This is a genomic window from Psychrobacter sp. TS_SC_6, assembly GCF_056156305.1.
Genome location: NZ_CM149590.1, coordinates 692,059 through 807,401, shown reverse-complemented (window position 1 = coordinate 807,401; position 115,343 = coordinate 692,059). Strand labels below are relative to the sequence as shown.

At 42.2% G+C, this 115,343-nt stretch carries 93 protein-coding genes, 1 other RNA gene and 1 pseudogene (2 of these 95 only partly in view); 25 read left to right on the top strand and 70 right to left on the bottom strand.

What is annotated here, in order from left to right; translation table 11 throughout:
* Positions 1-1,184 carry the 5' portion of a S41 family peptidase gene (locus tag AC0J5Y_RS03540; RefSeq protein ID WP_475131546.1) on the bottom strand. It extends 316 nt beyond the left edge of the window, so the window shows 1,184 of its 1,500 coding nt (coding positions 1-1,184); its start codon is at positions 1,182-1,184; its stop codon lies off the left edge, out of view.
* Positions 1,185-1,514: 330 nt separating this feature from the next.
* The gene (gene gpmI / locus AC0J5Y_RS03535) at positions 1,515-3,173 is read right to left on the bottom strand and encodes a 2,3-bisphosphoglycerate-independent phosphoglycerate mutase (protein WP_475131545.1); all 1,659 of its coding nucleotides are present in this window, start codon (positions 3,171-3,173) and stop codon (positions 1,515-1,517) included.
* A 237-nt stretch (positions 3,174-3,410) separates the two neighbouring features.
* On the opposite strand from gpmI, the gene ssrS reads away from it, so the two are divergent.
* Positions 3,411-3,606: non-coding RNA, 6S RNA (gene ssrS, locus AC0J5Y_RS03530), on the top strand.
* A gap of 121 nt (positions 3,607-3,727) precedes the next feature.
* On the opposite strand, the gene AC0J5Y_RS03525 is transcribed toward ssrS, so the two are convergent.
* Positions 3,728-4,348 carry an FxsA family protein gene (locus AC0J5Y_RS03525; RefSeq protein ID WP_475131544.1) on the bottom strand — a complete coding sequence of 207 codons (621 nt, stop codon included), beginning with the start codon at positions 4,346-4,348 and terminating at the stop codon, positions 3,728-3,730.
* Between the two features lie 153 nt (positions 4,349-4,501).
* Between AC0J5Y_RS03525 and ruvC the strand changes: the two genes are divergently transcribed.
* Entirely contained in the window at positions 4,502-5,086 is a 585-nt protein-coding gene (gene ruvC / locus AC0J5Y_RS03520; RefSeq protein ID WP_475131543.1) for a crossover junction endodeoxyribonuclease RuvC, read from the top strand.
* 91 nt (positions 5,087-5,177) lie between these two features.
* On the opposite strand, the gene AC0J5Y_RS03515 is transcribed toward ruvC, so the two are convergent.
* From AC0J5Y_RS03515 to AC0J5Y_RS03500, 4 genes are all read right to left on the bottom strand, one after another.
* Positions 5,178-6,074: an META domain-containing protein gene (locus AC0J5Y_RS03515; RefSeq protein ID WP_475131542.1), complete on the bottom strand. Its 897-nt coding sequence runs from the start codon at positions 6,072-6,074 to the stop codon at positions 5,178-5,180.
* A 340-nt stretch (positions 6,075-6,414) separates the two neighbouring features.
* Positions 6,415-7,077, bottom strand: a complete 663-nt coding sequence (locus AC0J5Y_RS03510; RefSeq protein WP_475131541.1) for a glutathione S-transferase family protein — start codon at positions 7,075-7,077, stop codon at positions 6,415-6,417.
* A gap of 288 nt (positions 7,078-7,365) precedes the next feature.
* Entirely contained in the window at positions 7,366-8,004 is a 639-nt protein-coding gene (locus tag AC0J5Y_RS03505) for a peroxiredoxin (RefSeq protein ID WP_475131539.1), read from the bottom strand.
* Between the two features lie 503 nt (positions 8,005-8,507).
* Positions 8,508-10,247 (bottom strand): glutamine--tRNA ligase/YqeY domain fusion protein, encoded by a 1,740-nt coding sequence (locus tag AC0J5Y_RS03500; RefSeq protein ID WP_475131538.1) that lies wholly within the window; start codon positions 10,245-10,247, stop codon positions 8,508-8,510.
* A 371-nt stretch (positions 10,248-10,618) separates the two neighbouring features.
* Between AC0J5Y_RS03500 and AC0J5Y_RS03495 the strand changes: the two genes are divergently transcribed.
* Positions 10,619-11,134 (top strand): peptidylprolyl isomerase, encoded by a 516-nt coding sequence (locus AC0J5Y_RS03495; protein WP_475131537.1) that lies wholly within the window; start codon positions 10,619-10,621, stop codon positions 11,132-11,134.
* Positions 11,135-11,221: 87 nt separating this feature from the next.
* Positions 11,222-12,070: a UDP-2,3-diacylglucosamine diphosphatase gene (locus tag AC0J5Y_RS03490; RefSeq protein WP_475131536.1), complete on the top strand. Its 849-nt coding sequence runs from the start codon at positions 11,222-11,224 to the stop codon at positions 12,068-12,070.
* A 144-nt stretch (positions 12,071-12,214) separates the two neighbouring features.
* Here AC0J5Y_RS03490 and AC0J5Y_RS03485 read toward each other — a convergent pair whose 3' ends face one another.
* The 3 genes from AC0J5Y_RS03485 to surE all read right to left on the bottom strand — a co-directional run bounded on the left by AC0J5Y_RS03485 (position 12,215) and on the right by surE (position 15,341).
* The gene (locus tag AC0J5Y_RS03485; protein WP_475131535.1) at positions 12,215-13,519 is read right to left on the bottom strand and encodes a lytic murein transglycosylase; all 1,305 of its coding nucleotides are present in this window, start codon (positions 13,517-13,519) and stop codon (positions 12,215-12,217) included.
* Positions 13,520-13,595: 76 nt separating this feature from the next.
* A complete protein-coding gene (locus tag AC0J5Y_RS03480) occupies positions 13,596-14,408 on the bottom strand; it encodes a peptidoglycan DD-metalloendopeptidase family protein (RefSeq protein WP_475131534.1) in 813 nt (270 codons plus the stop codon).
* A 123-nt stretch (positions 14,409-14,531) separates the two neighbouring features.
* A complete protein-coding gene (gene surE, locus AC0J5Y_RS03475; protein WP_475131533.1) occupies positions 14,532-15,341 on the bottom strand; it encodes a 5'/3'-nucleotidase SurE in 810 nt (269 codons plus the stop codon).
* Positions 15,342-15,861: 520 nt separating this feature from the next.
* Here surE and AC0J5Y_RS03470 point away from each other — a divergent pair.
* Both AC0J5Y_RS03470 and AC0J5Y_RS03465 read left to right on the top strand, forming a co-directional pair.
* A complete protein-coding gene (locus AC0J5Y_RS03470; RefSeq protein WP_475131532.1) occupies positions 15,862-16,299 on the top strand; it encodes an MCR_0457 family protein in 438 nt (145 codons plus the stop codon).
* A gap of 632 nt (positions 16,300-16,931) precedes the next feature.
* Positions 16,932-18,098, top strand: a complete 1,167-nt coding sequence (locus AC0J5Y_RS03465; protein WP_475131531.1) for a D-alanyl-D-alanine carboxypeptidase family protein — start codon at positions 16,932-16,934, stop codon at positions 18,096-18,098.
* A gap of 112 nt (positions 18,099-18,210) precedes the next feature.
* On the opposite strand, the gene AC0J5Y_RS03460 is transcribed toward AC0J5Y_RS03465, so the two are convergent.
* From AC0J5Y_RS03460 to AC0J5Y_RS03405, 12 genes are all read right to left on the bottom strand, one after another.
* The gene (locus AC0J5Y_RS03460; RefSeq protein WP_475131530.1) at positions 18,211-20,067 is read right to left on the bottom strand and encodes a sensor histidine kinase; all 1,857 of its coding nucleotides are present in this window, start codon (positions 20,065-20,067) and stop codon (positions 18,211-18,213) included.
* A gap of 228 nt (positions 20,068-20,295) precedes the next feature.
* Complete coding sequence (gene der, locus AC0J5Y_RS03455; RefSeq protein WP_475131529.1) at positions 20,296-21,738, bottom strand: ribosome biogenesis GTPase Der; 1,443 nt, start codon at positions 21,736-21,738, stop codon at positions 20,296-20,298.
* 445 nt (positions 21,739-22,183) lie between these two features.
* Positions 22,184-23,392, bottom strand: a complete 1,209-nt coding sequence (gene bamB, locus AC0J5Y_RS03450; RefSeq protein WP_475131528.1) for an outer membrane protein assembly factor BamB — start codon at positions 23,390-23,392, stop codon at positions 22,184-22,186.
* Between the two features lie 225 nt (positions 23,393-23,617).
* Entirely contained in the window at positions 23,618-24,412 is a 795-nt protein-coding gene (locus AC0J5Y_RS03445) for a YfgM family protein (RefSeq protein WP_475131527.1), read from the bottom strand.
* Between the two features lie 50 nt (positions 24,413-24,462).
* Positions 24,463-25,767 (bottom strand): histidine--tRNA ligase, encoded by a 1,305-nt coding sequence (gene hisS / locus AC0J5Y_RS03440; protein WP_475131526.1) that lies wholly within the window; start codon positions 25,765-25,767, stop codon positions 24,463-24,465.
* Positions 25,768-25,831: 64 nt separating this feature from the next.
* On the bottom strand, positions 25,832-26,947 hold the full coding sequence (ispG, locus tag AC0J5Y_RS03435) for a flavodoxin-dependent (E)-4-hydroxy-3-methylbut-2-enyl-diphosphate synthase (RefSeq protein ID WP_475131525.1): 1,116 nt from the start codon (positions 26,945-26,947) through the stop codon (positions 25,832-25,834).
* Positions 26,948-27,038: 91 nt separating this feature from the next.
* Positions 27,039-27,854, bottom strand: a complete 816-nt coding sequence (locus tag AC0J5Y_RS03430; protein WP_475132067.1) for a helix-turn-helix domain-containing protein — start codon at positions 27,852-27,854, stop codon at positions 27,039-27,041.
* Complete coding sequence (gene pilW / locus AC0J5Y_RS03425) at positions 27,851-28,783, bottom strand: type IV pilus biogenesis/stability protein PilW (RefSeq protein WP_475131524.1); 933 nt, start codon at positions 28,781-28,783, stop codon at positions 27,851-27,853. The genes AC0J5Y_RS03430 and pilW overlap by 4 nt, the downstream gene beginning before the upstream one ends.
* Positions 28,784-29,040: 257 nt before the next feature.
* On the bottom strand, positions 29,041-30,270 hold the full coding sequence (gene rlmN, locus AC0J5Y_RS03420; protein ID WP_475131523.1) for a dual-specificity RNA methyltransferase RlmN: 1,230 nt from the start codon (positions 30,268-30,270) through the stop codon (positions 29,041-29,043).
* Positions 30,271-30,675: 405 nt separating this feature from the next.
* On the bottom strand, positions 30,676-31,107 hold the full coding sequence (ndk, locus tag AC0J5Y_RS03415) for a nucleoside-diphosphate kinase (RefSeq protein ID WP_475131522.1): 432 nt from the start codon (positions 31,105-31,107) through the stop codon (positions 30,676-30,678).
* 308 nt (positions 31,108-31,415) lie between these two features.
* Positions 31,416-32,705, bottom strand: a complete 1,290-nt coding sequence (locus AC0J5Y_RS03410) for an adenylosuccinate synthase (RefSeq protein WP_475131521.1) — start codon at positions 32,703-32,705, stop codon at positions 31,416-31,418.
* A gap of 184 nt (positions 32,706-32,889) precedes the next feature.
* Positions 32,890-34,194, bottom strand: a complete 1,305-nt coding sequence (locus AC0J5Y_RS03405) for an ATP phosphoribosyltransferase regulatory subunit (protein ID WP_475131520.1) — start codon at positions 34,192-34,194, stop codon at positions 32,890-32,892.
* A 506-nt stretch (positions 34,195-34,700) separates the two neighbouring features.
* Between AC0J5Y_RS03405 and AC0J5Y_RS03400 the strand changes: the two genes are divergently transcribed.
* Complete coding sequence (locus tag AC0J5Y_RS03400; protein ID WP_475131519.1) at positions 34,701-35,090, top strand: DUF2237 family protein; 390 nt, start codon at positions 34,701-34,703, stop codon at positions 35,088-35,090.
* A 197-nt stretch (positions 35,091-35,287) separates the two neighbouring features.
* Positions 35,288-36,502: a magnesium/cobalt transporter CorA gene (corA, locus tag AC0J5Y_RS03395; RefSeq protein WP_475131518.1), complete on the top strand. Its 1,215-nt coding sequence runs from the start codon at positions 35,288-35,290 to the stop codon at positions 36,500-36,502.
* Positions 36,503-36,556: 54 nt separating this feature from the next.
* On the opposite strand, the gene AC0J5Y_RS03390 is transcribed toward corA, so the two are convergent.
* The 22 genes and pseudogenes from AC0J5Y_RS03390 to AC0J5Y_RS03285 form a co-directional block, all read right to left on the bottom strand.
* Positions 36,557-37,054 (bottom strand): phosphate-starvation-inducible protein PsiE, encoded by a 498-nt coding sequence (locus AC0J5Y_RS03390; RefSeq protein WP_475131517.1) that lies wholly within the window; start codon positions 37,052-37,054, stop codon positions 36,557-36,559.
* Positions 37,055-37,166: 112 nt separating this feature from the next.
* On the bottom strand, positions 37,167-38,063 hold the full coding sequence (folD, locus tag AC0J5Y_RS03385; RefSeq protein ID WP_475131516.1) for a bifunctional methylenetetrahydrofolate dehydrogenase/methenyltetrahydrofolate cyclohydrolase FolD: 897 nt from the start codon (positions 38,061-38,063) through the stop codon (positions 37,167-37,169).
* 261 nt (positions 38,064-38,324) lie between these two features.
* A complete protein-coding gene (locus AC0J5Y_RS03380) occupies positions 38,325-39,776 on the bottom strand; it encodes a capsule assembly Wzi family protein (RefSeq protein WP_475131515.1) in 1,452 nt (483 codons plus the stop codon).
* Positions 39,777-39,897: 121 nt separating this feature from the next.
* Positions 39,898-41,100 (bottom strand): DegT/DnrJ/EryC1/StrS family aminotransferase, encoded by a 1,203-nt coding sequence (locus AC0J5Y_RS03375; protein WP_475131514.1) that lies wholly within the window; start codon positions 41,098-41,100, stop codon positions 39,898-39,900.
* A gap of 39 nt (positions 41,101-41,139) precedes the next feature.
* A complete protein-coding gene (locus tag AC0J5Y_RS03370) occupies positions 41,140-41,802 on the bottom strand; it encodes a NeuD/PglB/VioB family sugar acetyltransferase (RefSeq protein WP_475131513.1) in 663 nt (220 codons plus the stop codon).
* On the bottom strand, positions 41,795-42,418 hold the full coding sequence (locus tag AC0J5Y_RS03365) for a sugar transferase (protein WP_475131512.1): 624 nt from the start codon (positions 42,416-42,418) through the stop codon (positions 41,795-41,797). Before AC0J5Y_RS03365 ends, AC0J5Y_RS03370 begins: the two co-directional genes overlap by 8 nt.
* The gene (locus tag AC0J5Y_RS03360; protein ID WP_475131511.1) at positions 42,419-43,546 is read right to left on the bottom strand and encodes a glycosyltransferase family 4 protein; all 1,128 of its coding nucleotides are present in this window, start codon (positions 43,544-43,546) and stop codon (positions 42,419-42,421) included. It abuts the gene before it with no gap.
* A complete protein-coding gene (locus AC0J5Y_RS03355) occupies positions 43,546-44,436 on the bottom strand; it encodes a glycosyltransferase family 2 protein (RefSeq protein WP_475131510.1) in 891 nt (296 codons plus the stop codon). Before AC0J5Y_RS03355 ends, AC0J5Y_RS03360 begins: the two co-directional genes overlap by 1 nt.
* Positions 44,436-45,443 (bottom strand): EpsG family protein, encoded by a 1,008-nt coding sequence (locus AC0J5Y_RS03350; protein WP_475131509.1) that lies wholly within the window; start codon positions 45,441-45,443, stop codon positions 44,436-44,438. Before AC0J5Y_RS03350 ends, AC0J5Y_RS03355 begins: the two co-directional genes overlap by 1 nt.
* A gap of 67 nt (positions 45,444-45,510) precedes the next feature.
* Positions 45,511-46,605, bottom strand: coding sequence for a glycosyltransferase (locus AC0J5Y_RS03345; RefSeq protein ID WP_475131508.1), 1,095 nt, complete (start codon positions 46,603-46,605; stop codon positions 45,511-45,513).
* A 53-nt stretch (positions 46,606-46,658) separates the two neighbouring features.
* Complete coding sequence (locus AC0J5Y_RS03340) at positions 46,659-47,654, bottom strand: glycosyltransferase family 2 protein (RefSeq protein ID WP_475131507.1); 996 nt, start codon at positions 47,652-47,654, stop codon at positions 46,659-46,661.
* Positions 47,651-48,733 carry a polysaccharide pyruvyl transferase family protein gene (locus AC0J5Y_RS03335; protein ID WP_475131506.1) on the bottom strand — a complete coding sequence of 361 codons (1,083 nt, stop codon included), beginning with the start codon at positions 48,731-48,733 and terminating at the stop codon, positions 47,651-47,653. Before AC0J5Y_RS03335 ends, AC0J5Y_RS03340 begins: the two co-directional genes overlap by 4 nt.
* A gap of 98 nt (positions 48,734-48,831) precedes the next feature.
* Positions 48,832-49,848, bottom strand: a complete 1,017-nt coding sequence (locus tag AC0J5Y_RS03330) for a glycosyltransferase family 2 protein (RefSeq protein WP_475131505.1) — start codon at positions 49,846-49,848, stop codon at positions 48,832-48,834.
* Positions 49,849-49,869: 21 nt separating this feature from the next.
* A complete protein-coding gene (locus AC0J5Y_RS03325; protein ID WP_475131504.1) occupies positions 49,870-50,076 on the bottom strand; it encodes a transposase in 207 nt (68 codons plus the stop codon).
* Positions 50,077-50,224: 148 nt separating this feature from the next.
* Positions 50,225-51,326 (bottom strand): annotated as a pseudogene (locus tag AC0J5Y_RS03320) (transposase).
* 21 nt (positions 51,327-51,347) lie between these two features.
* The gene (locus AC0J5Y_RS03315; protein WP_475132177.1) at positions 51,348-51,485 is read right to left on the bottom strand and encodes a hypothetical protein; all 138 of its coding nucleotides are present in this window, start codon (positions 51,483-51,485) and stop codon (positions 51,348-51,350) included.
* A gap of 132 nt (positions 51,486-51,617) precedes the next feature.
* A complete protein-coding gene (locus AC0J5Y_RS03310) occupies positions 51,618-52,754 on the bottom strand; it encodes a glycosyltransferase (RefSeq protein ID WP_475131503.1) in 1,137 nt (378 codons plus the stop codon).
* 438 nt (positions 52,755-53,192) lie between these two features.
* Positions 53,193-54,992 (bottom strand): ABC transporter ATP-binding protein, encoded by a 1,800-nt coding sequence (locus tag AC0J5Y_RS03305; protein WP_475131502.1) that lies wholly within the window; start codon positions 54,990-54,992, stop codon positions 53,193-53,195.
* A 146-nt stretch (positions 54,993-55,138) separates the two neighbouring features.
* The gene (locus AC0J5Y_RS03300; RefSeq protein WP_475131501.1) at positions 55,139-57,148 is read right to left on the bottom strand and encodes a polysaccharide biosynthesis protein; all 2,010 of its coding nucleotides are present in this window, start codon (positions 57,146-57,148) and stop codon (positions 55,139-55,141) included.
* Positions 57,149-57,209: 61 nt separating this feature from the next.
* On the bottom strand, positions 57,210-59,471 hold the full coding sequence (locus AC0J5Y_RS03295; protein WP_475131500.1) for a polysaccharide biosynthesis tyrosine autokinase: 2,262 nt from the start codon (positions 59,469-59,471) through the stop codon (positions 57,210-57,212).
* A 74-nt stretch (positions 59,472-59,545) separates the two neighbouring features.
* Positions 59,546-59,977, bottom strand: a complete 432-nt coding sequence (locus tag AC0J5Y_RS03290; RefSeq protein WP_475131499.1) for a low molecular weight protein-tyrosine-phosphatase — start codon at positions 59,975-59,977, stop codon at positions 59,546-59,548.
* A gap of 19 nt (positions 59,978-59,996) precedes the next feature.
* A complete protein-coding gene (locus tag AC0J5Y_RS03285; protein WP_475131498.1) occupies positions 59,997-61,028 on the bottom strand; it encodes a polysaccharide biosynthesis/export family protein in 1,032 nt (343 codons plus the stop codon).
* Between the two features lie 474 nt (positions 61,029-61,502).
* On the opposite strand from AC0J5Y_RS03285, the gene rluB reads away from it, so the two are divergent.
* On the top strand, positions 61,503-62,450 hold the full coding sequence (gene rluB / locus AC0J5Y_RS03280; RefSeq protein ID WP_475131497.1) for a 23S rRNA pseudouridine(2605) synthase RluB: 948 nt from the start codon (positions 61,503-61,505) through the stop codon (positions 62,448-62,450).
* Between the two features lie 102 nt (positions 62,451-62,552).
* Here rluB and AC0J5Y_RS03275 read toward each other — a convergent pair whose 3' ends face one another.
* The 6 genes from AC0J5Y_RS03275 to AC0J5Y_RS03250 all read right to left on the bottom strand — a co-directional run bounded on the left by AC0J5Y_RS03275 (position 62,553) and on the right by AC0J5Y_RS03250 (position 68,518).
* Positions 62,553-63,110 (bottom strand): hypothetical protein, encoded by a 558-nt coding sequence (locus AC0J5Y_RS03275; RefSeq protein WP_475131496.1) that lies wholly within the window; start codon positions 63,108-63,110, stop codon positions 62,553-62,555.
* 105 nt (positions 63,111-63,215) lie between these two features.
* Positions 63,216-63,827 (bottom strand): hypothetical protein, encoded by a 612-nt coding sequence (locus tag AC0J5Y_RS03270; protein ID WP_475131495.1) that lies wholly within the window; start codon positions 63,825-63,827, stop codon positions 63,216-63,218.
* A gap of 308 nt (positions 63,828-64,135) precedes the next feature.
* The gene (locus AC0J5Y_RS03265; protein ID WP_475132066.1) at positions 64,136-64,894 is read right to left on the bottom strand and encodes a hypothetical protein; all 759 of its coding nucleotides are present in this window, start codon (positions 64,892-64,894) and stop codon (positions 64,136-64,138) included.
* A 331-nt stretch (positions 64,895-65,225) separates the two neighbouring features.
* Positions 65,226-65,867, bottom strand: coding sequence for a MarC family protein (locus AC0J5Y_RS03260; RefSeq protein ID WP_475131494.1), 642 nt, complete (start codon positions 65,865-65,867; stop codon positions 65,226-65,228).
* Positions 65,868-66,260: 393 nt separating this feature from the next.
* Positions 66,261-67,121, bottom strand: a complete 861-nt coding sequence (gene nadC, locus AC0J5Y_RS03255; protein ID WP_475131493.1) for a carboxylating nicotinate-nucleotide diphosphorylase — start codon at positions 67,119-67,121, stop codon at positions 66,261-66,263.
* A 305-nt stretch (positions 67,122-67,426) separates the two neighbouring features.
* Positions 67,427-68,518 (bottom strand): NUDIX hydrolase, encoded by a 1,092-nt coding sequence (locus AC0J5Y_RS03250; protein ID WP_475131492.1) that lies wholly within the window; start codon positions 68,516-68,518, stop codon positions 67,427-67,429.
* A gap of 272 nt (positions 68,519-68,790) precedes the next feature.
* On the opposite strand from AC0J5Y_RS03250, the gene nadA reads away from it, so the two are divergent.
* From nadA to AC0J5Y_RS03235, 3 genes are all read left to right on the top strand, one after another.
* On the top strand, positions 68,791-69,930 hold the full coding sequence (gene nadA / locus AC0J5Y_RS03245) for a quinolinate synthase NadA (RefSeq protein WP_475131491.1): 1,140 nt from the start codon (positions 68,791-68,793) through the stop codon (positions 69,928-69,930).
* Position 69,931: 1 nt separating this feature from the next.
* The gene (nadB, locus tag AC0J5Y_RS03240; protein ID WP_475131490.1) at positions 69,932-71,839 is read left to right on the top strand and encodes an L-aspartate oxidase; all 1,908 of its coding nucleotides are present in this window, start codon (positions 69,932-69,934) and stop codon (positions 71,837-71,839) included.
* Positions 71,840-72,046: 207 nt separating this feature from the next.
* A complete protein-coding gene (locus AC0J5Y_RS03235; protein ID WP_475131489.1) occupies positions 72,047-72,958 on the top strand; it encodes a LysO family transporter in 912 nt (303 codons plus the stop codon).
* A gap of 5 nt (positions 72,959-72,963) precedes the next feature.
* Here AC0J5Y_RS03235 and AC0J5Y_RS03230 read toward each other — a convergent pair whose 3' ends face one another.
* From AC0J5Y_RS03230 to AC0J5Y_RS03220, 3 genes are all read right to left on the bottom strand, one after another.
* On the bottom strand, positions 72,964-74,190 hold the full coding sequence (locus tag AC0J5Y_RS03230; RefSeq protein ID WP_475131488.1) for a PIN domain-containing protein: 1,227 nt from the start codon (positions 74,188-74,190) through the stop codon (positions 72,964-72,966).
* Between the two features lie 37 nt (positions 74,191-74,227).
* Positions 74,228-75,520 carry an FAD-dependent monooxygenase gene (locus AC0J5Y_RS03225; protein WP_475131487.1) on the bottom strand — a complete coding sequence of 431 codons (1,293 nt, stop codon included), beginning with the start codon at positions 75,518-75,520 and terminating at the stop codon, positions 74,228-74,230.
* A 99-nt stretch (positions 75,521-75,619) separates the two neighbouring features.
* Complete coding sequence (locus AC0J5Y_RS03220; protein ID WP_475132065.1) at positions 75,620-76,921, bottom strand: FAD-dependent monooxygenase; 1,302 nt, start codon at positions 76,919-76,921, stop codon at positions 75,620-75,622.
* 652 nt (positions 76,922-77,573) lie between these two features.
* Between AC0J5Y_RS03220 and AC0J5Y_RS03215 the strand changes: the two genes are divergently transcribed.
* A complete protein-coding gene (locus AC0J5Y_RS03215) occupies positions 77,574-78,671 on the top strand; it encodes a PhoH family protein (RefSeq protein WP_475131486.1) in 1,098 nt (365 codons plus the stop codon).
* Positions 78,672-78,763: 92 nt separating this feature from the next.
* On the top strand, positions 78,764-79,372 hold the full coding sequence (ybeY, locus tag AC0J5Y_RS03210) for an rRNA maturation RNase YbeY (protein ID WP_475131485.1): 609 nt from the start codon (positions 78,764-78,766) through the stop codon (positions 79,370-79,372).
* Here ybeY and AC0J5Y_RS03205 read toward each other — a convergent pair.
* Together AC0J5Y_RS03205 and AC0J5Y_RS03200 are read right to left on the bottom strand one after the other, a co-directional pair.
* Positions 79,369-80,244 (bottom strand): mechanosensitive ion channel family protein, encoded by an 876-nt coding sequence (locus tag AC0J5Y_RS03205; RefSeq protein WP_475131484.1) that lies wholly within the window; start codon positions 80,242-80,244, stop codon positions 79,369-79,371. The two genes, ybeY and AC0J5Y_RS03205, sit on opposite strands and share 4 nt — an antisense overlap.
* Before the next feature lie 84 nt (positions 80,245-80,328).
* Positions 80,329-81,273 (bottom strand): energy transducer TonB, encoded by a 945-nt coding sequence (locus AC0J5Y_RS03200; RefSeq protein ID WP_475131483.1) that lies wholly within the window; start codon positions 81,271-81,273, stop codon positions 80,329-80,331.
* Positions 81,274-81,466: 193 nt separating this feature from the next.
* Between AC0J5Y_RS03200 and AC0J5Y_RS03195 the strand changes: the two genes are divergently transcribed.
* Positions 81,467-82,285 (top strand): hypothetical protein, encoded by an 819-nt coding sequence (locus tag AC0J5Y_RS03195; protein ID WP_475131482.1) that lies wholly within the window; start codon positions 81,467-81,469, stop codon positions 82,283-82,285.
* Between the two features lie 150 nt (positions 82,286-82,435).
* Here AC0J5Y_RS03195 and AC0J5Y_RS03190 read toward each other — a convergent pair whose 3' ends face one another.
* The 14 genes from AC0J5Y_RS03190 to ndhC form a co-directional block, all read right to left on the bottom strand.
* The gene (locus AC0J5Y_RS03190; protein ID WP_475131481.1) at positions 82,436-83,266 is read right to left on the bottom strand and encodes a ferredoxin--NADP reductase; all 831 of its coding nucleotides are present in this window, start codon (positions 83,264-83,266) and stop codon (positions 82,436-82,438) included.
* A 178-nt stretch (positions 83,267-83,444) separates the two neighbouring features.
* Positions 83,445-84,923: an NADH-quinone oxidoreductase subunit N gene (locus tag AC0J5Y_RS03185; protein ID WP_475131480.1), complete on the bottom strand. Its 1,479-nt coding sequence runs from the start codon at positions 84,921-84,923 to the stop codon at positions 83,445-83,447.
* A 3-nt stretch (positions 84,924-84,926) separates the two neighbouring features.
* Positions 84,927-86,552: an NADH-quinone oxidoreductase subunit M gene (gene nuoM / locus AC0J5Y_RS03180; protein WP_475131479.1), complete on the bottom strand. Its 1,626-nt coding sequence runs from the start codon at positions 86,550-86,552 to the stop codon at positions 84,927-84,929.
* Between the two features lies 1 nt (position 86,553).
* Positions 86,554-88,428, bottom strand: a complete 1,875-nt coding sequence (nuoL, locus tag AC0J5Y_RS03175) for an NADH-quinone oxidoreductase subunit L (RefSeq protein WP_475131478.1) — start codon at positions 88,426-88,428, stop codon at positions 86,554-86,556.
* Positions 88,429-88,432: 4 nt separating this feature from the next.
* Positions 88,433-88,741 carry an NADH-quinone oxidoreductase subunit NuoK gene (gene nuoK, locus AC0J5Y_RS03170; protein ID WP_192519290.1) on the bottom strand — a complete coding sequence of 103 codons (309 nt, stop codon included), beginning with the start codon at positions 88,739-88,741 and terminating at the stop codon, positions 88,433-88,435.
* Between the two features lie 98 nt (positions 88,742-88,839).
* Entirely contained in the window at positions 88,840-89,559 is a 720-nt protein-coding gene (gene nuoJ, locus AC0J5Y_RS03165) for an NADH-quinone oxidoreductase subunit J (protein ID WP_475131477.1), read from the bottom strand.
* Positions 89,556-90,104: an NADH-quinone oxidoreductase subunit NuoI gene (gene nuoI, locus AC0J5Y_RS03160; protein WP_475131476.1), complete on the bottom strand. Its 549-nt coding sequence runs from the start codon at positions 90,102-90,104 to the stop codon at positions 89,556-89,558. Before nuoI ends, nuoJ begins: the two co-directional genes overlap by 4 nt.
* Before the next feature lie 55 nt (positions 90,105-90,159).
* Positions 90,160-91,155, bottom strand: a complete 996-nt coding sequence (gene nuoH, locus AC0J5Y_RS03155; protein WP_041753375.1) for an NADH-quinone oxidoreductase subunit NuoH — start codon at positions 91,153-91,155, stop codon at positions 90,160-90,162.
* Positions 91,156-91,204: 49 nt separating this feature from the next.
* Positions 91,205-94,315 (bottom strand): NADH-quinone oxidoreductase subunit NuoG, encoded by a 3,111-nt coding sequence (gene nuoG, locus AC0J5Y_RS03150; protein WP_475131475.1) that lies wholly within the window; start codon positions 94,313-94,315, stop codon positions 91,205-91,207.
* A gap of 10 nt (positions 94,316-94,325) precedes the next feature.
* Positions 94,326-95,750 carry an NADH-quinone oxidoreductase subunit NuoF gene (gene nuoF / locus AC0J5Y_RS03145; RefSeq protein ID WP_475131474.1) on the bottom strand — a complete coding sequence of 475 codons (1,425 nt, stop codon included), beginning with the start codon at positions 95,748-95,750 and terminating at the stop codon, positions 94,326-94,328.
* A complete protein-coding gene (gene nuoE / locus AC0J5Y_RS03140; RefSeq protein ID WP_475131473.1) occupies positions 95,747-96,256 on the bottom strand; it encodes an NADH-quinone oxidoreductase subunit NuoE in 510 nt (169 codons plus the stop codon). The genes nuoF and nuoE overlap by 4 nt, the downstream gene beginning before the upstream one ends.
* A gap of 125 nt (positions 96,257-96,381) precedes the next feature.
* Positions 96,382-98,157: an NADH-quinone oxidoreductase subunit C/D gene (nuoC, locus tag AC0J5Y_RS03135; RefSeq protein ID WP_475131472.1), complete on the bottom strand. Its 1,776-nt coding sequence runs from the start codon at positions 98,155-98,157 to the stop codon at positions 96,382-96,384.
* A 131-nt stretch (positions 98,158-98,288) separates the two neighbouring features.
* Positions 98,289-98,957: a NuoB/complex I 20 kDa subunit family protein gene (locus tag AC0J5Y_RS03130; protein WP_011512925.1), complete on the bottom strand. Its 669-nt coding sequence runs from the start codon at positions 98,955-98,957 to the stop codon at positions 98,289-98,291.
* Positions 98,958-99,081: 124 nt separating this feature from the next.
* On the bottom strand, positions 99,082-99,705 hold the full coding sequence (gene ndhC / locus AC0J5Y_RS03125; RefSeq protein ID WP_475131471.1) for an NADH-quinone oxidoreductase subunit A: 624 nt from the start codon (positions 99,703-99,705) through the stop codon (positions 99,082-99,084).
* Positions 99,706-100,737: 1,032 nt separating this feature from the next.
* On the opposite strand from ndhC, the gene AC0J5Y_RS03120 reads away from it, so the two are divergent.
* From AC0J5Y_RS03120 to argB, 5 genes are all read left to right on the top strand, one after another.
* Positions 100,738-102,771, top strand: coding sequence for a UvrD-helicase domain-containing protein (locus tag AC0J5Y_RS03120; protein ID WP_475131470.1), 2,034 nt, complete (start codon positions 100,738-100,740; stop codon positions 102,769-102,771).
* A gap of 104 nt (positions 102,772-102,875) precedes the next feature.
* Positions 102,876-104,279 carry a magnesium transporter gene (gene mgtE, locus AC0J5Y_RS03115; protein ID WP_475131469.1) on the top strand — a complete coding sequence of 468 codons (1,404 nt, stop codon included), beginning with the start codon at positions 102,876-102,878 and terminating at the stop codon, positions 104,277-104,279.
* Positions 104,280-104,438: 159 nt separating this feature from the next.
* Complete coding sequence (dut, locus tag AC0J5Y_RS03110; RefSeq protein WP_475131468.1) at positions 104,439-104,903, top strand: dUTP diphosphatase; 465 nt, start codon at positions 104,439-104,441, stop codon at positions 104,901-104,903.
* 100 nt (positions 104,904-105,003) lie between these two features.
* The gene (locus tag AC0J5Y_RS03105) at positions 105,004-106,854 is read left to right on the top strand and encodes a phosphohexomutase domain-containing protein (RefSeq protein ID WP_475131467.1); all 1,851 of its coding nucleotides are present in this window, start codon (positions 105,004-105,006) and stop codon (positions 106,852-106,854) included.
* A 100-nt stretch (positions 106,855-106,954) separates the two neighbouring features.
* Entirely contained in the window at positions 106,955-107,866 is a 912-nt protein-coding gene (gene argB / locus AC0J5Y_RS03100; protein WP_475131466.1) for an acetylglutamate kinase, read from the top strand.
* 78 nt (positions 107,867-107,944) lie between these two features.
* On the opposite strand, the gene AC0J5Y_RS03095 is transcribed toward argB, so the two are convergent.
* Positions 107,945-108,316, bottom strand: a complete 372-nt coding sequence (locus AC0J5Y_RS03095) for a Spx/MgsR family RNA polymerase-binding regulatory protein (protein ID WP_475131465.1) — start codon at positions 108,314-108,316, stop codon at positions 107,945-107,947.
* Positions 108,317-108,541: 225 nt separating this feature from the next.
* On the opposite strand from AC0J5Y_RS03095, the gene leuS reads away from it, so the two are divergent.
* From leuS to AC0J5Y_RS03070, 5 genes are all read left to right on the top strand, one after another.
* Positions 108,542-111,241 carry a leucine--tRNA ligase gene (gene leuS, locus AC0J5Y_RS03090; RefSeq protein ID WP_475131464.1) on the top strand — a complete coding sequence of 900 codons (2,700 nt, stop codon included), beginning with the start codon at positions 108,542-108,544 and terminating at the stop codon, positions 111,239-111,241.
* Between the two features lie 113 nt (positions 111,242-111,354).
* The gene (locus AC0J5Y_RS03085) at positions 111,355-112,014 is read left to right on the top strand and encodes an LPS-assembly lipoprotein LptE (RefSeq protein ID WP_475131463.1); all 660 of its coding nucleotides are present in this window, start codon (positions 111,355-111,357) and stop codon (positions 112,012-112,014) included.
* 82 nt (positions 112,015-112,096) lie between these two features.
* Positions 112,097-113,173, top strand: coding sequence for a DNA polymerase III subunit delta (gene holA / locus AC0J5Y_RS03080; protein WP_475131462.1), 1,077 nt, complete (start codon positions 112,097-112,099; stop codon positions 113,171-113,173).
* Between the two features lie 235 nt (positions 113,174-113,408).
* A complete protein-coding gene (locus tag AC0J5Y_RS03075; RefSeq protein ID WP_475131461.1) occupies positions 113,409-114,785 on the top strand; it encodes a permuted SH3 domain-containing protein in 1,377 nt (458 codons plus the stop codon).
* Between the two features lie 94 nt (positions 114,786-114,879).
* Positions 114,880-115,343: the beginning of a MacB family efflux pump subunit gene (locus AC0J5Y_RS03070; RefSeq protein WP_475131460.1), read on the top strand. 1,534 nt of this gene lie beyond the right edge of the window; the window shows 464 of its 1,998 coding nt (coding positions 1-464); the start codon lies at positions 114,880-114,882; its stop codon lies beyond the right edge, outside the window.

Below are 115,343 nucleotides of genomic sequence, written 5' to 3'. Positions count from 1 at the left end.
ACCTCACCTAAGACAGTGCCACGCTTTTGCGCTTGCAAGCTACTGGTCAACACTTCTGCCGCTGACGCCGAGTAGCGATTTTGCAACACCACCACCGGTAACGCCTCAAGCAACGCTGCACCTCTAGTCGACAATGTACGCGAATCTGCTTGGCGACTCTTTATCTGTACCACATCCGTATCTGTCATAAATAGACTAGCAACACTCACAGCGGATGCCAATACCCCGCCTGGATTGTCCCGTAAATCTAGTAGTATTCCTGTCACAGGCTTATCTAAATCGATCAAACTTTGCAGCAATTTTTCACGGCTGTTGTTTTGAAATGCTGGCAACCTAACGATGGCCATACCATCTACAAAACGAGTTTCAATAATTTGAGGATGGCTATTATTACGTTGTAATGTGGTGACATGTTTACGGCGTCCTGCCTTGGACGTCACCACATCTACTTGCGTACCAGCAATACCTGTCAAAAGCTGCTCGATATCGTTACTTTCTTCATCTTCGCCAAGCTTAAACTCATCGACTTGGTGTAAATAATCACCAACTGCGATGCCCTTTTTATCGGCAGGTGAATCATCCAGTACCTCAGTGATGACCCAATAGCCCAAGGCTGATTGATACTCAACTTTGATACCAATATCGCCGACATCGCCTTCCGTAAAAGCACGCAGATTCTCATAGGCTTCGGCGTCCAAAAATTCCGCATGGCTATCAAGCTTGGTCAACATGCCGCTCATGGCATTATTAAACAGTTCTTCATCATTAACCGTATCGACATATTCACGACGCACCAAATCAATCAAAGAAACAAAGGATTTCAATGTTTCAGGAGAAATAGCATTTAATGACACTTGAGCCACTTCAGCAGGAATATCGGTATTAATAATAGGCAATTCATTATCCCGCATACTTTCATCCGCCACACTATCAATTAAATCGTCAGCTTGATCAGCAGATTCAAGCATATCAGCTATATCTGATAGATCATCTGCGCCGTTATCTAATGGTACATTATCAGCATTTAAACTGATGAGTTGTAAGCTTGCCGTACGACTCGCGTTGCGCCCTACAGCAGTATCTTTGACAGCCGCTTGCGCTGGTATAGCAATCATACTTAAGCCCAGAAAACCCACGATAAGCGTGGGCTTCAAGACGTTAGTGTAGCTAGATATCGTACTCATTGACTGCTCGAGTCTTTTGGAGGTCAATGGAAATGTACGACTGATAGGATTGTTAAAATGCATAAAAATCACCTGAAAATTTGTCCAAAGTTAAGCCATCATTATTATAGGATTGTTATATGGTTATTATTGAATAATAGCCCATAAGATAGCATCAACCACCCTCATAAGAATAGGGGAGTATTGCAAGTAACTTAGGTGAAATGTTTAGACAAAATGTAGCAACAAAAAAGGGAGAGCCGATCAATAGCTCTCCCTTTTAATATTAATTTACTTTGAAAGTAATGTAACGCCACAAGTATAAATTTCTAGCGCCTTACTATAATTGGATTATTGAGCGGTAACCAATAGATTTTTGCCTGTCATCTCTTTCGGCGCTCCGATATCCATTAAGGCCAGAATAGTAGGTGCAACATCACTAAGCTTACCGCCGCTACGGACTTGTACTTTTTTCTCACCGACATAAATCAGGGGCACGTGCTCAGTAGTATGCTGAGTATGTACTTGACCGCTCTCATAGTCTTGCATCTGCTCACAGTTGCCATGATCTGCTGTAATCAGCATATCGCCGCCTGCGGCACGCACTGCTTCTGCCACGCGCCCAACGCAGATATCTAACGCCTCTACCGCTTGCACTGCAGCATCAAAAATACCTGTATGACCGACCATATCACCATTGGCATAATTAACGACTAAGACGTCATATTGACCAGATTCAATCGCTTCTACCAATTTATCAGTCACTTCAGGCGCGCTCATCTCAGGCTGCAAGTCATAAGTAGCAACATCCGGCGATGGCACTAAGATACGTGTCTCGCCTTTATATTCATCTTCACGCCCACCACTAAAGAAGAACGTTACATGAGCGTATTTTTCAGTTTCAGCAATACGCAGCTGGGTTTTGCCCTTATCTTGCAAATACTCGCCAAGAGTATTGGTCAATGAAGTTGGATAATAAGCGATGCTGGTTTTAGGATTATTTGCTAACACATCAGAATACTTGGTCAACATCACAAATGCCGCAAGTTTTGGCTGCTTACTGCGGGCAAATCCTGAAAACTCGTGATCCGGTAATATGAAAGCTTGCGCAAGCTCACGAGCACGATCAGCACGGAAGTTCATAAAGATAAGCGCATCATTGTCATCAACAGTATAAGGCACTTCATCACGCCCAATGACCACGGTTGGGTTAATAAATTCGTCGGTTTCACGTGCTTTGTACGCAGCTTGCACTGCCCCATCAGCACGAGTTGCTAAACGATCCGCTTTACCTTCAGTGATTAGCTCATAAGCTTTTTGCACGCGATCCCAGCGATTGTCACGATCCATCGCATAGTAACGCCCGATAATACTAGCAATCTGTACGCGACCACTCTCATAATGGGCATTAAGCTTTTCGATATGGTCGCGCAGACGGTTGACATATGTATCCGCCGACTTAGGCGGCGTGTCACGTCCATCTAAAAAGCAGTGTACAAAGACATTTTTGGCACCATGTACCAACGCTGAATGACACATCGCTTCGATATGGTCTTGATGAGAATGGACGCCACCATCTGACAGCAAGCCCATAATATGTACATTACCACCAAGCTCGTTGGCTGCTTTTACTGCATTGACCAAAGTTTCATTTTTATAAAAATCACGACTGGCAAGCTCGCTTGAGATGCGGGTTGAATCTTGATACAACACACGCCCAGCGCCCAAATTCATATGCCCAACTTCTGAATTACCGAACTGACCATCTGGCAAACCAACATCTTCTCCTGACGCTGATATCAATCCATGCGGATATTGCTCATAAATCTTGTCTAAATTTGGCATACTAGCCGCAGCGATGGCATTGTCTTTGTCGTCTTCACGATGCCCAAACCCATCTAATATCATTAAAACATGCGGCACTTTTTTATTATTTTCGCCATCTTGCTGCTTGTTTGACTGCGCCTGATTGTCATCGATAGATTCTGATTGTTGCTGGGTATTGGTCATGGATTACCGCTCCTCAAGTGAATGAACGCCTATAATGCTGTATTAGGATGTTTAAAGTTGTCTATATTAGCACACATCTTGAAGTAGCTGAAAATTGAGCCTCTAAGTCAACAATTGATTACTTTATGAATAGATTGGGATGTAATAATAATTTCACGGTAATAATGCTAATTATCAAACTCACGTAGCAATCTGTAAATCGTACTTGCAATCATTCAAGCCATTGGTTAAGATAATTATATTCTGAAGTGTTGGCTAGCAGATGTTTATTCCCTGAGCCGATAATGCTTTACTAGGATGTGGTACCTATTGCTTCATTGTGTATGCCTGCATCGCTTGCGGTGTATCAGGAAACCTGCCGAGGCAGTGACGCATCCGCCCTGAACTTCACGGTTCATGGGTCACCATCTTGCGGCGGCACTTCGGTTGTTATATTCGGTTAGTAGTTTTTTTATTTATAAGCACTATATTTATAAAGAATGAATTACAGCGCCTAAAAAGCCCCTTTTGTCATTGACGAAAGGGGCTTTTTCTATGCTTGTCTATTAATTCAACTATTCGTCATTAGCAGATTTAGTGATTTTTTTCACGTCTTTAGGAATGGTTTTTGCTGTCCCATCAATCGTTGTATGCTGCTTAAACACATCACCAAACGGTTTTTGCTGTTGACCAAACGGGTTCTGATTATTCATGCCACCTGCGCCGCCAAACGGGTTTTGACCACCCATGCCGCCGAATGGGTTTTGTCCGCCGCCCATTTGTCCACCCATCTGCTTGGCCATCATCTCCATCATTTTTTGTTGATTGTTCATGACGTAATTATTGGCAAAGTCTTTGAGCTTTTTCTGCACGGGTGGCAAAATAACCAGTAATGCCAATAAGTCACTAAGCACACCAGGAATAAGTAGCAAAATGCCAGCCGCTGCCATAGCGACACTTTTGATCATGGTTGACTCTTGCGGACGCATCGACGGATTCATCATACCGCCAGCTTTCATTTGCTGAGCCAGTGGATTGAGTGACGCCATGCTCTTACGTATGAGTGAAATACCGATGACGGCGGCGACAATAAACCAAATAAACACCAACCAGCCACTCGTAAATTGAGCAAGCAAATACCACAGCAGCATCTCGATAATAAACCATACGATGGCAATACCAACTATCTGACCCATAAAGTGTCGTCCTATAAAATAAAAACCAATAAATTGAGCGCCATGCAAATTAAAATGGCTAACATATGATGTATATGGGGATTGATTGCTATACTATCAAACTTACGGCTAATTTTTAAGCCATAAAACAAAATGTAAGTAAGATGGAACACTATGGCAATTATTATTGGGATTGATCCAGGCTCACGCATGACTGGCTATGGCATCCTTCAACAAACGGGCGATAAGCTCACCTATATTGATTCAGGCACCATACGGACCGATACCAAAGAGATGCCAGAACGCCTAAAGCGTATTTTCAATGGCTTAACGCGTATTACCCAGCACCATCTAAAATATGCCGACGAGCCTATTTATACGGCAATTGAACAAGTATTTATGGCAGAAAACCCTGATTCAGCGCTTAAGCTTGGGCAAGCACGCGGTGCGGCCATTGCGGCGATGGTCGCCTTGGACTTGGAAGTATCAGAATATACGGCACGTCAAATCAAACAAGCGGTCTGCGGTTATGGCGCTGCCGCTAAAGAGCAAGTACAAGAAATGGTATGCCGAATACTGGATTTAGACTTTGTACCACAGCAAGATGCGGCAGACGGTCTTGCCTGCGCAATATGTCACGCGCACTCAAGCCATTCAATGAATAAATTGATACTTAATAGCGCCATGCGCGGGCGTGGTGCTTCTAAGAAAAAAGGTCGTTGGCGTTTGACTGAAGAAGATCTTGGTAATTTGCGTTAATTTTAACAGCCATAAAAAACACGCGTCCGTTTGCGCGTGTTTAGGGGAAGTGCCATTCGACTATGATAGAGCCTATGTGACGGACACTATCTTAACGTCTCTCTTCTACTACTGAGCTTTCAATAACAGCATCTAATACATAAGCATACTCTTCACCTTCTGATATCTGGTCGCTGTTTAATTGATAGCGTTGTAAGCGTAGCACTTCATTATGCTCACCATCATGCTCATAGCCATCAATCTCACCATTAAATGCTGACCACTCACCTTCGCTGACTTTAATACCTTGATCATCATAAGTCACAGGCTTAACTTGTAGGCAAGCCTGTGACCGATCATCTGAGCACGGTATCATCTCAGCATTTACTGCCCAGAATACAGTTTCACCTTTGCTATGATACTTGGCCTGCGCCGTGATACTACCTTCCCAAGTCAATGTGACCGCATTGCTGGTTACCTGCTTTAGTATTGGGTTTTCGCCCTCAGTAACACTTAGCTCACTAGTACCTTGCATCAAGGAATCTAAACGATTCTCTGCTTTATTTAGATTCTCGCATAGCATTTTGGTACTCATGCTGTCTTCAGTGGTCAATGTATGACCTTGCATCTCATAACCTGCACTCATCGTGTTACAGCCTACACCATAATTTAGGGTGTTATGACCTTGGTTTTGTTTGAACGACAGCATTACTTGGTTCTTAATATCTACGAGCGTCGTTATGACAGGTCCACCACTTTTATCATCGATATCAAGTAATGTCCAACGATAACGTGCAAGATTTTCAATCATTTGTTCTTCAGCACTCATCTCGCTTGCCTTAGCTAACGTGGCATTATTATTCACTATGTCAGCATCTGCAGTGCTAACATTGGTATCAGCTGACTCGTTATTCGCATCCGTTGGATCAGAAGCATCTTGACAGGCACTTAATGCCAGACTGATCGCTAGCATACTTGGCAATAGGGCGGATTTAAAAGACAGTGTCATGAAGATCATACCTTGCAGTTATACTTTCTAATTCAGCTTTTTAGCCCATTTAATTGACAAAATCCGACTGTCACAATTATAAGATGCATAATCAGTCAAAGTATTCAAAGGGCTTTTAAAAAGATGCTTATAAAAGGGTAATAATCTGACCACTATAACGCTCATAAGTGATATGGGTGTAACGATGTGTTTAATTTTATAGATTCATAGTAAATTTCACATATATGCTTATGCTACTTTTAATGTTCATCATAGCAAAACAGCCCTGCGTCGTTAGGAATTATCCTCGTTACGCAAAGCTGTTGCTGCTTATCATTACATTTTTAAAAAATTTACTACTTTAATCTTCTTTATGAGCAGGTTTGGCTTTTGCCATGTTTTTGATGCTAAAACGCTCGTTCATCATTTGGTAAAAACGGGCAAGATTGTCGCCTTGTTCATTGGGATTGACTTGAAGGACTTTGCCAAAATCTAAACCCAAATACAGCACAATATCAGCAAAGCTCAGCTGGTCACCGACCAGATACTCATGACCCTCCAACAGGGTTTCAAAATATGCTAATGCTTTGACAGCACGTGCGATAGATGGCGCGACAAACTCTGGTACTTGCTCAACACGTTGGGCTTTTGATGGGTGGCTATGCTGAAAGGCGAGCATAAAGTTATATAGCACCTCAAATTCGGCGATACGGCGCATAGAGCATACTTGCGCACGCTGTACCACATCATTACCCATCACCGAGCGCTCACCATAAACACGGTCGAGATATTCGCACACTGCCTGCGAGTCATTGAGTACGGTACCATCATCCAATGTCAAAACGGGTACGGTTTGCATGGGATTTATTTTGGTAAAGGCATCTGACATTTGCTCGTTGGCAGCAAAATCGATATCAATCACATCGAGGTCATCCATATCATCAATATCGATACCTTTTGATGCTAGCAAAATAAGTGCTTTCCGTGGATTAGGTGCTGTACGGGTGACATATAATTTTTTCATAAAAACTCCTTGTAAGGTGGGCTTAAAAGCGACTTAGCGCTGCTATAATTTATTATGATTGTCGTGTCATCAAGTATCAAATGCATTATTAACTCAAGTATTAACGATAACGATTCATCTTTAAATCATGCATACTTGATTTACTAGTTATAGCGTACTCTGTTCATCATAGCAAAGCCTTATTTAACTGATGCTTCTGATGTTAAGCTGAATAGCAGAAAGCCCCACAATTTTGCATTATGGGGCTTTTTAAATCATATCTTCATCAAACTTACATGCTCCAGCTTATTATTTATTAGGTGCAGGAGTGGTACGTAAATACGGCTTAATTTCTGTGTGACCTTTTGGATATTTGGCAGCGATATCTTCGTTTTTAACACTTGGCGGAATGATAACGTCATCACCATCTTTCCAATCTACTGGCGTTGCGATGTTGTATTCATCAGACAATTGCAGTGCGTCAATCACGCGAAGGATCTCGTCAAAGTTACGACCACAGCTAGCAGGATAGGTCAGCGTTAGTCGAATCTTTTTGCTTGGGTCAATAATAAAGACGCTACGTACAGTATGCGTGCTGTCTGCATTTGGATGCATCATGTCATACAGCTCAGCCACTTCTTTATTAGGATCAGCGATGATTGGGAAGTTCATCTCAGTTCCCTGAGTTTCACCGATATCTTTTGCCCACGCATGGTGGTCATCGATACCATCAACAGAGATACAAATTGGCTTCACGCCGCGTTTTTGAAATTCGCCATTTAGCGCAGCAGCACGACCAAGCTCAGTGGTACATACTGGGGTAAAATCGGCTGGATGTGAGAAGAAAACCACCCAGTTATCGCCCGCCCACTCATGGAAATTGATATCACCTTCAGTGGTGGTTGCATCAAAATTTGGTGCGGTATCGCCTAAACGTAAATGTGCCATGCTTGATTCCTTATTTATGATTTATGATTTATGATTGTGACGAGCGCTATTATCGAATGCTATCTACGCGCGCTCTTATTATCAACGACATACTCAGCGGTTAAAATATCTACCAAGCATCTCAACAAAAAACTGACTTTATCTTAACAAACTGGTTATGAATGTCTTGTGACGGATTGTAATGCGGTTATTCCTTTTATTACTAAATATAGTCAGGGAAAAGTAATATCGATACATCAAGTACTGCTGATATTAATTTTTCTTGCTTGCTGTGCCGTTGCTGCCAGAGGCTGCAAAAAATTTATACCAGCAGCACTGTAGCGTTTTTGAGATATTTTAACTATAGACAGTTTTATATCCTCGTTGATTAAGACATGTTTTATACACCTTAAAACATTAAACCACAAAAAAGCCCATCCCTAGCGTACTAGAAATAGGCAAGCTTGCACACTACTATTGTTCAGTATTTTCTTAAAATAAATATAAACTGCGCTAATGATAAATTAAGCGGGCTTATAACTATCACGTAAGCTGACGATTTGGTTAAAGACGGGCTTGTCACTGCTATGATCTTTGCTATCAGAGATAAAGTAACCTTCACGCTCAAACTGGAAGCGCGTGCCAGCATCTGCATTGACCAAGGATGGCTCAACCACAGCATTTAGCTCAGTCAATGAGTTAGGATTCAAGGCTTGATGGACGTCAGCGACGCCACTTGGGTCTTCGACACTAAATAGCTGCTCATACATGCGCACCGTTGCTGGAACGCCTTGGCTAGCCGATACCCAATGAATCACGCCTTTAACCTTACGACCTTCAGGATTGTTGCCCAAAGTCGCCGGATCAATCGTTGCTTTAAGTTCAACAACATTGCCATCGTCATCTAAAATATGCTCACTTACTGCCAATACATAGGTATTACGCAGACGAATCTCATTCTTCTCAGGTGATAAACGCTTATAACCTGCTGGCGGCTCAATTTCATAATCGCCTTGATCAATATAAATGGTTTCAGTAAATGGAATTTCACGTTCACCCATATCGATATTGGGATGATTGGGCTGAGTTAGCCATAAAGTCTGCGAGGCATCGTCAAAACGAGCTTGAACAGTGTCAGCCTTTTGCACCTCCCAACGGCTAACAGCATCGCTGAAGTTGGTAATGGTCACTTTTAATGGTTTAAGCACTGCCATGCCACGTGCAGTCGTCGTCTCTAGTGACTGACGAATACTAAATTCTAATAGGCGAAAGTCCACAACGCTGTCTACTTTGGTCACGCCAACACGCTCACAAAAATCACGTAAGCCTTCTGGGGTATACCCACGGCGACGCATGCCAGCGATCGTGGGCATACGTGGATCATCCCAACCGCTGACGATACTTTCATCAACCAGCTGCTTTAATTTGCGCTTGCTGGTCAATGTATGGTCGACATTTAGACGAGAGAACTCATACTGATGCGGCGGTTGCTCAAAGCCCACTTTTTCTATTGCCCAATCATAAAATGGACGGTGGTCTTCAAACTCTAACGTACATAACGAATGGGTAATGCCTTCGAGCGCATCAGAGAGCGGATGAGCAAAGTCATACATCGGATAAATACACCATTTATCCCCCGTTTGGTGATGAGCTTGATGCATAATGCGGTAGATAACAGGATCACGCATATTCATATTAGGGCTTGCCATGTCAATCTTGGCGCGTAAAACCGCTTTGCCTTCAGCATATTTGCCCTCTTTCATATCATCAAAGAGTTGCAGATTTTCTTCAACACTGGCATCACGATATGGCGACGCTGTGCCTGCTTCATTAAATGAGCCACGATTTTCTTTAATTTGCTCAGGTGACTGTAAATCTACATACGCATCACCTTGCTTGATAAGCTGAATGGCCCAAGCATGAAGTTGGTCGAAATATCCTGAGGCATGGTACGCCTCTCCTGCCCACTCAAAGCCCAACCATTTTACATCATTCTCGATGTTATCAATGAAGTCTTGCTTTTCTGCTGTTGGGTTGGTGTCATCAAAGCGCAGGTTGCAGATACCGCCAAACTCCTCAGCCACCCCAAAGTTTAGGCAGATGGATTTAACATGACCTAAATGCAAGTAACCGTTTGGCTCAGGTGGGAAACGGGTGACAATCTGTTGGTATTTTTGTGCATTAACATCATCACGAATAATATTACGTATAAAGTCGTTTTTTTGTTCGTCTTTTTGTGCATGGTTGCTTGAGTGCTCACTCATCGGGCATTGCTCCTAACGCAAAGGGTCCATTCATGCGACGTGCTATCACGCCTCATGGAAAGTTCAAAGTATGTCGTAAAATAAAATGGTCTGTTAAAATAACAATCAGTCAGAACAATACATCTGGCTAAAAAGAATCTTAACCATAAAAACAGTGGGTTATCACATTAAGCGCTGAAGAGCGTTTAATAAATAGGCTTAAAAAACGGTAAAGTTGCGTTATTCTATCAGCTTTTGCAAAGGCATTAACAGCCTGATACATGACACAGGATAAAAAAGCCGTTAGACTAGCCATAACTTTTTATCCACCAACTTTTTATCCATCACTTAACAGCGTCATTTTAGGCGCTGCAATCAAAGAGGAATATCCTATGGTAGACATGCCACCAGTAGTAGAACTTGACACCAATATGGGTGCGATCGTTATCGAACTCAATGAAGAAAAAGCACCAAAAACCGTTGAAAACTTTTTAAACTATGTAAAATCTGGTCATTATGACGGTACGATTTTCCATCGCATTATTGACGGCTTTATGATTCAAGGCGGTGGAATGGACGCTGACATGAATGAAAAAGCGACCAATGCTCCAGTTGAAAACGAAGCAGACAACGGTCTAAAAAATGACAAAGGCACGATTGCGATGGCGCGTACACAAGATCCGCATTCAGCGACTAGCCAATTTTTTGTCAACGTAAAAGACAACGATTTCTTAAACCATTCTGGCAAAAACATGCAAGGTTGGGGCTACACCGTATTTGGTAAAGTAACCAGCGGTATGGACGTCATTGAAAAGATGCGCGGCGTACCTACTGGTCGTTTCGGCATGCATGCTGATGTACCAAAAGAGCCAGTGGTTATCAATTCAGCCACCATCATCACTCAGTAATCATTCTTCAATAGTTTTTACTCAGTAGCAATGAGTCAGTAAAAGCTTATGAATCGTTACTGTTTAGAATTACGAGGATAAGGATAAATGCAAAGTTTTGACCACCTAATTACCACTCGCCCTCATGAAGTGCGGCAAGTATTGATTAGCGATTTGCATTTATCGCCCCAAGAGCCTGCCTTAGTGCAGGCTTTTTTGGCGCTGCTTGATGATTGCCTTGCTCTGCCTGCGCTAAAACGCCTATTTATATTGGGTGACTGGTTTGAAGTCTGGCTTGGGGATGATTTTTATTTGTCTTTATCCGAAGAGGAACGACAAATACATTGGCTCACACCACTTATCATTAAATTAAAGAAACTGCGCATAGCTGGTTGTGAGATTTTAATCATGCATGGCAACCGTGATTTTTTGTTAGGTCAGCCTTTTTGTAATATATTCGGTGGCGAGCTTATTTATGAGCCGTATACCTTAACCGTTGGACCGCAAAACTATCGCTTAGAACACGGCGATGCACTATGCCTTGATGATAAAAAGTATCAATTTTTTCGTAAAGTAATGCGTAATCGTTTGACGCAGTGGTATTTGCTTAATAAATCGTTAGAGAAACGCTTGGCGATTGCTGATAAAATGCGGCAAAAAAGTCAGCAAAATAATGCCAAGAAAGCCACGCATATCATGGATGTTAACGAAGCCGCAGTGAACAAAGCTATTTATCGCTTTGACGCCCTACTACATGGTCATACCCATCGTCCTGAAATCCACCAAAGTAATGAGGGTAAAACTCGCTATGTACTTGGTGATTGGCGACTGTTAAATAAGGACAAGCGCCAGCAAAAAGTGAGTGCCGTGATTGGTGCGATTACAGCAAGCGTAGATGAAGGTATTATGGCTGATAGTGCAGAGTTTGACTTGTTTGAGTTTAACATGCCTATTTAAATACCTGAACATCAAAACTGCTGCTGTTATTCTTATACAATGAAAAACTCCGTTATAAAACGGAGTTTTTTAGTTATTAACATCATTATTTTTAAACAACCTTTGAAAGCAACGATTATCCAAAAATATTGATTTCAACCTATCTCACCACCCCGCCAATGAAGACGCGCTACGCTGAGTAATAAAACCATCTGGCGTTTGACCATTGGCTGCTTGCCAGCGCTGGAATGCATTGCGAGTATTGGTACCTACGATACCGTCAGAGCCTTTTGTGTCATAGCCTGAGCTTGTCAAACGCTGTTGTAAATTGCGTACTTGCGACGTCGATAACGGACGCTCATAACGTGGCCATGACTTTTGTAAACCGCCTTGTCCAATCAGCGCTTTACCCAGTAAGCTGACACCAAGGGCATAGCTTGATGAGTTGTTATAGACTTTTATGACATCAAAGTTTGGACTGAGTAGCAGTACTGGACCGTCTTTCCCTGCTGGCAGCCACAACTCCATTTGAGTGTTACCATCCAAGGACACATCAGCTATGGTATCGACGCCCATCGACGCCCATCTAGCAGCAGGCTGCTTGGTACCAACCAGTGTGTAATCAAATGATGACGGAATGGTTGCTTCATAAAATGGTGCCAAACCACGTACCCAACCTGAATTGCTCAGATAATTAGCAGTAGACGCCAAGGCGTCGCCCGTCGACCATGGATTGCGATGTCCATTACCATCACCGTCAACCCCATGCTTAAGCCAGGTATCAGGGATAAACTGCGTCTGCCCCATACCGCCTGCCCAAGAGCCATCGAGCTGTGACCAAGACACATCGCCGCGCTGCAATAGTGTCGCTAGTGATAATAGCTGAGTTTCGGCAAATTCTTGACGGCGCCCATCATAAGCAAGGCTGGCTAGCGAGCTTGGAATACTACTGTTACCCGTTACTACGCCGTATGAAGACTCCATGCCCCAAATCGCTGCAATGATTTCTGCATTGACGCCATATTGCGACTGCAACTGCGATAAATACGTGCGTTGCTCAGCCAACTTACGCTTGCCAGTACTGACACGACCATCTGATACCGCAGAATCGACATATTCCCATGGCATTTTTGAAAACTCTGGCTGTCCTGAATCAAGCGAGATGACTTGTTGATTTAAATACGCAGAATCGAGCAGACGACGAACCGTAGCAGCATCATGACCTGATGAAATGGCACGCATAGAAAAATCAGACTTCCAATCAGAAAAACTGTTGTAGCTTGGTTTGGCAACGGGTGTTGGTTTAATGACCGGTGCTGGAGTCGGCTTCACTTGAATGGTTTGAGTCTGGGTAATTTGCACATTACCTTGACGAACTGGCTTATTAGGTTGCTGCATCGCCTGCTGACTGGTACAGCCGACCATCACTAGAGCGGGGAAAAAGGCAAGGTAGTGTTTATTTAATCGCATAAGAGGTCTCAAGTATTCATAAGTAAAGTGCAATGTGTCTTAGGTAATTCCATTTAATCGCCAAACAATAATAAATTTAACGCCCTAGTACCGCTCGTGGATCAATAGGGTTGCCATTTAAGCGTACTTGAAATTCCAAACCCACTTGATTGGTCTGACCACTACTACCCATATTTGCGATACGTTGACCACGTTGGACGCTATCGCCTTCTTTAACCAACAGCTGGCTATTATGGGCATAAGCAGTGATATAGTTGTCACTATGACGAATCATAATCAAGTTGCCATACTCTGGCAGACCGTTACCCGAATAAAGAACCGTACCTGCTTGGCTTGCTTGCACTGGGTCACCTACGTTACCAGCAAACCACATGCCCATCGTGCTAGATGCAGCGTCAAAATTACGGGTTATTTGGTTGCGAGTCGGATACTCATAGCCTGACGTTGCATTGGCAGTCACTTCATAGACGGGCGGTTGTGAATAGTTAGGCGTGCTTGTCACAGGCGGTGTATAGGTTGGCTGTGTAGATGCAGAGTTATTGTTCGAAGGATTGTAGCGATTACTATTATTCGCGCTTGCTGGCTCACCTTGCCATAGTTTGAGCCACTGACCACTATAAATGGTGTATTTACTGTCTAAGCCATTCAGTGAACCAATTTGCCGGTAATTGAGATTATAGCGCGCCGCCACTTGACTGACCGTATCGCCGCGCTGCACACGATGATAGTTAGGAACCCCTTGATTATTGGTAATAATCTTCGGTCCTGCTTGGTTGGCTGATTGGTAAGTGGGTTTCGTAGCGCAACCTACCATCGTTACTGTGGCAGCAGCCATCGTGCCTAGCAATGCCACTGTGATAAATCGTGATCCAGCAATAAGCTTCTTCATACAAGATTTCCTATTCTTTATGTTACGTACAAACTCCTTGTGTGACTCACAAGCATTTTGCTAACTGTTATACCGTTAAAGTGTTTAGCTATCTTAGCTGCCATCATCAATATTCGATTCATCTTACAGCATTAACGCTGATAGCATATCGAGTGTGGCGGCTGGCGTATGGTGCAAACGTACAGGCGATAGACTGATGTAACCTCTGGCAACCGCTTGATCATCAGTCATAGTAGTACCAGACGAATCATGATCAGTATTATCTGCCAATGTATCCTGACGCTTGCGTAGTGATAACCAATATGCATCTCGCCCGCGTGGATCTACCACATGATGGACAGGACGCGCTATTTTCCTATGCCCCAACGCTGTCATCTTGCGACCGTTAATCTCATCAGCATTACTTACATCAGGAATATTAACGTTTAATACGTGATAGGGCAAATTTTTGCAAATATCCAATATTGGCGTATCTCTCAATAATTTCACAATCTCCCTTGCTGCCATTTGATAATGACGCTCACATTCCTGCTCACTGCTTTTCGCCCCACCGCCTACCAATGAGGTCGCAATAGCGGGTATGCCAAATAACTGAGCGGTTAATGCCGCCCCAAAAGTGCCTGAGAACAAAACGTCTTGACCAAGATTGGCACCTGAATTGATGCCCGTAATCACACAATCAAAGTCTGTGTCAGAATATATTTCGTTTAATGCCAGATAAATACAGTCAGCTGGTGTGCCATTGACAGTAATAAAACCAGAAGGCAATTGATGCATATATAAGGGTGTGGTGATACTTAAGGCACTGGCGCAGCCGCTTTGCTCGCTATCTGGCGCGACCACCATGACCTCGGCAATAGTAGATAATGCCTCATGTAGTGCCAGCAAACCTGGTGCATAAACCCCATCATCATTGCTCATTAAAATCTTCATATTTACTCAATCTATTTATGAATGACCGTTCATCCACTTATCTATGTTATTTGCGTAAAGTTGCTATAATCACCGCTATTGGCACTAAAGTCATTTTACTTAAAAGCATAATAATCAAAGCTATATCAGTTATTTGTACTGCTCATCTATGTTTGCTTGCATAGTGGTAAGTAGCTATGATTATTTCGGGCGATTATACCCTAGTAGACTATTGAGACGAACCCACTCTTTATACATAATTTTCATAATAACTTAGCTTTTTGAATGATTTGACCATAGCAAAACCCCTCTTTTTCAGCATTAGAAGCCTGCGCTGAGGTTACAGTAGACTACAACCCACAACATTTACAACTTATACTTTTATGTTGAGGTAACTTACCGGTTTATAATGCGGCTATGTTGCTGGAGGCCTGATTTAGCTCACAATATCTCTACACATAAATCAATATTTTATGTGACATTTGTTTTTTTACCCATTAACATAGCACCATTAAATAAAGATAAGCGAGTGTGATACTGAATGAAAAATCAATCGATATTATCTATGACTTCTGTACTGGCAATAAGTGCCTCAAAAGTCGGGCTAGCAGCATTGATAACATCTATTGCGATGCTGTCTCAAGCCACAAATGCTGCACCCAATTCTGCGACAACCATACCTTTAGATTTATCTGGTATCAATATCACAAAACATGAAATTGCGGTTATGCAAGTGCTGTCAGAGATATGCCCGCCGATGCTAAATGGTAAGCAAAAGCAGCGTTTTTATAAGTCTTATAACGTACAGCTTCATGAGTTGATGCCGTCATTAGAAGACCCAAAAGCAGCTATCCAGTACTTATCTACTCAGCAAGATTATCGTCAAATTCTGCAAGGCATTCGTAGCTGGACGATGGGATTTTCTAAGCAAGACAATAAAGCATTGTGTGAAGATTTAGCGAATGCTGAATATCAGTAGTAGCCCTTTATCGATACGCTATTTTATCGAAATACGTTTTTAAGCCCTATTAAGAGATTAAAGAGGTAAAGATCGCCATAATTAACGATAACAATCTACCTTCTTATCTCTTTAATATCTGTATAAAGTGGTCAAATAAGTATTATATAAGCCAGCTCTAATGGCTTATTTATTTAGATAACTTGCTACAAAAAGCTTGCTGCTATCCTTGTTAAATAATAGGGATAGCAGCAAGCTTTTTTATGAGTGGAGTTTATAAAATTATTCACTCTATTTTTAATATAGTCGGTGAAAAGTAATATCGATACAACACGTACTGCTGGTGCAAATTTTTCTTGCTTGCTGTGCCTACGCAGACAGAGGCTGCAAAAAATTTACACCAGCAATACTGTAGCGACTTTAAAGTATTTCAACTATAACGTCTTATTTTATTGTATTTATCGTTTCCCCATCGGGCGGCATTTTGCTAAGATAAGGCGTTAATTTTATGTCCGTTGCTTTAGTCTCCTCTACTCTCAAAAAATCCATGGTTTAACCTGAGATTTAACATAGTCTGCCAAAGATTGTGTAAAGGTATGGTGTTGGGGACAAGCGACAGATACATTTGGTTTTATGATGCGGTGTAACAATCTATGACAGTAAAGCGTGTGAAAAAACAGCTGGTGCAGCTGGTAGTGGGTGTCAGTATTTCTATGGGTGCAGTGATGGCAAGTGCAGCCATACAGCCGCCTGAGATGGCAAATACTGCGTATGTATTAATGGACTATAATACGGGTGAAATTTTGGCACAGAAAAATGCCAATCAAGCCTTGCCGCCAGCATCTTTGACCAAAATGATGACCAGTTACATCATTGAACAGCGCTTAGCTTCAGGCGATCTCAAAGAAACCGATCAGGTACTGATGAGCCCGAATGCTTGGTGCCGTGGCAGTAGTAGCCAGTCGTGTATGTATGTACCGGTGAATAAGAGCGCAAGTGTCATCGATATGCTACGCGGTATTATTATCCAATCAGGTAATGACGCTTCAAAAGCAATGGCTGAGCATATCGCTGGTAGTGAAGCATCGTTTGCTATCTTGATGAATGAGCAAGCGCAAAAGATTGGCATGGAGAATACCAATTTCGTCAACTCTACTGGTATGCCTGATGAAGCTCACCAAGCATCTGCTTTAGATTTGGCCAAGCTATCACGCGCCATCATCAAAAATAGTGGTGAATATTATGGGCTTTATGCAGAAAAAGAGTTTACCTATAACGGTATTACCCAAGGCAATCGTAATGCTCTACTCGCAACCGACCCCACGGTTGATGGTCTAAAAACAGGACATACGGATGCAGCTGGGTATTGTTTAGCAGCCTCAAGTAACCGTGAAGGTATGCGCCTAATCTCTGTCATTATGGGCACTGAAAGTCAGCAAGCACGTGCTGATCAGTCGCGTGAGTTGCTCAATTGGGGTTTTGGTCACTTCACAACCGTTACTCAAGCACCTGCTGGGCAGTTTGTCAGCAAAGTTCCTGTCTGGTTTGGTGAAGCAAAAGAGCTAGAAGTAGCGACTGGTGATAATTTGCAGATTTTGACTACTAAGACTCAAAAGAATAAAATCACTACTGTGGTCGATATTCCTGAAAGCTTGGAAGCGCCTATCAAAAAGGGTCAAGAAATCGGTAAAATGATGGCTGTGATAGATGGCAAAGTAGTGGCTTCTGTGCCTGTGATTGCGACAAGCGATATTGAGCAATCAGGCTTTATGAGCCGTATCTGGCAACGCTTTTCTCGTTGGACACAGAACTTATTTTAAGCACAATGATAGTATTTTGAAATAATGCTTTTATCATGAATTTCAACATAAAAGAGACGTCTCATATCGAGGCGTCTTTTTTATGTCTAAAATTTTATATTTCTAACTATTTTTATGACCATGTTAGCCAGCTTTTTAGTAAATCACTCAACACTTTGTCTTCGTATTTGGCAACTTCGCAATAGTCTATACCTGCAGCCTTTAGACCAAACTCAAAATCGGCTAAATGTTTTGCTTGCTGCTGTGGATACCAAAACACTAATAACGTTCGATATTCTGTCTCAGCCAGACGAATATGACTCGCTAATGAGGCTGCTTTTCGGGGGAACACATCTTCTGCAAACATCAGCATGTTAAATTGCTTTGCATGTACCTCATCGATAACCAGTTGCTCATGTTGATAGCAGACCACATCAGCACCCAAACGCTGTAATTGATCTACCAACAACCCTTTTTCATGATAGTAGTAATAAATAATTTTTAAGCCACGCAGATGTTGCTGTTGTTGAGAGTGGTGTTGATTAGACATAGGAATAGTAACTGTAAAATTCGTACCAATACCTAAATTGCTCTCTACCTCAATGCTAGCCCCCATCAGCTGAGCCATCTGCTTACCCACTGGCAGACCAATTCCCGACCCTTCGTACTGGCGAGTTTGCGATGAATCTACCTGAAAAAATGGATTAAAAATATCTTCAATAAAACTGCTGTCAATCCCGATACCAGTGTCCTTTATGCTAATCTGCCAGCGATTGCTGTTATCAAAATGGGTCAGTTGCGACGTAATGGTGATTTGACCTGCTGGTGTGAACTTCATGGCGTTACTGACCAATATCGCTAAAATTTGCTGTATTCTTTCAGCATCGCCTTCGAGGATATAATCATTATGATGGATATGACTGATTAACGTTAAGCCCTTTTTCTTAATAGCTGGTTCAAACTCTGCCAATAAGTCAGCGATGAGTTGCAATGGATTAAATTCGTGCACATGTAGGCTGATTTGACCTTTCTGGATTTGATTTAACTGAATAATTTGATTTAAGGTTAAGACCAGTTTGTCACTACCCTCTCGAATAATATCAACCGCGTCTCTTTGCTCGTGATTTAACTTTTCATCATCTAGTAGCTGTAAGCCGCCAACGATCGCATTTAGTGAAGTTTTTAGCTCATGGGTAATCATACTTTGGAAATTATGTAACTGCACATCAAGCGACACATCTTTATGATGCAGTTGTTGCTCGAAAGCCGCAAGTGCCTGATAATCTTGCTTTGCAATTTGCAGACGATCAAATAGGGTAATAAAAGCCTGTTTAATCTGTACCAACTCCTGAAACTCAAAACGCTGTTGAATCAGAGGTAACTGCTCAATATCTGGATTTTTTATAACTATATCGCAGGCTGCTGTCAGATTGGCGATATCTTTTGACGGCCAATTCAGCTTACGCAGGATAAACAACGCCCAAATAATCGCCAGTAGCGTTGTCATGAGCCATAGCAGTAGGTTCTTTTTAATCCAATTCTCACGCAGCGTCGTCACATCTAAAGTAATATTCAGATAACCAACCAGAGCATCTTCTTTAGGTGAAATAATTTTATTAGTAGGATCGCCAACGACTGGATAGTTAAAGCTAACTGTATTAGCAAATAATGCATTTTTCCAATCATCTCTTAAGTGATTGGCTTCAACAATAGGCTGAGAGGTGGTAAAAAATAAAATACTCTCAATGCCTTGCTCTTTTTCTAATAAAAAATGTATTTGTTCATCAACGATATCGGTAGAATTTGCTATCGATGCGCTAATAGTCAGTAATGTCGCCAAATCCTGAATATGCTGGCGTGTGTCTTTGTAATAGTGGACAAATCCATAGATAAAAGACACTAATAGACCTGCCAGTACAGCCAAAACCATGGTCTGTATGATAGAGTGCCAGATAAGCGTAGGAAGTGTCTGATGTGGGCGGTTGTTCATATCACTCAACTGAGTTAGACAACTTTTGATTATAGTACAGGTATTTTATAGCAGTTATAAGTGAAAATTGATATTTTAAGGCAATTAATAAATAGTGCCCTAAATTGCAAAATGCCATGACAACTGATACAGCCGTCATGACAAAGCACATTTAGAAAGCCTGATAGATAGTATCAAAAGGTTTTTATCGGCTAGCTACTACTACCCAAAAGCGCAAATATGATTACATTAACGCTTTTTATCTTTGTTGGTAAATCTCGGCTTATCTTTGGTGGTAAATTTCTGCGTACGATTACGTTCACGTTGACGTAACTGTTGGGTTTTGGCTTTGGTTGGCGTATCGCTTTTATTAGCATACGGGTTTTCATTCAGTTTAAAGACTACGTTTAGTGGCGTGCCTTCTAACTTAAATACCTGACGGAATTGATTTTCAAGATAGCGCTGATAGCTCTTAGGTAACGAACCAGTTTGATTACCATGAATTACGATAACGGGTGGATTGTGTCCACCGATATGCGCATAACGCAACTTAATACGGCGACCAGCGACCGTTGGCGGTGGATTGGCAGTAACAGCATCTTGCAAAATCTGCGTCAAACGGTTGGTGGATACCTCAAACATTGACGATTGATAAGCACGCAAAATAGACGGATATAAATTACCCACGCCCGTACCATGCAATGCTGAGATTTGATGGACTTTTACGTAAGGAATAAAGTTAAAACGGCGATCCATCTCAATTTTGATATAGTTCTTTTGATCGGCAGTCAGACCATCCCACTTATTAATTGCAACTACTAGCGCACGACCTGCATCCAACGCATAGCCAATCATATGCAAATCTTGATCGACAATACCTTCATGAGCATCAATGACAATAACGGTCACGTTAGAGTCTTCAATCGCTTGCAAAGTTTTGATAACTGAGAATTTTTCTACTTTTTCATCGATTTTACCACGGCGACGAACACCAGCCGTATCAATCAATACGTAATCTTTACCTTCACGCGTATATGGGATATAGATACTATCACGAGTGGTACCCGGCATATCAAAGACGACAACGCGGTCTTCACCAAGCAAACGGTTGACTAGCGTCGATTTACCAACGTTTGGACGACCAATAATAGCAAGTTTCAAACCTCTGGGCTCAACCACATTTTCCTGACTAGGCATATCAGCGGTTAATACCTCGAGCAGATTGCCGACACCACGACCATGACTTGCTGCCATTGGATATGGTTCGCCTAAACCTAATGCATAAAATTCAGCAGGCGCCGAATCATGCACACCATCTACTTTGTTGGCAACGACATATACAGGCTTGCCAAGAGTGTGTAAAAACTTACCAATCTCAGCATCGGCACCAATCATACCAGCACGCGCGTCGACCACAAATACAATGATATCGGCTTCATGAATGGCAGTATACGACTGCTCAGACATATAATCATCGATATCGCCTCTGCCATCGTCCGCTTCACCAATACCACCGGTATCAACGACAATAAAAGCTTTGTCTTCGTAGGTCGCATCACCGTATTGACGGTCACGAGTCAATCCTGACAAATCAGCAACCAATGCCTGCCGACTTTTAGTGAACTGATTAAATAAGGTGGATTTACCGACGTTTGGACGACCAATTAAGGCGACCACAGGCTTGATACTCATGGGTTACTCTCAGTGAAAGGCACAATGACGGACAGTGCAACTACTTAGATACAATCTTTTTACAACGTAAATTTACCGTTATAAAAAAGCAAAAAGTAGCCGCCGTTGACCGCAAATTTAAAGGAATGATAAGATAAAACGATAGCCAGAAAATAGTTCTTGGCTATCTTACAATGAATAAATGATATTCAGAGGGATGCATCACATATGAATATTATCTGTCACTATTATATATAGATAACACCAATAATGCACCGGTCGCATAGCGTACGCGAAAGCCAATATGTAAACAAGCAATTTTACAAGGCATTAAACGCTGACTATGCAGCGTTTTTTGTTCCTTTTACTATTAGGTGACTTATTATTAGATGACCTATTATTAGATGACCTATTTAATGAGCGATATAGAAAAATGCTCATTAAATAGGACTGCAAGTGACTAAGATTAGCGTGCCAACTGCCAAATCGCTACTTGACCTGAGGTACTTTGGGTCATTAAGCGGCTGCCTTGCACTTGCAAATTGGTCAACGCGCCTTTGGTCTGTACACGGCTAACAATCTTACCCGTGGCTGGGTCAAATAAATGCACCACCCCATCAAAGTCGCCCACAGCGATATAATTGCCAATCATCACAGGATTGGTCAAATGGCGATAAGCCAATTCTTCACTTTCCCATAGAACAGCACCATTACTGCGGTTATAAGCAACCACTTTACCGTCTAAGCTTGTCGCAATCACTTGCTGCTTGTTGACTGCAAGCGCTCTTAAACTGGCAAGCTCATTAACAAACATCACTTGGTTCGATGCCAAATCAATACCGAGTAACTGACCACTATAACTAATGGCAAATAACTGGTTGTTATCTACGATTGGCATACCATCAACGTCGCTCATACGTTCAACTTCGCTGCTGCCTGTACCCACACCAACGCGTCTTGACCATAATGGCAGGCCATTATCTACCGTGACAGCATGCAAGCGTCCGTCGGCAGTCGCCAGCAGCGCCGTCTTAGCATCTAATAACGTTGGTGCAGCGCTACCGCGTACACTAATCGCTGGAACTTGGGTAGCAAACTGCCAAACGGACTGACCATTCTGCAGCGATAAGCCATGTAGAAAACCATCATTGGCTGACAAGATAACGCGGTTATTGCTAATGAGCGCTGGCGTTAATACTGAACCAGTAAGCTGTTGCTGCCAGCGTTTTGCACCTGTTACGCTATCAAATGCCATAACCAGACCACCGCGCGTACTAATAATAGCAGTTTGGCTTAGCTCATCTATCGCAACACCACCTGTAATCTGGTCGCCAACATTTACCGACCACAGGCGCTGACCCGCTTTGTCAAAACCCACCAAATCACCACTGCGAGAGGCAGTAACGACTTGCGAATTAGAATAGCCGACTTGCAAAGTCAGCGGATCTTTTTTACTGACGTTTTTATTGCCAAGGTCGGTACTAAAAACCGGTTGCAATACGCTAACGGGTTGCACGATTTGTACCAATTTTACAGGGTCGTTGACGACTGGCTTGATACCTCGATTACATCCAATGACCGCAGTTGCCATCACTGCAATTACGGCTACATGCATGGCCGTTGAGCGCATGGTCTTGGCTTTGATGGTTTTGTTAAAGCGAATAGCTTGAGTCATTATAGGTCTCACTACAAATAAATTAATCATTAATAAATTAGCATTTAATCAGTGACAAAAACGATAATAACTTAGTAAAAATAAGTATCAGTTACCACCATATCCCTTCCGACTGATTAGGCCACTTCCTTTGTAGAACGATTTGAGGTATTACCATGTCTATCGAGATTAGTACTCAAATTTTTAATACTAAGTCTTTATTGCCGAATATTTAGCCCTACTATTTTATGCACCAGCACCAGTATTGGCTGCTACTGAATCTTCGCTCGCTGGCGCTTGCGATGTGGCCGTAGACTCTTGAATAATACCAGTTTGCTCTGCAATAGGCTCAGGGACGATACCCAAGCTTTCCATTTTTAATGCCAATACTGCGCGAGTCTCTTGACGCTCACGTAATAAGCTCCAAGCATTATTATAGGATTTAATCGCTGAATCTGTATTGTCTTGTGCCAAATAAATATCACCCAGTAATTCTTGCTGACTGGCTTCAAATGAGCTTGGCATATCACGGCTGGCTTCTGTTAATGCTGCTTTTGCATCGCCTGCTGCCAAAAGCGTGGTCGCATAGCGCAAACGGGTAATTGCCTCTAGACCTGCATCACCCAAATCTATCGCCAATGCTTTTTTAAAGGTATCGCCTGCTGCCTTAAAATCATCATTGTCAACTTGCTGACGCGCTTTAATCATCAAAGCCTGCCAAGCATAGACCGACTCTCCATGAGTGCCAACTAAAGTATCGATGTTCTTATCTAGCTGAATACGACTCTTCTCTAACGATGCTTTGGCTTCAGCTTCTAGATCTGGATTTTGCGTTGCCAAGCTAACTTCTTCATTAAGACGTTGAATATCCGCATATTGATCGGCTGCAACGGTATCGACACGTGCATGATTGTCCTGCCAATAAGTCCAGCCAAAATAAGCGGCTAACGCCAATAAAATCGCGGTGACAATATAGCTGCCATACTGCTTTAACGCTTGCATTGAGTTGTCTGCATTCGGCGAATTAGGGGTCAGAGCCATATACTTTTACCTGATCAATTTATATTAAAGTGCTAATGCTACGCTCACTACTATTTATGGCGCGAAAAATTCTCTTTATCCGACAGCCAATCTTGCGCAGCTGTTTTCTGTTCGCCAGTTTGCATATCTTTGATACTAATGGTTTTATCATCCAGCTCTTGCTGGGCGATAATAACGGTCAACGCAGCACCTGACTTGTCCGCCTTTTTCATTTGTGCTTTTAAGCTGGTGGCACTTGCCATTTTCACGCGCAAATCTGGGCGGCTATAACGCAGGTTTTGCGCATAACCAATACCGGCACTATAAACCTCAGGATGGGCGACCACAAAGACATCACAAGCAGGCATATCAGCAATAGGCGCAACGACTTCCATAAGAAGTAATAAACGCTCAAGCCCCATGGCAAAACCAACTGCGGGTTCAGATTTAACCGGTTTATTATCGCCTTTCCCATCACGGTTATCAGCAGATTTTAGCTGTCCAACCAAGCCATCATAACGACCACCGGCACAGACAGTCGCTTGACTGCCAAGCTTGTCAGTTACCCACTCAAAAACGGTTTTATTATAATAATCAAGACCACGCACCAGATGCGGGTTGATTTCAAAGTTGATACCAAGCTCTGTTAAATACGCTTGTACTTGCTCAAAATGCGCCACGCTTTGTTCGCCTAAAAAGTCAGCAAGCTTAGGCGCATCTACCAATAAGGCTTGGGTGCTGGCTTCTTTGCTGTCTAAAATACGTAGCGGATTGGTCGTCAGGCGGCGCTTACTATCCTCATCTAACTGCTCTTGCTTATCAGTCAGATAAGTAACCAGTGCTTCACGATAAGCATGACGCTCATCAATTTCGCCCAAACTATTTAGCTCTAAACGCATCTCATCTTTTAGACCCAGCTCTTGCCACATCAAATGAGTCATCGCAATCAGCTCGGCATCAGCGTCTGGTAAGGCACTACCAAAGCTTTCCACACCTATTTGATGAAATTGACGATAGCGACCCTTTTGTGGGCGTTCATAGCGGAACATTGGACCAATATACCAAAGCTTAGGCGTATCACCGCGTAGTAAATTATGCTCGTTCACCGCTCGTACTGCCCCTGCCGTGCCTTCAGGACGCAAGGTAAGCGGCGTTGGTGGATCAGATTTGTCGGTAAAGCTATACATCTCTTTTTCAACGATATCTGTGGCATCACCGATCGCGCGAGCAAACAAATCGGTTTGCTCAACGATAGGCAAGCGAATATGCTCATAACCGTATCTGCCTAGCACATTAGCCAATATAGATTCTAGATACAGCCATTTTGCAGACTGTGCAGGCAAAATATCGTTAAACCCTTTAATCGCTTTAATCATGGTACGGTTATGTCCTTTAATTTTTAACAAATAGCTCTATAATTTTTATTAATAATACATTCTATTATCTAACTCGTATAATCTCGTTTTCGCGTTTTTTTGCCAATTCTTCTGCATGGGCGCGTACCATACCTTCTATCTCATCGACCAAATTCTCAGTATCAATCAGATGACTTTTTTCGCCCATACGGTAGACCAATGATTTTGGTGCAGCGCCAACAATACCGATATCGGCTTCTTTCGCTTCGCCTGGACCATTTACCTTACAGCCAATCACTGACAAATTCATCGGCTCACGAATGTTTTCTAAGCGCGACTCTAACGCGGTCATCACTCTAATCACGTCGAACTCTTGACGTGAGCAGCTTGGACAAGCGATAAAGTTGACACCGTTAGAGCGAATATTAAGCGATTTTAAAATATCGAAGCCAATCTTAATTTCTTCTTCTGGCTCTGCAGCCAAGGAGATACGAATTGTATCGCCGATACCATTCAATAATAAACCACCCAGCGCAATAGCAGATTTGACCGAACCGGTACGATAAACCCCAGCTTCAGTCACCCCTAAATGGAGAGGGTTATCAATTTGGGCTGAAATCAGACGATAGGCATCCATGGTCAAAAATACGTTGCTGGCTTTAACCGATACTTTATATTGATCAAAATTAAGACGTTCTAATATATCAATATGACGCATTGCCGATTCGAGCATCGCTGCGCCATTTGGCTCTTTATACTTACGCTGAATGTCTTTTTCTAAAGAGCCAGCATTAACACCGATACGAATAGGAATATTGTAGTGCTTTGCACAGGCGACCACTTCACGTACTTTAGCGTCACTACCGATATTGCCCGGGTTAATACGTAAACAATCTGCGCCCGCTGCCGCAACGGCTAAAGCAATTTTGTGGTCAAAATGCACATCCGCTATCAAGGGTACGCTGACCAACTTGCGAATTTCACCAAACGCTTTAACGGTATCCATCGTCGGAGTAGAAACTCGCATCAAATCAGCGCCTGCTTCAACACAACGCTCAATTTGGGCAACAGTCGCTGCCACATCGCAGGTATCGGTATTGGTCATGCTTTGGACACTAATCGGCGCATCACCACCAATCGCGACATCACCGACATATATTTTCTTCGTAAGACGACGGTTAATAGGCGCTGACGTTGACATAGACAAACCCTTTCATGAAAGCAGTAAAAACGAGAATAACAATAAAACCAAGGTAATAATGTTTACTTTAAAAACTGAACCAATTGATAAATTAAGGTGCCAATTCAAAACTGGCTTGATTGCCTGTAGCATAGCTGTTTAAAGCGACAGATTGCTGATTCATCATCAAGCTTACGTTATTGATATTATCGATCTGTACGTTAAACGGTGGCATACCTGATAACTGATAATCACCTGCATTCTGAGAGCCCGCGATCAAGCTGCTACCGGTAGCATCGGTAATAGTAACGACAGCAGCATCGGTCAGCTTAACATCTAAAGTAGCCGGAGCAACGTCGCCACCGCCTAAGTTTAGTGCTGAGCCTGACGCGCTCACACCTGTAACGTCGGTATCGATGGCAGCGCCTTGTGCCTGTTCAACAGCTGAGATATCTTCAGAGTTAGATATAGGCTGCTCGGTATTTTCCTTGCTGGCATTACTAACCATACGGAATAGGAAAATCGCTAAAATAATGACACCAATCACTGCGATGATTAGTAGCGGATTAAAGCGAATACGGTTATGTGTATCGCGCTGTAGCGTACCCATAGGCTGCAATGGCGACTGAGTATTATTAGCCGAACGCAATTTCAGTTCATTTGGGTAAGCGGCATCGAAGCTACTGGCTATTCTGACTGGGTCGAGACCCAAATATTTGGCATAGTTGATCGCAAAACCGCGCGCAAACGCCACTTGCGGCAAATCAGAAAAATCTTCATTTTCTAACGCTTGCAGGTGACGTTTTAAAATAAACAATTCATTTGCCGCGTCGTCCAAGCTTACTTGCTTAGCTTTGCGAGCTTGCTGCAACATGGCACCAAATGATCCCTGAGCGTTAAAGTTTGTGTTTGATGATGGGGTGGTCATTTCCATGGTGCCTCTGGATTGTTAAGCCAAGTCTTTAGTTGTTTTGCTTCATCACTTAATGGATAAGCAGATAAAAGTTGCTGTGCCAATTGTTGGCGTGTCTTGATGTTTTTTTGCGCTGCTGCCAATTTGATGCCTTGTAGGAGCAAGCGCGGACTAGCGCCCTGCCCCTGTACCAGAATCAATGTCTCATCATAGAGCCTTTGTGCCTGCTCAATACGCTGCTGCTCAAGTAATAAATCAACCAGTTCAATATGGGCAATGATACTATTTCGATTGCCATCTAAAGCACGCAAAAAAGCCTTTGCCGCTGCAGGATGGTCATTGAGCTGAAGGTAGGTACGACCCAAATTCTCTAACGCGCCAATACGACCTTCATAACCAAGGGCAGCACCAGCGATTTCAAACTGCTCAGCTGCCTCTTTATAACGCTTCATCTGCGATAAATATACGCCATAATTATTGTGAGCTTGGTCAAAATCTTTATCAAGCGCAATGGCTTTTTTAAAGTATTGATCCGCTTTTTCAAGGTTAAGGCGGCTACCCTCTTGCTGCAACAAAACGCCCATCATATCATAGGCGGGCGCATGACGGCTATCGGCAGCAAAGGCTTTTTCGAGCTGTCTTTGGGCAGCATCAAGCTCGTTTTTGCGGATATATTGTGCAGCAAGTGTCGTTCGAACGCGAGCAATTTCTTGCTGATCCAATTTGCGATTGTCATTGGGTTGCGTTGAGGTCTGATACGGCGTACCCGTAATGAGATCATTGGTGGGCGTGCTTTGACAACCAGTAATCAATAAGGTGCTTAGCGTGCCTGCAAGCCATAGACTTTGAGCGCGTTTTCTAACAAAAACTGTCGCGCCCAACTGTCTTACGGCACAAGAAAAAGGTGTTTGATACTTGAACTGACAAGAATTTTTAGAAGTCATTATAGCCGCCATCATAAAACTGTGATTCAATGCGCTGAATTAATGCGTTCGATCATCGAGGCATCAGTTTAATGGATTTAGCCTCTATAAGTACAATTTAGTTGTCATTAATTGCCTTGTTCTCGGTCATTATCTATGATGACTACATATCGTTACCATTGTGATGCAAAAAAGACAGCTAGGTGTTTCATTTAGATATATCACCCAATTAAATGAAACACTTGCCTAACCCTACCCAATCATTGTCACCAATCTTATCAACTATTTTCGCGGTCTTTAATACTTTGCTGCCAAGCAGCTGAGCGACGCGTTCTGTCAGCGACTTGCCCAACCAATTGCCCACAAGCGGCATCAATATCATCGCCGCGCGTTTGACGAATCGTACACACAAAACCGGCTTCACTTAGTATATTACTAAAGGCGTGAATGCGATTATTACTCGACTTATCATAGTTTGCATGAGGGAACGGGTTAAACGGTATCAGGTTAATCTTACTGGGTAAATCACCTAATAAGGCGACCAATTGCTCAGCATGCTCATTGCTATCATTGACACCGTCTAACATCACATATTCAATCGTCACGTGCTTCTTGTGGCGCGGGTTGACGTCAAAAACGTAATTTCTCGCTGCTGCCATCAGCTGATCTAATGGATATTTTTTGTTGATCGGCACTAATTCATTACGTAGCTCGTCATTTGGCGCATGTAATGAAATCGCTAAAGCCACGTCAAGCTCCTGTGCCAACTCATACATTTTTGGCACCACACCTGAAGTCGATAAAGTAACGCGGCGCTTTGATAAACCATAAGCATGGTCACTGAGCATCAGTTCCATCGAGCTGACAACAGGACGATAGTTTAATAGCGGCTCGCCCATGCCCATCATGACGACGTTGGTGACGTTGTTTTGCCATAAACTATGGTCAACTTTTTCTAAACTATCATTTTCGTCGGTCATATAAGAAGCATTAGCGACCCATAATTGTCCAAGAATCTCAGCCGCCGTCAAATCGCGCTCAAAGCCTTGCTTGCCCGTACTACAAAAACTACAGTCCAGCGCACAGCCCACTTGCGAGGAGATACACAAGGTTTTGCGACCATTTAGCTTACTATCATCTGCGGGAATCAATACCGTCTCAACCAATGAGCCACCCGTGACTTCAAATACCCATTTACGCGTGCCATCATCACTATATTGACGATGAATCACTTTTGGCGGAATGACGCAGGCATTGGCTGACAACTTATCACGCAAAGATTTACTTAGATTGGTCATTTGCTCAAAATCAGTAACACCCTGCTGATATATCCACTTAATGACTTGCGTCGAGCGAAACGGCTTTTCGCCAATACTCTTAAAGTAATCCGCCAGTTGCGCTTGTGTCATACCTAGTAGATTGGTTTTCGCCTGCGCCTCGTCTACTAATTTTATAGTCTTAGCAATCTTAGCAGGTACGTGTTGGACAGGGATTTGAGCAGTTGACATAATAAATAACCTTTTTGCATCTACTGGTATGAGCGATACAATTGTTGAGATGGGTGTTGCTAGACGTACTCAATATATGAGTGCATGAGCAATCCGTTATGAGCGCATTTTTACCAAAAACTGAGAGCAATATGCTGATAAAGGATTGATAACGCTATATAAAACTAATAATGAGGGAGAAAAGCTAAAATTTCAATATATAGCCCAACTATTATAATAGCTAAAACGGCTTATACCAAAAGATATAAGCCGTTTCGCCACACTAGTAATTTATAGTCAATTTTATAAGCTATTAGTGCATAGTGAATCAAATATAGAACTGGTACAAGGAAGACGAGCGCCTATTGTACATTAAGTACATTAAGCGAGTCTGACACCGTAACAGACTATATTTGGTTTACTATATTAACGCGTACGTGCACACACTTCTTCTTCATTGAAGAAGTAGCTGATTTCACGTGCTGCTGATTCAGCTGAATCTGAACCATGAACGGCGTTTTCATCGATGCTGCTAGCGAAATCAGCACGGATAGTGCCTTCAGCGGCGTCTTTTGGGTTAGTCGCGCCCATGATGTCGCGATGCTGAGCGATAGCGTTTTCGCCTTCTAGTACTGATACCAATACTGGACCTGAAGTCATAAATGACACTAGGTCATTATAAAATGGACGCTCAGCGTGCTCAGCGTAAAAACCGCCTGCTTTTTTATCATCGAGTTGCATCATTTTAGCGGCAACAATTTTTAGACCTGATTTTTCAAAACGGTCATAGATAGCGCCAATGTTATTGCCAGCGACTGCATCAGGTTTGATGATAGATAAAGTACGTTCGTTAGCCATGAAAAGCTCCTAATATATAAGTGAGAGGTTAAATAATTTATGTTATCTGTGATCACTGCGCTGACTTATCGTATTTATACATATCCAATACGGATACGCAATACGGAGATACAGTGCTCAGCGAATGATTGTTGCCTATTATAATGATTAAGACTGTAAATGATAGGATTAATTTATGGTTATAACCTGCACAAAAGTAAATTGGGCAGGGTTTTACCGCTCGTCAATCTTCTTATTTACCAAAAACAAAACCCCAATGTTTAGCATTAGGGTTTTGTGAATTAAACATACAATAGCATTATAACCAATTAAGCATCATACGGGTCACGTAAGACAATAGTCTCTTCACGGTCAGGACCGGTTGAGATGATATCAACTGGGCAACCAATCAATGCTTCGATACGTTTGATGTATATTTTGGCGTTTTCTGGTAGATCATCGTAGTTCGTGATACCCACCGTTGACTCACTCCAACCTTGTAGCGTTTCGTACTTTGGCGTTACCGCTTCGTAGAACTCTGCATCATGCGCGCCTGCACACTCAGTCTCAGGTAAGTTATAACCCACACCGATTAGCAATTCTTCTAGACCATCTAACACGTCAAGCTTGGTTAGGCAGATACCTGACATAGAGTTAAGTACCACTGCACGGCGTAATGCTTCAGCATCAAACCAACCACAGCGACGCGCGCGACCAGTCGTGGCACCAAACTCATGACCGACTTTGGCTAAATGCGCGCCAACATCATCAAACAATTCCGTTGGGAACGGACCGCTACCAACACGGGTGGTATAAGCTTTCGTGATACCTAGGATATAATCCAAATACAATGGACCGATACCTGTACCTGTAGATACGCCGCCAGCAGTGACACTTGAGCTGGTCACAAACGGATAAGTGCCATGGTCGATATCAAGCAATGTACCTTGCGCACCTTCAAACATTAGGTTCTTGCCAGCAAGACGCAATTGGTTCAAATCTTCGGTGACATCGGTAACCATGCCTCTGATTTCTTCTTTCCACTCTTTACAAAGCTTAAGCGTTTCATCAAAATCAATCGCTTCAACTTTATAGTACTGAGTCAATTGGAAGTTATGATATTCGATTAAGTTACGTAGTTTTTCTTCTAAGTCATCACGGAACAAATCAGCAAGCTTGATGGCACGGCGAGCAACTTTGTCCTCATAAGCAGGTCCAATACCACGACCCGTCGTACCGATTTTACCACTACCGCGCTTGGCTTCACGTGCTTGGTCAAGTGCTACATGATATGGCATGATTAGTGGGCAGTTTGGAGAGATACGCAAACGCTCACGTACTGGTACGCCATTCTCTTCTAAACCTTTCATCTCTTTAAGTAGTGCATCAGGTGCTAATACCACACCATTACCGATAAAACAGGTAACGCCTTCACGCAAAATACCAGATGGGATTAGGTGTAAGACGGTGGTTTTACCATCTACAACTAACGTATGGCCAGCGTTATGTCCGCCTTGGAAGCGTGCAACTGCTGAGGCTTTTTCGGTGAGTAAATCGACGATTTTACCTTTACCTTCATCGCCCCATTGGCTACCTAAAACTACGACATTCTTACCCATGATAAATCCTTACCTTAATATATTGAGGTGTGTGCAATAAGTGTTTGAAACTACCTATCAAAACGAAAGTAATGCTAAAAATGATACTTTAAACAAAGTATGTTTTTAACGACTTAATCACTAAATATCTTTTTATAGCAAACGCTTTTTTTATAGCATTTATAAACTTAACATATTTTTAGAGTTAAACTGCTTGTAGCTGCCATTGGTTATCGACAAGGCTTAAACGATGAGTCAACCCCACCGGCATATCTTCTGCCGTTAATGGCATGGTCACGCGATAGCCCTGCTGACGTAAGCTTGCCACTTGCTGTAATAGTAACTGCAGCCGCTCATTTTCTAAATCCTTGAGAGCGTCATAATCAACCAGCACAATAATAGGTGCATCAAGCTGAGTATGCGCGAGCAAACGGCTGACATCCATACTAAAGCCGGTCGCCTGACGTGGCTGATTGGTGGCTAATTGATTGCTTTTCATACCATCAAAGCGCCCGCCACGTACCAGCGGCTGAGTTTCACTATTGATATAACCATTGAACACGATACCAGTATGATAATGGTAGCCTGACAGCTCAGTCACATCGATACTGACCGCACACTGCCACTGTACTTGCAAGTGCGCTTTTAGACGTTGTAGCTCATCAATAGCTGTGACAATTTGTGTATCTTGCTGCGCATTCTCTGACAATCTTCCAAGCAAATTTGCAATGTCATGACCAAAGCGCGCCAAGGTATAAAAATCGCTACCCAGCGGTAGTACTTGGCAAACCTGCTTAAGCTCTGGCAAGTTTTTATTGGCATAGAGTTGCATCAATTGCTCAGTATCACTTTCTGATAATACCGCCAATTCTGCCAAGCGTTTAAATATCGCTACATGACCCAAATCAATGTGTAATGCTGCGCTCATCTCTAGGCTACTGAGCATGCTAAATAAAACATCAATCAGCTCAATATCTGCGGCAATGGACTCACAACCAAATATCTCAGCACCGAGCTGTAACGGTGTACGTGAACCAAAAAGCCCTGATGGCAAAGTATGAATCACATCGCCTGCATAGCAATAACGCGCGATTCCATCACCGCCATGGTGTGCATCAATACGCAAAATCTGCGGCGTGATATCCGCGCGTATACCCATCAATCGACCCGTTAACTGATCGATGATCTTAAAGGTTTGACGCTTTAAATCCTCTGAGGCTCCGCTCAGTAGCGATTCGGTAAACTCAATCATTGGCGGATTGACCAACTGATAGCCATGGCTGATAAGTTGCTGGATCAATTGATGTCTTAGCACTTCTTGCTTATGGGCGTCTTCAAACAACACATCGACCACCCCATCAGGCAGCAACCAGCTATTAGCAACATCGCTGGCAAGATTACTTAGATAAGGTAAACGGTTGGGTGCGGCGGTATTATCAGCGGGCTGAGTAGCCGCTTGCTTGAAGGTATTTTGCAGGACAGGTTTTGCAGAATCAGAACTGGCAGACACAATAAATCCTTGTTTGGCGTATCGCTTACCAAAAGCGCGGTAAAGATGCGGTACTTAGATGCGGTACTTAAAGGTTATATTTCCAATTGCATGGATATCAGGCGTTTTTTATTTTTCACGCGCAACATCACTGACCCAATTATTGATAAGCAAACTAGGTAACCGCAAAAGGGTGAGTAATAGTATAAGTTGGGATGATAAGACGAGTATCTTTATGCGCTAAAAAATCATGATAAATAATCAAGGCACTTTATGCTTTAGTTTAGCATAGCAGCCACGCTTCGCCTAGTGACAATTAATGGCAATCGCCATCTAATTTATTCTAATAACCTTAAAATCCGTCTTTTTTATGACAGATTTATCATCATAGACACCGTATTTCTATAGAGAAAATATAGCGTTAACGGGGCAATATTTTGTCTAACTATCTGTTGCATCTATCGTTGAGTAACGTCTTAGATGTACTCTCATGTTACACTAGCCTATATTTTTATTTTGGAAGCCTTATGTCATCTGATTATCATCCAAATCCTGCTACCAATCAAGCAAATGTGCTTGGCACTGCCCTAGCCAGCTGTTGTTTTGATCCGCTTACTGGCTACTATCGCAATGGTTTTTGTCATACGGGCAACCATGATGTTGGTCAACATACTGTTTGTGCCAAAATGACCAGCGAGTTTTTAAACTTTTCAGCCAGTCGCGGTAACGATTTGATTACGCCACTGCCCGAGTATGGTTTCGCCGGTCTGCAACCAGGTGACTATTGGTGTATTTGCGCACTACGTTGGGTTGAAGCACTCGATTTAGGCATGGCACCACAAATCAAGCTTGAAGCATGTCATGAGAGCTTATTAGACTTGGTCGATATTGAGACGTTAAAACGCTTTGCCCTGTAATCTGTATCAGTTGCAGAAGTGATTTTAGATTTATTTTTATACTTATAGTCGGTGAAAAGTAATATCGATACAACACGTACTGCTGGTGCAAATTTTTCTTGCTTGCTGTGCCTACGCAGACAGAGGCTGCAAAAAATTTACACCAGCAATACTGTAGCGACTTTAAAGTATTTCAACTATAGACGAAAGGAGCAGGTATGAACCAAGATGATGACCTGATTGTCAAAACGGCAACGCGTATCACACCTGAGTCTAATGCCAGTCTTATTGACGCCACTATCATAGAAGAGCACTCCTATTTAGACAATTATGACAGCTATATCTATGGCGATTCAGATGCGACGGTTGAGGACACCATTGAGACCATGACCGTCTATGATCCAGATTCTGAGCGCTATGAGGATATTGAGCCACTCAGTGCTAATGAGGTGGTCAATTGTTATGCGTATTCCCGTAAAACCGGTGAACAGCTGAATAAAATAATGTTAAGCGACGTCAGTCGAGCCTTGAGCAATAGTGGTCAGTTTATCTGGTTAGGTCTTTATGAGCCTAGCTTGCAGACCATCTCTGAGGTAAAAGAAGCCTTTGATCTGCACGAGCTCTCAATCGAAGATGCCTTTGCTGACCATCAACGCGCCAAAGTTGAAAGCTATGATAACGATACGATATTTGTGGTATTACGTACTGCGAAGCTTGAAGGCAATGTCATCCGCTATGGTACTACCGCGATATTTATGGGTAAAAACTATCTGATTACGATTCGTAATGGACCGTCCAACTCCTATGCGCCGGTACGTGAGCACTGCAATCGCCGCCCTGAAAAACTGCGTATGGGACCTATATTTGTCTTGCACGCTGTCATTGATTTTATCGTCGATAACTATATGCCAGTGACCGACCGTTTAGGCAGTTATTTACGTGAGCAAGAGCGCAATATCTTTACTTATGAATTTAATAAAGAAACGCTTAGAAATCTATATGAATTAAAATCACAATTGGTGCATATGCGTGCAGTTATTTTGCCAGTGCAGGATATCTGTAGCTTTTTTATCAACCATCAGAAAAGCGATTTGGTCTCACCATTTTCGCACGCTGCAAAACCCTACTTTCGAGATGTGAATGACCATCTTTTGCATTCTTTGGATGCCATTAATGGTTTAAATGAGATGCTCAGCGTGGTGATGAACACCTATCTTGCCATGGTAAATATGGGACAGAATGAGGTGGTTCGCAAGCTTGCGGCTTGGGCAGGTATTTTGGCAGTACCGACAGCGATTGCGGGTATTTATGGGATGAATTTCGACTTTATGCCTGAGCTACATTGGCAATACTCTTACTTTATCATTATGGCGGTTATCATTTCACTATGTAGCTTTTTATACCTTAACTTTAAGCGCTTGGGCTGGTTATAAACCCGCTTTTTAGATAAAAAAAGCGGGACGTATCCATTACTTTATCGAAAATAATTATTTAAGAGACTGCTCATTATCAACACAAGGCAAGTGATGCTCAGTACTGGTCACTTGATGGTCTTTCAAGTAATCTTCTGGTCGCCCAAACATCTTAGCCGTCCAAGTCAATATAACAATTGATGCACTCAGCACCATGATGGCAAAAGAAATCGTTGCCAAGAGCCATAAGTGAAAGTTATCCGATACCGCTTGTACATCGACGACCAAATGTCGAGATAAAGCAGTAATCGCAATAAATATCAAGAACTGTACCGGCAACCGATGAGTCTTAAAATAGATTCCAATCATCGCTAACAGCTCTAGATAAATAAAGAGCAATAAGATGTCTTTTAAATCCGCTGAACCTTTTTGAAAGATGACAAAGAATTCTTTGCCCGCGGTCCAAACCACCACTATACTGATTAAAAATAAGATTATGTAGTGGCAAATATCGACGAACTCTCTACCAATACCTTGTAATCGCTCATGAATACCCACGTTATTTTTAGCCATGTTAGATCCTATCAACGGTAAAGGGGTTGATTCATCCTGAGTCTTTGTACTGTCTACTGTGAAGTCTCAGGCTCCTTATCTATCGGCAATACGTGCTCTTATGATAAACTCATTAACTATTGTCTAAACCGGCAGCTTTTTCAGCAGCATCAACGGTCTGGCGAATTAGAGTATTAATGGTCATCGGACCAACGCCGCCTGGGACTGGTGTATAAGCACTGGCAATATTTTCGACGCCTTGCAGCTCGATATCACCGACGCCGCCGTTATCAGTTGGATGGAAACCTGCATCAATCACCACAGCGCCTGCTTTAATCCAATCAGCTTTGATCAGCTCAGGTACGCCGACTGCACCAACCACGATATCAGCGCGCTTAATATGAGACTCTAAATCTTGCGTTCTTGAATGGCAAATCGTTACGGTACAGTTGGCATTTAATAGCATCATCGCCATTGGTTTACCCAAAATAGCACTACGACCGACAACCACGGCCTCCAAACCTGCAAGCTCGATATTATGATGCTCTAATAAGTGCATGATGCCTTGCGGGGTACATGAACCATAAGCACTCTGCTGCATCGCCATACGACCAAAGCCAAGACACGTCACACCATCGACGTCTTTTGCCAAGTCAATCTGCTCAAAGCAAGCACGCTCATCGATATGAGATGGCACTGGATGCTGTAGCAAGATACCATGCACATCTGGATTGCTATTCAGCTCGTCTATTTTTGCCATCAACTCTGCAGTGGTTGTCGCACTTGGCATCTCAACCCGTATAGAATCCATGCCGACACGCTTACAAGCATTGCCTTTCATACGTACATAAGTCGCAGAAGCTGGATCGTCACCGACCAATATCGTCGCTAAGCTTGGGGTACGTCCTGTCTTAGCTTTAATAGCGTCTACACGCGTACTCAGTTGCTGTTCTATTTGTTTAGCAAGTGCTTTACCATCCAAAACGGTAGCAGATCCTTGGACAGTTGACGTAATAGACGCAATTGACATAGTAACTCCAATAGAGGGTGCGATAAAAAAAGTAAAGACAGCGCCTGCAGTATTTTTGCATGCCTGTCTTATGCGCGGTCAATTCTTTTTGACCGTTAATTGAGACTGATATTGTACCTGTGTACGTCAAAGAATCCTAGCACCCTATGAAAAGGTAATCATTAAAAAATAATAACGTGTCCATAAAAAAGTCGATCTATTAAATATGAATAGACCGACTGTTTGTTTTCAAGTGCTGTTGTGCATTGATTAAGCAACCATCTAGTAAGTCTGTAGCTCAATACCTACCCCTACGCCGACATCAGTCGACTGTATATCGGAATCTACTGCCCAAATTCGGCTAGAGATAAGCGTCTGGGGGTTGTATTGATGCTCCCATGCCACATCAATACCAGTTAACTTATCAGTCGTTGGGAATGCTTGGTTGATTGCTTCATCGGCTTGATTCACCTTAGCATGCTGTACTTTGGCATTAATAAAATTACGATTGTCTAGCCATAAGCGACCACCAAGCGCGATACTCTCCGCATCGCCGCCTAGCGCATAGCCTAATGGGAAGCCTTGCTGATAATAGCCATCGGTATAAATACTATGGTCATAAGAGATACCCCGAACTTCGCCACTAGTACGGGTATCTGTATACTCAGCATAAAGCTGGTAAGGCATGCCATAAGCAGCAGACGCATAATCAACACCGGCTAAATACATGTTTTTGGCTGGCAAGCCGCCTGCTTCATCTTCACCGATATATTGAGCATAAACGCCTGCAGGCACATTGACCAACGGTGCTAAACTTAAGCGCGCATCAAAACCGGCTAACTGATTGGCAGGGTCTTCACCAATTGTGGCACCATTATCACCATTATCTTTGGTGCCTAGCAGGGCATCAGTAAAAGAACCAAAACTCTGCGGACGACCTTCACCGCCCCACATAAAGGTACGTGAAGCACCGACTTCTAACCACTCCCAAGGACTAGCTGTCAGCCTTGCACCGAATAGCTTAGCATCAGGAATCGCTTCATAATCCTCAAACTGACCAGCGAATAGCTGATACTGCCAAGGTCCGACCCACGATAAATATGGGGATGTCGGCGCAGTTTGCTGATCGCGCTGCATGGTAAAACCTGTAACTGGTAAGCTTGCATCGCCTCGAATAAGGCTACCATCATGACCAGGTCCCCACCACGTTGGAATTTTACCCGCTATCAACCACTGATTGGCAGCAGTACCAGCAAGGTATGAGCCCTCAAAGCTAACATCTGAGCTGTCATCTATAAGTTTGTTATTTTTTACATTGGCTTGTAAATTAAATTCCCACTCCGCTTCGCTAAGCGACATCCCAACGCTTGCTTGTTGACCTGCTAGCTTAGCATCAGCAAATTTTTGAGGTAGCTGCTCTCTATCGGTTTGTATATGCAGTGCTGCCGACCCTTTTACCACTGAGTTGCGGTTCTGATTCAATCGCGCTTGTACCGACTGCAGGATCTGCTGCTGCGCTGGCGTCTGAGCATTAGCCGTATTTAAAGCGCGTTTGATCTCATTGGCCGTCAGCGGCCAAGTACTGGTACTAATCTGCGCGACCCCTTGAGTATTCAGCCAGTCAAGATCTGCCTTCAGCTTTAGATCGTTCATATACAGGTTTTGGGCAGATGCCAACATCGACACTGATGATAGGACACCAAAACCCAATAAAATGCTTAGCTTCTTGTACATGATCAAATACTCTTCGGTTATAAAGGGTTTATTATAAAAGCTAATGCTTTATAAATACTATGGGTCAAACATCAATTTGCATTAATGTAACTACATTTAACTTAACTCAATAGCCGATATCTTATTGGTTATGTAGCTTGGAAAACACACTATCAATCGCCTGTACGGTTTGCTTGATCTCTACTTCCGTCAACGTTGGATGCACAAGAAACATCAAGCTGGTTTCGCCAAGCAGCTTGGCGACTGGTAATCTGCTTTCAGGACGTAAGCCGGTATTATCAAATGCTTTTTCGAGATAAACTTCTGAAGCTGAACCTGAAAAACAAGGAACCCCTAATTCATTTATCTCTTGAATAATACGATCTCGTGACCACTCTCTCGGTAGGTTATCTGACTGCACATAAACGTAGAGCTTATAATAGGCGTGGGTCGAATTTGCAAACTGCGGCGACTCTTCTAATCTTGGTACAGAAAGATAGCCTTTGTCTTCCCATTGTGCACAGGCATCTAAGATAGCTTGAGCATTGGTGGTACGTTTTGCTGTCCAATCAGGCATTCTCTTTAGTTGAATACGACCGATCACCGCTTGCATTTCAGTCATGCGCCAATTGGTACCAAAGCTTTCATGTAACCAGCGATAGCCGGGTGCATGATCTGTCTCATAGACAGCGGCGTAGCTTTTGCCATGGTCTTTGTAGGCCCACATTTTGCGCCATAACTGCTCGTCATTGGTGGTGACCATGCCGCCTTCACCGCCGGTGGTCATGATCTTGTCTTGGCAAAAGCTCCAAGCGCCAATATGACCAATACTGCCAACGCTACGACCTTTGTAGCGTGCGCCATGCGCTTGTGCACAGTCTTCAATCACATATAGATTATGCTGCGCTGCCAGCGCCATAATACCATCCATATCACATGGCCAACCTGCCAAATGTACGCAGACGATGCCACGGGTACGCTCAGTCATTACAGCAGCTATCGATTCAGGCGTAATATTGCCTGTGAGCTCATCGACATCAGCAAACACTGGTGTCGCTCCCACATTGACCACCGAGGATATACTCGCGATAAAGGTACGCGGTGTCACAATCACTTCATCGCCTGCGCCAATAGCCAGCGCTTGCAAGGCAACATCTAATGCCAGCGTACCATTGCCCATCGCAATGGCATACTTACTGTTTGACCATTCGGCAAATTCCGTCTCAAATTGACGGCACTCTTGTCCTGTCCAGTAGTTGACTTTATTAGACAATAATACTTGGCTGACGGCATCAGCCTCGATTTGAGTAAAGCTTGGCCAAGGTGAAAATGGAGTATTTAACATATACGTCTCAGTTACTCTATTGATGGATAACTATTTAATTTACGCTTTGTTTAGTAGACGCGCAGGGTTGCCGACCACTACCGCGCCCGCTGGTACGTCTTTGGTAACAACCGCACCCATTCCTACAATAGCACCTTTACCGATAATTAATGGCTTATCAGGCGTGCCTTGCTTGATAACTGCCCCTGCGCCAATATACGCATGGTCATGGATATGAATATTGCCATTGCAACTGACACGCGGGGCAAAGGTGACATAGTCGCCAATCACACAATCATGTTCGACATAGCTGTATAGATTGGCATGGAAACATTTACCGATAGTGACATTAGCAGCGATAGTGACAAACGGACTGAGTGCAGCACCGGCAGCGATACGGACTTCATCCATAATTAAGGCGGTCGTTCCTTTTACTGTCCACAATGAGATACCATCTTGAACCAATTGTTCTGCAATTTTCTGGCGAATACTGCTATTAGCAATGGCAATCAGGACAAATTTATCATCACTTTTTATACCTTTAAATTTTGTATAATTCATCGCAGTATAGCCGTTGACAGTAGTATCATCATCCAAGACATCATCAATAAATACGATTTGGCTATTTACTTCACCATCTAATCTCTGCAACTGATCGACGGCTACTGGCATTAGGCTACGACCACAGCCTGAGGCACCATAAACGGCAAATACTTTACACATAGCTATTTTCTAAAGCTGATTGGTTTTGAGAACCAGCAAATTTACTCATTGTCGCTTCACCATCAGCACTGATACCATCTTTGATGACCACTTTTTTTACTGTCTTAAGCAATATCTTAATATCTAACCAAAATGACTGATTATCGACATACCAAGTATCTAGCTCAAACTTTTTATCCCAACCAATAGCATTACGTCCATTCACTTGCGCATAACCGGTAATACCAGGGCGCACATTATGACGGCGCGCTTGTTCTTTACCATATAGCGGCAGGTATTCCATCAATAAAGGCCGTGGCCCGACCAGACTCATGTCACCTTTGATCACATTCCACAGCTCTGGCAGTTCATCGAGACTGCTATTACGTAGTGCTTGACCAAAAGACGTCAAGCGCTCACTGTCCGGCAATGAGTTACCATCAGCATCTACCGCATCTTTCATAGAGCGAAACTTAATCATCTCAAATGGTTTGCCGTGCAGTCCGGGACGAGTCTGACGGAACAACACAGGCGAGCCAAGATTGTTTTTGACTTTATAAGCGGTGATGGCATATACCGGAGAGAGGACGACTAAGGCGGCACTGGCAGCGGTGATATCGAAGAGTCGTTTTATCATTTATAAGCCCAACATATTTATTAATCGTTTATTGACTTTATCAGCATCAAACTTCTCTTGCGCTAATTTATAACTTTCATCGCCCATGGCTTTGATCTGCTCAGGATGTTCTATAAAGTAAATCATTTTATCCGCTAGCGCCTTGGGGTTCCATTTTTCCACCAAAAAGCCATTAACGCCATCTATAACTGTCTCTCGGCAACCCGGTACATCAGTAGTGATAACGGCTCGCCCCACTGCCATCGCTTCTTGAGTACTGCGTGGTACACCTTCCCGATAGTAGGAAGGTAGGACAAAAACACTAGAGTTTGCTATCCACTCTGGAACATTGTTAACATGACCAGGGTATTGCACAATATTAGCTTCAGTAAACTGCTTTAACTCTGCTTCTGTTAGGGCTCCTAAAGCCTTTTTATCTATTGAACCTAATACAATAAACTTAGCATCGGCATACTTATTTTTTACAATTTTGGCAGCGGCTATATAATCATGAATACCTTTTTCAGCAAGTAGTCTTGCAACAAAAATAAAAGTCGGTATATCAGGATAAACGTTCGAATAAGGATAATCTTCTAAATTTAAACCGATGCCCCCTAAAACCTCTACCTCTTTGACCTTTATAGAATACTTGTCCAATAAGTCTTTAGGATCGTCATGGTTTAGAAAAATTATCTTATCAAGTTGCGGTAATGCTAACTTATATAGAAGCACTTGAACATTCTTAATAAGCTGTGTTTTTTTACTCGTTGCTTTAGGCGGCTCGGTAAATGTATATCCTAGACCTTCAAGCATGCCAATCACTTTTGGCACTTTAGCTATCTTGGCTGCTAATGTTCCAAAAATGACTGGTTTAGAAAAATAGGAAAAAACCAAATCCGGTGCTATTTCTTTAATCTTTTTAGATAATGCATAAGTTGCTTTAGCATCAGCTAGTGGATTCATCCCTCCACGATTCAGCTCATACGTTACTGGTATGGCACCTATTGCCTCTATTTTATCGAGATCATCCCTACTATATTCAGAGGTAAAAGCATAAACAATATGATTCTGTTTTATTAATGCTTTTATTAGATCAGTACGAAATCCATAAAAGCTTGAAGCTACCGTACCAATAATCGCTATTTTCATTATCGCACCCTTATCTTTTTAATATTTTGTAAATGTGCATGGTAGTAATCTATATCACTTTCTTTGTACTTTTTAGATCTTAGTTTAAGCAAGACTTTCAAAACCCCAAGTCTTTCCAGTGATTTGACTATTTGCATTTTAGCTCTAAACTTCATTACAATCCTGTTCTTTTCAGATTTCCTAATAATATCTTGATAGTTACTACTAATTATTTCTATTTGAGTGGTATAGCCAGCTAGCATTTTTTTTATGTTGACATTTTCAGTTACCCTGTACCAGTAAAGTGGCTCCTCTATTACCGAGTAATTTAAATCATCCTTTTTTGCTGCATCCAACCATAAATGGTAGTCTTCAGCTAAAAGACTAGTTTCATTATACCTATTCCTTAAATACCAATGTTTTCTAGCCAATAAAGATGCATGAATTAAATTCGTCCTACCCTCTAATATTTCAGCTGTATTCATTTGATAGTTTTTAATGTTCATTACACCTGTCAATTCATCATCAGTACCGATAGACAAATAACCAGTCGTAACAAAATCAGTATCTTTATTAGTCTTTAAAAAGTTAATCTGTTTTTCTAGCCTATCATTACTCATCAAATCATCTGCATCCATCCTGGCGATAAAATCGTATTGCGATTCGCAAATAATTTGATTAAGCCTAAAGGGTAATTTTTTATTTTTTCCATCCGAAATAACTCTTATTCTATCGTCATGCTTTGCATACTTTTTAGCTATAGATAATGAGTTATCTGTAGAACCATCATCAACTAAGATAAGCTCCCAGTACTCATAAGTTTGAGCTAACACTGAACATATAGCATCTTCCAAATACCTCTCAGCGTTGTAAAAAGGTATTCCAATAGATATATAGTTAGGTTTATTCATTAAAATATCTCAAATATGGGGTTAAGAGTATAAGGCGTTAGATTGCTGAAAGCAGAAGTAGTCAAGACGAAGTAAAACAAAAACATTATTACCGCTAGGCTGGTAGCATAGACATTATTTATTTTCTTAAAAATTACTGGAAGTATCAAAATTAACGTCCAAGTAAAATAAGTAATCAATCTTTGTGGTCCTGATGCCATCGCACCCAACATAGCAACAGGTATAATAAAGACAACCCCCAAAGCATAAAAAGTAAATAGCTTTATAATATATTCGTCTTTGATTTTATAAAGACGAATAATAAAATAATTGAATAGCAATAATACAGTATAAAAGCCGAGTGTTAATAAACCGCCAGACTCTTCTGAGACTTCTGCATAACCCTCATACCTTTCATTTGTAGTTGCAATATAGGTAATTAAGAACCTACTAACTATTAAAGAGCCCAAAAAAGTAGCTAATATCTTATATAAGGGTTTTATTCTTAAATTCACTAAAAAATAGAAAGGGATCATGAATAAAGCAGTAGTATGAAAAAAAGAAGCGAATAGACAGACCAATATATAAGGAATGATCTTTTTATCTAACAAGTAAGGAGTCGCAAAGGTAAAAACAGCCATAGCTATTCCTTGGCGAAGTCCATTAAAGAAAAAAGTATATACACCTAAAGTTATAAATAGAAATACAGAAAAAGTGTAATTTACGCTATATTTTCTGATAATAGATAAGTATGCACAGACAACACTTATAGACGTGATAAAAAATAACCAAAAATAGTCAGCATTAAAACGTAACAGTATATATTCTAATATTTGATAACCAGTCTCTACACCTTTTTCAAATTCAAAATTATATACATTTAAATTACTTCTAAAATGCCTAGTATAAGTTTCTGAATCAGTACCTACACGAAAGCTTCTTATTGCTGCAAATAAAGACAATACTATTAGAGGCATAAAGAATGCATTTCGTTTTAATGTTTTGCGCTCTAATACCATCCAAAACATAACAAAACCAAGAACTAATAAATATGGTAACATTTAGCACTCTGCAAGTAGATTTTATTTTATTTTCTTATAAACTCTTATAAAACTCAGATAATTTTTTTGCATTAGTTATTGCATCAAAACCCTGTAACTTCAGTGAATCTACTATAAACTTATCACTCATATCTAAATTATTAGATTTCGACAAATGATTTACCCAATCTTTTACAGAATTGAGAGATAAGAACTCAACCAATCCTAGGTTTAAATCGACTTCATCTGAAATCTGATCTGAAACTATAGCTTTTAGACCAACAACCTGACTCTCTACCAAAACAACAGGAAAACCCTCATGCAATGATGGCATTATCATGTAGTCGGCACTAGCCATAAGCTCAGTAACATCAGACCTTACTCCTAAAAACTTAACCCTATGCTGTAGTGACTCCTTTTCAACTTCCTGGTGAAGTTCATTTTCTAATGGGCCCTGACCAATAAAATACATAGTGAATTCTACAGCGCGTTGTTCAAGCTCTTTTGCAATCTTAAGAGAAAATCTATGGTTTTTTACTGCATTAAAGCGTCCCACTTGAATAATTTTGATACCATTATTTTCAAAATTATTATCAATATAGTCAATAGAGCGACTAGCGATAGCTGTCATAGCATCAATATTAACGGCATTCGGCAATATCATTACCTCTTTAGTAGTACCAAATAAGTATTGCGACGCAAGTTTACCGCATGCGATCTTATGAATAGCTAGTCTTCTATTCATTATAAGCGTACATTTTTCATATATCTTTTTTATCCTACTAGAGTATCCATTGCTAGTATTATGTGAATGTGAAATGCGGTGTTTTATCCCTGCGCCTTTAGCTGCTGATAAATGAAAAGCATTACTCAAAAGAGTATGAGCATGGACAATTTCATACTCAGGATTCTGTCTTAAAAACTTATGAAGTTTCAACATGCGCTCAATAGGATTACTAGCTAAAATAGGAATTATTTTGCCACCCAGTTTAGTTATCTCAACATCATAATCACCTTCTTGATCAGTAAAGGTAATAAAATCAAACTGGATTTCACTACGATCCATGTTTCGGTACAAATTCATAAGCATAGTTTCTGCACCAGCACGATCCATTTTGCCTATAACATGTAAAACTCTTCTGACGTGCATTGATTCACCTACTAACGGCTATTAAACTCAAATTATATTTATAAAGCTTTGTTTTATCTTATTCTAAACTGGGCTCTTTTATGTAAAGCTTTGCGAAGTAGTTTTAAGCTATATAAAGCGATACTGTCTGGCATTTTTACTATTGTAGAAATTATAGTACTTCTAAGGTTAGAATCATTTTTATATTCATTTAATTGAAAAATCTTCTCTGCTTCCTGAGCTTCTTTTAGCGCAGCCACTAAATGCTTAGAATCTATACGAGTAAGAATACTCCAATGGCTTTGCCTAACTTTATATGTGAATATCTTTTTAATCTCATCGTTTTGGTATTCCTGCAATAAATTATTAACTTTTGAATGAATAAGAAAAAGATCTAAGAGCTCTTTACCTGTCGACCCTGTTATAGAACTGCTTCTTTGCCTATAAAGATAAAAATCCACTGGTAATTGATATCTAAATTTTGTAATCAAACCAAGGTGCCAGTGAAAAGGCCAATCCTCGTAGTACAGACCTACTGGAAAATGCAATGCAGTATCACGTATTAAACTTGAGCGAATAAACTTAAGCCATGCAAAATGTGGAAGATTAAAATAAGAATTGTCTCCTAAAATAGGCGCAACATCCAGACTGTCCGATGGATATGGTAGGTCGAATTCTGCTAGGCCGTCCTTGAACGGTACGAAACCATAAGTCACTACTTCTGCACTTTTTTGGATTGCACAATCAACACAGGCTTCTACTAAACGAGCATCAATTATGTCGTCAGAATCAACAAACATCATATATTCGCCTGTCGCAGAGTCAATACCTGTATTACGCGCCGCAGAAAGACCACTATTTTTTTTATGCTGAATAACTTTTATACGTTCATCCACAAGATGAGAATCAAGTACTTCTCTAGAAGTATCAGTTGAGCAATCTTCCACTACGATAATTTCAAGGTTTTTGTAAGTTTGTTGCTTGATAGAATTGAGGCATGAATCGATATATTTTTCTACGTTATATACCGGAACGATGACACTTACCAAGGGTTCTTTTACAATAGTCATATGTTAGTTAACACTTTTTTCAAATCATTGTATGCAGTTATATCAACTGGAGAAATATCTAGAGCGCCTTGAGGTAGTGATAAAAGCGTATTAATAGACTCATGGATTTTATCAATATCTTCTAACTCTAAAAAAATAAGCCTCGGATGATCACTCAACCAATCTAATTGCGTTTGTCTGATCTTATGGTTGGAGTTTGGTAGCACCAAACATGGTGTACCTGATAGCAAGCATAATATCATGCCATGCAAACGGTCAGTAACTACTAGCTTGGCTGCACGGAATTGGTTCAGTTTATCTGATAGTAGTTTTGCACAATAATCATCACTTAGTTGTGAGCCACCAGCATGCGTATCAGTCTTCTCAATTTTGTAACCAGTATCGGCTAACGCTTTATCCACGATAGTATGTTGCACAGTCGAAAGAGCAACCTCCTTATCATCTCGTAAGCATCGTAAAATACTTGAAGAATCTAAATTATCTATAGCGCCAAGCGATTTTGCTGTAGCACTCATTACAATATCTGGCACTAAACCAATACTGACGTTGTTGTATTTATTGAAGAGCTCAATGAGCTTATTGTGTGTAATAGATTCTCTTGCAAAAACATGTATATCTGGATGCTTGGCATACTTCTTTACGATATTTTTTAAGGCGCGTTTAGATTTAGCTGAATCATCCCAATCAAGCGTCTGTGGGAAACAGACAATGCGATTAGAAGGAAAAGATTTGATGACTAGCTGTCGCAGCTCTTCAATATCAGGATAGATGCCACCCATGTTGCCACCACCAATAATAGTAACAATATCTTCAGGTTTTATTTGTTTCTCAATTGAGCTCAACACAAACCTTGTCTGACTAACAGGTATGCTAATAACCTCATAACCAATAAGTACATTTTCAAGATACTGTTTTTGAGCATGAGAAATAGCTATATCGCCAATATTGCCATAGTCTGCAGCAAGGAATATAAAGCATTTTTTACCACTTGGTAGAGGCAAATCTCTCGAACCAATATAAGCAGACAAATGTTTTTTTATTGCAAGTGGAACTAGCTGCTTTATAACGGTAGTATTCATTCAAAGTATCCTTAGCTATTTTTTGCTAACATTTTCTTAACTAATATACGACGTTTAGAGCTTGAAGGTAGTAGTCTTCCAAATTTGGAATATGATATTCAGTTAAATACCTTTTGCCTATTTTTGAACCAGACTAATTGAAGAATAGTCAGTGTCATCATGTATCTACGCTGTGAAAAGCATGAAATCAAGGCACGAATCCCTCTCGCTGGATGTCGATGAGTGTAGTTTGGAATACATTGTTCATAAACAAAAGACTCGCGAATCCTAACTAACTCTTTACGGCGTGCTGTACCGTCGAGATAAACTAAATTATTAAGCAGATAAGGCAGCATACTTTCGAGATAACTCGTTGCTATATCTGATAAAAGTATCTTTCTCTCAGTTAATTTTTCCGGCCATATATGCGCTGCAACCCTGGCATTATAATGCGATTCGATTGACTCTAAAAAAGATGGCTTGTAGCTCGAGCTTGTCAACGAAGTAGAATGCTCATAGTAATTGTATGGACAGTCTGAGACCACAGATATGTGTTTAACTTTATTTAAACATCTAATATGAAAAATTGTATCTTCAGCAAATTTGACATCATTATCAAATCGTAAGTCTTCAATCAATATTTTGCTATAAACTCTAGTACAAGCATACCAATATATGTTTCTATTTTCTGTTACTCTTAGCTGTAACTGATCGATATCTTTAAGTGTATATTCGGCTACGGTATTTTTTTTCTCAATTATTGAACTATCTAGCAACACACGCTTATGACCAAAAATTAACATATCAATATTGGGAATAACCGCCTTTTCTATTATAAAATCAAAATACCAATCATCAATCGTATCATCGGCATCTATAAAAACGATATAGCTGCCTTGAACAACATTGAGACCTACATTGCGAGCTGCTGACAACCCTTGATTTTCCTGATTGATTACTATGATCCAAGATCTAATGCTTGTCCATTTATCAAGTAGCTTTGCCGTTTCGTCTGTAGAGCCGTCATTAATTATTATTAGCTCAATATCGTGTTTCTTTTTTGCAGTATTAATACTATTGATACAACGATCAATAGTCGAAGCGGCATTGTATGCAGGAACAATAACTGAAATCATAGAAAACCTGTTAAGTTATAGTCAATCCAGAATAAAAGAGATACATCCCATATTTTGGAACAGTTTAGGTAAATCATTTTCCATCCAGCCTTGGCGTAGAAACTTCACTTGAGCCCACTGCTTTTCGATAGGGTTCAAGTCTGGGCTGTACGGTGGCAGCCATAGAATACGATGCCCGTGCCTGTTCAGTAGCTTTTGAATGCGTTTATTTTTATGGAACCGAGTCACTCGAGCACAGTAGTGCTTTGCTTAATCCTTGCTCATATCCATCATAATCACGCATTTGGTTTTAAGGCTTGGAATCAGCGTATATTTGCACCGGTGGTAGAATGACCCCTGCCGTCAAATCCGTAGAACCAAACTTGGGAGATTTTAATTACGCAGCCTGCGTGTAAAAGTCAAACCACACCTGTCTTGGCGATTTATAGCCCAAACCCTTTTGAATTCTTGTTTGGTTGTAGTACAGCTCGATATAGCTAATGATATCGGTAATGGCTGTAAACCTTGTTTTATAATCCTTATGATACACCAACTCATTCTTTAATGTGCCCCAAAATCTCTCTATTGGCGCATTGTCATAACAATTCCCTTTGCCACTCATCGAGCCTGTAAAGTAATGCTGCTTGATGATCTTATGGTACGCGTGGCTACAGTACTGACTGTTTCTATCAGAATGTACAATCAGTCCCCGTTTGTCCAGATATAAGTAATGTCGATTACCCAAAACTCATTAGGGCGACTGGCATCAAATTTCTGATCCAACACGTTTGGATAGACCAGCTTGTTGTGATTGGAGTCGGTGGTGACTTTAAAGCGCTTATGGCGACGGCATTTAATACCGTATTCTTCTTTGATGCTTCTGACCATATACTTGCTAATATAATGCCCTTGCTCGCTTAGGTGAGCATGCAGTCGATCTACGCCATAACGTTCTTGAGTTTCACTGTGAGCGGCTTTAACCAGTCTGAATAGCTTGAGGGCTTTACTTTCAAAACACAACACATGCAAATGATGCTAAATATTTGCTGGTCGTCTTTGATGAAGGCATACTTCACGAGCTGTCACTGCGGGCATAGCCCTACGTCTTGCGTCACTAAAACAGCCTACTAGACTGTTTATTAACGTTCCTCATTGGCAAAGTACACCGTCGCCTCACTCGAGCATAGCTCTCCCCTTGCGTCGGGGCGAAGCAGTGCTTCGCTTTATCCCTCCTCATTTATTATCTTGGGCTCCTCTTAAGCCACTTTAAGTTGTCGCTTCAGTCGCTTATTTTCTTCTAGTACAGCTATGAGCTTAGGATCGTATTGTTCTGTGCCGACAAGTTTGCCTTGATTGGCTTTGTTATGCCAATTTGATAGCGTTTGCATGGCGATGCCAAGCTGCTTTGCGGTCGCTGAAATATTCCCATCGTTGTCGGCTATCTTCTTGACGGCTTCGGCTTTAAATTCTGTACTGTAGGTTCTGATTTTCTTGGTCATGGTAAACTCCTGTTGTTGTGCTTAGTTTACCAAGTTTACTTGTACGGTTTCTTCAGCATAGCTCACATAACCTGCACCTCGCAGGGGTTTGGTGACGACTATTTTGTAATATTGCTCTACCATTAAGTAGATATTGATGATAAATTCATTCATGGGCATCTTATGACTCCTTTGTATTCTTGGTCGAAAACAATAGATTATTGAGATGCTCTTTTTTTTCAATCCTTTCTGAAGTTGAAAGTGGGATATGTATATAGCCTGCTACCCTAAAAACTATAGATATACTTTTTATTAGTTTAGAATATTAGACCATATAGTTTTCAAATTTTCTTCAGAATAGATCATTGATGAAGTGATAGCATTTTTACTCATGCTATTATAAAAGTCATTTCCTTTTAATAAAAACTCTAGCTTCTCAACAAATGATTCTATATCATTATCCTTAACTAAGAAACCGTTGTATCCATCTTTAATAATTGCTCTTGGCCCAACCCTTACATCATAAGCAACAACTGGTGTACCTTTTGACATAGACTCTATAAGCACCATTGGTAAGGCTTCCTGTAAAGATGTCATAACATATACTTTAGATGCCTGTATTTCTTTAACCGTTTCTTCATTAGAAAGATATCCTGTAAAAACTACAGAGTCACTAATATTTAAAGATTGTGCTAGTTGGATAAGATTTTCTTTTTCTTGACCGTCACCTACTATTTTAAGTATATGGTTTTCATTATTAACTACAAATTCCTTCCAAATAAATAGTAGCCTATCAAACCCTTTCTCTGGTGATAACCTTCCTACTGATATAATTTGGTTCTTTCTCTTAATATCTTTTATAAATTCTTTAATTGTTATAAAATTAGGTACAATTAAGCATTTTGTTTTTTTATTTAACGCGTTTAACTCAGGCTCTATTTCACTTTTTAATTCTTCTGTAAGTAATAACAAATAATCTATATTATCGTATCTATACTTTATATCCTCTAAATATCCTTTATATTGACTATAATCACAATGTAACTGCGCAATTAGCTTGTTACTGTCTTTTGAATACTTGCTTATTATTGTATTATGCGGATTTCTAGTTGAAATAATAATACTATTTTCAATGTTTTTAATAGATCTGATAAACATTTTATTGTACAGGTAATGTTGGGAACACCTTATATAGAAATCCTTTATGAACTTTCTTAAAGAAATTTTTTTCAAACTTTCCTTTAACGAAGCAGTTTCTTTAGGCAACTTATCTGTTAAATATGTAACTTTTACTCTATCATCTAAATAGTAAACAGGTTCGCCAGTATAATAAGTACACAATATTTCGACATCATAATTCATTTTAATAAACAAGTTGGAGAGATTACAGACTACTTTTTCTATTCCACCATGACCAAGATAAGTGTTAGTTATGTATATTTTTCTCATACAAGTTCTTCTTAATTATTTTTAGGTTTGATTGTAAGTATAGTTGAAATACTTTAAAGTCGCTACAGTGCTACTGGGATAAATTTTTCGAAGCCTCTGGAGTGCAATGCGCACAGCAAGCGAGAAAAATTGATACCAGTAGTACAGGACTATTGATGTATCGATTTTACTTTTCATTGACTATAGTAATGAGAGTAGTTTTTATATATTGTGTCGGTTTTATTGGATTCGTACTATATCAGTATATAGTCGATTCCATTTAAAAAGAATATAATCCTTCTAAGATAAGTTCTACGAAGCGCAAAGCAAGCAGATAAAATTTATCTCAGCAGAACGCTATTTTGAACGTACCTCTTTTATATTGAACTGACTATAACTATTGAGAGATTCTACATTAAAATTTTTAACATTTTCCTAATTGAAAACACTGATGAAACTCTAAGCATGGTCTGCCATCTTTTTAAATTCTAGATTATTTTCGACTAGGTAATCATAAGTACCTGAATCAACTATTCTGCCTTGTTCCATAAAATAAATTAGATCACATTTTTGTACTGTTTTTAGACGATGGGCAATCATAATGATGGTTTTCTGACCACTGAATTCATGTATGGCATCCATAATTATTTTTTCTGTAATGCCGTCTAATGCACTAGTCGCTTCATCAAATACTAAGACATCTGCCTCATGATAGAGAGCTCGTGCGATACCAATACGTTGACGTTGACCACCTGAAAGCTGTACCCCTCGTTCACCTACTTTAGTATTGACACCATCAGGAAGCTGTTCAACTAGTTCTGTTAAATGGGCAAGTTCGAGCGTCTTATGAACTTGCTCTAGATCAATATCTTTAGTAGGTAAACCAAAAGCAATATTTTCAGCAATTGATCCTTCACTTAAAAAGATACTTTGTGGAACAAAGCCTAATCTATCTTGCCAAGCGCGTTTATTCTCAGAAGTAATGCAAATATTATCTGCATGTATTCGACCGCTTTGTGGTGTCAGTAGGCCAAGTAGTAAGTCTATCAAGGTAGACTTACCAGAGCCGGTCGAGCCTACTAAACCAACGACACTATTAGCTGGAATGTTCATAGTGACACCGTTCACGGCAGGTTTCGATTTACCAGGATAACTAAAGCTAATATTATCTAAAGTAATACTTTTTTGTAAATCCATATGGGCAGGTATTGTTTCTTCACTGATAAAGCCGCTAACATTAAGTGATCGTTCCAAATCTTCTTTGACTGCGTCAAACGCCGCTAAATTACCTTTGATTTGTGCAATACTAGAATAAATTTGTTGCAAAGCTGGCAACAATTTAAATGCAGCTAATGCGTATACTGCTAGTATCGGCAACACAGCACCTAAATTACCGTCATGCAGCTTAATCAGTAGCAGCACTAAGCCAATCATAGTGCCAAAAGCTATTAGCTCCATAAAATAGCGAGGTACTTGACTAATACCTGAATTTGTTCCTAGAGCACGAGAAAAAATTCTTCCACTTTCTTCAAAACGTTTGACAAAATCATGACTACGATTGAGTAGTAGGACATCTTTAATGCCACCAAACCCTTCATTCATCAGCCGAAAACGATCAGTGGAAACTTGAGATATTTCTTCGCCATTAGAAACTAACTTCTTACGGACAAGTTTGTATAGTAAAAAATAAGCTGTAGCAAATATAAGCAAACCGACTATCGCTATAATAGGATTATAAATCAGGATGCTAACGGATATGAGGATAGCTAAAACTACTTTTGCATTTAACTGCATCAGTGGCTGAATTATCCCACCCGTTATACGCATAGCTTCTGTAGATACTTGCTTGGTTAATTGGGCACTACTGCCACTGGCATGAAATTGCCAGTCTTCTTGCATATAGTAGGCATAAAGACGATCAGCAATTTCAATACCTACGCTAGCACCATAAAGCCCTAATTTCCAAATCGTGAACATAGAGACTATAGTAGAGGCAGTTAGAGCAACTAGTACTAGTAAACCCGTATAAAATACAAAATCCATAGGATCAGTTAAACCAGACATTTGATATAGCTCAGCAAATACATTGCTTTTCTCTAGTATAGAAATGTCACCTACTAAAGCCATAAAAGGCGCTATAGAGGCAATACCTAGCAGCTCAGTAAAAGCCATAACAACGACCAATACTTGCAACATATAAAACTGCTTTACTTGCTTAGCTGAAAGCAATGAAAAAAGCTGCCTGATTACTTTAAACATATTAATTCCACTGTAAAAATCAATATACTAAGATGCTACCTCAGCAATTTTATTTTTCAATTATAAAAAATTCATAGCGTAACAGAGTTAAAACCTTGCTAATATCAAAGTAATTAAAATCACTTTAGCGTTTTCATATAATCCTGTTAAACAATCTCTTCAATTTTTGTATTTACATCTATTGCAAATGCATTAGGTGTTCCATTCTGATAACCATCTACAAACTGCTTAAACTGATGCTTTAGCCAAACTACGTCAAACTGTTTTTGCTTCTCGTTTAGCTCAAACAGTACTGTTTCAATATCAGCTAATGGGTAGCTATGCTCTATCGCTTGCATGATAAGAGGATGATCAGTAGATTCGACATTATCTTCACCGATGATCAGCTCTTCATAGAGTTTTTCGCCAGCTCTAAGACCAGTAAAGATCACCTCAATATCACCATTTGGATGCGCGGCGTCCTTAACATCGAAGCCACTTAAATGTATCATTCTATGCGCTAAGTCAACAATCTTGACCGGCTCGCCCATATCTAATACAAACACTTCTCCGCCAGATGCCATTGCGCCTGCTTGGATGACTAAATTTGCTGCTTCTGGAATGGTCATAAAGTAACGTGTGACATCAGGATGGGTCACTGTGATAGGCAGACCTTTTTGGATTTGCTTAGTAAACACTGGTACGACAGAACCAGATGAACCCAATACATTCCCAAAGCGCACCATACTGATACAGGTTTGGCTATCTGTCTGACTTAAAGCTTGGCAGACCAACTCTGCTAAACGCTTAGAAGCACCCATCACATTGGTCGGGCGCACGGCTTTATCTGTAGAGATAAGTACAAATGTCTCAACATTCGCTTTAATAGCAGCGCGGGCACAATGATAGGTGCCTTTGGTATTATTAATAACGCCTTCAAAAGGATTGTGCTCTACCATCGGCACATGTTTATAAGCAGCCGCATGATAGACTGTCTGTATGCTATATAGCTTAAATATTCTCAGTAAATTGTCTTCATTGGTGACATTACCGATGACAGCGACGATTTCAATGTCTTGATAAATAGAATCATTGGCTTGTTTCGCTATTAGCTCCTGATGGATGCTATATAGTGCAAATTCAGATAGCTCATAGAGTACGATACATTTTGGCTGATTTTTAATCACTTGACGACATAATTCGCTACCGATAGAGCCACCAGCGCCCGTCACCAGTATGCACTTATCTTTAATATTCAACTGCAACAGCTTCGCATCTGGCTCGACAGTCTGCCGATCTAGTACATCTAAGATATCGACTTTACGCATACTGCTAACAGTGACTTTTTCATCAGCGATTTCTTCTAAGCTTGGCAGCTCTTTTATTTTGATAGCAATGCCCGATAATTTATCGATAATCTGCCTTTTTTGCCCACGGCTTATAGAAGGAATCGCCAAAAAAACCTGCGCAATATCAAGCTCATCGACCAAGCTTACCAACTCATGAGCAGGATAAATCTTTTTGCCAAGTAAATAAGCACCAGTAAGCTGTGGGTCATCATCAATATAGGCCACGACATTATACTTATGAGAGTTTTTCAAACCTTCTAAAAGCTCTTTACCTGCCTCTCCTGCGCCATAAATAACGACGTTATCATAACTGTCATCGCCATCATACTTATGTTGCAGCCTTTGACCTTGCCATCTTGCTAGCAACTCTCTAATCGTTAAGCGGCTATTCCATAGCCATATAAAAAACAGAAACAGATATAAGATAGGTACTGCACGAGGGATGCCAGGTAGCAATTTAAAATATAAAACGGTTTGGGCAATGATGATGAGTACAAAGAAAAGCTGTAATACGCTACCCATCATCGCATCAAAGAACCCACGTGCCACGCCATTATAAAATCCAATAGCATATAGACATAATACAGGAATTAATGCACTAACGCTTAATAACCATAGACTCACATGATGGTCTAGATATCCGTAACGTGCAGCAACGGCAAAGAACAGACAAACCACTGACATAATAAAGTCAGCTGTGATCAGAATACTGCGCTTGATACTTCTGGGTAGACCCAACAATATACTGGCAGTACGCTCGGCAAGATTATCAGACTGTACAGAAGAGACTTTATTTTTTGTCGTGATGGTTTTTGAATCTATTGGCATAACAGGCAACTATTTTGTTTAAATACTGACAATCAAGGTAATACAATAGGATCAAAATACATCAGTTATTATTGCCATAAGCATAGCTATAGTGATAACTGTATTTGCTCAGGATGCCTTGTTGTACATCATTTAAGATAATACCATCTACTTTTATATTGGCTTTGTTCATCTGATTGACAGCATAAACCAGCTGTCCTTCTATAGAATCATCATATCGTGTCACCATCAGCACTTTGTCAGCATGTTGCGCTAGTATCATGGCGTCAGAAGCTGCCAATATCGGTGGTGAGTCGATAATAATATAATCATAATGAAGATTTAACTCCTTCATTAATTGATCGAAGCTACCATTGGCTAATAGCGACGCCGGATTGCGAGGATGTTCGCCCCGTGGCATAAAATCAATATTATCAATCCCTGTTGCATGGATAAAGCTTGCTAGATGACCAGACTCTTGAGCAGCATCGACTTTTACTGGCTGAGTCGTACCTCTCGATAGATGCGTCGTATCTTGGGTTAAATAATCGGCCAAACCATTGTGTTGGTCCATGTTAAATACTTTATGCAACTCACCCAAACGCATATCCGCATCTATGATTAAGGTTTTTTTATCCAACTGCGCAAATACTTCTGTTAAGTTAGACGAGATAAAAGACTTACCGACCCCCGGACTTTCACCCGTAATCAAGATAACTTTGGCACGCTGACCGGCTCGCCCTTGGCTTGGCATCCCAAACATCAGGTTGGTTCTCAAACTCTTAATGGCTTCATAACTTAAGCTATTATTGTCTGCATAGGCCAGTAGTCGATTGGGTGATTTTTTCTTACCAAACCTTGTGAGCACTGGAGAACGAGGAATGGTTGCAATAACAGGTACGCCTGTCTTAGCCTCAAGACGCTCAGGATCTTTGACCACATTTCGAAGCATATTTTTGATAAGCACTAACATTGTACCGAGCATTGCTCCTAAGAGCATTGCTAGTATCATAATTTGTAGTTTCTTTGGCGCAATTGCTTTAAAGGTACTAATAGGTAGATCGATAATACGTGCATAACCAATTTGCCCAGCTCGAACAATTTTTAACTGTTCATAGTTTTTTAATAGAGTTAAATATATTTCTCTATTGATAGCGGTATCAGCAGAGAGTTGTAAAAACTCTCTTTGTATCTCAGGTAGACCTGCAACCGTATCATCTATATCTTGCTTTCTACCATTTAGTACTGTGAGCTGTTCATTGATTTGAATGACTAAGGGGTGCTCTTCTGTATAGTACGTAGTCAAATCAGCTTTCTTAAGCTTAAGTTCATTCAGTTGGACATCGATTTGCGAGTTTTCTGTTAACAACAACTCAGCTTCTTTACCAACATCAATCGTGCCATATTTTTTACGGAATCTATTGAATACTTCTTCGGACTCTTCCAATTTTTTCTTTAAGGTTGGAATCTGAGTTTCCATAAAATTAATTGTCTGAGTGGTCTCCTCAGAGCCACGCGATTGATTTTGATCTACATAAGATACAATAATTTGTTTTAATACTGATGTCACTTGCTGCTGATTCGGGCCTGTCATCGACATCTCAATGATGCCAGTTTGCTTACCTTTTTCAACGACAGAAAGCGCATTATTAATGTCGTTCGTTGTATTATGTAATGACTGCTTAGTGATATGAATAGGGTAGCCATCGGCTGGCAGATCATTTACTGTAATATGAATCTGGCCTTCTGTGCCTCTAAACTGATGCGCTTGACCTATCTGACCTTCAAAATCATCAAAACCATTACTTAAGACAAACCCTGTCGCAGAGCGCGTTAAGGTAAATGTTTGATTTAGATAATCTTGTGAGACATTAAACTGACTGACTTGTACTTTACCGTCTTCTGTTGTAAGTGAAACGCCTTCAGGTTTATTGATTTGGGTAGGAGTACTGCCACTGCTCACCCGATCCATAAACCCAATATTAGGATCTATAAGCTTAATACGCAGATGCAGTAAATTGACCACAGGCTCTAATATCATACGAGACCTAATGAGCTCTGCCTCTGTTTGGGCTTTACTAGCTTCTGATCCTATTAGCTCAGAGATATCTGAGCCTAACGCTGAAATGCCTTTTGATTGCTCATCAATCTGAATAAGTGCATCTGACTTAAAAGTAGGATTCACATACCGACTATACAAGACACCGACTATCAAACCCAAAACAGCAAAAAAGATGATTGTTTTCCAGCCACGTAAAACGGCAAAAAGTAGCGCCATTAAGTCGATTTCATCATTGTCTTCTTTAGCGGCAGAGTTTGATACATTCTTTGAATCTGTAGTCATAACGGTAGGTTCATCACTTAAGGTAATCGTTTAGTATTAATCTTTTATAATAATTATTTATTTTCAGCAGTCACTTAGCTGACTTTATCAGCCCATTGTTTTATACCTTCAACAATGTCTTGATGTGCAGTCTCAAATGCACTTAACTCATGCTGATAAGGATCAGCAATGTCTTTATTTATCCAATGGCCTAACTTAAAGGTTTTACCACGGCAAAAAGGCCAGCGTTCTTCAATCCACTTAGTTTGACCGTCTGACATAGTAAAAATCAGATCCACTTTTTTTGCCAATTGCTCATCAATTTGCTTAGCAACATGATTGGTAATATCAATCTGCTGCTTTGCCATAATCTCTATGGCAGCAGGATCAGCAGGATGCCCAACCAAAGCACCCACCCCTGCAGAGTCAATGGTTTTATTGGGAAAACGCTGCTTTAATAGTGCTTCTGCCATTGGACTGCGACAAATATTACCCACGCATACAACAAGAATATGATCAAATGCCATGATAGTTATTACCTATTATTTATAAGCCTGATAGACTTCTAACCGCGGACGTAGAAGGCAAGATAGAGCTAAGTACACGATTCCAACGCGTCAAACCAGTAGGATCTACATAAATAATATCATTGGCACGCATCTCAAAACGGTTGGCAAGTGCAAAGCTGGTAATCGTCTGCATATCCACATAGTAAATATCTGTCGTTCTTGTATTAAGATTATCGCGGACGACATATATCTTAGATGCATTGGCTGTATTAGAATTAAGACCGTTTGACTCTCCTAAAACTTGAGCTAGACTGATACCCTGCTCGCGAATAGGTACAGGCTCTACACGTCCAAACTCTCCTAGAACATAGACTTTATTACGGTCTTGACTGTTAACATGGATTGAATCGCCATCTTGGAGATAGATCTGGTTGGCAGAACTGCCCAGTTGACGTAAAGATTGTAAGCCAAGATTGTAGTTTACACCTCTGCGGTTAAACACGATATTGTTTGAATCAGCGGTCGGCGTCGCACCACCAGCCATAGAAATCGCACTGTATAACGAAACTGGTGCGTCAGAAATCGCAAATTCACCAGGTTTAGCCACTTCACCATCAATAAAAAATTTATTACCCCGATAATCAACGACTTTAACCTGTGGATCTGAAAACTTAAGATAGCGCTGTAGTTGTCTCTGCAAGTTCGCCGTGAACTGCGGCACACTCATACCTATCGCTTTAATACGTCCAACCAATGGAAACTGAACAAATCCCTGCTGATCTACAGGATATCCTGATGCCCCTGCCGATGTAATATCAGGATATCCAACCAATATAATACTAAGAATATCCCCTGCAGAGATACGATACTCTGCTCGACTAGAGTTCCTTATTAGCTGATTTAAATTGCTGCTTGGCAGCACTGCTTGTTTTGGAGGTAATGTCGCTAGGCTTAGCGGCTGGATGTTAAAATGAAGACCGTTTTCAGCGATAAACGCGCCATTTGGGGGCAGCTCACCTACTTGAAGACCTGCGTTGATACTAGAGCAACCTGAAACCAAAGAAATCATTAATAGACACGTTATACTTAGTAACTTTGATGAATTGAAAAACATAAAAAGACCTTTATAAATCATAGATATAAGTAGTGTCTAGCATTAAAGAATCAGACAGCCATATCAAAGTGTTACATTATGTGCAAAAAAACAAAACCATAATAACATAGGTGGTTAAATTTTGAACCATAATCATGTATTTTTGATGGAAATTGCGATTTATCGGAAAACGACTTATATAGAAAAATCCTAATATTTAGCAAAAATTATCCTATAGTTATTGCTCATCTAAATTATAAAAAAACTTCTCTTATTTATTTAACCAATCAATTTAAACCGACAAATGATATGAAAATTATTTGCCTTATTCAGATATTAAAATGGAAAATCATTTAAACATGATATCTATAACCCTTAGAAATAGCGTATAATATGCAGTCCAAATTTATACATTGAGAAATGTAAACCCACCGATTCAAGGAAATCGTTATGAAAGATGAAAAATTACAGAAAGCACTGGCCCGTATGGGACTTGGTTCACGTCGTCAGATGGAAGAAGTGATTAAGGCAGGTCGTGTAACCGTAAATAATGGTCCAGCAACCATCGGCGACCGTGTTGAGCAAGGTGATGAGATTCGCGTTGATGGTCGTCAGATCAAATATACTGCTGAAAATGAAAAACGTCGCCGCGTTTTAGCTTACTATAAGCCTGAAGGTGAAGTGTGTTCAGCCAATGATCCAGAAGGTCGTCCTACTGTATTTGAGCGTTTGCCAAAGCTCACTCATGATCGTTGGGTGATGGTTGGGCGTTTGGATATCAACTCAACTGGTCTATTATTATTTACTAACGATGGTGAAATGGCGCATCGTTTGATGCATCCTTCTAGCGAAGTGACCCGTGAATATGCCGTACGTGTATTGGGTGAAGTTACCCCAGATATGGCACGGGCGATGACTACAGGCGTCATGTTAGAAGATGGCATGGCCAAGTTTGAAGACATCAAAGAAGGTGGCGGTGAAGGCGTCAACAAGTGGCATCATGTGCAGCTTAAAGAAGGTCGTAACCGTGAAGTACGCCGACTATTTGAATCCCAAGGTCTTAAAGTCAGCCGTCTATTACGTACGAGCTATGGTAATATTGCGTTGCCAAAAGAGCTGCGTACAGGTCGATTCTTAGAGCTGGATAGAAAAGATATTAATACCTTAACAGACCTAGTGAACTTGCGCCCGCGTTATGGTACAGGCCTGCATGGCGCGGCTAAAGAAAAGCAAGAGCGTATCAAAAATAAACCGCTGAAAGCACGTCGTACTACTGACAGTCGTAGCGATAACCGCAGTGGTAGCGACAATCGTAACAGTAGTGCCAAACCAAAAACCAGTGGTAGTCCTGCCAGTCGCGGCACCCGCAATACTCGTGACCGCAACGATAAACGCTAATCTGTTTTAGATTTAACGTCATTATAAAAAGCTGCCAATGATATATAATCATTGGCAGCTTTTTATAATGACGTTAATGAGTATTCTCTAGCCACTGACATATTAGTGATTATGACTATCCATATAGCGCCTCATCACTCGCATATCTTGTAATTGCTGCTGCTCTAGTTGCTCTGACAAACTGTCTAAACGCTGTTCAATATTATCTAATATCTCTTGCAGCAACTTGCCGGCTTCCTCTCGTGATTGATGGTTAACGCTTTTAACATTTGTATTCATAATCGTTAGCTGATAATAGCTACTGAGTAGTTCAGGTAAACGTGTATCTAGCATCTTATGCAATACGAACTGTGGCTCGGTGATTTCAGGCGTCTTTGCTTGTGATTTTAGCTCTATTTGATAACGATGATAACTGGCTACCTTTTCATCGATACATTGCAGCTGGCGCAGCTGATTATCTGCTAAAGCTTTAAGATGCTTTTTATTAAGATTTAATCGTTGCCAGCTTATATTAGATAACGATAATGGTGCATTAGTATTTTGATAAATGAGTACACCTGGCGTAATGCCAACCGCTTTATGAAAAGCATGCCAGCCTTTTCTACTTAGATAAAAGACGCTCACTGTCGTTATGACACAAATGCCTATTAATACACTCATAGCAACTCACTCTTAATCGTTCAAACGTAAATTATTATCTCGACTATTTATCACTCACAATTTCACATCTTTATTATTAACAGTTTTATTATTAACAGCATCGTCCTATAGCTTTTCAATCCGCTCTATTTTAGTAGGATTAAGCAACTGCGTATTTGTATCTACTTTAGGGTTGTCAAAACGCTGTTGTAAATATCGATTGGTTGCCAGCAGTTTTTGTCCATCTTGATGATAAGAGGCGTTAAGTAATGCATCAAACTGGGCATTAATGGTTTTAAGTACATCCAACAGCGCCTCTTTGCCAGTGACATCAGAGTGCTTAATTTTGGTATTATCAACCAGTGTGCCATCCCCCACATCTAAGTCATGCAAACGGCGATAATCGGCTACTGCTTGTGGTACATGTTTATCCATCAGATTTTGAATGGTGATATAGGTTTCATTGACTGTATCTTTATCATCTATCTTGCCATCATTATTGGTATCGCCATAAATAAGGCGCAGCTTTTCACCTTTTTCATTAATTTGGGTCAATGCAGCTTTGACATCAGTTGGTAAGCTTTTTTCAGGAATATAACCCAATTGTGGCAGCGCTTTATACGCTAGCATTTTGGGTGCTGTCACTTTTTTGATACCACGATAGCCTAAATACAGACCTGCTGCGGGTAGCACTCCATATAAAACAAACATGACAAACATGGCAGTGATTTGAGTCATAACATCCTCCTTCTTATCCAATCGTATTAATTGGCAAATTTATTATTGTTTTATAGTCGGTGAAAAGTAATATCGATACAACACGTACTGCTGGTGCAAATTTTTCTTGCTTGCTGTGCCTACGCAGCTCGATGCTGCAAAAAATTTACACCAGCAATACTGTAGCGACTTTAAAGTATTTCAACTATAGATAATACTTAAGAGTTATTAAACAAAAAAATAAGGCTCTATTAAAGCCCTATATTGTTATGCATTGAGTTGTTTGTGTTTGCTGATACTTATTTTTTAGCAGAACAAGAAACTGGCGACTAATTTTGCGTACGGCTTTTGACATAACGATGGGTTGAGGCCAGACGATTCATCACCATTTGATGCAATTCCTCTAACAATTCATCGAGCTCGTAGTCAATCTCTAAAAACAAGTCTGTCAGCATATCGCCTGCGGTCATTTTACCCTGTACTACATTGTTCTTCGTGCGATGTGGACTAAAGCGCTGCAACTGCTCATAATGACGCAAGGCTTCTGGAATACTCTCTGATATTAGCTTATCAATGACAAACTGCCGCTCATTATGTTGCTGCTTTTGCTCATCATTAAGCTCGCTACTCCATTCGCGATAGCGTTTTAATTTGCCATTGATTCTATCTAAAATAGCAACTGCTTCAATTGGCATGGCATTTAGTGTGGCTGCATCGACCACATTCACAAGCTCAGTCATAATCGGACAGCGTCCATGTTTAAGATACCATAAGGTATCTGGGTCAAAAGGTGGTCTGTTACTCGGTCGTATTTGGGCACGATTGGACAAGTAACGATCGGTCAATGGCGTTGGGGCGCGAATATCAGACACTTGCGCTAAAGCATCGCAAATACGTTCGGTACGCTGCGGCTCAGTAAGCGGCGAAGCGTTAGACCTTGAAGTATTGACATCTTCTTGCTTATCACCACTATTACGATGGGCAACAGCATTTTTATTATTAATAAGTTTATTGGCAGCCACTTGCTGAGCATTTTTGGCAGCAGCAGCTGGCAGATCATCTTGTGCTTGCCCAAATGACTGTAGCATTCTTGTCAAACTTATGACCATAACTTTACTGTGCTCCTCGCCCATTTACCGATTGCATTCGACCATTCAATCCCTTATCTTAACAGCTTTTTGCCATACTACCAGTAAGCAAACGTCAGCATTCTGAAAGGATAAGACAGCCATCATGAATATCACCGATTGCAATTCTGGTTTTCTGCTTAGGATTTGTACCAAAGCTAAAGCATAGTCTTCTACTCAAAACCATTTATCCAAAAAATCATACACTGCTTAAAAAACAGAAAAACCAAATACCGTTAAACAAGTATTTGGTTTTTTTAAGCGATTAAATCATTTTTATAAAATAAAAAAACTAAACCAAATCAGGAAACAGCGTACGTAGTCCGTTAACGATAATTTCGATAGCAACTGCCGCCAATAGCATACCCATGATTCGACTCATAATATTAAGCCCTGTATCACCCAATAAGCGACTGATACGACCAGCTGCCATCAATGCCAAATAACAAAACAAACTGATAAACAAACCCGCAATCAAAATGGCAGATATTTGCAAGATGCCGGAAACTTGTGATGAGTAGATAATAACGGTTGAAATACCACCCGGTCCAATCATCATAGGAATAGCAATCGGCACAACCGCGGCGGCCATCGTTGGCGGCGCACCTTGCAGATGGTCAACATCGAAGTTTTCTTGATCAGGCTTAACTGGATTGCCCTCGCCATTCATCATATTGAGAGCGATCAGAAATACCAATATACCGCCTGCCAATTGAAATGAGCCAATTGAAATACCCAAGGTTTTGAGGAGCGTTTCGCCTGCTAAAGTGAAGAAACTGATGGTAATAAAAATTGTCAGACAAGCAACACGGGCAACTTTACGTCGATTATGCATTGAATAACCGCGCGTTGAATCTAAAAACAACGTTAATGCGCTAAAAGGGTTAATCAATACCATAAAGGCCAATATTATCTTGATAATTTCAGTATTCACTGAGCGCTCGCTTGTATATTGATACAACTTGTACAAAAGTAAGGCCATCGTGCGAGTGCATCAATGACCTAATAGTCGGTAGCAGCGGCATTGTAGCATAGGCAGATAAGCCTATTAAATCATTAACTTCGCTTAATTCTCCTACCTTACCAAATCCATAGGATATCGATATAAATCCGCCCTTTCAATAGCGGGTTAATCCTCTGTTACACTTCATTAAAACGAGTCTATATCTTTGGTTCATTTTTAAAAGAGTACAGCACTGCTGCGGTTAATTATCGCAGCCTCTGTCTGCGCGGGCACAGCAAGCAAGCAAAATTAACCCCAGCAGTGCTTTATAACATTTGCACTTCTTTTATTTGTGAATCATCATACTTAGACCCAGCGTGAAAGCTAGGCGTTAAAATCCAAACCAATATCTAATGCAGTCGTGCTGTGGGTCAAATAACCCATCGCGATAAAATCAACGCCCGTTTCCGCAACGGCTTGTACTGTTTTAGGAGTGATCCCCCCTGATGCTTCGGTTTTAGCGCGACCTTTACACATAGTGACTGCTTTTAACAAAACTTCAGGCGACATATTATCTAATAGCACTAAGCTCACACCAGCATCTAGTGCTTGCTCTAACTGTGCTAATGTATCGACTTCCACTTCTATCGGAATTAAGTGCCCAGCAAATTCTTGCGCTTGCTCAATCGCTGTTTTAATATCACCTGCGATGGCAATATGATTGTCTTTAATTAAAATCGCATCGTCCAATCCCAAGCGATGATTGCGCCCGCCGCCGCAGCGTACCGCATACTTTTGTACGATACGTAAACCTGGAATGGTTTTACGCGTACAAGTAATTTGTGCTGGATATGCTGCCACGCTATCGACAATCTTCTTAGTATCTGTCGCAATACCGCTAAGATGAGTCATAAAGTTAAGTGCCGTACGCTCTGCTGTCAGCAAATTTCGCGCATTGCCGCGCACAGTGGCTAGTACTGCGCCAGCTTTAACCGCTTCACCGTCATGGACGTGTGCGACAAACTCAATTTGCTTGTCAATAAAAGCAAAAGATAAGCGTGCTAAATCCATACCACATATCACGCCTGCTTGCCTTGCCTTAATCTGTAACTGCGCTTGCATGTCGGCTGGAATAGTCGCTTGTGAAGTAACATCACCACGTCTGCCCAAATCTTCTGTTAATGCCGCTTCGACCAAGGGTTTAAGTAACACCTCAGCCAATGCTGGCTCTTGTTTAACTGTCATTTTTAGCCCTTATTTTTGCGCAATGATTGATATAAATTTTGTTTACTTAAACTCAAAATGAGCATAAATATAACGTAAAGTGTCGAGCCTCGCAAGAAATGGGCGAAAATTTGTGAACTTACGAATTTTATCTATAGTCGGTGAAAAGTAATATCGATACAACACGTACTGCTGGTGCAAATTTTTCTTGCTTGCTGTGCCTACGCAGACAGAGGCTGCAAAAAATTTACACCAGCAATACTGTAGCGACTTTAAAGTATTTCAACTATAGCTTTGATATGGGGGAAATTATGTAGATATTTATGCTATTTACGTTTAGGCAATTTACTATCCATCAGCAAACTTTGCAGTTCAATATCATGGCGAAAACGATAAAGTTTAGCGGGACGACCACGCTGGGCGCTACTACTCTGTCCTGTTTCTAGCACAAGATTTTGTGACTCTAGCAGCCGGCGGAAGTTTTGCTTATGTAAGCGCACACCCGATAGTGCTTCGACACTCTGCTGCAACTGCGACAAGGTGAATTCATCTGGCATCAAGCCAAAAATAAGCGGTCGATATTCAATTTTTGCGCGCAGCCGTGAAATAGCCGTCGCAATTACGCGGCGATGGTCATAGTACATCGGTGACCCTATAAGCTGTGACCAGTGACTAGGCAATTTAAACCCCTTGTTAGATTCAGCACTGTCAGGTTGAACATTAGCCAAATAGCTTGGTGGATAAGTTGGTGCTTCTGCAATAAGACCTGCTTCATATAACATCTCATAACGTAGAAGGACATGTTCTGCAATCCATTCCCTATTCTCGTATTCTCTATCATTTATCAGCTGATCGTTGCTCTCTGCATTTGAATGCACGCTTTTATTTTTAGAGCAATTATTTAGAATCGTCTCACTGACGCTCCAACACAGACCAATACGCTGACGCCGGCGCTGCTGAATATCAGGCTCTTTTGTGGCATCTGCCCAACGTAATAATGCCGGTATGATATAGTCCATGATGATAGCTGGCATACCATCTAAGTGATTTTCCCATGGGAAGTAATCGTACCAATCACGCCATAATGCTTGGCTTTGTAGTTGTGTTTGCGCCTCTTGCACCAAACCCAAATAGCTGACATAGACCAACGCATGACCATCATCATTGCGTCTATTGGTATCAACAAAGGTATATAGCTGCTCCAAATAACCCAGTGGCTGCTGTGTTTGCTCTTCAACCCATTGGCGCACACCTGCTTGCAACGAGCGGTGTAATGGCATGAGGGGACCATTGGGCAATAGCTTGCCTTGATCAACGGTTAAAACGCGCGCCGTGTGCTCGGTAATCGCGACCAGCACTGCGACAACCTCAGTCGTACCGCTACCTTGTTGATGGGCATGTGAATAAGACAACGTCATGACGTTAATGATTACCTTTTATTTTATTTATGAAATACAGCTCAAATGATAAGCCATTGACCATATACTAATTATAGCTTGAATCGATGCTTATCATAGCTTGTGGTTGTAATTATACAAAATGAGTCCTGCATAAATAATAAACGTATAAAAATTTCTTGTATTTATGCTCAAAATGAGCATAATTGAACCAGTGTATTTTTTAGCGCTATTTACTTGACCCACTTTTAACGGCAATTGACGTGTCGTTATTGCATGAAAGGTTTGCACTTATGAAAACGTATCCGTATGACGCACCGATTATGAGTACTGATAATCGCATTGCCACGCAAATGAATATCGAATATGCCAAAGCAAAAATGCCCGCAGACTTGCCGCGTAGTGAGCGACTGCAAGTTGAAGAAAATATTAAGCAGTTGTTAAAAGAGCATAACGCCGTCTTAGTCGCGCATTATTATGTCGATCCTTTTATTCAGGATTTGGCATTGGCAACGGGGGGCTGTGTTGGTGATTCGCTTGAGATGGCGCGCTTTGGTCAAGCACATAGTGCGCAGACACTGGTGGTAGCAGGTGTACGTTTTATGGGTGAGTCAGCAAAGATACTCAGTATGGAAAAGACAGTACTGATGCCCGACTTAGAAGCCGAATGCTCGCTTGATTTGGGCTGTCCTGCCGATGAGTTTTCTGCCTTTTGTGATGCGCATCCTGAGCGTACGGTGGTGGTCTATGCCAATACTAGCGCAGCGGTAAAAGCACGGGCGGATTGGGTAGTAACTTCGTCAGTTGGTATCGATATCATTCGACATCTACACGCGCAAGGTGAGCCTATCATTTGGGGTCCAGATAGACACTTAGGTAAATACATTGCCCGTGAGACTGGGGCGGATATGCTGCTCTGGCAAGGTTCATGTATGGTGCATAATGAGTTTAAAGCCACTGAGCTTGAACAATTAAAAGCTGAACATCCGACAGCAAAAGTCTTGGTACATCCTGAATCTCCAGATAGTGTCGTGGCGCTTGCCGACGTGGTTGGCTCGACCAGTAAGCTGTTGCAATCAACTTATGAGATGGATGCCGATACCTTTATCGTCGCAACTGACTTGGGTATCTTGCATGAGATGCAAAAGCGCTCGCCAAACAAGCGCTTTTTGGCTGCCCCGACTGCTGGTGAAAGCGCCAGTTGTAAAAGCTGTGCTTTTTGTCCATGGATGGCGATGAATGGTCTACAAGGTATCGAGCAATGCTTGATTAATAATAGCGGTGAAGTATTAATGACGGCTGAGCTCGCAGCGGCAGCTAGAAAGCCATTACAACGTATGCTTGATTTTGCTGAGTTGCAGAAGCAACGCGTGACAGCAAGCGGCGATATCGTCAAAGACCGTGCATTGTTTGCCAATGTAGGAGCAGCATAATATGAGCGCGAACTGGTTACATGGCAAAGATAACTGTAATGCGCATCAGGAATACGATAGGGTTGTAAAAACAGATGTGCTTATTGTTGGTGCTGGGCTTGCAGGATTAAGCACCGCGCTTGCTTTACCAGAGTCGCTGAGCATTACCATATTAAGTAAAGCGGCACTGGAAATTTGCTCAAGCCATTACGCCCAAGGCGGTATCGCCGCAAGCTTGGACAAAAATGATTCGGTAGCTGACCATATCGCCGATACGCTAATCGCTGGTGCAGGATTGTGCGCAGCGGATAATACGGCAAACATCCTTAGCACTGGACAACAAGCAGTTCAATGGCTGTGCGAGCAAGGCGTGCCCTTTACTCAGATTCTTCAAGCTAATAAAAAATACCATACTGAGCAAAAAGTCTTCACTAAATTGCAAACTGCCGACTTACATCTGACTAAAGAAGGCGGTCATGGCTGTAGACGCGTTGCCCATGCTGATGATGCAACGGGTCGCCATATTATGGAAGCCTTGACTATAAAAGTGCAAGCCGCTTCTAATATCACTATCTTGCCCTACCATGAAGCACTGTATTTATTAACTGACAACAGTGATAACCGTTGCCAAGGGGCACAAGTTTTTGATCATGTTAATCAGTGCAAACTCATCTTTCATAGTCGCGCGGTTGTACTGGCCAGTGGCGGTTTAGGGCAATTATTTCAACGCGCCAGCGCGCCTAATGTCTGTGTTGGTGATGGCGTTATGATGGCATGGCAAGCAGGCTGCCGTTTGGCAAATTTAGAATTTATCCAATTTCATCCGACTGGTCTAGCACTAGGAGATAGCAGCTTTTTGATATCGGAAGCTTTACGCGGCGAAGGTGGACGGCTATATTGTCCACAAACTGGCACACGCTTTATGCTAGAGATTGATGAGCGTGCGGAATTGGCACCAAGAGATATTGTCGCTAGAGCAATAGCTGAGCAGATTAATAATAATGGACTTGGGTATGTACATCTTGACGTCAGTCATTTATCAGCCGAATTTTTGCGCGAGCATTTTCCACAGATTGATCAGACCCTATTAGAGCTTGGTATTGATATAACTAAAGAGCCAATTCCGGTTGCCCCAACCGCCCATTATAGCTGTGGCGGCGTGGTCACTGATGCTAATGGCGTAACCGATGTAGAAGGTCTCTATGCCGCTGGTGAAGTCGCTTATACAGGTCTGCATGGAGCAAATCGCTTAGCAAGCAATTCACTTTTGGAATGTGTGGTGGTTGGGCGTAATATCGCCGCTGATTTGCCGCGATATTTGAAAGCATTAGAGAATCCAGATCCTATTGCCATTTATAACAACTTGAATTTATCAGCACCTGCGATTTGGACAGCGCCAACTCTTAAAGATACTCAAGCCGTTACTTTGTCTTCTTCTAATGCGTTTATATTTAATTCATATCACTATAATGATGCTGATAGTAATATAGATACTAATAAGCAGGCTGGCAAAATATCTACAGAATTAAAATTTTTAATGACCTCACATATGGGTATCACTCGCACTGCCGAATCATTAGTGCAAATATTGATACAAATACAGCAATGGCAACAGTGGCTTGAAAAATCTGAGTTAAGTCAGCCCAATATAAATACTTCAGACGACGCTATAGCGACTCATAGGCTAATAACTTTTCAATTAGAAAGGCAATTACAGTTAGCGACCTTAATTGTTCAGTCTGCTTGTCAGCGCCTTGAAAGTCGTGGTGGACACTATCGTAGAGACTATCCCAACCTAGCAGCTACTGCTCGCATTAGTGTGATTGAGCCATTATCAAATCAAGCTATTCGCTCATTAAGTGGTATCAATAACCCCACTTCAGTAATTCAGAAACATCATAAATCTGTCCAGTCCGAGCACGCGGTATAGTGGCTTTATATTCAATCAATGCGGCACTGCTGGTCTAGCATATAGAGAAGCTCATAAAGGAATCTTTGACCAGCAGCAATTCAATGAATTCTGTCTGCTCATGTCAGCATTATTATACTAATATGTTACAATCTTCGACTCCTTAAAAAACCCTTCTAAAAAGACTTTGTTAAAACGCCTTTTAAAAAATGCCGCGAGCCCTTTACCATGCAAAGCTTAGTTACCCTTGTCTTGGTTTTAATGCCAATGTTTATTGGCTTTGCCATTCCATCCAATCCTACCCTAACTAAAGTTGCCGATAAAGGCTTGTCTTATTTGGTCTTTATTATTTTAGGCCTTATCGGTATTGAGCTGGCACAGGTCGAAGGACTTGGCAGTCAGGTAGGTGAAATCGCACTGTATGTCACGATATTATCGATACTGACCATCGGATCGGGTTTATTTGGGCTGATGCTGTTTGACCGTTTGCGCCCGTGGCATGCCAAAAAGCCTAGTGTTAAATCTAAAGAGCATCGCGTCAGTATTCGCGGCAGCCTGACTCAAGTCATCTGCGTGGTAATAGGTTTTGTGATCGGTTATTTCTTGCCAGCCGACTATATACCGCCTGAAAATACCATGACGGTCATGCTAATGATATTAATCTTGCTGGTTGGTATTGGACTAAAAGGCTCGGGTATCACCTTAAAAGAAGTACTGCTCAATAAGCGCGGCGTTGAGATGAGTATTATTTTTACGTTATCGGTATTGGTTGGCGGACTTATTTTTGCGCTGATGTTTAGCGATGTTTCTTGGACGAAGGGCTTAGCACTGGCATCAGGATTTGGCTGGTATTCGCTATCTGCGATTGTGATGACGGATGCTTATGGGGCGATTTGGGGCAGTGTGGCGTTATTTAATGACTTAATACGTGAATTCTTTGCATTGATATTTATCCCTGTCTTTATGCGTAAATATCCGTCTGCTTCAGTTGGACTTGGCGGTGCGACCAGCTTAGACTTTACCTTACCTATTATTCAGCAATCGGGTGGTTTAAAGGTCGTGCCGTTAGCTATTAGCTTTGGCTTTATTATCAATATCGTCGCGCCGGTGCTGATGGTTTTGTTTTCGTCTTTGGGGTAACTTAGTCAGATCTTATAGCTAAGTTTATTACTATCAGAAATTACGATCATTTTGTTACTAACCATTTGTTTAACGAGATTATCAATTACTTTAGCATCTTCATTACGAAGATTGCTTTTAAGATAATTTGTAAGGCTTGCCTTTTTTGATGGTCGAGAGCTTATAGGTCGCTTTTTTAGTAATGCTATTGCACGTTGATATGTCGTAGCAGAAGATTTACTCTTTTCATTGTTTTCGCTTGAAATCTTATTTGTATTTACTTTTATACCATCCGAAGTTAGATAGCAAATATTCTGACCGTTTTGCTTTATAAAACCCTGATTTTTAAGCCATGTTACGACTAGATTAACTTGTTCTTCATTATTTAATTGTCGATAGGTTGCAAGCTTCTGTTTGATAACGTTATTTAATCCAGTGAATGTTTTAGGCTTACTTAATAAAACTTTATCAGTCACTAAATCTAATACTCCCTGACTATCTACTTTATAACTTAACTTTTCTTTATCAAGGCTGATAAGTTCTGCTTTGATAAATTTCTCGAAAACTTGTTCAAAAATATAATCTTGCTCGATACCATTGAACTCCTCTAGTATGTTTGCTGGGACATACTGCTTCATCCAATATAATAGGTTGGATTTATAACTTGGTAAAAAGACTTTACGGTTTACAATGCTATCAAAAACTAATACATAACAATCATGTATAACTGCTTTAGGTATATGATCTTCGGGTGATTGATCTACAGCATTTTCATTTTTAGTCACTACATTATTGATGTTATCACACAAGGTACTCCGTTTACCTTCAACTATAAAATGACTTTTTTCTATATCTGACTCTATTTCGTCGTCTAAATTATAAGCCAAACTTAGCCGATTAGCATTTGCTGATCGTATAATATTGATACCATCGTAAACACTATTGAGATGCTCAACCAGCACATCATAACCACTGTCTCTTGCCAAGATACAAACATCCGCTTGAGAATCAATTACAGATATTTTCCCTAGATAGAAAGACAGATAAAAATCTAATGCATTTTTCCCTGTATGTTGCATCCTAATAATATGCACATTTTTACTATCAAATTTAAGTAGGGTTTCAACTAACTCAAGCGGCAAGCTTTTTTGCTGATTTACGCCTAAGAACAACCATATATGGCACTCATTCGCCTCTATATCATTAAAGCTTTTTGGCTGGATGTTCTCATAATCAATTAAAATGTGCTTCATAAAAGTATTCTTATCATTTGATACCAAATATAGTTATCTAAACCCCACTCGCCTGCTTAGCAAATAGTCTCATCAACGGCTTAATTTTGCTCACCCGATACATACCTTCATTACGTAGTTGCTGGATAGGACGCATTTGAGCAAGCGAGCCAGCGAATAGCCAGTTAAGCGCTGAAAAGCTATGCATCATCAGACTATTATGCGGACGGCGCAAACGCTCATAGTTACGTAAGGTTTGATTGGTACCCCAAAGCGTACCGCCACTACGGTTATAATCATGCGCCAATTGTTTGCTTAATGCTTTTACATCGAGCATACCGAGATTGAGCCCTTGCCCAGCCAGAGGATGTACGCCATGCGCGGCATCACCAATCAATACCAAATTATCCGAGACATAGGTCTCTGCTTGCTGCGCCGCTAACGGAAAGCTGGCGATTGACTCAATTTTGTGGATAGCACCAAGCTCATAATGACTGGCAGCAGCCAACTTGTCAGCGATATAGCGCGGCTGTTCTTCTATCAACGCCAATGCTTGATTGCGTGGCAGTGTCCATACAATCGACTGCCAATGCTGTGGATTGGCTTTGTCTTCATCGGTGATATCAGCAAGCGGCAACAGTGCTAACGTGCCAGTCGGCAGCATGGCTTGACGCGCAGTTGCTAGATGCGGCTTTTCAGTTTGAATAGCGCAGCAAATCGCCGTTTGATTATAATCAAGAACATCAAGCGCAATGCCTGCTTGCTTGCGCACAAACGAGCCACGACCGTCAGCACCGACCAATAAACGCGCGTCAATCACAGTATCATTATCTAAAGTCACACGATAACCTTGTGTTCCTAGCCAATCCATATCAACGACCCTTTGACCATCGATAACAGTTAGATACTGACTGACATCAGGCGCTGATAAACGCTGCCATAAGGCATACTCAATGACTGCTGGCTCAACCATACTACCGAGTATGTTTGGTGACGAATTTTGATTGCTTTCATCACTGCTATTATCATCACTGCCATTATCCTCACTATCGCCAAACAATAGCTCTCCTCTACCGTTTAGTTGCCAAACCTGCATTTGTGAGTAATCAGCTTTACGCTCTGACGCTGCTATCTTTTGCCAAGCACCAACTTCTTTTAATAATTCAATACTGGCAAGACTTAGCGCATAAACACGTGCATCTCGCTTGCCAAGGATTTGCTGCCAATCTAATTCATCACGCTTTGGGCGCGCATCGATAAGTGTCACCGGCTTATTGTCTTGTGCCAGTTTTAGGGCAAGTGTTGCACCGACAATACCGCCGCCGATAATCAGCGTATGGTTATTTTTCATAAAACATCCTTTGTATGGCTATTTACGCTATCCGCTCATCTTTATCGCAGTTAGCAGCAGCTTAAATGTTGGATTTTATTTTCTAATGGCTTATCAATGCTAAGACTTTAGACCCATCGCATAATTGGCAATTAATGGTTTAATATTTGGTAATTTATCAAAGGCAACCAAAGCGACATTACGTGCCAGCTTCACGGCTGGATTTGGATGCGTAAAACCATGTACCACTGCATCACAAAAGCGTATGACACGTTTTTGGTCAGTTTGACGGGCTTTTTCATAGCGTTTAAGTAATGTAGGATCACCGATGTCAGCGCCTTTGAGCACTTGCGCGCTCATCATTTGTGCCAGCACATGGGCATCACGCATGCATAGGTTAAACCCTTGTCCTGCTACTGGATGCAGGGTGTGCGCGGCATTACCCATGATGACGCAGCGACCATCGACTTGTTTGTTTGCCAACACTCGCGTCAATGGATAGGCACCGCGGCGACCAGCAGTTTTAAACGTGCCTGCACGTGCGTCAAATGCTTGCTGCAAAGCCGCTAAGAAATGCGCGTCATCCTCTAAGTATTGTGTCTCTTCTCCGGTTCGGCAGACCCAAACCACTGAACGTCTATAGCCAGTCTGATATTCGTCATTACCGTCGCCTTCTGGATCAGTCAATGGCAATACCGCAAGTGGTCCGGCAGGACTAAAACGCTCAATCGCATTATGCTCATGTGGTTTGTCCGTTTCTACCACGCCGACGATAGCCGTTTGCTTATAATCATAAGTAGTCGTACCGATATCTAATAACTGACGCACGGTAGAGTCGCGACCATCACAGGCGACCAACACACTACCCTGCAATTGCTGCTCATGCTCTTCTTCACCATAGTAGCTAAAACTTAGGGTTAGGCTGTCGCTTTTCTGGTCAACGGCTATCACATTGGCATTATCAATCAGGGTAATAAGCGGCTCTTGCTGGGCAGCAAGGAGCAACTTACGCCCAAGCCACGCATTTTCCATCACTTGCCCAAACGACTCAACTTGCTCATCCTTTTTATTGAGTTGCGCGCGTCCAAAACTGCCCTGTTCACTAATCTGTACGGCATCGATACGGCAGGCATGGCTTTGTAGTTCATCCCACAGCCCGATCTCTTGATAAATCTGTACTGTACGCCGTGACAATGCCGTATTACGGCTGTCTAAGTAATGACTACGCTGACCATCATCTTTGGGACTGATGGTCGGATAGCTGTTTTTCTCTAGCAACGTACTGGCGATACCATGGTTTGCCAATAACAACGCAAACGACAAACCGACATGACCGCCACCAGCGATAAGTACCTGCTGCTCAGTCATCGCAGCTTGTTTAATATTGTTAGATTTTGATAAATTTAATTCAGTAGTTTGCATCATTATTATTCCTATCATTGCCGATTTATCACATATTTATACGTGATTATTATTCACTCAGAATTTTATTTTATTAAAAAACCTATTGTTCTTTGAACATATTAAAAAACTTCTAATATAGTAGATGCACCTTTAAAAGAATACAGTGCTACTGGAATTAATTATTCGCAGCCTCTGTCTGCATAGGCACAGCAAGCAAGAAAAATTAATTCCAGTAGCACGTTATAATGTTTGTATTTCTTTCATTTAAAACTGACTATAGCGTTATCGCCTAAACAATAGATTACCACAAATTGCCTATTATTCTGTGGTCTTGACGGTATCCATAGCAGCTATAAAAAATTCTTTCAGTGTGACTACTGAATGCTTTCGTCTATCGTTGCAATCGCCATACAAAAACAAAGCCATGCATACATCTATATAGCTTGAAATTTAAATTCTATCTACCATAATGAAGGCAGGAAATTTATTTATTATTCACTAAACTAACAGCTACTTTGCCGTCATTTTCTATTATCTAAAAGCCGTATGCTAAAACCTATAAACGAAAGCAGATAAAACACAACCAACTATTTTATCTCTGAAGTTCGTCTGACTATGCAGCATAGAAGCAATATTCATAGCAGCGGGCAACCAACACAAGGATAATCGCTTGACTGACTCCATGAGCCGCCGTATAAAATTTGAATCCTTGACCCCAGCACAGCTCAAAACCGTGCTTGGCGAATACAACAACCACATGAAATACATTCAACAACGTCTTGATATTAAAATCAGCCAGCGCCAAGGCGACTTCTGCCTGAGTGGCGACATATTAGGGGTCGAGCGCGGCGAACGTATTATTTATAAAATGGTCGATGAAGCGCAGAATACCAAAGACATCAGCGCAGAAGAGCTGCATCTTATCATCCAATCTAGTCTCGCCCGCGATGAGGATATCGAAAAGGATGAAGCGCTATCGGCAGAGGACGAAGAGGATGTAAACGCGCCAAGCGATTTTACGCCCATTAGCCTGCGTACCCGTAATGGCAAAATCATTCCACGCGGTGGCAATCAGCAGCGTTATGTCAGAGATATTTTATCCTCTGATGTGTCGTTTGGGATTGGACCTGCCGGTACCGGCAAGACTTATCTCGCGGTTGCTTGTGCGGTTGATATGATTGAGCGCAATGAGATTGAACGAATTTTGCTCGTACGTCCTGCGGTAGAAGCTGGCGAAAAACTGGGCTTTTTACCAGGTGATTTGACCCAAAAAATCGATCCATACTTGCGTCCTTTATACGATGCGCTATATGAAATGATTGGGTTTGAGAAAGTCGGTAAGATGATTGAAAAGCAAATCATTGAAATTGCCCCGCTTGCCTATATGCGTGGTCGTACTTTAAATAACTCGTTTGTGATCTTGGATGAAGCACAAAATACCACGCCTGAGCAGATGAAGATGTTTTTGACGCGTTTAGGTTTTGGTTCGCGCGCGGTCATTACCGGTGACATCACACAGGTCGATTTGCCACGTGGCAGCAAGTCAGGCTTGGCACAAGCGATGGAAATCTTAAGTGGTATCGAAGAGATTCATATCACTAAGTTTGATTCAAAAGACGTCGTCCGCCATCAATTGGTACAGAAAATCGTTGAAGCTTATGATGTCTATGATGACGAGCAGCTTGCCTTGCAGGAAAAGCGCAAGTTTGAACGTATCAAAGAGCAAGAGCGCAAACAGATAGTTGCTGATGCAGCAGCCAAACTCTAATCTGTCTTAATATACTTAAAAAAGAAACCGGATTTGCTATCCGGTTTTTTACTGTTAGATATTTTTTGATTGATATAAAAAAGGATGAGGGTATGAGCCAAGACAGCAATAGTAAGTCTAGTAACAATATTGATGATAATATTAATGAGAACAAGAGCTTAGACATGCTTGATATTAGTGCCAGTGAGCTTATCGATGACCAGACCCTCGATAGTTTTTACAGTCGAGAGCTGCTGCTGTCTGTAATGACGGCGACACTTAACTATATCGATGAGCAAGTAAAAGAGGGTCTGATACTGCCCTACTTTGACGATATCGATAGTGAGCAGTGGCAAGAAAAGACCAAGTCACTGGATATTTACATTACGGACGAGGATGAAGGTCGCGAGCTGAATTTAGAAGCCCGTCAAAAAGATTATGCAACCAATATCCTCTCATACCCAAGCGACTTACCAGCAGCGATCATCGGACTGATGCCTACATTGCCTCTCGGCGAGCTTATTATTTGTCATGCGGTTATGCTACGTGAAGCGGCTGAGCAAAATAAAGAAGCGTTGCAGCATATTAGCCACTTATTGATACACGGTATCTTGCATCTACTTGGATTTGACCATGAGCTTGGGCAAGTAGAGCAAGATGAGATGGAGCGCTTTGAGATTGAAATTTTGGCAGGGCTCAATATCCCGAACCCTTATAACTAATCTTTTTTGGTTAGTAATTTTTGTGCCTGATCCATCTGATTAATCATCTGGTCAAGTCCTTTTACATGGACATTGCGCTGCGGGAAGGGAATATCAATCTGATTATCATCCAGCGCATATTTAAATTGCTCAAGTAATTCGCACTGCATCGACCACCAGTCGTCATTAGTCGTCCAAACGTTTAAAGTTAAATCAACGGAGTTATCGCCCAAGTTGGTGACGCGGATAACCGGTGCAGGATCAGTAAACGCCTTCGGGTTACTGATTGCCAGATTTAGCATAACATCTTTGGCGGTCTTGATATCAGCATCATAACCGATACCAACGGTGATATCGACGCGGCGGTTGGGCAATGAAGTATAGTTGATAACCGCTGAAGTGGTGATATCGCTATTAGGAATAATGACATCATGATTGTTAATCGTCGTTAGATGCGTATTGACCAAAGTAATCTCTGTCACGGTACCGGTATAACTGCTGATTTGCACATAATCGCCGCGCACAAAGGGGCGAAAAGTGACAATCATAATGCCCGCTGCAAAATTAGACAGCTGATCTTTAAGCGATAAACCAATGGCAACCGCTGCACCACCTAGGATAGCAACGACCGATGTGGTCTGCACGCCAACTTTACTCAAGGCAGCCAAAACGACCACAACCAACAGCACACCGTAAATTAAGCGACCTAAAAAGCTAGCGACCGTCTCATCTAAACGACCACGTAACATCATCCCATGAGCAAATGTGACGGCTTTTTTGGCAAGCCATTGCCCTACAATAAATATTAGCAGCGCTAACGCAACTTTGGCAGCAGTGCTCAAGGCGTTATTGGTTAAAGTGGCAACATCAAGGGTAAAACCTAAAAATTCCATATAAACTCTTTATTCTATATCTGGGTGTTATCTATTTACTGTTTTAGTTAATACGTTAAAAATGCAGGACTGCTGTTAACTCTTCTAGTACGTCACTTCTACGATATCACTATACCGATAGGTGCGTATTAGACGCAATTCAACAATGTCTTTCATATCCGCGGTAAATTTACCAAATGGCGCGGCTTGCCTGACTGATTGTTTGGCCGCTTCATCTAAGATAGTTGAGTTTGAGCTCTCAAGCAAACGGATGGCTTTGATATTACCGTCGCTTGCGATAATGACCATTAAACGCACTTCACCCGTAATACTTTGCGCTCGTGCTTGGGCAGGATATTGCAGGTTACCAACGCGCTCAACGTGTTCACGAAAGGTATTGATATAATCGGCCGCCGCGCCATGGGTCGTTGAGTTACTGTCCATGGTCACAACTTTTGATTTGGTGGCATAAGTCTGCTGACGCTGGGACAGTTGCGCCTCCAAGGTAGCAATCTGCTTACGTAGGCGCTCTTCTTGTACTCTCATATCATCTTGCGCTTGCTTACTGTCATTATCAGACTCTACGCTTGCATGACGCCAGCTGAGCGTGGTGCGCAGGTAGCTTTCTTGATAATGCTGCTGGCGTACTTGCCGCTGCAAGCGAATCACATCTTGCGTCTCACTCATTTGCTCAGCGGACAAAGGACTGCTTTGGTCGGTTTCTTGACGCAATTGCTCTTTTACCGTACCGCCGCCTTGTTGCGAGGCATTGGCAATAAACTGTGCATCTTCATTTGGCTGCATATTATCCGTGAGGGCTTTAGCAACGTCTTGCATCAATCCGGCAGGGTCTTGCCCCATCGAAAAACTGATACCAAAAATAATCAACGCATGCACGCTAATGGCAATAACAATCGCCATCGGCAAGCTGATATCGCGTTTTGGTGCTTGCGCTGAAAAATGGTAGCTTTGTGAGTCTTTAATATACACCGCAGTCAGTCTCAGCTTATGAATATAAAGGCGGTCATCAATAAACGTGTTAATATCCATATCTATTGCCCATGCCGCCATCATAACATGACATAGAATTGTGTCGCTAGCACAACCGTATACCGTAAATTTACAGTAGCTTCTCAACAATTTATCATTACTTACAGTGAGAGGCATGCTGATGAGTAATAGACGTTCATTTTGCCCGCCTCGTTTTTAATATATACTGTTTGGTATCGGTCACGCTTTTATAATGATAAGGATAATAAGTTTGAGTAGCTTTAATAATATGAGTGATAATCTCGATCATTCGGACAACTTTGATGACTTTTTTGAGAATCTCGGCTACCGCTTTGATGAATCATTCAGCGATGGTTGGGATCGCCTGACCCAATCCATTAAAGACTTATACAACCGTACAACCGATAAGCTAGAAGATGAGCTGGCGCTACCGCTAACACAAGCCTACGTCAATGATGCGCTAAAAACTTATGTCACGGATAATGTCAAAGCTATCTTAGAGCTGCGTGTTGAGATACATGAAGACTGGTTCCGCTTATACTGCACGGTCGATGCAGGTGGCATTTATGCAGAGGTGGCGAGTAACTTTCGGCTGGTACATGCGCAGCTCGATCGCAATGTACAGCGCTTTGTATTTGGTCAACTGACCTATACCGATATCCTAAATCTGCGCTGTGAGTCCTTTCTTAAGCGTCAAGGTATCAAACTGTTTATTTGGTTTTACCACCGTATCCTGAAAAAAGACCCGTTGGGCTTTATCCTATCTTATATCGATATTGCACGTGCCAAAAATGAAATTATTTATATTGATATTAATCGTTGGCTGAAGAGTAATAAGAAAGTTATCGGCATGTTACATAAGGCACAAGTTAACTATGGTGAGCTTGAAGAAGAACAATTGATTTTGAAAGCGCAGATTAATTATCGCGATTTATTATCTTCGAATAGCAATGAAGATATTATCAGCGAAAAAGACGAGCCAGTACAAGTACAGGGTCCTGTCCATCCACTAGATACAGAAAATGTAGCAAATGTGGCGAGCCAAGTTTAGCGTATTCTACGCTGTATGCACCTATAAACTAGATATCTTATAACCTTAATCTCATATAAAAAATGCTGTATTTTGGAGACTTTCGTCTAGTAGGATACGGCGATTTTCTGTTGCTAAACGCTTTAGGTTAAATGATAAGAAATAACAGTTTTACCAGTAGTTTTCTACCGCAATATTGCCTTCTCCGCGGCGATTCATTACCAGTCCTAAGCTCTTTAACGTCTCTTTGGTATCTTCTACCATATCCGGGTTGCCGCAGAGCATAACGTGCGTGCTATCGACATCTAAAGCAATGCCTGCGCGCTCTTGTAGCGTTCCATCTAGTAGCAATTTTGGCAGGCGCTCTATCAGTGCGCCTTCGATAGGCTCACGAGTAATAACCGGTATAAAAACTAATTTTGCAGGATTATCAACCAAGGAGCCAAAGTCTTCTTGCAGACTTTTTATCTTATCAACGTATGCCAGCTCTTCTATCGAGCGCGCGCTATATGCGAGAATAATATGCTCGTAATCTTCCCAAGTCTTTAAATCTTGCAGCATCGATAAGAAAGGCGCAAGACCAGTGCCCGTAGCCAGCAACCATAAATCTTTTGGTAATGGCTTTTGATAACGCGCCAAGGTCAAAAAGCCAAAAGGCATGGTATTAAGTAGCAGCTCATCGCCTACTTCTAAGTGTTGCAACTGCGAGGTAAATGCACCATTAGGAATGACAATAGAGAAAAACTCTAATACCTCATCAAAGGGAGACGAAACAATTGAATAAGCACGAAAAACATCTTCGTTTAGTGCTTCATTAGCGACATCATTGCCTGCCTCTCCTTGCTGCTTATAGTAGTTTAACTGACTGGGATTAACACCCAAACGTACAAATTGCCCAGCCGTGAATTTAAAGCTATCCGGACGGCTGACAGTAAAGCTAAATAAATTTGGCGTCCAAGTGGTTTTGCTTAGCACTGTTACGGTTTGAATATTGTCGCTCATAGTTATGAATCACTTATATTTTATTAAAATTTATTTTTATAAAATTTAAACAACAAAAAAAGATGCGCCAAGCTTATCACAAAGCGGGCGCATCTTGTTTTTCGAACCGTAACAATCAATAAGTAGTAATATGGATATAGCACTAATTATTTCAGCTTTGTATCCCTATTTTTAAGGCTTACCAAATACGAGCCAAACTTGCCCATTCAATCATACTGTTTGGTAATACGCCAAAGAACAAGATGATTGCCGTGACTGCAATGACCATGATACCACCGGTACGTAGACCCCACTGTTTTGAGACGTCAAATTCAATAAACTGTTTTGGACGCTTAAATAGTGTGAGTAAAACGCGCAAGTAATAGAACAAACCAATCGCACTACCGAGGATAATCATCGCTGCCAAGAACCAGTTGGCACCTTGTACTGCAGCAAGAATCGCAAATAACTTCGTGATAAAGCCTGCGGTTAATGGAATACCCGCTAGAGATAGCATCATGATAGTCATGACACCAGTCAATATCGGACGACGCCAAAACAGCCCTTGATAATGAATCAATTGATCGGCTTCACCAGATAGGCGATAAGGGCTAGACATTAAGGTCAAGACACCAAAGGCACCGATAGAGGTAAAGGCATAAATCGCCATATACATACTAGAGATACTATCAGCAGCAGAACCAATGCTCACGATTACGATTAGCACATAGCCCATATGAGCAATCGATGAATAACCAAGTAAACGTTTGAGACTTGTTTGGCGTACGGCTAGTAAGTTACCTAGCAAAATAGATAAGGTTGCCATCATCATCAACAGCATCTGTACCGATGGCAATGCCAATAATGAAGTATCAATTAAAAAGCGTACTGCCAATGCCATCATTGCTACTTTTGATACTGAGGCCAGATAAGTGGCGATAGGTGCAGGGGCGCCTTCATAGACATCAGGTGTCCAGATATGAAAAGGCGCGGCAGAAAGTTTAAATGCGATACCAAACATCATCATCGCTGCCCCTAAAATCAACAGTGGCGATTCAAACGTATCAGCCAAAGTTAAACTTATAGGCTTAAAGGCGAGCGAACCGACTTCTGCATAAATAAATGCCATACCCATCAGCAGCGTTGCCGATGCTGTCGCTGACAGTACCAAATATTTAAGCCCTGACTCAAGCGAGCGGGTACGCATATAGGTATACGACAGCATGCCGTATAACGGTATCGATAGCATCTCAAGACTCATAAAGAATGATGCCAAATGCTGGGCGCAAACCATAAGCAGTGCGCCAACCGTTGATAGCAGCATCAGTAGATACAGCTCTTCTTTATGGTCTTTTAAATCGGCTAGATAGGCATAAGATAACGTACAACATGCTAACGCACAGATAAAGATAATGACCATATTAAACTGAGCAAAGTTATCAATAACAAATAACTGCTCAGCCGCTGGCACAAGCGTGCCACTATCGACTATACCTGCCATTTGCCCAAGTAAAACAAACAGACCAATATTGAGACCGATGACCGAAATAGTACCGGTCACCATATGTGAGCGTTTCATAGCGATGGCAATCATCACCACCAATACCGTAATCACTACCGCAATGATCGGAGCATAAGGCAATAGCCCCATCAAATCATTCATCGTAAAATCGTTCATGACTTAACGTGCCTCCATTGCATCAAGCAGTTGCGAGGCATCTACTTGGGTTACTTGACTATATATATAAGCATTATTAATCCATTGCATAGCATGACTTGAAGTATCAAGGAACGGCTGCGGATACAATCCGAGCCAGACCAAGCCTGCGGCAAGCATCAATAGTAACGACAGCTCACGCTTACCCAAATCCTTTAACGGACGCGTCGGCAGACCATGCGATTTGGTTTCTTTTAATGCCACTTCTTTAATATTGTTAATACCAAATAGCGCTTTATGAATTAATATAAGTGAGTATAAACCTGCCAATACTAAGCTAAAAGTTGCTAAGACTACAAACACAGGATACTGAGCAAACGCGCCAAACAAGATCAAGAATTCACCGATAAAGTTACCTGTACCCGGAATACCCAGCAGTGCCGCACAGAAGAACATCAGTATCGGCGCATAATAACGGAACTGACCCCACATACCGCCCATCAAGGTCAGATCACGTGTGTGCAAACGTTCATACAACTGACCTGCCATAATGAATAGCGCTGCTGAGCTTAGACCATGCGCCAGCATTTGAATCATCAAACCTTGTAAGCTGAGTAAGGTTCCGGCATAAATGGCCAAAACCACAAAGCCCATATGCGAGATACTGGTATAAGCCAGCAAGCGCTTCATATCGGTCTGCATAAACGCAAGCCATGCGCCATAGAAGATACCAATCGTACCCAAGGTCATAGCAATCGGCGCAAAATCTTGTGATGCAGCTGGGAACAATGGCAGGACAAAACGTATCAAACCATAAGCAGCCGTCTTAATCAAAACCCCTGCCAAATCCACTGAACCGGCTGTTGGTGCTTGTGCATGCGCGTCAGGCAACCAGCCATGGAACGGGATAATCGGCAACTTAACGGCAAAGCCAATAAAGAAGCACAGCATGATCGGATATTCCCAGCCGCCAAGTGACGTACCGAGCAAATCATTATAATTAAAGCTGACCACGCCTTTTTGGGCGTAGCTGATAATGACCAATATCAAAATGCCTACGAGCATGATTAGCCCAGAAGCTTGAGTATAGATAAAGAACTTGGTTGCTGCGTATTCTTTGGTTTTGCCAACGACATCATGACCCCAAATCGCGATCAAGAAGTAGATAGGAACCAGCATCATCTCCCAAAAGAAGAAGAACAAGAACATATCGATGGCTAAGAAAACACCAATGACGCCGCCCAAGCTCCACAGCAAGTTCAGATGGAAAAAACCAACACGGCGCTGAATCTCATTCCACGAACAAGCAACGGCGGCAATACCGAGCAGACCAGTTAAAGCTACCATCATCAGCGATAAACCATCTAACGCCAAATGAAAACTGATACCAAAACTCGGTATCCAAGGCACACTAAATTCAGCGACCCAAGGCACAGAAGCATTTGGCGCAATGACTTGCTGACTCATGCCAGAAAAATCACCGTACTGCCACAGCACCATTGACAATACAAAAGTCAACGTCATACCGATCAAGGCAATCCAGCGAGGCAAGCGTTTATTAAAGCGTTCAACCAGCCAGCATAGCAATCCTGCAATAAAAGGAATGGCGATTAATGCTGGTAGCATCCACGTTTGTTGTAACTCAATCATCTTATACCACCGTCATCATTACCAGCACGAGTAACACAGCCATACCCAAGCCAAAGCTTGCAGCATAACCTCGAAGTGACCCTGTTTGCGTCGCAGACAATACCTTATTACCTGCTGAAGCCAGCTTGGGTAATACATACCACGTTTTATCAATAGGGTCGGCTTTAAACAAGCGGCCGATGAACAAAAAGGGTTTTACAAAAATCACATCATATAGCGCATCAAAACCTAAGCCATGATAGCACCAGTGATACAACGCGCCACCAATACGCGAGCGCTTAAAGCTCGTGAGCATGCGACCTTTATCCACCACATATAGTAGCGCAGCGATTATCAAACCAGCCGCCATCGCTGCCATCGCTATATATTCTGCCGTATGCTTGGCTTGGCCTTGACCCGCCACTTCTAATAAATGCCCAACACTCTCTGGCAACACACCTTGTAATGGCGGTGTGATCCATGCACCCACAGCTGTCGATAGCACGAGAAGCACGGTAAGCGGCAACCAATACGACACGCCTGATAATTTGTGCGCATGCGTTTTTTCTTCGCCAAAGAATATAATCCAAATCATACGGAAGGTATAAATTGCCGTTAAGAACGCACCGAACACGCCCATATAGAACAGCACCATGTGACCGGTGGCATAAGTCTCCCAAAGAATCGCTTCTTTAGAATAAAAACCAACCGTAACCCAAGGTATGGCAGCCAGTGCACCGCCACCGACGATATAGCACCAAAATACTAAGGGTATCTTTTTGCGCAAACCGCCCATCTTAAAGATGTCTTGCTCATGATGTACGGCAAGGATAACGGCACCTGATGATAAGAATAGTAAGGCTTTAAAGAAAGCGTGCGTCATCAAATGGAAGATAGCCCCTTGCCATGCACCCACGCCGAGTGCCAAAAACATATAGCCGATTTGACTCATGGTTGAATACGCAAGGATACGTTTGATGTCTGTTTGTGCCAAGGCACAGAAGCCTGCAACAACCAGCGTCAATGCACCGACGCCGCCTACCCAATATAATAAAATACCTGGGGTTAGCTCAAACAATGGATGCAAACGGGCAATTAAATACACGCCTGCCGTGACCATCGTTGCCGCGTGAATCAGCGCTGATACGGGCGTCGGACCTGCCATCGCATCGGCAAGCCATGTATGTAATGGCAGCTGCGCTGATTTGCCCATTGCACCGCCGACCAACATCATGGTCGTCAACATCATAATTGGATTATTGATATCAAACACTTCTGGCGCACGAGTAATAATCTCTTGGATATTAAGCGTACCGAATTCGCGAAACAATAAAAACAAACCAAAGGCTAAGAATACATCACCCACACGGGTGACCGTAAAGGCTTTTATCGCGGCACGACCATTGGCTCGGTCATGATAATAATAGCCAATCAGCAAGTACGAACAGATACCCACGCCTTCCCAACCGAGGTAAAGCAAAAACAAATTATCTGCCAATACCAGCAATAACATACTGGCGACAAACAAATTCATGTAGCTAAAAAAACGGGCAAAGCCAGTATCGCCTTTCATATACCAAGCGGCAAACAGATGGATTAAAAAGCCAATACCGGTAATGACACCCGTCATCGTCAATGCTAAGCCATCAAAGCTTAAGCCAAAATTTGGCGCAAAATCCCCAACTTGGAACCAAGTCCAGAGTGGAATCTCTACGACAGTTCCGGCCGGATTGGTGGTTAAAAAGGTATAGCTAACAACCAGCGTACAGAGCGCTGATAGCAGCATGCTACCGACACCGACAATCGCTGCTACCTGCTCGCTTAGCTTGTCGCGCATAAAGGCTAAAATCAAAAAGCCAACGAGCGGGAATATAAAGGTTAATGGTAACAAACTCATGACATCATCCTTTCATCTCATTGGCGCTGTCCACATCGAGATGCCCACGCTGATGATAAAAACGCAATAATATTGCCAAACCAATGGCCGCCTCTGCTGCTGCTAAGGTCAAAATAAAGATAAACATAATCTGTCCATCCGGATCAACCCAGCGGCTACCTGCTACCACAAATGCCAGTGCCGCCGCATTCATCATGATCTCAAGGCTCATTAGCATAAATAAGAAATTACGCCGTACCATGACACCGCACAAACCAATGGCAAATAAAATACCTGCCAAAATTAACCCATGGCTCATCGGTATCATACCCAATACGTTTTGTACCTCAGCAGCAGGCTGCACTAAGCCTGCCACCTCATGGGCAAACGGCACATTCGATACGTCTTGTGCCACGCTCGCTGCTAGTACCATCAGTCTGACTCCTTGCGCGTGACTTCCTTCGCACCCACCTGCATACTTACGTAGTCAAGCGGGTCAACATCTTTGTATTCGTATGGTTTTGTCATCTTTACTGCATCATTATTGGTGTGCTTACTATCGTTTTCGTAGAGCTCAATACTACCGACATTTGGACTGGCTACTAGGCTATCATTACCGATGATCTCGTCATCGATAGCTTCTTTACCCAAGTGATAAGCAGCAACCAAAGCCGCCAGTAGCAGTAAAGCCGCCACTTGTATTAGCATCACGTATTTGGTAAACAATACCGTACCGACGGTTTTGGCTGAAATCGTTGTGCCACCAATCATAGCTGCTTCGTCGTGACCCATACCAATCATCGCATACAGTACCACGGCAATGATAATCGTCAGTCCAGTAGGTATCGCCCAAGTGCCGGCATCCAGCCAGCGCTCTTCGCGCTCATCATTACTCATACCCAAATTTAGCATCATAATAACGAAAACGAACAGCACCATAATAGCGCCCGCATAAACAACAATCTCTAACGCCCCTGCAAACGGTGCGCCTATCACAAAAAATATACCAGCGATTGCCAGTAATGACACAATCATCGATAAAATAGCATGGACTGGATTGGCTTGGGTTACCACGCGCAAACTGGCAAATATTGCTACCGCTGCTAATGAGTAAAACCCTGCCAATTCAGGATTGTTTAAAATATTCATCATGGTAGCAAGCTCCTTAGATCAATTGGTGCCGCTTCATTTTGCGCCGCGCCCTTTGGTTTATCTGCTACCGCCATACCCGTCACGCGATAATAGTTATAATCAGGATATTTACCCGGCCCTGAAATCAGCAAATGCTCTTTTTCATAGACCAAGTCTTGACGGACGTATTCGCCCATCTCAAAATCAGGCGTCATCTGAATCGCTGTCGTAGGACAAGCTTCTTCACACAAGCCACAAAAAATACAACGTGAAAAGTTAATACGAAAGAATTCTGGATACCAGCGACCATCGTCACGTTCCGCTTTTTGCAGTGAGATACAACCAACCGGACAGGCCACAGCGCACAAGTTACAAGCGACGCAGCGCTCATCGCCGTCAGGGTCACGCGACAATATAATACGTCCACGAAAACGTGGCGGCACTGGTACTGGCACCTCAGGATAAAGAATGGTGTCGCGTGGTCTGAGCGCATGACTATTAACCATCCACATGCTGCGGACAATGGTAAATAGTCCAATGACGGTCTTTTTTATCGTAGTAAACATGGGATTATTATCCTTCTCAGCTTTACCCTAGTTCATTAGTGATGGCTAGTAATGATTACAACGTTGGGGAAAAAATCAAAATAACTGCCGCGGTAACCAATAAATTAATCAAGGTTACGGGCAGGCAGACTTTCCAGCCAAAGTTCATCACCTGATCATAGCGCGGACGCATGAGTGAGCCTCGAGCCAAAACAAACATAGTCATAAAGAAAAGCGTCTTAATCATGAACCAAAAAGCTGGTGGAATAAACGGAATATCTAAATTAAAAGGTGCCAACCAACCACCAAAGAATAAGCAGGTCATCAAAGCAGAAATCAATACAACATTGACGTATTCGCCAATAAAGAACATCCCGAACTTCATGCCAGAATATTCAACGTGATACCCTTCTGCCAATTCTTGCTCAGCTTCTGGCTGATCAAACGGATGTCTATGGGTTACGGCAACACCAGCAACCACAAAAGTTAAGAAGCCAAAGAACTGCGGGATGATATACCAACCATCAGCCTGTGCTTCAACAATCGCACGTAAATTAAATGAGCCAGTCAAGGCAACAACACCCATTAATGACAAACCTAAAAACACTTCATAACTGATGGTTTGCGCCGCTGAACGAAGACCGCCGAGTAATGAGAATTTATTGGCTGATGCCCAACCACCGAACAGCACTGCATAGACTGCAATACCAGCCATGGCAAAAAAGAACAAAATACCAATATCCCAATCAGCAACGCCAAGGGTCGGTGAGATAGGAATAATGGCAAATGAAGCCAGAGCGGTAAACATGGCAACCGCAGGCGCCAAGGTAAACATAAACTTATCGGTAAAATTTGGCGTCCAATCTTCTTTAAAGAAAATTTTGAGCATATCGGCGACTAGCTGTAGTGAACCAAACGGTCCAACACGGTTTGGACCATAACGGTCTTGCCAGAGTGCTAACATCCGGCGCTCATAGATAATCATCATTGCCGCGACAATGACGACCACCAAAAATATGACCAGCGATTGTACGACCATAAAAAGTATGGACCAAGTATCAAAGGTCATCATACTTGCCAAAAAACTTGGCACATCAGGGATAATACGAGTGACTTGCATATTACACCTCCTGTGTGGTGGTCGGCGCTGTGCTTACTGGCGCTGCGCGGTTATTGTTATCTTCGAAGCTGTTTAAAGCACTGCCATTTTCAGAATTGCCACTAACGTCATTAGCTAAGCCGCCCATCATTGTCACTGGTGCATCGACTTTACGTACCGACGCTGGCATCGATGGATGAATAATGCTCACCTGACCGACAGGGTAACCAATACAACCTTCGGCTAAATAACCCACAAGCTCAACGGGTAAGATAATTTGCTGTTTATCAATTTCAATTGCTAAATAGTCACCGGCAGCGATATTCCACTCTTTTGCGTCATCAATCCCTACACGCCATGCAGCTACTGGTAATTGTTCAGCTACCACTAGACTACGCGATGCCATCATTGAGCTAGCAAAGATATTATAAATAGGAACCAATTTAGCTTGTCCTTGCTGCATATCCGTCGTAGCTACTGAGCTAATTTCTGGCGCAACATATTGGCGCGTAGCTAAACGCTCTAATTGGTCGAACAAGCGAACGCCCGGATCACCATTTCTAAGACTGCCACCCACTTTATCTTGATATTTATTCCAAGCTTGCGGTGAGTTCCAACCGGCAGATTGCGCAAAAGGAATCATCGCACTCGGGGTTTGCTTACCGCTATAGCCTTCCATCGAAAAGGTTAAACCGGTATCCAAATCTTTTGGCTGCATTGGCTCATGGACAGAGACAGGCGCACGCATAGAAGTACGACCTGAGTAACGACGTGGCTGACGGGCAATTTTTAGACCTGTCATTCGGTAATCAGCATCAGGTGCAGCTTCTTTAATACCAGCAAGCTTAGGATGAGTCGCTATCAAAGCATTGATGACATCGTCAAGCTGCGTCCAGTCGACATCGCGGCCTTCTAAGCTACTGTGCACAGCATGCAACCAACGCCAGCCTTCTTTGATACTGCTAAGCGGATGATAGTAGTCATTATCATAAACTTGGAAGAAGCGCTGCGCACGACCTTCGGCAGAAATAAGCGTTCCATCTGCTTCAGCAAATGTGGCTGCTGGCAATACAATATCGACGTCTTTGTGCCAATCAAGCAATTGATGATCTAACGCAATAACGGTTTTGTCAGTCAATAGCTGGCTTAATTTATTTGCATCAATAGCATCGGTCAGCTGATTTTCAGCGACTATGACGACATCAAAATCAGTCGCCAACAACTCTTCAACTGAATGACCACCTAGTAAACAAACACCGATGCTATTAGCATCTGTCACTGCTAAATAGATACCCGCTTGGGTATGATACTTTTTATTGACTTCTTTTAGCTCAAGTTTGGTTGCAGGCTGACGTTCAACATCGTCTTGTGCTTCCGTATTAACGCCCGTTTCAGGCTTGTTTGGCTTGGCAGATAGATCCTTATCTTCTGTTTGCTGGGTCGTTGTTGCTTGCGCTTCAGCTGCTGCAACTTTGGCATTGTATGTCTCAACTTCATACTGCTCATTTGCTTTTATCGCTGCACGCTTTTGGCTTAGTGCTTGCGTGATTTGCGCTGCTGCTTCTATCAAGGCAATAGACGATAAGCTGCTACCAGAGACAACCAACGGCTTGTCCGCTTGGATCAAGTCATAGGCGATTTGCTTTGCCAATGCTTGCATAGCGTCAACATCAGCATTTTCCTCATTGCTTTGCGGGTCAATAATTTTACTTAAATCATCACCAAAGTTAGCAATCTCATCCGCAACTTTAAAACCAAGCTTGGTGATATCTTCCGGTGTCGCAACGACGCTTACTTTACTGATGTCTTCCAGTTTGGTTTGTGTCACATCGATGATATAGACAGGGCTTTGGACACCTTGACCAATACGTTTTACTGGCTCAGCCAACCAAGGCTGCGTTTTGGTAGCAGCCGCCATTTTTATGGCTTCATTTTTTGCCGCTTGACGGATAGAGAGTGCCACCCGTGATGATGTTTGAGTGATATCTTCACCCAAAATCAGTACCGCATCATGGCTCTCAATATCAACCATACTTGGGTTATAAATACCCTCAGTACTCAATATTTCAATACATTTATTGACCAGTGCTTGCTGCTGATGATTGAGACCTGTTGAGAAATTATCAAAACCAACGAGGTTTTTCAGCGCAAAGTTGGTCTCTAAACTGGCACGTGGTGAGCCAATACCGATGACTTTCTTGTCTTTAATACGCTTGATGGTTTCATCAAGGGCATAATCGATATTGATTTTGACATGTTTATCATTGATACGTTCAAGGGCTTGGGTTGGACGATCTTCACGATTGACATAGCCATAACCAAAACGACCACGGTCACATAAGAAGTAGCGGTTTACTTCACCGTTATAGCGATTTTCGATACGGCGCAGCTCGCCATAGCGCTCACCGGCTGAGATATTACAGCCCGCTGAACAGCCATGACAGATACTTGGTGCATACTGCATATCCCATTTACGGTTATAACGATCCGAATGGGTCTTATCGGTAAATACACCAGTTGGACAGACTTCCGTTAAGTTACCTGAAAACTCACTCTCAAACTGACCATCTTTATCACGACCAAAATAGACGCGATTATTAGAGCCATACACCCCTAAGTCTTCACCGCCAGCATAGTCTTTATAAAAACGGACACAGCGATAACAAGCGATACAGCGGTTCATCTCATGGGCAATAAAGGGACCAAGCTCTTGGTTATGATGCGTACGTTTGGTAAAGCGATAGCGACGGCGGCTATGACCTGACATATAAGTCATATCTTGCAAATGACAATGTCCACCCTCTTCGCAAGTTGGACAGTCATGTGGATGGTTGGTCATAAGTAGCTCAACCATCGACTTACGGAATGCTTTCGCTTCATCATCGGTGACTGAGATATACATATCATTGCTTGGTGCTACCATGCATGACATGACTAGGCGACCGCGACCTGCTTCCATATCTTCTTTGGTCATATATTGCTTAACCGCGCACTGACGGCAAGAGCCTACTGAACCTAAGGCTGGGTGATAACAAAAATACGGCACATCAATGCCAAGTGACAAGCATGCTTGTAGCAAGTTATCTGCGCTATCTACTTCGACAGTGGTTCCATCAATATGTATGACTGCCATGCCGCTCTCCTTATTTCACATCTGGCTGTTGATTGGCTGCAGCCTCAATGACATCTTCATCAACCGCCTGCGCAATCTTTTGATCAAACTCAGGACGGAAATATTTAATTGCACTCATCAGTGGTTCCATCGCACCAGGGGCGTGCGCGCAAAAGGTTTTACCGATCCATAAGTCACGGGTTAATCCTTCTAACTTTTCAATATCGCCAATCTGCCCTTCGCCATCATTAATAGCGGTAAGGATTTTAACGCCCCATGGCAAACCATCACGGCATGGCGTACACCACCCACACGATTCGCGCTGAAAGAAAATCTCAAGATTACGTACCAATGGCACCATATCTTGCTCTTCATCAACAACCATAAGCAGACCCGTACCCATACGGCTACCGGCTTTTTGAATGGTGTCAAAATCAACGACGGTATCTAAATGGTCAGCGGTTAAAAAATCCGTTGATGCGCCGCCTGGTAACCAAGCCTTAAGTGTGCGACCTTCCTGCATTCCACCGGCGAAATCTTCGATGATTTCGCGCGCTGTATAACCAAAAGGCAGCTCCCATAGACCGGGGTCATTGACCAAACCAGAACAGCCAAATAGCTTCGTACCTGGTGTTTCGACCACGCCTTTGGCTTTGGGCAGATCTTGATACCACTTACTACCATGCAGGATAATCGCTGAAACGTTGTGTAAAGTTTCAACGTTATTGACCACGGTTGGACGACCCCATGCACCAGCTACCTGTGGAAATGGTGGTTTGGTACGCGGATTGGCACGACGACCTTCTAAGCAGTTAATCAATGCCGTTTCTTCACCGCAGATATAACGACCAGCGCCCGTATGTACATGCAAATCAAAACTAAAATCTGAGCCTAAAATATTATCGCCAACTAGATTATTGGCTTTTAACTCTTCGATCGCTGCCGTTAAACGCTCTGCCGCTAAGATGTATTCACCACGGATAAAGATATAACCGGCTGTTGCGCCAATCGCGTAGGCAGAAATAAGCATGCCTTCAATAAGCTGAAGTGGCAAACGCTCCATGAGCAAACGGTCTTTAAACGTACCCGGCTCCATCTCATCAGCATTACAGACTAGATAGCGTGGACCGCCATCAGGTGGTGCCATTAGCGACCATTTAATACCTGCTGGAAAACCTGCACCGCCGCGACCTTTTACCACCGCTTCTTTGATAGTATTTAACGTATCATCTGGCGATTGGTTTAACGCTATCTTTAACGCTTCAAAACCACGTAGAGATTCGTAAGTGGCTAAGTCCAGTACCGCATCGTGATGCGCTAGGCGCCATGTCAACGGCTTAGTTTCACTGGTAGCAGTCGCTCTATCACCATAGATAGGAATGCGCTGTTCATTAAGTTGGCTTGGCGCTTTGCCTTGATTACGAAGAGCAATCTGCTCTGAAACAGTTAATCTCATGCGTATAGCTCCAACAATTGGGCGACTTCTTCAGGCTGGACAGGACCATAAGTATCTTCATCAATCAATATCGCAGGACCTTTGTCACAGTTGCCCAAACAGCAAATCGGCAATAGCGTAAAACGACCGTCAGCTGTCGTTTGACCATAGTCGATGCCGAGCGCAGATTTAAACTCAGCTGCTAGTGCTTCATAGCCTGTTAAATAACAAGCGACCGAATCACAAACAAGGATGACATGACGACCAACTGGCTGACGATAGATACGGTTAAAGAAGGTTGCTACCCCATCCATATCCGTCATCGGCACATTGAGGATATTGGCAATCGCATTCACTTGTGCATCATCAACCCAGCCGTTACGCTTTTGCACGATTTTTAGCGAATCTAAAGACGCTGCTCTTGGGTGCGGATAATGATGCATAAACTCATGGATGGCCGCAATTTCTTCTGCAGTTAAGATACTTGCCACATCTACTTTTGGCATTTTATCGGAAACAATTTTCATAATCTTTTTCTTTCCTCACTCAGCCCACTGTGTTTGTTGCGCTCACGGCGCAATGACAGCGTTTTGGTGTGACAGTTTGGCAATAATATATGAATAAACTTATGTTACTTTTAAAACCTATGGCTTTAACGATCACAATCCGCCATCACAATATCAATCGAAGCCAGATACATAATGGCATCGGATACCAGTGAGCCATTAATGACTGATGGCATCTGCTGTAGGTGCGCGAATGTCGGCGTACGGATACGGGTACGATAGCTCATCGTCGCTTTATCCGAGGTGATATAATAGCTATTTAGACCTTTAGTCGCTTCTACAATCGTCGTGCACTCACCCGCTGGCATCACAGGACCCCAAGAAACTGAGAGGAAGTGATTAATCAAGGTTTCGATGTCATTCAATGTACGGTCTTTTGGCGGCGGTACTGCCAATGGATGATCAGCCTTATAAGGACCTTGCGGCATATTATCCATACATTGACGGATAATACGTAGCGACTGGCGCATCTCTTCGACTTTCACCATACAGCGATCATAAGCATCGCCGTTATAGCCGACTGGTACTTCGAAATCGTAATTCTCGTATCCCATGTACGGTCGCGCTTTACGTAGATCAAAATCTAAACCTGTCGCACGTAAGCCTGCGCCAGTCACGCCCCATGCCAATGCTTGCTTGGTATTATATTGGGCAACGCCTTGAGTACGACCTTTAAGCACACTATTTTGCAGTGCTGCTTTGACATATTCATCCAAGCGTTTTGGCATCCAATCTAAGAACTCACGAACCAGCCGCTGCCAGCCGCGTGGTAAATCGTGCGCAGTGCCGCCAATACGGAACCAAGCTGGATGCATACGATAACCAGTGACGGCTTCGATGACGTCATAGGCTTTTTGGCGATCAGTAAACATATAGAATACTGGCGTCATACCACCGGCATCTTGGATAAAAGTACCGACGAACAGTAAGTTATTGGTAATACGGAAAAACTCACTCATCATCACGCGGATGGTTTCAGCGCGCGGCGGAATAGTAATGCCTGCAAGCTTTTCAACGGACATGATGTACGGTAGCTCGTTCATTACGCCGCCAAGATAATCAATACGGTCGGTATAAGGAATAAATGAGTGCCACGTTTGACGCTCAGCCATCTTTTCGGCGCCGCGATGGTGATAGCCAATATCTGGAATACAGTCGACCACTTCTTCACCATCAAGCTGTAGTACCAAACGGAACGCACCATGAGCAGAGGGATGGTTAGGACCGATGTTCAAAAACATAAAGTCTTCATCGCGACCCGAGCGTTTCATGCCCCATTCTTCAGGGACAAAACGCAGACTTTCTTGCTCGTATTGCTGCTTAGCGGTGTTCAAGAAGTACGGGGTAAATTCCGTCGCACGCGCATGATACTCTTTACGCAGTGGGTGACCTTCCCAATATTTAGGCAATAAGATACGCGTTAGGTGCGGATGGCCGGTAAAGACAATACCAAACATATCCCATACTTCGCGCTCGTACCAGTTGGCATTGGGCCAAATCTGTGTCGCACTTGGGACGTTTAAATCTTCTTCACTGAGCGCCACTTTGATACGGACATCACTATTACGCTCAAGCGACATCAAGTGATAAAACACCGTAAAGTCACTGTCAGGCAAACCTTGGCGATGCTGACGTAGACGTTCGTCTATCGCTGATAAATCAAATAGCATGACGTAAGGTTTTGGCAATTTGCGTAAGAATAAGAGAACGTCTAATAAATCGGCACGCGCAACCCACGCCGTTGGAATCTCATCCACCGTGTGCTGTACAACGAACTTACCAGCATATTTTTCTTCCAGCTCTTTGATAACTGCTGGGACAGGTTTGATCTTAGGATCTGTGTTTTCAACTACCGTGACCATGAATGATGTCTTCCTTCATTAATCATAACCGAGCTATGTCAATCATAACCGAGCTGTGATAAGCGTACGCGCACTTCTAAGAATTATGAACAACTGAGCTAAAATACCAAAGCAAATACTCACGTAATAAGCTAAATACTATCTGGGCTACGCAAGTTTTTCACAGCGATACGATCTGCTTGCTTACGGTCACGCTCAGGCGTCATCTGCGGCTGATAGACACCCTGATCATTAACGTGAATACCCAGCGGACGACGTTCTTTAGTAATAGATTCTTGTAATAACATCAAGCCTTGAATCAATGCTTCTGGACGTGGCGGACAACCGGGCACATAGACATCGACAGGAATAATTTTATCCACGCCTTGTACTACAGAGTAGATATCATACATACCGCCTGAGTTGGCGCAAGCACCCATAGAGATCACCCATTTTGGCTCAAGCATCTGCTCATATAGGCGCTGAATAACGGGTGCCATTTTAACAAAGCAAGTACCGGCGACAATCATCACATCTGCCTGACGTGGCGAGGCGCGAATAACTTCGGCACCAAAACGTGATAAATCGTGAACCGCCGTTAAAGTAGTCGCATATTCGACATAACAGCATGAGGTACCAAAGTTAAATGGCCACAGTGAGTGCTTACGTCCCCAGTTTGCTGTTGAATGCACAAGATCTTCTAAACGACCCATAAAGACGTTTTTATTGACTTCATCTTCCATCGGATCGTTGACAGTTTGGCTTGTCTGAGCAGGATAGACATCTGCATCAGGGTTGGCTTTTGTTAATGTGTATTTCATAACATACAACCTTTATGTTAAACAAAGTGCGGCAATGATTTGCCCTCACTACTGCCTTAACTTCATTATTAAATAATTTTGTTATTCACGTGTTATGCCAGTAATTAACACACACTGTTATTCATTAACGCGTCATTTTATCTGTTTGTGCAGACGTCGCAAAGTCCACAGAAGTGACATTGCCCGTGGTATTAATATGATCAATGTTTTGTAAGTGACGACGATTGGCCTCAATGTTGTTTGAGACATTAATCTGACCGGAGGACTGCGCAGGTATCTTGCCCGTAGGATCAACCATGAGTTCATCAACACCATCGAACTTGGTGATGTCCGCTAAACTAAAGCCTGCGGGTGCAGCATATAAGCGCGCTTTTTTGCGACGTTTGTCAGCCGGTGCCCAATTCATCGCACCCAGACTGAGCTCGTATACCAAGCCAATGATCAAGATGGTGATAAATATAGCGGCAGCAGCAAAACCAAGCCAGCCAGCTTCACGAACTGAGACTGCATAAGCATATAAGTAGAGGGCTTCTAGATCAAAAATAACAAAGAAGATCGCCACCAAATAGAATTTGGCAGACAAACGAATACGGGCGTTGCCAGATCCGACAACACCCGCTTCAAATATCTCTTCTTTTTGTGAGCCATGTGAGCGACCGCCAAGTAGACGCGGGACAACCAACATAAACACAACTAGCGCAATGGCGGCTAAAATAAAAGCAATGGCTGACCAATTAAAAGCAGACATGATAATACGTGCTCCTCACCCAATCGAGTGTTACACGCCGCGCAAGTACCGACCTACTTAAGGTCGTCAAGCGACAGGCATAACGCAGACGAAAACACAAAGCAACGGTCACTGCACTTAAGCAACTGTCACTATATTTAAGTAACTGTCACTATATTTAAGTAACTGTCATTGAGTCACATGTTAGGTTCTGTACTGGTAACAACCAATTATCAAGCTTATTGACGACGATGTCAGATCTGACCAACTGTAGAGTGTCCGCTCTATATGCGGACAAAGGCTGGTCGCCCAACGCATCTTCTAACAACGTAAGATCAACGTATTAAATCAATGTCATATTCGATAGTTTATTTAATTGATTTAATAGCTCATTACACGTGGTCAACAATGACGTGACAACTGGCATAAATTATTTACATACTATACGCATATCGGCACTCAAAAGCTAGTTTTTAACTGCATTGAGCGGTCACTTTATCGGCAAAAAAAATAGGTTTTTTTATCCGCAAACTATGCTACAGATTATTCATCACCCCTCTCTAAAAACCTTATAAAAATTTCAAAGCATGTATTATTAATTGACTGCTAACTAAATGAAAAATGTATATAAACCGTGGAGTTAGTCAAAGCTTGTAATTGTTTCACCGTCACTTCCGTAATGGATAATACTTAAGTCTATCTCCTTATATCCATTCACGAGAAATGACCTTGTCTTCGCCAAATTTTCAACGGTTTTCATTGAAACAAAATGTTTCTCTATATCATTTTTAAAGACGTACCTTATATATACCTCATAATCTTACATATTCCACGCTACTAACTCCTGCCCAAAAGCCTTAGTTTTGCTTTATAATAGCTCACCTAATTTTGCTCGCAGATTGCCTAAAACTTTAAAATTATTCTGTGAGTTACTCTATTTAAAATGCCAATATGCCCTCTATTTTAACCAATGTATTTTTCGCTTGATGGCAGCTAGTGGCATTTTACGATTTACTGCCACCCTCTTTTCGCTTTTGTCTTACAGGTCACGTTATGAGTCAACTCAATCCCAAACAACAAGAAGCCATGCTCTACGTATCTGGTCCGCTACTGGTGTTAGCAGGTGCCGGCTCCGGTAAGACCTCAGTGATTACCCGCAAGATTGCTTATCTGATCGAAGAATGCAACATGCCTGCTGAGCGTATCACGGCGGTGACCTTTACCAATAAAGCGGCGCGTGAAATGAAAGCTCGAGTCAGTAAGCTACTACCGAGTGAAAAGACCCGTGGTCTAACGGTTTCAACCTTCCACCAGTTTGGCTTGCAGTTTTTACGCTATGAGTTGATTCATACGCCGCTAAAAGGCAATTTCTCCATTATGGATAGTGACGATAGCAAGCGTTTGCTAATGGAGCTTATGATGCGTGATAACTTAAGCGGCGCGGAAAGTCGTGAGTTGGTTGGTAAAGCGATAAAAATGATTTCTGATTGGAAAAATGATTTGATTGAGCCGGATAAGGCGATGGAAACCTTAGACGATCCAGAAGACATGATTTTTGCGACGCTTTATGCCCTATATGAGCGTAATCTACGGGCTTATAACGCGGTCGATTTTGATGATTTGATTGTATTACCGACCAAAATACTGCGTGAGAATCGAGAGCTACGTGATAAATGGCAAAACCGAATTCGCTATTTGTTGGTCGATGAATATCAAGATACCAATACGGCTCAGTATGAGATGATCAAATATTTGGTCGGACCACAAGGACGCTTTACGGTCGTTGGTGATGATGACCAGTCTATTTATGCATGGCGCGGGGCTAAACCTGAAAACATGGGATTACTTAAAGAGGATTTCCCAAAATTAAAAATCGTCATGCTTGAGCAAAATTACCGTTCGACCACCCGTATTTTGACCTCAGCAAATGCGGTTATTACCAATAACGAGCATTTATTTGAAAAGAAACTTTGGTCAGACAAAGGTCAAGGTGAAAAAATTCGCATTATTAACTGTCGTAATGATGATGATGAATCTGAGCGTGTCGCCAAAGAAATCGTCACGCATAAATTGCGCTTTGGCAATGAGTGGGAACAATATGCCGTTCTCTATCGTAGTAACTTCCAAGCGCGGATGCTAGAGGCGCAATTGCGCCAGCTGCAAGTACCTTATAAATTATCGGGTGGTCAGTCGTTCTTTGCTCGTAGTGAGATCAAAGACGTTATGAGCTACTTACGTCTGATTTTGAACCCAGAAGACGACAGTGCTTTTTTGCGCGTGATTAATACGCCCAAGCGTGGTATGGGACCAGCTACGCTTGAAAAGCTTGGCTTATTTTCACAAGAACATAGCATCTCGCTACTGGCTTCTTGTACGCATGCCGGTCTGGCCCACGTTTTACCGTCGAAATCTTATAGTACTTTAAAGGAGTTTGGCGACTTTATTGAGCACTATACTCGCGAGCTTGATCAACATCCTGACCCTGTGCCAATCGTCCGCCAAATGATTGATGAGACCGGTTATATTGACTTTGTCCGTAGCGACTCAAAAACACCGCAGCAAGAAAAAAACCGTATCGATAATATCGACATGCTTTATACCAGTATTCAATCGCTGATTAATCGTGCCGAAGAAGATGAAGATCGGACGATTGATACCATTATTCGCAAGCTGGTATTGCTTGATATGCTGGAGCAGCAGCAAGAAGAAGAAAACACCAATAAAGTTAATCTGATGACCTTACATGCGGCAAAAGGTTTGGAGTTTGATTTCGTTTATATCATGGGGCTTGAGGAAGAGATGCTACCGCACCGCAACTCTATCCTAAGCGAGACGGTCGAAGAAGAGCGCCGTCTGATGTATGTGGGTATCACCCGCGCCCGTCGTGAGCTAACTTTGACACTAGCCACTCAGCGCCGTGCTGGTGGTCAAATGCGCGTCACGTCTGAATCACGATTTTTAGATGAGTTGCCAGAAGATCATATCGACTGGCCTGCCAAAGCAAAAAAACAAAAAGCCACCAAAGACCCTGCAGCAGTTGCTGATGAATACTTGGCTAATATTCGCGCTTTATTGGGCAATCGATAATGTTAACCATTAAAAACAACCTTAAAAAAACAGCTTAATAATAGAATTCATTCATTGAACATTAAGACTAGATTTTAATTATTATTGCAAAACTTGGAACATTTATGCCCAACTCAACGCCCACTTCTGAACAACCATCAGCAAGACAACTTGCTTATAATCCAGCTGAATCTAATGCTGAGTATAAGCTGCTTTACTTGCAGGAATTGGTGGCTGACAAAGCATTTGGGGCAATTACTGAGTTTTTAGGGAAGCAGTCAGAATATGAGATTGCCAACTTATTAGAGTCGTTCCCGACTCAAAGTCGCCAGCTGATTTGGGCGCAAGTACCAGAGAATATCAAAGGTGAAGTGCTCGCTGAGCTAGAGTTTGATACCCGCCTGCCGCTGCTAGAAAACATCTCCTCAAAAGAGATCTCATTGTTTACGCAAGATCTTGATGCGCAAGATATCTCGGAGATCTTAGATACCGTTACCGACAGCGTACGTACTTCGGTGATGGCAACTTTGGATGAAGAGATCCGCATTCAGGTCAATAAGCTCGATACGTATGCCGATTGGGAAGTTGGCAGCTATATGGATCCTGATCTTATTCAGGTGCGAGAAGATATGACGCTGGCTGATGTTCAAAACTGGCTGCGAGAAGATATTGAGCTGCTTGATGATGAAAGCCAAGAACTACTGGTTGTCGATCAAAGCCAACAACTGCTTGGCTTATTAAGCCTCGCTGATTTGATTAAACATGATCAAGCCACCTTGGTTGCTGATTTGATTGATAGCGCTATTACCATCAATGATCGCTTGGACATTCAAGACGCGGCGGCGATTTTTCGCTCAGAAGACATTCGTTTTGCCCCTGTGATTAACAGTCATGGCGAATTGGTTGGTCAGTTAAATGGTGAAGATATCATGGAGATTATCCAAGATGATGTCGACAGCACCATGAAAAACCTTGCTGGTGTCAGTCAAGATGAAGAGCTGTTCGCGCCTATTTTGACCAGTGCTAAAAGTCGTAGCGTTTGGTTGGGTATCAATTTATGTACCGCATTATTGGCGGCCGTGGTGATTGGACAGTTTGAGGAAGTACTGGCACAAGTAGTGGCACTGGCGATATTGATGCCCGTAGTCGCCAGTATGGGCGGTATTGCAGGCTCGCAGACGCTTACTGTCGTCATTCGCGGTATGGCAATGGGACAAATTGGTGGCTCTAACCGTGTATGGCTATTAAATAAAGAGCTGTGGGTTGGGGCGATAAACGGTATCATATGGGCGATAATTATGGCGTTTATTGCGCAATTGTGGTTTCATAACATTAAAATCAGCGCGGTCATCGGTCTAGCGATTGCGATTAATATGACTGCTGCCAATGTCTCGGGCATTAGTATTCCACTGATGCTAAAGCGCATGAATATTGATCCGGCATTATCTGCCTCTGTTATCCTAACCACGGTAACGGATATTGTCGGCTTCATGTCGTTTTTGGGCCTAGCAAGTATACTGATTCTTTAATCCACCGCCTATGCAAATCTGAAAACCAAAAGTTAAAAATCAGCAGCTATTGATAAAATAGTTGTTGTTAAGCATTTAAAACCAAAAGTTTAAAAGCTAGAGTTTAAAAGTTAGATTCATTGTATTTATAAAACCCTTAAATCGTTAAGCGAGTGTGTTATGCAAGCTGTACAAGTTAAAGTCTTAAGCCCTAAAATCACCGAAGATGCCGCATTTTCTTTGCCTACTCGTGCCACTGACGGCAGTGCAGGTATAGATTTACGTGCTTGTATTGATGAGCCTTTAACGATTAAAGCCGGTGCCACCCATTTGATTGGTACTGGTTTGGCAGTTTATATACAAGATCCTAACTTTGCAGGCATGATTTTACCGCGTTCAGGTCTTGGACATAAGCATGGCATTGTTTTGGGTAACCTGGTTGGACTTATCGATGCGGATTATCAAGGTGAGCTGATGGTCAGTATTTGGAATCGTAGTCAGGAAGACTTTGTATTAAATCCTGCAGAACGCATGGCACAATATGTGATTGTCCCCGTTGCCCGTCCTGAATTTGAAGTGGTGACAGAATTTAGTGATACCAGTGCACGTGGAGCTGGTGGTTTTGGGCATTCAGGTCGTCAGTAGGCAGCTCTAACGTCATTATTAGCTCCATGCCTAATGCGCTTAGGCACTTTATTTTTTATCCACCATGACCACATTTATTACGATAATAAGGACGTAAAAGATGCCGTTTTTTGCTGCGCAGCAGTCCTTATTTCGTGCCTATGACATTCGTGGTTCACGCCAGTATTTTAATGATGACTTTGTTCACGCATTAGGATATGCCTTTGCACACCTTTATCAGGTTCAACAAAACAGTGATAATAAAAAAAACATCGTCGTGATTGGCTATGATGTACGTCATGATAGCGATGTCATTGCTCACAGACTTGCTAATATATTGAGCGAGTGTGGCTTAGCAGTTATCCAGTTGGGGCTGATTACCACGCCTATGATGGTATTTTGGGCTGAGCAATATCAGGGACACGGTATTATCGTGACTGCTAGTCATTCTGCGAGAGATGTTTTAGGTATTAAATGGTTGCTTAATCATCAATCTCCTAGCAGCGAAGACATTCAGACGCTTTACCAGCGAGTTATTCATCAACAATTAATTGAACGTTCTTTAAACAACAGCATGCTTGAAAAAAGCAACTTCCATAAAGGCTGCCTGCAAGAGGACGGTTTTGAAACTACTGATTTTCAAAAAGTGATTGTTAAAGCAGACAATCAAAAAGGCTATCAAGCGTTAAGCACTCCACGACAGGTAGTGGATAATCAGACTAGCAATCATCAAATGTGTTTATCGCCTGAGAAAGTAGCAGCGCATTATATCGATGCTATTGTGCAAGTATTCAAAGAGCTTTATCCGCACAATAACCAACCGAATGCTCATACTTTTGGTCATACCAGCACCCAATCGCTTTTGACCAAGCTAGATTTGGTGGTTGTTATCGATTGTATGCATGGTGCGACCAGTCATATCGCGCCACAATTGTTTGAGCATTTTTGCCACCATGTTATCACGCTTAATGATACGCCTAATGGGAATTTCCCTACTGGCAATCCTGATCCTACTGAGCCACATCGGCTCACACAGTTGCAGCAAAGCGTCGTTAATCATCAGGCAGATATAGGTATCGCCTTTGACGGTGATGGCGACCGACTAATGATCGTCGATAATATAGGTAAGGTGGTTACACCCGATCATTTGCTCTACTTATTAGCAAAGGTGCTATTGAGTGAGCGTCCAGTCGCTTGTACCCAGTTGCAATCTCCGCCGCAAATTCTCTTTGATATTAAATGTTCGCATCATTTGCCAAAGCTACTGACTAAACTTGGCGCAGAACCTATCATCAGCAAAACTGGCAGTAGTCTAATGCGCCAACAGATGCAGGACTCTGCTGGACAAATCGTATTTGCTGGAGAGTTATCGGGGCATTTTATCTTTAACGACAGTCGCTTTATCATCTATGATGATGCCATATATGCAGCTTTAAGACTCCTACATTGGCTGGCAGCTGATAACTCAAATAGTCTAAATCCTACAACAACTCTTGCTAATATCATCTATCAATTACCAAACATTGTCAGTACTGCCGACCATTATTTACCGCTGCCAGTAAATACGTCAACTGATTGCTCAATCATTGAGCAGCTAACGCGACTATGCGTGTACTTACAACAACGCATAAAAGTAACCGCTCCACTGCCTATTCAGGCTGGATATCAAGTACTCAGTACTTGTCAGCGGACGCTTTGTAGTTGCTCTATCAAAAGCCTCCCTATTAGCATAGAGCAAGCCAAAGACTTATTGCCAATAGGTACAATACTCAGCTGTATTGATGGCGTGCGTCTAGATTTTGCCCATGGTTTTGGCGTACTGCGTCAATCTAATACCAGTCACAATTTAACCGCGCGCTTTGCAGGAGACAGCATGGCACATCTACAAGATATACAAGCAAAATTTGCCGCGCTATGTTTGCCTTTTGATGAAAATCTAGCTGCGCAGATTGTGGCTATTTCCCCTCAGTAATCAGTTATCAAAACTATTTTTTATCACAAATGCAGCTTTGTTATTTATGACTTTTTATAACAACAACCAATCGCTTAACACCGTATTTTAGGAGTTTATAATGACCTTGAATTTAGATGAAGCCAAAATTACTGCTGAAGTCTTGACCACCGCCCTGCCCTATATTCAACGCTTCGTCGATAAAATCATTGTGGTCAAATACGGCGGCAATGCCATGACTGATCCTGCGCTTGAAAGCTCATTTGCCCGAGATATCGTCTTACTCAAAACCGTTGGTATGCATCCTGTGGTCGTACATGGTGGCGGCCCACAAGTGGATAATTTATTAAAAGAGCTTGGGCGGCACTCAGACCGTATCGATGGGATGCGCGTTACTGACAAGGACACCATGGATATCGTCGAGATGGTACTTGGCGGCAATGTTAATAAATCAATTGTGAGCTTGATCAATAAACATGGCGGCTGCGCCATCGGTTTGACGGGTAAAGACGCCAACTTAATCTTGGCTAAAAAACTGATGATGGAAAAAATCGGTGATGACGGTGTTGCTGTACCCGTCGATTTAGGTTTTGTTGGTGACGTGGTTAGCGTCAATAAAGACGTGATTAATATGCTGATTGCCTCTGACTTTATTCCTGTTATCGCCCCACTTGGCGTCGATGCAGAAGGCAATACTTATAATATTAATGCCGATTTGGTCGCTGGTAAAGTCGCAGAATTCTTGCAGGCAGAGAAACTCATGCTACTAACCAACATCAAAGGCGTATTGGGTCGTGATGGCGAAGTTGTCACTGGTTTGACGCCAAAGAAAGTCGACAGCTTAATCGAAGATGGCACTATCTCAGGCGGCATGATTCCTAAGATTCAGTGTGCGCTCGATGCGGTCCGTAGCGGCGTAAAAAGCGCCGTTATCGTCGATGGTCGCGTGCCGCATGCGACGCTATTGGAGATTTTCACCAACGAAGGTGTTGGTACATTAATCAGTGGCGACTTGGACTCACTACCAAACTAGACGCCATAATAATTGGTTAAAAACAGCCCGAGCTTAAGTGGCAAGCTCGAGCTGTTTTAATTCACAAAACCGCTTTCTTTAAGAAAAGTTTGTATCAAATTCAGCTTCATCAAAACCGCATAACAATAATGGCTTATTTTTATCTGTCAGCTTACCTTCCATGATCGGACGCTTAATCATACTGGTATTTTCAATAAGCAAGTCAATGGCTTTATCCACATCACTATCCGCCGCTTGCTTTTGAGCATCTTCTAGTTTACGCCATGTTGTGCCGCGCTTGTTTAATACTTTATCAATACCTAGGCTATCCACCCAACGCTGAACGCTATCTTTGTCGATACCTTGTTTTTTATAATCATGAAAGTTATAGCTAACGCCTAAATCATCAAGCTTGGTAAAAGCTTTTTTCATGGTACTACAAGATTTGATACCGTAAATGGTAATGGTCATAAAAATCCTCGTCAATGAACGTTACTGTTTATTATACTCAAATAATGCCTAAAGCTGGTACATGGCAAATGTGGATATCAGCAAGCGGCGAATATAAGCCGAAAAGCCACCAGGGAATCAATGAAAGGCGACATCATATCGTCGCAATTTTCGCCAAATTACGCTATGCTATGGCATTATAAAATTTCACCCCATTTATCTGTAATAACCGATTCCGAGCCAACTATGACCAACGCCGTGACAGCAGAAACTACTAATACTAACCATACTAATAACACTTCTATCGACAATGCCCAATACCAGCCGCAACTTATCGAAGCGCAGCAGCAAGCCAAATGGGCAACGGACAAGCGTTTTGAAGTGAGTAATGAGCCAAGTGATAAGCCAAGTCGTTATATGCTGTCTATGTTCCCGTACCCAAGCGGCAAGCTGCACATGGGGCATGTGCGCAACTATACCATCTCTGATGTACTGAGCCGTTATTATCGCCTCAAAGGTTATGAGGTCATGCAGCCAATGGGCTGGGATGGTTTTGGCTTGCCAGCAGAAAACGCCGCGATTGCCAATCAGACGCCGCCTGCCAAATGGACATTTGAAAATATTGACAGCATGCGTGCCCAGCTAAAACTGCTTGGCTTGTCTATTGACTGGTCACGTGAATTTGCCACTTGTAGCCCTGAATATTATCAGTGGGAACAGTGGTTATTTTTGCAGTTATATAAAAAAGGTTTGGTCTATAAAAAGCTTGCGACCGTCAACTGGGATCCAATTGACAATACCGTCCTAGCTAACGAGCAAGTCATCGATGGTAAAGGCTGGCGTAGTGGCGCAATGGTCGAAAAGCGCGACATTCCGATGTATTATTTTAATATCACTGATTATGCTGATGAGCTGCTTGATGATTTGGACCAGCTAGAGGGTCATTGGCCATCTGAAGTTATTACCATGCAGCGAAATTGGATTGGTCGTAGCTCAGGTATGGAAGTGCATTTCCCTTATGAGCTGGCTGGTCAAAGCAATAGCTTAGACGTCTTTACCACTCGTCCTGATACCTTGATGGGTGTGACTTATGTCGCAGTAGCAGCAGAGCATCCTTTAGCCCAATATGCTTCTGAGCATAATAAAGCAATTGCTGAGTTTTGTGCCCTTTGTAAAAAAGGCTCGGTCGCTGAGGCAGACCTTGCTAAAGCCGAAAAAATTGGTATGGATACTGGTCTTACTGTGACCCATCCATTGACTGGTGAAGAAGTGCCTGTCTGGGTCGCCAATTATGTACTTATGAGCTATGGCTCAGGTGCAGTGATGGCAGTGCCAGCTCATGATGAGCGTGATTATGAATTTGCCATTAAGTATAGTCTGCCTATTAAGCAGGTTATCGACATCCCTGCAGGGTATTTCGATGATGTAGAAGCTGACGACGACAATCGTGCTTATACCGAGCGTAATACCTTGGTCAATTCAGGCGAATTTGATGGCATGGACTTTGAGCAAGCGTTTGCAGCCATGCTTGCTAAGCTTGAGCCGCAATCTCTTGCTAAGAAAAAAATCCAATACCGTCTACGTGATTGGGGTGTCTCGCGCCAACGTTATTGGGGCTGCCCTATCCCAATGGTTAACTGTGAGCATTGCGGCACCGTGCCAGTTGAAGAACAAGATTTGCCGGTTGTCTTACCAACTGACGTCGTCCCTGATGGTCGTGGTAATCCTCTAAAAAACATCCCAGAATTTGTCAATACGACTTGTCCTAAATGTGGCAATCCTGCTGAGCGCGAAACTGATACCTTTGACACCTTTGTCGAATCAAGCTGGTACTATGCCCGCTTTGCTAGCCCAAATGATACGACCAATATGGTCAATAAGTCTGCCGCCAATAAATGGTTGCCAGTTGACCAATATATCGGCGGTGTTGAGCACGCCGTTATGCATCTACTATATGCGCGCTTCTTCCATAAGCTCATGCGTGATGAAAACTTGGTATCAGGTGATGAGCCATTTGCCAATTTGATGACTCAAGGTATGGTACTTGCGGGTACTTTCTACCGCGTCAATGCTGATGGCAGTACCACCTATTACTTCACCAAAGACATCGATATTGACTTTAACGAGCGTGGTCAACCGATTAAAGCCATCCTAAAAGCAGATGGACAGCCGGTAACGATTGGCAAAATTGAAAAAATGTCTAAGTCAAAAAATAATGGTGTCGATCCACAGATAACCATTGATAAATATGGCGCGGATACGGTTCGTCTATATACTTTGTTTACAGCCCCTGCCGATCAAACGCTTGAATGGTCAGATGACGCGCTCAAAGGTCCTTATAACTTTGTTAAAAAAGTCTGGCGTATTGCTTCTGAGCATATTCAAGCATTAACCGATGCCAACTTAAGTCTTGAATCGCTCAATAGTGATACCTTAAATACGGATGGCTTAAGCAAAGAAGCTAAAGCCTTGCGCCGTAAAACGCATGAAACCATTGGCAAGATTGATAGTGACTTGGGTAAACGCCTAGCACTGAATACCCCTGTCTCTAGCCTAATGGAGCTTGCTAATGAGCTGAGCAACTTTAAAGCTAATAGCGAGCAAGAGCTGCATGTCCAGCACGAAGCCTTGACTGATTTATTGATTATGCTGTCGGTGTATGCGCCGCACATTGGCGAGCACTTACTTGAGCAATTAGGACTTGATACCCTCACCTTAAACTACCCTGCAGTCGACGAGCGCGCACTGGTACAAGATATGATTACCATGGTGATTCAAGTCAATGGAAAAATGCGCGGTAAAATGGATGTGGCACCAAATAGCGACCCTGAGCAGCTAAAAGTACAGGCACGCGCGATTGAGAGCGTAGCAAAGTTCCTGACCGGTGATATCAAAAAAGAGATCGTCGTACCTAATAAACTGGTTAATATCGTGGTTGCTGGCTAGAGATAATTTAACGCAGATATTTTAGGTTTTCTTATCTTAATAAGAATAGCGATTATGACGGATAAGCACCGTGCTATGCCGTCATATTAAACAACATGTAAGGGAAAAAGCACATGCTTAATAAGTCGAATAGACAGAAACTAGCGACCGCATTACTTGCATCTTTGCCAATGCTTGCCATCGTTGGGGCGACTGCCAGTCTGAGTGGCTGCGGCTTTCAACTACGCGGTTATGATGCGCCCATGCTGTTTGATGTGGCGAAGACCGCAGTAATTATCGAAGACAATCGCACCGCATTCCCACTGAAGCTGCCTCTCACAAAGCGCCTTGAGGCATTGGGCGTTGATGTCATTACTAACATGACATTGACTGATGTCGCTAGTAACAATCAAAACGTAGGCGCTGAACCCATCGCTGCGATTACCGTCAATAACGTACGTTTTAAGCGTTATGAATTGGTCGGCGTATTAACAGAAATTCGTTTGGTGGTATCAGCCGATGTTAGCTATCAAAGCATAGATAATGGTAAGCCCGTAACGCTCAGTAATCCGATTCAAGTTGAACGTAGCTATCAGTATAACGAAGCGTCAGTGAGCACTGACGATCAGCAAGGCGATCAAATTCGTGAATGGCTCTATGACAGTTTAGCAAGACGTATCACCGATCAATATGTCGCGATTGCATTGCCAAAGGTGACACCTGCCAGCGCCACGACTTCTGTGCAAATCGGTAAAGGTACAGGCGCTACGGCGATTCTTGTACCCAACCCTTAAATGGCTTAAATATAGCTCAAGCTTAGCCTAGTGAGTTTTTAACGTTGTTCTTTTATTCATAACTTTGTGTGCATCAGCCTTTATGCAAGATACTTTTATACAAGCTTATCCAAAGCTACAGCAACCCTCAGTTGCTGTAGCTGGCTTGTGGCTGGCGCATGGCGATGAGCCGTTACTCAGTCAATGGCTCATCGATGAGCTACGTCCGCATTGGCGTGCGCAGCATTACGCCATCAAGCGTATAGAGCTGATATCAGTTAAGAGTTGGCAAGAAGTATTGTCAGAGCTTGGTAGCCAGTCTTTATTTGATGATGCCAGTGCTTTGATTGTCACAGGCAACCATAAACCTGATAAGGCGGTCATCACAGAGCTTGAGCGCTTTGCACAGGACGCTCAAGCAGGTAGCCACAGTCACAGCTTATTATGGCTCACGCCTAAACAAGACAAACGCGCCCAAAGCAGTAAGTGGTTTGCGCCATTTGCGCAATATGGTCATGTCATCGACTGTAACTTGTATAATGAGCAGCAGCGTCAACAGTTGTTGCAAATACAAGCACAGCAGTTTGGCTTAAAGCTATCGCAAGAAGCGTGGCAGCTGCTCATGTCACATACTGAACATCATTTGCTCAGTGCCTATCAAACCTTATGGCGTTTGTCTTATTTATTTGCCCGGCAGCTAATGGCAAATCATGATGCCGCCATCCAAGAAAATGGAAAATCTAGCGCCCATCTATCGCAAGTAGCACTAGATATTCATGATTTACAAGCGGCATTGGTCAGCGATGCGCAGTTTAGCGTGTTTGATTTGTCCGATGCGATGCTTGCTGGCAATAGTGCCCAAGTCGCTAAAATCATATTTCAGCTCAAAGCTACGGATGAGCCAACAACCTTGGTGTTATGGGCAATCAGTAAAGACATGCGACAAATCATGCAACTGATGGATGGACAAGATCCGCAAGCCCTAGGTATTTGGCGCAGTAAACAAGGTTTATATCAGCAAGCCTGTCGTCGTCAGTCAAAAGCGCAAACAGCAGCATGGCCTGCTCTGCTTTATCGCTGCGATCAGGCAATCAAAGGTCTTATTATCCAGCCAGCATGGGAGCTATTACTACAAGCTGCGTTAGAGTTATCAGGAAAACGTTTGTTCCCTACTAAATAATCAGAGTGATGAATTCTTAGTTATTTATCAGTCAGTGACCGATAGTACCTCTAAGAACGATATTACTTCTTAACCTGCTTTTTCAACGATAAACTTCCTGCTTAAATCCAAATCTCCTCTGCAAAACCTGCCTCAACATCTCTTCTTAACCTTTCGCAAACTAACTCCCATTCCCTTTTGTTCGTCAAGCCTCTATTATAGTTACATTTGATTTTCTTGTTATTGGATTGTCGTCATGCGCAAAATTAGCAAAAACTCTGCTATTAAATGGGGCATTATTGCCCTCGTCATCATCGCTCTAGGGGTTTTAGCCTACAAAACCTTAAAACCAAAAGAAGTAACACCCAACTATCTAACAGCGACTGCTGAGATTGGCGATATCGAAAACAACGTTATGGCCTCGGGTAAAGTTAAGGCTTTAAATACCGTCGATGTTGGTGCGCAAGTATCTGGTGAAGTGACGCGACTGTTCGTTGAAGTCGGTGATGAAGTGCAAAAAGGCGATTTGATTGCGCAGATTGACCAAGTAACGCAGAAGAACAGCCTGAGCAATGAGCAAGCAAGCCTTGAGCAAAGTGAGGCGGCGCTACAAAGTGCACGAGCTGAGTCGTTAAGTCGTCAAGCAGGTTTAAAAAGTGCGTATGCCGATCTTGCCAGCCGCCAAGCTGAGTTAAGACAAGCGCAAGCAGATTTTTCACGCTTGCAAGGCTTACTCGCTATCGACGCGATATCACAGCAGGATTATGATACTCAAGGGACAAAGGTACAAACTGCGCAGGCAGCCGTCGCCAATGCGCGTGCCTCTATCGATACTGCTAAAGCCGCTATTGCTACTACTGCAGCGAATATCAATAGTCAGCAGGCGGCGTTACGTAAATCTCAAACCAATGTCAGCACTGCGCAAGAAGATTTAAGCTACACCACCATTCGTGCCCCAATGTCAGGTACTGTAGTATCGGTAACGACTGAGCAAGGGACGACGGTCAATGCCAATCAAAGTGCACCGACCATTGTTACCTTAGCTGATTTATCTACCGTGCGCATCAATGCTCAAATTTCTGAAGCTGACGTCATCAATGTCAAAGCGGGCTTGCCTGTTTATTTTAATATCATCGGTAATCCCGACCAAAAATATGATTCGACCCTCAAAGCGATTGAACCGGCACCTGAAAAAATCAGTGATACCAGCTCGACCGATGCTGCCATTTATTATGTCGGTTATATTGAAGTGCCCAATACCGAGCGCCGCTTCCGTATTGATATGACCGCACAAGTTTATATTGTCATTAACCAAGCCAAAAACGCGCTACTTATCCCTTCTGCCGCATTGCAACCTGCCGGTAAAACTGGAAAATCTAAAACCCCTAAGAATGTTAGTATTAAGAATACTGTAGCGAATGCTGACAGTGATTCTACGGCGACTATGGCAAACGTTCGCGTTCTTAAAGCTGATGGTACAGTGGTTGAACAAGCTGTCAAAGTTGGTATTAATAACCGCGTCAATGCGGAGATATTGAGCGGTCTTGAAAAAGGTGACGAGGTTATTTTAAGCGAAGAGAAACCAGATAGTGGCAGTAAAGGCGGTGGTGGCAGAGGCGGTCGACCATTTTAGCCCGAACTCTAGACTCAAAAATAACAAGACTTAAAAGACATTCAAACGAGCGACAAATCAGCTTTGATATTGATTGAGATAAGCAGGATAGTAAATGAGCAGCCAAGACTTTTATACTAACGCCGTTACTGATAAGCCTTTGATGCAAGTCAAAGGCTTGATTAGAGAGTTTAAAGCGGGTGAGCAGACCATTCGTGTATTGCACGATATCAATCTAACCATCCATCAAGGCGAGATGGTGGCTATTATTGGACAATCAGGCTCAGGCAAATCAACCTTGATGAATATTTTGGGCTGCTTGGATCAAGCGACTGCCGGCGATTATCAAGTATTTGGTCAATCTGTGAATCGTTTAGCCCCTGATGAGCTAGCAAAACTGCGCCGTGAGCACTTTGGTTTTATTTTTCAGCGTTACCATCTATTGGGTGACATCAGTGCCCGTGACAATGTCTCTGTGCCTGCCGTCTATGCAGGGATGGACGGGCAAGCGCGCAATGAGCGTGCCGAAAAGCTCTTATCAGACTTGGGGCTGGCGGACAAAGTCAACAATCGCCCAAG

Coding starts and splice junctions, on each gene's coding strand:
- nuoL (WP_475131478.1), bottom strand. CDS start 88,428: ATGAGTTTGTTACCATTAACCTTTATATTCCCGCTCGTTGGCTTTTTG.
- nuoE (WP_475131473.1), bottom strand. CDS start 96,256: ATGAAAATTGTTTCCGATAAAATGCCAAAAGTAGATGTGGCAAGTATC.
- AC0J5Y_RS03460 (WP_475131530.1), bottom strand. CDS start 20,067: ATGAACAACCGCCCACATCAGACACTTCCTACGCTTATCTGGCACTCT.
- ispG (WP_475131525.1), bottom strand. CDS start 26,947: ATGTCAACGTCAGCGCCTATTAACCGTCGTCTTACGAAGAAAATATAT.
- nuoC (WP_475131472.1), bottom strand. CDS start 98,157: ATGGTCACGGTAGTTGAAAACACAGATCCTAAGATCAAACCTGTCCCA.
- AC0J5Y_RS03130 (WP_011512925.1), bottom strand. CDS start 98,957: ATGAAATACACATTAACAAAAGCCAACCCTGATGCAGATGTCTATCCT.
- AC0J5Y_RS03185 (WP_475131480.1), bottom strand. CDS start 84,923: ATGAACGATTTTACGATGAATGATTTGATGGGGCTATTGCCTTATGCT.
- leuS (WP_475131464.1), top strand. CDS start 108,542: ATGACCAACGCCGTGACAGCAGAAACTACTAATACTAACCATACTAAT.
- AC0J5Y_RS03365 (WP_475131512.1), bottom strand. CDS start 42,418: ATGATAAAACGACTCTTCGATATCACCGCTGCCAGTGCCGCCTTAGTC.
- AC0J5Y_RS03515 (WP_475131542.1), bottom strand. CDS start 6,074: ATGACACTGTCTTTTAAATCCGCCCTATTGCCAAGTATGCTAGCGATC.
- nadC (WP_475131493.1), bottom strand. CDS start 67,121: ATGACAGTTAAACAAGAGCCAGCATTGGCTGAGGTGTTACTTAAACCC.
- AC0J5Y_RS03380 (WP_475131515.1), bottom strand. CDS start 39,776: ATGTACAAGAAGCTAAGCATTTTATTGGGTTTTGGTGTCCTATCATCA.
- holA (WP_475131462.1), top strand. CDS start 112,097: ATGCAAGATACTTTTATACAAGCTTATCCAAAGCTACAGCAACCCTCA.
- AC0J5Y_RS03300 (WP_475131501.1), bottom strand. CDS start 57,148: ATGCCAATAGATTCAAAAACCATCACGACAAAAAATAAAGTCTCTTCT.
- AC0J5Y_RS03195 (WP_475131482.1), top strand. CDS start 81,467: ATGATAAGGATAATAAGTTTGAGTAGCTTTAATAATATGAGTGATAAT.
- AC0J5Y_RS03485 (WP_475131535.1), bottom strand. CDS start 13,519: ATGCGATTAAATAAACACTACCTTGCCTTTTTCCCCGCTCTAGTGATG.
- AC0J5Y_RS03430 (WP_475132067.1), bottom strand. CDS start 27,854: ATGACCACCCCATCATCAAACACAAACTTTAACGCTCAGGGATCATTT.
- pilW (WP_475131524.1), bottom strand. CDS start 28,783: ATGACTTCTAAAAATTCTTGTCAGTTCAAGTATCAAACACCTTTTTCT.
- AC0J5Y_RS03350 (WP_475131509.1), bottom strand. CDS start 45,443: ATGTTTTGGATGGTATTAGAGCGCAAAACATTAAAACGAAATGCATTC.
- AC0J5Y_RS03525 (WP_475131544.1), bottom strand. CDS start 4,348: ATGGGTCAGATAGTTGGTATTGCCATCGTATGGTTTATTATCGAGATG.
- mgtE (WP_475131469.1), top strand. CDS start 102,876: ATGCCCAACTCAACGCCCACTTCTGAACAACCATCAGCAAGACAACTT.
- AC0J5Y_RS03345 (WP_475131508.1), bottom strand. CDS start 46,605: ATGCACGTCAGAAGAGTTTTACATGTTATAGGCAAAATGGATCGTGCT.
- AC0J5Y_RS03390 (WP_475131517.1), bottom strand. CDS start 37,054: ATGGCTAAAAATAACGTGGGTATTCATGAGCGATTACAAGGTATTGGT.
- AC0J5Y_RS03335 (WP_475131506.1), bottom strand. CDS start 48,733: ATGAATACTACCGTTATAAAGCAGCTAGTTCCACTTGCAATAAAAAAA.
- AC0J5Y_RS03285 (WP_475131498.1), bottom strand. CDS start 61,028: ATGATTTCTTTGGTTTCAGGTTGCTCTAGTATCAACGCAGGTCTTCAA.
- AC0J5Y_RS03095 (WP_475131465.1), bottom strand. CDS start 108,316: ATGACCATTACCATTTACGGTATCAAATCTTGTAGTACCATGAAAAAA.
- ndhC (WP_475131471.1), bottom strand. CDS start 99,705: ATGTCTGCTTTTAATTGGTCAGCCATTGCTTTTATTTTAGCCGCCATT.
- AC0J5Y_RS03200 (WP_475131483.1), bottom strand. CDS start 81,273: ATGGATATTAACACGTTTATTGATGACCGCCTTTATATTCATAAGCTG.
- ybeY (WP_475131485.1), top strand. CDS start 78,764: ATGAGCCAAGACAGCAATAGTAAGTCTAGTAACAATATTGATGATAAT.
- surE (WP_475131533.1), bottom strand. CDS start 15,341: ATGAAGATTTTAATGAGCAATGATGATGGGGTTTATGCACCAGGTTTG.
- argB (WP_475131466.1), top strand. CDS start 106,955: ATGACCTTGAATTTAGATGAAGCCAAAATTACTGCTGAAGTCTTGACC.
- bamB (WP_475131528.1), bottom strand. CDS start 23,392: ATGACTCAAGCTATTCGCTTTAACAAAACCATCAAAGCCAAGACCATG.
- AC0J5Y_RS03250 (WP_475131492.1), bottom strand. CDS start 68,518: ATGACGTTGTCTTATTCACATGCCCATCAACAAGGTAGCGGTACGACT.
- AC0J5Y_RS03490 (WP_475131536.1), top strand. CDS start 11,222: ATGCAAAGTTTTGACCACCTAATTACCACTCGCCCTCATGAAGTGCGG.
- der (WP_475131529.1), bottom strand. CDS start 21,738: ATGAGTATCAAGCCTGTGGTCGCCTTAATTGGTCGTCCAAACGTCGGT.
- rlmN (WP_475131523.1), bottom strand. CDS start 30,270: ATGTCAACTGCTCAAATCCCTGTCCAACACGTACCTGCTAAGATTGCT.
- corA (WP_475131518.1), top strand. CDS start 35,288: ATGAACCAAGATGATGACCTGATTGTCAAAACGGCAACGCGTATCACA.
- AC0J5Y_RS03500 (WP_475131538.1), bottom strand. CDS start 10,247: ATGAGTGAGCACTCAAGCAACCATGCACAAAAAGACGAACAAAAAAAC.
- nuoG (WP_475131475.1), bottom strand. CDS start 94,315: ATGGCAGTCATACATATTGATGGAACCACTGTCGAAGTAGATAGCGCA.
- nuoF (WP_475131474.1), bottom strand. CDS start 95,750: ATGAGATTAACTGTTTCAGAGCAGATTGCTCTTCGTAATCAAGGCAAA.
- AC0J5Y_RS03265 (WP_475132066.1), bottom strand. CDS start 64,894: ATGCTACAGTCATTTGGGCAAGCACAAGATGATCTGCCAGCTGCTGCT.
- AC0J5Y_RS03310 (WP_475131503.1), bottom strand. CDS start 52,754: ATGAGAAAAATATACATAACTAACACTTATCTTGGTCATGGTGGAATA.
- AC0J5Y_RS03290 (WP_475131499.1), bottom strand. CDS start 59,977: ATGGCATTTGATCATATTCTTGTTGTATGCGTGGGTAATATTTGTCGC.
- gpmI (WP_475131545.1), bottom strand. CDS start 3,173: ATGACCAATACCCAGCAACAATCAGAATCTATCGATGACAATCAGGCG.
- ruvC (WP_475131543.1), top strand. CDS start 4,502: ATGGCAATTATTATTGGGATTGATCCAGGCTCACGCATGACTGGCTAT.
- AC0J5Y_RS03360 (WP_475131511.1), bottom strand. CDS start 43,546: ATGAAAATAGCGATTATTGGTACGGTAGCTTCAAGCTTTTATGGATTT.
- AC0J5Y_RS03400 (WP_475131519.1), top strand. CDS start 34,701: ATGTCATCTGATTATCATCCAAATCCTGCTACCAATCAAGCAAATGTG.
- nuoJ (WP_475131477.1), bottom strand. CDS start 89,559: ATGATGAATATTTTAAACAATCCTGAATTGGCAGGGTTTTACTCATTA.
- AC0J5Y_RS03120 (WP_475131470.1), top strand. CDS start 100,738: ATGAGTCAACTCAATCCCAAACAACAAGAAGCCATGCTCTACGTATCT.
- AC0J5Y_RS03410 (WP_475131521.1), bottom strand. CDS start 32,705: ATGGGTAAGAATGTCGTAGTTTTAGGTAGCCAATGGGGCGATGAAGGT.
- AC0J5Y_RS03075 (WP_475131461.1), top strand. CDS start 113,409: ATGCGCAAAATTAGCAAAAACTCTGCTATTAAATGGGGCATTATTGCC.
- AC0J5Y_RS03270 (WP_475131495.1), bottom strand. CDS start 63,827: ATGACTCAAATCACTGCCATGTTTGTCATGTTTGTTTTATATGGAGTG.
- AC0J5Y_RS03480 (WP_475131534.1), bottom strand. CDS start 14,408: ATGAAGAAGCTTATTGCTGGATCACGATTTATCACAGTGGCATTGCTA.
- nuoM (WP_475131479.1), bottom strand. CDS start 86,552: ATGATTGAGTTACAACAAACGTGGATGCTACCAGCATTAATCGCCATT.
- AC0J5Y_RS03225 (WP_475131487.1), bottom strand. CDS start 75,520: ATGAAAAATAACCATACGCTGATTATCGGCGGCGGTATTGTCGGTGCA.
- AC0J5Y_RS03470 (WP_475131532.1), top strand. CDS start 15,862: ATGAAAAATCAATCGATATTATCTATGACTTCTGTACTGGCAATAAGT.
- AC0J5Y_RS03315 (WP_475132177.1), bottom strand. CDS start 51,485: ATGCCCATGAATGAATTTATCATCAATATCTACTTAATGGTAGAGCAA.
- AC0J5Y_RS03275 (WP_475131496.1), bottom strand. CDS start 63,110: ATGAGTGTATTAATAGGCATTTGTGTCATAACGACAGTGAGCGTCTTT.
- AC0J5Y_RS03330 (WP_475131505.1), bottom strand. CDS start 49,848: ATGATTTCAGTTATTGTTCCTGCATACAATGCCGCTTCGACTATTGAT.
- AC0J5Y_RS03220 (WP_475132065.1), bottom strand. CDS start 76,921: ATGCAAACTACTGAATTAAATTTATCAAAATCTAACAATATTAAACAA.
- hisS (WP_475131526.1), bottom strand. CDS start 25,767: ATGATTAAAGCGATTAAAGGGTTTAACGATATTTTGCCTGCACAGTCT.
- AC0J5Y_RS03465 (WP_475131531.1), top strand. CDS start 16,932: ATGACAGTAAAGCGTGTGAAAAAACAGCTGGTGCAGCTGGTAGTGGGT.
- AC0J5Y_RS03305 (WP_475131502.1), bottom strand. CDS start 54,992: ATGTTTAAAGTAATCAGGCAGCTTTTTTCATTGCTTTCAGCTAAGCAA.
- AC0J5Y_RS03205 (WP_475131484.1), bottom strand. CDS start 80,244: ATGGAATTTTTAGGTTTTACCCTTGATGTTGCCACTTTAACCAATAAC.
- nadA (WP_475131491.1), top strand. CDS start 68,791: ATGAAAACGTATCCGTATGACGCACCGATTATGAGTACTGATAATCGC.
- AC0J5Y_RS03370 (WP_475131513.1), bottom strand. CDS start 41,802: ATGTGTAAAGTATTTGCCGTTTATGGTGCCTCAGGCTGTGGTCGTAGC.
- AC0J5Y_RS03340 (WP_475131507.1), bottom strand. CDS start 47,654: ATGACTATTGTAAAAGAACCCTTGGTAAGTGTCATCGTTCCGGTATAT.
- AC0J5Y_RS03105 (WP_475131467.1), top strand. CDS start 105,004: ATGCCGTTTTTTGCTGCGCAGCAGTCCTTATTTCGTGCCTATGACATT.
- AC0J5Y_RS03355 (WP_475131510.1), bottom strand. CDS start 44,436: ATGAATAAACCTAACTATATATCTATTGGAATACCTTTTTACAACGCT.
- AC0J5Y_RS03190 (WP_475131481.1), bottom strand. CDS start 83,266: ATGAGCGACAATATTCAAACCGTAACAGTGCTAAGCAAAACCACTTGG.
- rluB (WP_475131497.1), top strand. CDS start 61,503: ATGAAAGATGAAAAATTACAGAAAGCACTGGCCCGTATGGGACTTGGT.
- dut (WP_475131468.1), top strand. CDS start 104,439: ATGCAAGCTGTACAAGTTAAAGTCTTAAGCCCTAAAATCACCGAAGAT.
- nuoH (WP_041753375.1), bottom strand. CDS start 91,155: ATGATGACCTTTGATACTTGGTCCATACTTTTTATGGTCGTACAATCG.
- nuoI (WP_475131476.1), bottom strand. CDS start 90,104: ATGTTTACTACGATAAAAAAGACCGTCATTGGACTATTTACCATTGTC.
- nadB (WP_475131490.1), top strand. CDS start 69,932: ATGAGCGCGAACTGGTTACATGGCAAAGATAACTGTAATGCGCATCAG.
- AC0J5Y_RS03375 (WP_475131514.1), bottom strand. CDS start 41,100: ATGTTAAATACTCCATTTTCACCTTGGCCAAGCTTTACTCAAATCGAG.
- AC0J5Y_RS03230 (WP_475131488.1), bottom strand. CDS start 74,190: ATGAAGCACATTTTAATTGATTATGAGAACATCCAGCCAAAAAGCTTT.
- AC0J5Y_RS03505 (WP_475131539.1), bottom strand. CDS start 8,004: ATGGCACATTTACGTTTAGGCGATACCGCACCAAATTTTGATGCAACC.
- AC0J5Y_RS03085 (WP_475131463.1), top strand. CDS start 111,355: ATGCTTAATAAGTCGAATAGACAGAAACTAGCGACCGCATTACTTGCA.
- AC0J5Y_RS03235 (WP_475131489.1), top strand. CDS start 72,047: ATGCAAAGCTTAGTTACCCTTGTCTTGGTTTTAATGCCAATGTTTATT.
- ndk (WP_475131522.1), bottom strand. CDS start 31,107: ATGGCTAACGAACGTACTTTATCTATCATCAAACCTGATGCAGTCGCT.
- AC0J5Y_RS03510 (WP_475131541.1), bottom strand. CDS start 7,077: ATGAAAAAATTATATGTCACCCGTACAGCACCTAATCCACGGAAAGCA.
- AC0J5Y_RS03495 (WP_475131537.1), top strand. CDS start 10,619: ATGGTAGACATGCCACCAGTAGTAGAACTTGACACCAATATGGGTGCG.
- AC0J5Y_RS03295 (WP_475131500.1), bottom strand. CDS start 59,471: ATGACTACAGATTCAAAGAATGTATCAAACTCTGCCGCTAAAGAAGAC.
- folD (WP_475131516.1), bottom strand. CDS start 38,063: ATGTCAATTGCGTCTATTACGTCAACTGTCCAAGGATCTGCTACCGTT.
- AC0J5Y_RS03445 (WP_475131527.1), bottom strand. CDS start 24,412: ATGGCTCTGACCCCTAATTCGCCGAATGCAGACAACTCAATGCAAGCG.